Source organism: Roseobacter sinensis, assembly GCF_025755255.1.
In the GTDB taxonomy this organism is placed as follows: domain Bacteria; phylum Pseudomonadota; class Alphaproteobacteria; order Rhodobacterales; family Rhodobacteraceae; genus Roseobacter; species Roseobacter sinensis.
In genome coordinates, this window is record NZ_JALIEB010000012.1 from 1 (window position 1) to 112,443 (window position 112,443).

110 protein-coding genes and 2 pseudogenes (1 of these 112 only partly in view) are annotated in these 112,443 nt (G+C 63.0%); 78 read left to right on the forward strand and 34 right to left on the reverse strand.

Annotation, left to right across the window (positions count from 1 at the left end):
* Positions 1-166 precede the first annotated feature (166 nt).
* Positions 167-1,795, reverse strand: a complete 1,629-nt coding sequence (locus MUB52_RS16540) for an extracellular solute-binding protein (protein ID WP_263845353.1) — start codon at positions 1,793-1,795, stop codon at positions 167-169.
* Between the two features lie 209 nt (positions 1,796-2,004).
* Here MUB52_RS16540 and MUB52_RS16545 point away from each other — a divergent pair, with 209 nt between their 5' ends.
* Genes MUB52_RS16545 through MUB52_RS16560 form a run of 4 tightly spaced genes read left to right on the forward strand, consistent with a single transcriptional unit; the run spans position 2,005 to position 5,091 of the window.
* On the forward strand, positions 2,005-3,054 hold the full coding sequence (locus tag MUB52_RS16545) for an ABC transporter ATP-binding protein (RefSeq protein ID WP_263845354.1): 1,050 nt from the start codon (positions 2,005-2,007) through the stop codon (positions 3,052-3,054).
* Between the two features lie 5 nt (positions 3,055-3,059).
* Positions 3,060-3,710, forward strand: coding sequence for an SGNH/GDSL hydrolase family protein (locus tag MUB52_RS16550; RefSeq protein WP_263845355.1), 651 nt, complete (start codon positions 3,060-3,062; stop codon positions 3,708-3,710).
* 19 nt (positions 3,711-3,729) lie between these two features.
* Positions 3,730-4,179, forward strand: coding sequence for an RbsD/FucU family protein (locus MUB52_RS16555; RefSeq protein ID WP_263845356.1), 450 nt, complete (start codon positions 3,730-3,732; stop codon positions 4,177-4,179).
* A 3-nt stretch (positions 4,180-4,182) separates the two neighbouring features.
* A complete protein-coding gene (locus MUB52_RS16560; RefSeq protein ID WP_263845357.1) occupies positions 4,183-5,091 on the forward strand; it encodes a ribokinase in 909 nt (302 codons plus the stop codon).
* Here MUB52_RS16560 and modC read toward each other — a convergent pair.
* The 3 genes from modC to modA are packed head-to-tail and all read right to left on the reverse strand — an operon-like array spanning position 5,088 to position 7,665.
* On the reverse strand, positions 5,088-6,194 hold the full coding sequence (gene modC, locus MUB52_RS16565; RefSeq protein ID WP_263845358.1) for a molybdenum ABC transporter ATP-binding protein: 1,107 nt from the start codon (positions 6,192-6,194) through the stop codon (positions 5,088-5,090). The genes MUB52_RS16560 and modC overlap by 4 nt on opposite strands.
* On the reverse strand, positions 6,191-6,886 hold the full coding sequence (gene modB, locus MUB52_RS16570; protein ID WP_263845359.1) for a molybdate ABC transporter permease subunit: 696 nt from the start codon (positions 6,884-6,886) through the stop codon (positions 6,191-6,193). The genes modC and modB overlap by 4 nt, the downstream gene beginning before the upstream one ends.
* Positions 6,883-7,665 (reverse strand): molybdate ABC transporter substrate-binding protein, encoded by a 783-nt coding sequence (gene modA / locus MUB52_RS16575; protein WP_263845360.1) that lies wholly within the window; start codon positions 7,663-7,665, stop codon positions 6,883-6,885. The genes modB and modA overlap by 4 nt, the downstream gene beginning before the upstream one ends.
* A gap of 209 nt (positions 7,666-7,874) precedes the next feature.
* Between modA and MUB52_RS16580 the strand changes: the two genes are divergently transcribed.
* A complete protein-coding gene (locus tag MUB52_RS16580; protein WP_263845361.1) occupies positions 7,875-8,543 on the forward strand; it encodes a DNA-3-methyladenine glycosylase I in 669 nt (222 codons plus the stop codon).
* Here MUB52_RS16580 and arsJ read toward each other — a convergent pair.
* The 6 genes from arsJ to MUB52_RS16610 form a co-directional block, all read right to left on the reverse strand.
* Complete coding sequence (gene arsJ, locus MUB52_RS16585; RefSeq protein WP_263845362.1) at positions 8,540-9,805, reverse strand: organoarsenical effux MFS transporter ArsJ; 1,266 nt, start codon at positions 9,803-9,805, stop codon at positions 8,540-8,542. The two genes, MUB52_RS16580 and arsJ, sit on opposite strands and share 4 nt — an antisense overlap.
* Positions 9,806-9,807: 2 nt before the next feature.
* A complete protein-coding gene (locus tag MUB52_RS16590) occupies positions 9,808-10,806 on the reverse strand; it encodes an ArsJ-associated glyceraldehyde-3-phosphate dehydrogenase (RefSeq protein WP_263845363.1) in 999 nt (332 codons plus the stop codon).
* A complete protein-coding gene (locus MUB52_RS16595) occupies positions 10,803-11,639 on the reverse strand; it encodes an arsenate reductase/protein-tyrosine-phosphatase family protein (RefSeq protein WP_263845364.1) in 837 nt (278 codons plus the stop codon). The genes MUB52_RS16590 and MUB52_RS16595 overlap by 4 nt, the downstream gene beginning before the upstream one ends.
* A 347-nt stretch (positions 11,640-11,986) precedes the next feature.
* Complete coding sequence (locus tag MUB52_RS16600) at positions 11,987-12,421, reverse strand: universal stress protein (RefSeq protein WP_263845365.1); 435 nt, start codon at positions 12,419-12,421, stop codon at positions 11,987-11,989.
* Positions 12,418-15,030 (reverse strand): TRAP transporter permease, encoded by a 2,613-nt coding sequence (locus MUB52_RS16605; protein WP_263845366.1) that lies wholly within the window; start codon positions 15,028-15,030, stop codon positions 12,418-12,420. Before MUB52_RS16605 ends, MUB52_RS16600 begins: the two co-directional genes overlap by 4 nt.
* A 115-nt stretch (positions 15,031-15,145) precedes the next feature.
* A complete protein-coding gene (locus MUB52_RS16610; protein WP_263845367.1) occupies positions 15,146-16,114 on the reverse strand; it encodes a TAXI family TRAP transporter solute-binding subunit in 969 nt (322 codons plus the stop codon).
* A 427-nt stretch (positions 16,115-16,541) separates the two neighbouring features.
* Between MUB52_RS16610 and MUB52_RS16615 the strand changes: the two genes are divergently transcribed.
* Complete coding sequence (locus tag MUB52_RS16615) at positions 16,542-17,858, forward strand: aspartate aminotransferase family protein (protein WP_263845368.1); 1,317 nt, start codon at positions 16,542-16,544, stop codon at positions 17,856-17,858.
* A gap of 6 nt (positions 17,859-17,864) precedes the next feature.
* Here MUB52_RS16615 and MUB52_RS16620 read toward each other — a convergent pair whose 3' ends face one another.
* On the reverse strand, positions 17,865-18,653 hold the full coding sequence (locus MUB52_RS16620; protein WP_263845369.1) for a nitroreductase family protein: 789 nt from the start codon (positions 18,651-18,653) through the stop codon (positions 17,865-17,867).
* Between the two features lie 124 nt (positions 18,654-18,777).
* Here MUB52_RS16620 and MUB52_RS16625 point away from each other — a divergent pair, with 124 nt between their 5' ends.
* The 7 genes from MUB52_RS16625 to MUB52_RS16655 are packed head-to-tail and all read left to right on the forward strand — an operon-like array spanning position 18,778 to position 23,914.
* Positions 18,778-19,509, forward strand: coding sequence for a succinate dehydrogenase/fumarate reductase iron-sulfur subunit (locus tag MUB52_RS16625; protein WP_263845370.1), 732 nt, complete (start codon positions 18,778-18,780; stop codon positions 19,507-19,509).
* The gene (locus MUB52_RS16630) at positions 19,509-19,850 is read left to right on the forward strand and encodes a succinate dehydrogenase (protein ID WP_263845371.1); all 342 of its coding nucleotides are present in this window, start codon (positions 19,509-19,511) and stop codon (positions 19,848-19,850) included. Before MUB52_RS16625 ends, MUB52_RS16630 begins: the two co-directional genes overlap by 1 nt.
* Positions 19,847-20,185, forward strand: coding sequence for a succinate dehydrogenase, cytochrome b556 subunit (gene sdhC, locus MUB52_RS16635; protein ID WP_263845372.1), 339 nt, complete (start codon positions 19,847-19,849; stop codon positions 20,183-20,185). Before MUB52_RS16630 ends, sdhC begins: the two co-directional genes overlap by 4 nt.
* A 2-nt stretch (positions 20,186-20,187) precedes the next feature.
* Complete coding sequence (locus MUB52_RS16640; RefSeq protein WP_263845373.1) at positions 20,188-21,939, forward strand: L-aspartate oxidase; 1,752 nt, start codon at positions 20,188-20,190, stop codon at positions 21,937-21,939.
* A 13-nt stretch (positions 21,940-21,952) separates the two neighbouring features.
* On the forward strand, positions 21,953-22,306 hold the full coding sequence (locus tag MUB52_RS16645; protein ID WP_263845374.1) for a hypothetical protein: 354 nt from the start codon (positions 21,953-21,955) through the stop codon (positions 22,304-22,306).
* A complete protein-coding gene (locus tag MUB52_RS16650) occupies positions 22,293-23,249 on the forward strand; it encodes a fumarate hydratase (protein WP_263845375.1) in 957 nt (318 codons plus the stop codon). The genes MUB52_RS16645 and MUB52_RS16650 overlap by 14 nt, the downstream gene beginning before the upstream one ends.
* A complete protein-coding gene (locus MUB52_RS16655; RefSeq protein ID WP_263845376.1) occupies positions 23,246-23,914 on the forward strand; it encodes a fumarate hydratase C-terminal domain-containing protein in 669 nt (222 codons plus the stop codon). Before MUB52_RS16650 ends, MUB52_RS16655 begins: the two co-directional genes overlap by 4 nt.
* On the opposite strand, the gene MUB52_RS16660 is transcribed toward MUB52_RS16655, so the two are convergent.
* Both MUB52_RS16660 and MUB52_RS16665 read right to left on the reverse strand, forming a co-directional pair.
* On the reverse strand, positions 23,911-24,654 hold the full coding sequence (locus MUB52_RS16660; RefSeq protein WP_263845377.1) for a sulfite exporter TauE/SafE family protein: 744 nt from the start codon (positions 24,652-24,654) through the stop codon (positions 23,911-23,913). The two genes, MUB52_RS16655 and MUB52_RS16660, sit on opposite strands and share 4 nt — an antisense overlap.
* Positions 24,651-25,562, reverse strand: a complete 912-nt coding sequence (locus MUB52_RS16665; RefSeq protein WP_263845378.1) for a LysR substrate-binding domain-containing protein — start codon at positions 25,560-25,562, stop codon at positions 24,651-24,653. Before MUB52_RS16665 ends, MUB52_RS16660 begins: the two co-directional genes overlap by 4 nt.
* 151 nt (positions 25,563-25,713) lie before the next feature.
* On the opposite strand from MUB52_RS16665, the gene MUB52_RS16670 reads away from it, so the two are divergent.
* From MUB52_RS16670 to MUB52_RS16725, 12 genes are all read left to right on the forward strand, one after another.
* The gene (locus MUB52_RS16670; RefSeq protein ID WP_263845379.1) at positions 25,714-26,688 is read left to right on the forward strand and encodes a Bug family tripartite tricarboxylate transporter substrate binding protein; all 975 of its coding nucleotides are present in this window, start codon (positions 25,714-25,716) and stop codon (positions 26,686-26,688) included.
* 87 nt (positions 26,689-26,775) lie between these two features.
* A complete protein-coding gene (locus MUB52_RS16675) occupies positions 26,776-27,267 on the forward strand; it encodes a tripartite tricarboxylate transporter TctB family protein (RefSeq protein WP_263845380.1) in 492 nt (163 codons plus the stop codon).
* The gene (locus tag MUB52_RS16680; protein ID WP_263845381.1) at positions 27,264-28,778 is read left to right on the forward strand and encodes a tripartite tricarboxylate transporter permease; all 1,515 of its coding nucleotides are present in this window, start codon (positions 27,264-27,266) and stop codon (positions 28,776-28,778) included. Before MUB52_RS16675 ends, MUB52_RS16680 begins: the two co-directional genes overlap by 4 nt.
* Before the next feature lie 145 nt (positions 28,779-28,923).
* Entirely contained in the window at positions 28,924-29,301 is a 378-nt protein-coding gene (locus MUB52_RS16685; RefSeq protein ID WP_263845382.1) for a hypothetical protein, read from the forward strand.
* Positions 29,298-30,356 (forward strand): Rieske 2Fe-2S domain-containing protein, encoded by a 1,059-nt coding sequence (locus MUB52_RS16690; RefSeq protein ID WP_263845383.1) that lies wholly within the window; start codon positions 29,298-29,300, stop codon positions 30,354-30,356. Before MUB52_RS16685 ends, MUB52_RS16690 begins: the two co-directional genes overlap by 4 nt.
* A complete protein-coding gene (locus tag MUB52_RS16695; RefSeq protein ID WP_263845384.1) occupies positions 30,353-31,111 on the forward strand; it encodes a hypothetical protein in 759 nt (252 codons plus the stop codon). Before MUB52_RS16690 ends, MUB52_RS16695 begins: the two co-directional genes overlap by 4 nt.
* Positions 31,108-31,392 (forward strand): hypothetical protein, encoded by a 285-nt coding sequence (locus tag MUB52_RS16700; RefSeq protein WP_263845385.1) that lies wholly within the window; start codon positions 31,108-31,110, stop codon positions 31,390-31,392. Before MUB52_RS16695 ends, MUB52_RS16700 begins: the two co-directional genes overlap by 4 nt.
* Positions 31,385-33,364: a thiamine pyrophosphate-dependent enzyme gene (locus tag MUB52_RS16705; protein WP_263845386.1), complete on the forward strand. Its 1,980-nt coding sequence runs from the start codon at positions 31,385-31,387 to the stop codon at positions 33,362-33,364. The genes MUB52_RS16700 and MUB52_RS16705 overlap by 8 nt, the downstream gene beginning before the upstream one ends.
* A gap of 80 nt (positions 33,365-33,444) precedes the next feature.
* The gene (locus tag MUB52_RS16710; RefSeq protein WP_263845387.1) at positions 33,445-34,149 is read left to right on the forward strand and encodes an ABC transporter permease; all 705 of its coding nucleotides are present in this window, start codon (positions 33,445-33,447) and stop codon (positions 34,147-34,149) included.
* Positions 34,143-34,859, forward strand: coding sequence for an ATP-binding cassette domain-containing protein (locus tag MUB52_RS16715; protein ID WP_263845494.1), 717 nt, complete (start codon positions 34,143-34,145; stop codon positions 34,857-34,859). The genes MUB52_RS16710 and MUB52_RS16715 overlap by 7 nt, the downstream gene beginning before the upstream one ends.
* On the forward strand, positions 34,856-35,662 hold the full coding sequence (locus MUB52_RS16720; RefSeq protein WP_263845388.1) for a substrate-binding domain-containing protein: 807 nt from the start codon (positions 34,856-34,858) through the stop codon (positions 35,660-35,662). Before MUB52_RS16715 ends, MUB52_RS16720 begins: the two co-directional genes overlap by 4 nt.
* Positions 35,663-35,930: 268 nt before the next feature.
* Positions 35,931-36,644: a DNA helicase gene (locus MUB52_RS16725; RefSeq protein WP_263845389.1), complete on the forward strand. Its 714-nt coding sequence runs from the start codon at positions 35,931-35,933 to the stop codon at positions 36,642-36,644.
* Between the two features lie 283 nt (positions 36,645-36,927).
* Here the strand turns inward: MUB52_RS16725 and MUB52_RS16730 are convergent, their stop codons facing one another.
* Entirely contained in the window at positions 36,928-38,184 is a 1,257-nt protein-coding gene (locus tag MUB52_RS16730; RefSeq protein WP_263845390.1) for a helix-turn-helix domain-containing protein, read from the reverse strand.
* Positions 38,185-38,425: 241 nt separating this feature from the next.
* Between MUB52_RS16730 and MUB52_RS16735 the strand changes: the two genes are divergently transcribed.
* A complete protein-coding gene (locus MUB52_RS16735; protein WP_263845391.1) occupies positions 38,426-39,109 on the forward strand; it encodes an isochorismatase family protein in 684 nt (227 codons plus the stop codon).
* A 303-nt stretch (positions 39,110-39,412) separates the two neighbouring features.
* Here the strand turns inward: MUB52_RS16735 and MUB52_RS16740 are convergent.
* The 7 genes and pseudogenes from MUB52_RS16740 to MUB52_RS16775 all read right to left on the reverse strand — a co-directional run.
* Positions 39,413-40,585, reverse strand: a pseudogene (locus MUB52_RS16740) (IS91 family transposase); the annotation flags it as partial.
* A gap of 17 nt (positions 40,586-40,602) precedes the next feature.
* Entirely contained in the window at positions 40,603-40,806 is a 204-nt protein-coding gene (locus MUB52_RS24090) for a tyrosine-type recombinase/integrase (protein ID WP_404818241.1), read from the reverse strand.
* On the reverse strand, positions 40,716-41,075 hold the full coding sequence (locus MUB52_RS24095) for a tyrosine-type recombinase/integrase (RefSeq protein ID WP_404818242.1): 360 nt from the start codon (positions 41,073-41,075) through the stop codon (positions 40,716-40,718). The genes MUB52_RS24090 and MUB52_RS24095 overlap by 91 nt, the downstream gene beginning before the upstream one ends.
* Positions 41,072-41,500, reverse strand: a complete 429-nt coding sequence (locus MUB52_RS24100) for a phage integrase N-terminal SAM-like domain-containing protein (RefSeq protein WP_263845392.1) — start codon at positions 41,498-41,500, stop codon at positions 41,072-41,074. The genes MUB52_RS24095 and MUB52_RS24100 overlap by 4 nt, the downstream gene beginning before the upstream one ends.
* Positions 41,501-41,838: 338 nt before the next feature.
* Positions 41,839-43,305, reverse strand: a complete 1,467-nt coding sequence (locus MUB52_RS24015) for a YHYH protein (RefSeq protein ID WP_404818243.1) — start codon at positions 43,303-43,305, stop codon at positions 41,839-41,841.
* Between the two features lie 130 nt (positions 43,306-43,435).
* Positions 43,436-44,773, reverse strand: a complete 1,338-nt coding sequence (locus MUB52_RS16770; RefSeq protein WP_263845393.1) for an ATP-binding protein — start codon at positions 44,771-44,773, stop codon at positions 43,436-43,438.
* A complete protein-coding gene (locus MUB52_RS16775) occupies positions 44,770-45,483 on the reverse strand; it encodes a response regulator (protein WP_263845394.1) in 714 nt (237 codons plus the stop codon). The genes MUB52_RS16770 and MUB52_RS16775 overlap by 4 nt, the downstream gene beginning before the upstream one ends.
* Positions 45,484-45,708: 225 nt before the next feature.
* On the opposite strand from MUB52_RS16775, the gene MUB52_RS16780 reads away from it, so the two are divergent.
* The 12 genes and pseudogenes from MUB52_RS16780 (at position 45,709) to MUB52_RS16835 (ending at position 58,646) form a co-directional block, all read left to right on the forward strand.
* Positions 45,709-46,239, forward strand: coding sequence for an EF-hand domain-containing protein (locus MUB52_RS16780; RefSeq protein WP_263845395.1), 531 nt, complete (start codon positions 45,709-45,711; stop codon positions 46,237-46,239).
* A gap of 81 nt (positions 46,240-46,320) precedes the next feature.
* Positions 46,321-47,316, forward strand: coding sequence for a YHYH protein (locus tag MUB52_RS16785; protein WP_263845396.1), 996 nt, complete (start codon positions 46,321-46,323; stop codon positions 47,314-47,316).
* A gap of 73 nt (positions 47,317-47,389) precedes the next feature.
* Positions 47,390-48,034, forward strand: coding sequence for a PEBP family protein (locus MUB52_RS16790; RefSeq protein WP_263845397.1), 645 nt, complete (start codon positions 47,390-47,392; stop codon positions 48,032-48,034).
* A 186-nt stretch (positions 48,035-48,220) separates the two neighbouring features.
* Entirely contained in the window at positions 48,221-49,459 is a 1,239-nt protein-coding gene (locus MUB52_RS16795; protein WP_263845398.1) for an efflux RND transporter periplasmic adaptor subunit, read from the forward strand.
* Positions 49,446-52,550, forward strand: coding sequence for an efflux RND transporter permease subunit (locus MUB52_RS16800; protein ID WP_263845399.1), 3,105 nt, complete (start codon positions 49,446-49,448; stop codon positions 52,548-52,550). Before MUB52_RS16795 ends, MUB52_RS16800 begins: the two co-directional genes overlap by 14 nt.
* A gap of 87 nt (positions 52,551-52,637) precedes the next feature.
* A complete protein-coding gene (locus tag MUB52_RS16805; RefSeq protein WP_263845400.1) occupies positions 52,638-53,216 on the forward strand; it encodes a cytochrome b in 579 nt (192 codons plus the stop codon).
* A 94-nt stretch (positions 53,217-53,310) separates the two neighbouring features.
* On the forward strand, positions 53,311-54,198 hold the full coding sequence (yghX, locus tag MUB52_RS16810) for a YghX family hydrolase (protein ID WP_263845401.1): 888 nt from the start codon (positions 53,311-53,313) through the stop codon (positions 54,196-54,198).
* 281 nt (positions 54,199-54,479) lie between these two features.
* Positions 54,480-54,713: pseudogene (locus MUB52_RS16815) on the forward strand (MipA/OmpV family protein); the annotation flags it as partial.
* Positions 54,714-54,778: 65 nt separating this feature from the next.
* On the forward strand, positions 54,779-56,056 hold the full coding sequence (locus MUB52_RS16820) for a fumarylacetoacetate hydrolase family protein (protein WP_263845402.1): 1,278 nt from the start codon (positions 54,779-54,781) through the stop codon (positions 56,054-56,056).
* 192 nt (positions 56,057-56,248) lie between these two features.
* Positions 56,249-57,277, forward strand: coding sequence for a quinone oxidoreductase family protein (locus tag MUB52_RS16825; protein ID WP_263845403.1), 1,029 nt, complete (start codon positions 56,249-56,251; stop codon positions 57,275-57,277).
* Positions 57,278-57,295: 18 nt separating this feature from the next.
* Positions 57,296-58,186, forward strand: a complete 891-nt coding sequence (locus MUB52_RS16830; RefSeq protein ID WP_263845404.1) for a serine hydrolase domain-containing protein — start codon at positions 57,296-57,298, stop codon at positions 58,184-58,186.
* Positions 58,187-58,319: 133 nt separating this feature from the next.
* Positions 58,320-58,646: a hypothetical protein gene (locus MUB52_RS16835; RefSeq protein WP_263845405.1), complete on the forward strand. Its 327-nt coding sequence runs from the start codon at positions 58,320-58,322 to the stop codon at positions 58,644-58,646.
* A gap of 95 nt (positions 58,647-58,741) precedes the next feature.
* Here MUB52_RS16835 and MUB52_RS16840 read toward each other — a convergent pair whose 3' ends face one another.
* The 4 genes from MUB52_RS16840 to MUB52_RS16855 are packed head-to-tail and all read right to left on the reverse strand — an operon-like array spanning position 58,742 to position 61,208.
* Positions 58,742-59,236 (reverse strand): DUF6505 family protein, encoded by a 495-nt coding sequence (locus tag MUB52_RS16840; protein ID WP_263845406.1) that lies wholly within the window; start codon positions 59,234-59,236, stop codon positions 58,742-58,744.
* Positions 59,233-59,937: a biotin/lipoate--protein ligase family protein gene (locus MUB52_RS16845; protein WP_263845407.1), complete on the reverse strand. Its 705-nt coding sequence runs from the start codon at positions 59,935-59,937 to the stop codon at positions 59,233-59,235. Before MUB52_RS16845 ends, MUB52_RS16840 begins: the two co-directional genes overlap by 4 nt.
* Positions 59,934-61,001, reverse strand: coding sequence for an Mrp/NBP35 family ATP-binding protein (locus tag MUB52_RS16850; protein WP_263845408.1), 1,068 nt, complete (start codon positions 60,999-61,001; stop codon positions 59,934-59,936). Before MUB52_RS16850 ends, MUB52_RS16845 begins: the two co-directional genes overlap by 4 nt.
* Positions 61,002-61,208 (reverse strand): DUF6494 family protein, encoded by a 207-nt coding sequence (locus tag MUB52_RS16855; protein WP_263845409.1) that lies wholly within the window; start codon positions 61,206-61,208, stop codon positions 61,002-61,004.
* Between the two features lie 99 nt (positions 61,209-61,307).
* Here MUB52_RS16855 and MUB52_RS16860 point away from each other — a divergent pair, with 99 nt between their 5' ends.
* Entirely contained in the window at positions 61,308-62,039 is a 732-nt protein-coding gene (locus MUB52_RS16860; protein WP_263845410.1) for a c-type cytochrome, read from the forward strand.
* Here the strand turns inward: MUB52_RS16860 and MUB52_RS16865 are convergent.
* Positions 62,033-63,985, reverse strand: coding sequence for a 4Fe-4S binding protein (locus tag MUB52_RS16865; RefSeq protein ID WP_263845411.1), 1,953 nt, complete (start codon positions 63,983-63,985; stop codon positions 62,033-62,035). The two genes, MUB52_RS16860 and MUB52_RS16865, sit on opposite strands and share 7 nt — an antisense overlap.
* A gap of 331 nt (positions 63,986-64,316) precedes the next feature.
* Between MUB52_RS16865 and MUB52_RS16870 the strand changes: the two genes are divergently transcribed.
* The 8 genes from MUB52_RS16870 to MUB52_RS16905 all read left to right on the forward strand — a co-directional run bounded on the left by MUB52_RS16870 (position 64,317) and on the right by MUB52_RS16905 (position 71,302).
* Positions 64,317-64,895 carry a DUF3305 domain-containing protein gene (locus MUB52_RS16870; protein ID WP_263845412.1) on the forward strand — a complete coding sequence of 193 codons (579 nt, stop codon included), beginning with the start codon at positions 64,317-64,319 and terminating at the stop codon, positions 64,893-64,895.
* The gene (locus MUB52_RS16875) at positions 64,892-65,479 is read left to right on the forward strand and encodes a DUF3306 domain-containing protein (protein WP_263845413.1); all 588 of its coding nucleotides are present in this window, start codon (positions 64,892-64,894) and stop codon (positions 65,477-65,479) included. Before MUB52_RS16870 ends, MUB52_RS16875 begins: the two co-directional genes overlap by 4 nt.
* Complete coding sequence (locus MUB52_RS16880) at positions 65,476-66,084, forward strand: TorD/DmsD family molecular chaperone (RefSeq protein WP_263845414.1); 609 nt, start codon at positions 65,476-65,478, stop codon at positions 66,082-66,084. The genes MUB52_RS16875 and MUB52_RS16880 overlap by 4 nt, the downstream gene beginning before the upstream one ends.
* A gap of 51 nt (positions 66,085-66,135) precedes the next feature.
* Positions 66,136-66,327, forward strand: coding sequence for a twin-arginine translocation signal domain-containing protein (locus tag MUB52_RS16885; RefSeq protein ID WP_263845415.1), 192 nt, complete (start codon positions 66,136-66,138; stop codon positions 66,325-66,327).
* 79 nt (positions 66,328-66,406) lie between these two features.
* On the forward strand, positions 66,407-69,304 hold the full coding sequence (locus MUB52_RS16890) for a formate dehydrogenase subunit alpha (RefSeq protein WP_263845416.1): 2,898 nt from the start codon (positions 66,407-66,409) through the stop codon (positions 69,302-69,304).
* 14 nt (positions 69,305-69,318) lie between these two features.
* On the forward strand, positions 69,319-69,915 hold the full coding sequence (gene fdh3B, locus MUB52_RS16895) for a formate dehydrogenase FDH3 subunit beta (protein WP_263845417.1): 597 nt from the start codon (positions 69,319-69,321) through the stop codon (positions 69,913-69,915).
* A gap of 80 nt (positions 69,916-69,995) precedes the next feature.
* Entirely contained in the window at positions 69,996-71,177 is a 1,182-nt protein-coding gene (locus MUB52_RS16900; protein WP_263845418.1) for a formate dehydrogenase subunit gamma, read from the forward strand.
* Positions 71,174-71,302 (forward strand): hypothetical protein, encoded by a 129-nt coding sequence (locus MUB52_RS16905; protein WP_263845419.1) that lies wholly within the window; start codon positions 71,174-71,176, stop codon positions 71,300-71,302. The genes MUB52_RS16900 and MUB52_RS16905 overlap by 4 nt, the downstream gene beginning before the upstream one ends.
* Positions 71,303-71,305: 3 nt before the next feature.
* Here the strand turns inward: MUB52_RS16905 and MUB52_RS16910 are convergent, their stop codons facing one another.
* The gene (locus MUB52_RS16910) at positions 71,306-71,962 is read right to left on the reverse strand and encodes a GntR family transcriptional regulator (RefSeq protein WP_263845420.1); all 657 of its coding nucleotides are present in this window, start codon (positions 71,960-71,962) and stop codon (positions 71,306-71,308) included.
* A 132-nt stretch (positions 71,963-72,094) separates the two neighbouring features.
* On the opposite strand from MUB52_RS16910, the gene dctP reads away from it, so the two are divergent.
* The 5 genes from dctP to MUB52_RS16935 all read left to right on the forward strand — a co-directional run bounded on the left by dctP (position 72,095) and on the right by MUB52_RS16935 (position 77,792).
* Positions 72,095-73,081: a TRAP transporter substrate-binding protein DctP gene (dctP, locus tag MUB52_RS16915; RefSeq protein ID WP_263845421.1), complete on the forward strand. Its 987-nt coding sequence runs from the start codon at positions 72,095-72,097 to the stop codon at positions 73,079-73,081.
* A gap of 62 nt (positions 73,082-73,143) precedes the next feature.
* Complete coding sequence (locus tag MUB52_RS16920) at positions 73,144-73,692, forward strand: TRAP transporter small permease (protein WP_263845422.1); 549 nt, start codon at positions 73,144-73,146, stop codon at positions 73,690-73,692.
* Positions 73,692-75,008 carry a TRAP transporter large permease gene (locus tag MUB52_RS16925; protein WP_263845423.1) on the forward strand — a complete coding sequence of 439 codons (1,317 nt, stop codon included), beginning with the start codon at positions 73,692-73,694 and terminating at the stop codon, positions 75,006-75,008. The genes MUB52_RS16920 and MUB52_RS16925 overlap by 1 nt, the downstream gene beginning before the upstream one ends.
* Positions 75,005-76,279 carry a malonyl-CoA decarboxylase gene (locus MUB52_RS16930; protein WP_263845424.1) on the forward strand — a complete coding sequence of 425 codons (1,275 nt, stop codon included), beginning with the start codon at positions 75,005-75,007 and terminating at the stop codon, positions 76,277-76,279. Before MUB52_RS16925 ends, MUB52_RS16930 begins: the two co-directional genes overlap by 4 nt.
* The gene (locus MUB52_RS16935) at positions 76,260-77,792 is read left to right on the forward strand and encodes a malonate--CoA ligase (RefSeq protein ID WP_263845425.1); all 1,533 of its coding nucleotides are present in this window, start codon (positions 76,260-76,262) and stop codon (positions 77,790-77,792) included. Before MUB52_RS16930 ends, MUB52_RS16935 begins: the two co-directional genes overlap by 20 nt.
* A gap of 103 nt (positions 77,793-77,895) precedes the next feature.
* Here the strand turns inward: MUB52_RS16935 and MUB52_RS16940 are convergent, their stop codons facing one another.
* The 6 genes from MUB52_RS16940 to MUB52_RS16965 all read right to left on the reverse strand — a co-directional run bounded on the left by MUB52_RS16940 (position 77,896) and on the right by MUB52_RS16965 (position 83,782).
* Entirely contained in the window at positions 77,896-78,090 is a 195-nt protein-coding gene (locus MUB52_RS16940) for a hypothetical protein (protein WP_263845426.1), read from the reverse strand.
* 16 nt (positions 78,091-78,106) lie between these two features.
* On the reverse strand, positions 78,107-79,447 hold the full coding sequence (locus MUB52_RS16945) for an amidase (protein WP_263845427.1): 1,341 nt from the start codon (positions 79,445-79,447) through the stop codon (positions 78,107-78,109).
* A complete protein-coding gene (locus MUB52_RS16950; protein WP_263845428.1) occupies positions 79,444-80,811 on the reverse strand; it encodes a TRAP transporter large permease in 1,368 nt (455 codons plus the stop codon). Before MUB52_RS16950 ends, MUB52_RS16945 begins: the two co-directional genes overlap by 4 nt.
* A 30-nt stretch (positions 80,812-80,841) precedes the next feature.
* Positions 80,842-81,432, reverse strand: a complete 591-nt coding sequence (locus tag MUB52_RS16955; protein WP_263845429.1) for a TRAP transporter small permease subunit — start codon at positions 81,430-81,432, stop codon at positions 80,842-80,844.
* A gap of 89 nt (positions 81,433-81,521) precedes the next feature.
* On the reverse strand, positions 81,522-82,616 hold the full coding sequence (locus MUB52_RS16960) for a TRAP transporter substrate-binding protein (RefSeq protein WP_263845430.1): 1,095 nt from the start codon (positions 82,614-82,616) through the stop codon (positions 81,522-81,524).
* A gap of 296 nt (positions 82,617-82,912) precedes the next feature.
* Complete coding sequence (locus MUB52_RS16965; RefSeq protein ID WP_263845431.1) at positions 82,913-83,782, reverse strand: IclR family transcriptional regulator; 870 nt, start codon at positions 83,780-83,782, stop codon at positions 82,913-82,915.
* Between the two features lie 210 nt (positions 83,783-83,992).
* Here MUB52_RS16965 and bhcA point away from each other — a divergent pair, with 210 nt between their 5' ends.
* The 21 genes from bhcA to MUB52_RS17070 all read left to right on the forward strand — a co-directional run bounded on the left by bhcA (position 83,993) and on the right by MUB52_RS17070 (position 106,207).
* Complete coding sequence (gene bhcA, locus MUB52_RS16970; RefSeq protein WP_263845432.1) at positions 83,993-85,183, forward strand: L-aspartate--glyoxylate aminotransferase BhcA; 1,191 nt, start codon at positions 83,993-83,995, stop codon at positions 85,181-85,183.
* Positions 85,184-85,193: 10 nt separating this feature from the next.
* Positions 85,194-86,165 (forward strand): beta-hydroxyaspartate dehydratase BhcB, encoded by a 972-nt coding sequence (gene bhcB / locus MUB52_RS16975; RefSeq protein WP_263845433.1) that lies wholly within the window; start codon positions 85,194-85,196, stop codon positions 86,163-86,165.
* Positions 86,166-86,176: 11 nt separating this feature from the next.
* On the forward strand, positions 86,177-87,340 hold the full coding sequence (bhcC, locus tag MUB52_RS16980) for a 3-hydroxy-D-aspartate aldolase BhcC (RefSeq protein ID WP_263845434.1): 1,164 nt from the start codon (positions 86,177-86,179) through the stop codon (positions 87,338-87,340).
* Positions 87,341-87,415: 75 nt separating this feature from the next.
* The gene (gene bhcD, locus MUB52_RS16985) at positions 87,416-88,393 is read left to right on the forward strand and encodes an iminosuccinate reductase BhcD (protein WP_263845435.1); all 978 of its coding nucleotides are present in this window, start codon (positions 87,416-87,418) and stop codon (positions 88,391-88,393) included.
* Between the two features lie 175 nt (positions 88,394-88,568).
* Complete coding sequence (locus MUB52_RS16990; protein WP_263845436.1) at positions 88,569-90,215, forward strand: serine/threonine protein kinase; 1,647 nt, start codon at positions 88,569-88,571, stop codon at positions 90,213-90,215.
* A gap of 67 nt (positions 90,216-90,282) precedes the next feature.
* Positions 90,283-91,377, forward strand: coding sequence for an FHA domain-containing protein (locus MUB52_RS16995; protein ID WP_263845437.1), 1,095 nt, complete (start codon positions 90,283-90,285; stop codon positions 91,375-91,377).
* Positions 91,352-92,212, forward strand: coding sequence for a PP2C family protein-serine/threonine phosphatase (locus MUB52_RS17000; protein ID WP_263845438.1), 861 nt, complete (start codon positions 91,352-91,354; stop codon positions 92,210-92,212). Before MUB52_RS16995 ends, MUB52_RS17000 begins: the two co-directional genes overlap by 26 nt.
* Positions 92,202-93,329, forward strand: a complete 1,128-nt coding sequence (locus MUB52_RS17005; RefSeq protein ID WP_263845439.1) for a hypothetical protein — start codon at positions 92,202-92,204, stop codon at positions 93,327-93,329. The genes MUB52_RS17000 and MUB52_RS17005 overlap by 11 nt, the downstream gene beginning before the upstream one ends.
* Before the next feature lie 179 nt (positions 93,330-93,508).
* Entirely contained in the window at positions 93,509-95,587 is a 2,079-nt protein-coding gene (locus tag MUB52_RS17010; protein ID WP_263845440.1) for a dynamin family protein, read from the forward strand.
* Positions 95,584-96,510: a dynamin family protein gene (locus tag MUB52_RS17015; RefSeq protein WP_263845441.1), complete on the forward strand. Its 927-nt coding sequence runs from the start codon at positions 95,584-95,586 to the stop codon at positions 96,508-96,510. The genes MUB52_RS17010 and MUB52_RS17015 overlap by 4 nt, the downstream gene beginning before the upstream one ends.
* Positions 96,511-96,610: 100 nt before the next feature.
* Entirely contained in the window at positions 96,611-96,994 is a 384-nt protein-coding gene (locus MUB52_RS17020) for a hypothetical protein (RefSeq protein WP_263845442.1), read from the forward strand.
* A 3-nt stretch (positions 96,995-96,997) separates the two neighbouring features.
* Positions 96,998-97,732, forward strand: coding sequence for a hypothetical protein (locus MUB52_RS17025; protein ID WP_263845443.1), 735 nt, complete (start codon positions 96,998-97,000; stop codon positions 97,730-97,732).
* 214 nt (positions 97,733-97,946) lie between these two features.
* Positions 97,947-98,948, forward strand: coding sequence for an ABC transporter substrate-binding protein (locus tag MUB52_RS17030; protein ID WP_263845444.1), 1,002 nt, complete (start codon positions 97,947-97,949; stop codon positions 98,946-98,948).
* 59 nt (positions 98,949-99,007) lie between these two features.
* A complete protein-coding gene (locus MUB52_RS17035; RefSeq protein WP_263845445.1) occupies positions 99,008-99,793 on the forward strand; it encodes an ABC transporter ATP-binding protein in 786 nt (261 codons plus the stop codon).
* On the forward strand, positions 99,790-100,647 hold the full coding sequence (locus MUB52_RS17040) for an ABC transporter permease (protein WP_263845446.1): 858 nt from the start codon (positions 99,790-99,792) through the stop codon (positions 100,645-100,647). The genes MUB52_RS17035 and MUB52_RS17040 overlap by 4 nt, the downstream gene beginning before the upstream one ends.
* Complete coding sequence (locus MUB52_RS17045; RefSeq protein WP_263845447.1) at positions 100,647-101,909, forward strand: cytosine deaminase; 1,263 nt, start codon at positions 100,647-100,649, stop codon at positions 101,907-101,909. The genes MUB52_RS17040 and MUB52_RS17045 overlap by 1 nt, the downstream gene beginning before the upstream one ends.
* A complete protein-coding gene (locus tag MUB52_RS17050) occupies positions 101,906-103,306 on the forward strand; it encodes an FAD-binding oxidoreductase (protein ID WP_263845448.1) in 1,401 nt (466 codons plus the stop codon). The genes MUB52_RS17045 and MUB52_RS17050 overlap by 4 nt, the downstream gene beginning before the upstream one ends.
* Before the next feature lie 2 nt (positions 103,307-103,308).
* Positions 103,309-103,890, forward strand: coding sequence for an NAD(P)H-dependent oxidoreductase (locus MUB52_RS17055; protein WP_263845449.1), 582 nt, complete (start codon positions 103,309-103,311; stop codon positions 103,888-103,890).
* Positions 103,891-104,520 carry an NAD(P)H-dependent oxidoreductase gene (locus MUB52_RS17060; protein ID WP_263845450.1) on the forward strand — a complete coding sequence of 210 codons (630 nt, stop codon included), beginning with the start codon at positions 103,891-103,893 and terminating at the stop codon, positions 104,518-104,520.
* A complete protein-coding gene (locus tag MUB52_RS17065; RefSeq protein WP_263845451.1) occupies positions 104,517-105,437 on the forward strand; it encodes an isopenicillin N synthase family dioxygenase in 921 nt (306 codons plus the stop codon). The genes MUB52_RS17060 and MUB52_RS17065 overlap by 4 nt, the downstream gene beginning before the upstream one ends.
* Entirely contained in the window at positions 105,434-106,207 is a 774-nt protein-coding gene (locus MUB52_RS17070; RefSeq protein WP_263845452.1) for a creatininase family protein, read from the forward strand. The genes MUB52_RS17065 and MUB52_RS17070 overlap by 4 nt, the downstream gene beginning before the upstream one ends.
* Positions 106,208-106,219: 12 nt before the next feature.
* Here MUB52_RS17070 and MUB52_RS17075 read toward each other — a convergent pair whose 3' ends face one another.
* Positions 106,220-106,981: a DeoR/GlpR family DNA-binding transcription regulator gene (locus MUB52_RS17075; protein WP_263845453.1), complete on the reverse strand. Its 762-nt coding sequence runs from the start codon at positions 106,979-106,981 to the stop codon at positions 106,220-106,222.
* 289 nt (positions 106,982-107,270) lie between these two features.
* Between MUB52_RS17075 and glpD the strand changes: the two genes are divergently transcribed.
* The 5 genes in view from glpD to MUB52_RS17100 are tightly spaced (at most 12 nt apart) and all read left to right on the forward strand, a layout consistent with a single transcriptional unit that may run on beyond the window.
* Positions 107,271-108,875 (forward strand): glycerol-3-phosphate dehydrogenase, encoded by a 1,605-nt coding sequence (gene glpD, locus MUB52_RS17080; RefSeq protein WP_263845454.1) that lies wholly within the window; start codon positions 107,271-107,273, stop codon positions 108,873-108,875.
* 12 nt (positions 108,876-108,887) lie between these two features.
* On the forward strand, positions 108,888-109,976 hold the full coding sequence (locus tag MUB52_RS17085) for an ABC transporter ATP-binding protein (protein ID WP_263845455.1): 1,089 nt from the start codon (positions 108,888-108,890) through the stop codon (positions 109,974-109,976).
* Entirely contained in the window at positions 109,976-111,061 is a 1,086-nt protein-coding gene (locus MUB52_RS17090) for an ABC transporter ATP-binding protein (protein ID WP_263845456.1), read from the forward strand. Before MUB52_RS17085 ends, MUB52_RS17090 begins: the two co-directional genes overlap by 1 nt.
* Positions 111,061-111,933: a carbohydrate ABC transporter permease gene (locus tag MUB52_RS17095; protein WP_263845457.1), complete on the forward strand. Its 873-nt coding sequence runs from the start codon at positions 111,061-111,063 to the stop codon at positions 111,931-111,933. Before MUB52_RS17090 ends, MUB52_RS17095 begins: the two co-directional genes overlap by 1 nt.
* On the forward strand, positions 111,933-112,443 hold the 5' portion of the coding sequence (locus MUB52_RS17100) for a carbohydrate ABC transporter permease (RefSeq protein WP_263845458.1). Its footprint extends 383 nt past the window's final position; the window shows 511 of its 894 coding nt (coding positions 1-511); the start codon lies at positions 111,933-111,935; its stop codon lies beyond the right edge, outside the window. Before MUB52_RS17095 ends, MUB52_RS17100 begins: the two co-directional genes overlap by 1 nt.

Below are 112,443 nucleotides of genomic sequence, written 5' to 3' on the forward strand. Positions count from 1 at the left end.
GTTCTCCTCAAATTGCAGAAACACCCTGCAACCCTATCAAGAACCTGACCCAACTATCCGGTCAGCCCGATTACCCATGCTAAGTCCGGCGTGCGGACATCGAACGGAATTCAACATGGAAAAAAAGCGCAGCTTTAACGCTGCGCTTTTATTTGTCTGCAGTGCATTACAGTCCCAGAGACGCCTTATACAATGCGATCTGGTTGTCGCGTCCGATCTGGTCGGTGATCTTCTCCCAGGCGGCGGCGATGGCATCTGCCGTTTCCTGCGCCGATCCATACTGCCCCGCATAGCCCTTGGCGAGCTCGTCTTCAGCCACCGAGTAGTACTGGAAGATGCCCGGAATGCGCGGCTCAATGGCGGCATTCGGATGGTTGTAGCTGTCCGCGTTCGAGCCGAGGTAGTCTTCAATGAAGGCGCGGTCGTAGCCCGCCTCTTCCCACTCCTCGAACTGGAAGTGCGACTGGCGGTAGGGCTGGAAGCCGGAGGGGTATGCCGAGGCCCAGAGCGACAGGTCCTTGCCGCCCAGATGCGCGGCTGCGGACCAGGCCGCCTTTTTCTTTGTTTCGTCGCCTTCGACGGTCGCCATCACGTAGATGCCCCAGCCGATATAGGCCATATTGGGTGCTTCGTTGCGGGTGTCTTCCCATGCGCCTGCTTGCGCGTTGTAGACGCGGTCCGACGCCGGGTTGATGCCGAAGCCGACCACGTCGCCCACCACGGACGTGTCGGAGGTGCGCGCCGAGGACCCCACGTCGCCCCACCACATGAGCATCGAACCCGTGCCCGCGAGGAATTGCTGGAAGGCGGTGGTCCCTGGGTCCGCGTTGATCTGATCGGCGGGGTAGGCGCCCGCCTCGATCAGATCCATCACGTCCTGGATCGCCTGCACCCAGGCGGGGTTGTTGATCATGGGTGTCATGGTGTCCGGGTCGAAGAGCCACGCGGGGGAATTGGGGTGCTTCGCGTAAGCTGCCGCGCGGTTTTCCAGGAAGTAGAAGCCAAAGCCGCCCCAGCCTTTGAGCGGGTCGAGATAGCCATGGGCAGGCAGGCCGGTCAGCGGGTCTTCCTTGCCGACAAGCTCCTTGGTGACTGCATTGATCTCCTGCCAGGTGGTGGGCACCTCGGTGCCGCCGATGCCATCGGGCCCAAAGTAGTCCTTGCGATACGCAAACGTATGGCAATCGCCGTCAATGGAGACGCGGTAGGTCTTGCCATCCCAGGTGCCGACGGGATCCTTCAGGTAGTCGACATAATCGTCCATGTCGATCTGCTCCTTGACCCAATCGGGCATCTCGGAGGCCATGCCACGGCCGAGCACGTCACCTTCAAAGGGCGCGCCCATCTCGATGATGTCGAAATCGACCGTGCCGGTGGCGATCGACTGCTGCAGCCGCGCGTTGTAGTCGGCCTGGGCGAGGTCGATCCAGTTGATCTTGGCGCCTGTGTAAGCCTCCCACGGCTTCAGGAAGCCGCGGAACAGGAAGTTGTGCAGGTTCTGGTTGTTGAGTCCCATGAAGGTGAGCTCGACACCCGCAAACTCTCCTTCAGCGACGTTCTCCTTGGTGGCACCGAGGCACATCTCGCCCACCTTCTGCCAGTCGCTGTCGGTCGGAGAACCCGCGCCCACACCGGGGATCTTCAGGATCTCGGCGCGCACATTGCCGTGGGCGTCAGCCCGCGCGGCCGCCTTCGGCATCATGGCCACAGCACCCACTGCGGCGGTGCCCTGCAGCATCTGCCGCCGGTTCATCTTCTGTGCTGCGCGTATGTAATTGTAGAGCTCTACTTTCATATCCATCCTCCCTGGATTGTCGTGTCGGTGGGCAGACGGCAGAGCGCATGTTTTTCGACCTGCATTCTGATGTGCAGCGCCAGGTGATCCCCCCACGAAGTCTCACTATGATCGAGATTGACCTCAAGTCAACAAAGCCGTCGCGGCGGGCGTGGACAAGGCAAAATCCTTTCTCTAGCATCCACTTCCGAAGGCGGGGGAGGCGAGACATGGCCGGTGTCACCATTCAGGACATCACGAAATCCTACGGGGCTGTGCAGGTCATCCATGGGGTCAATGTCGAGATTGCCGACGGCGAATTCGTGGCACTCGTGGGGCCCTCCGGCTGTGGCAAATCCACGTTGCTGCGCATGATCGCGGGGCTCGAGCCGATCAACAGCGGGACCATCGCCATCGGGGATCGCGTGGTGAACAATCTGCCGCCGGCCGCGCGCGATATTGCCATGGTGTTCCAGACCTATGCGCTCTACCCACACAAATCGGTGGCCGAGAACATGGGATTTGCGCTGAAAGTGGCCAAGACCGACAAGGCCGAGATTGCGCGGCGCGTGCGGGAGGCTGCCGAGATCCTGAGCCTGACGGAGTATCTGGACCGCAAGCCGCGGCATCTGTCGGGCGGGCAGCGACAGCGGGTGGCCATGGGGCGCGCGATCGTGCGCGACCCGCAAGTGTTTCTCTTTGACGAGCCCTTGTCGAACCTCGATGCCAAGCTGCGCATCCAGATGCGCACCGAGATCAAGGAACTGCACCAGCGGCTCAAGACCACCACCGTCTTCGTCACCCATGATCAGATCGAGGCGATGACGCTCGCGGACCGGATCGTGGTGATGCAGGCGGGACGGATCGAACAGATCGGCACACCGCTGGAGCTTTACGACAACCCGGCCAACGAGTTCGTGGCGACCTTCATCGGCGCGCCGTCCATGAACCTGATGGAGGCGACCCTGAAGACCGGTGTCATCGATCTGAGCGGCCATGACGTACCGTACCCCGGGAGTGCGGCCTCGGGGCCTGCGCGATTGGGCGTTCGCCCCGAACACCTCAGCCTCGTCGGCGAAGGCGAGGGCCTGCCGATGCAGGTGAAGGTGGTGGAGCCCACAGGGTCGGAGACTATGGTCTTCCTCACCTTTGCCGGGCAGGACATCACGGCGGTCTTCCGGGACCGACATGCCTTCGCACCGGGGCAGACCATCCATCTCGCGCCCGATCCGGACCATCTGCATTGCTTCGATGCGGCCACAGGGCAGCGGATCGGGTAACGCCAGTGCCCGCCCGCGCCATACTCTGTTTCGGCGACAGCAATACCCATGGGAGTTGTGCGATGCGCGACCCCGGCGACCGGCGGCGCCATCCGCGGGCGCTGCGCTGGCCGACCGTGATGGCCGCGGCACTTGGACCGGATTGGGACGTGATCGCCGAAGGGCATCCCGGGCGCACGGCTGTTTTTGACGACCCCATCGAGGGGCCGCACAAAAACGGGCAGGCTGCGCTGCCGGTGCTTCTCGAAAGCCATCGCCCCCTGGATCTGGTGATCGTGATGCTGGGCACGAACGATCTCAAGGCGCGGTTCGGCCAGTCGGCCCATGATGTGGTGTTGGGCCTGCAGCGGCTCGCGTTGGATATTGCACGCTGGGACAGCGGGCCCGGCGATGCTGCGCCACCGGTTCTGATGGTCGCGCCGGCCTGCGTGAAGCCCGCGGGTGTCCTCGCGGAGACCTTCGCGGGCGCCCAGGCCAAATCGGCGGAACTGCCTGATCTTCTCTGTGCTGCGGCTGCGCGGCATGGATGGTACTTCACCGATGTCAACGCGGTGGCCGAGGTCGACCCGCTCGACGGTGTGCATCTCTCGGCCGAGGCGCATGCGGCCGTTGGCGTGGCACTCGGCGATACTGTGTTAAGTATTTTCAACGACTGATCCAGGAGGGATGCAAGACATGCTCAAAGGACTAGACCCGATCCTGAATGCGGATGTGCTTTATGCACTGCGCGCCATGGGCCATGGCGATGACCTGATCATTGCCGACACCAACTTTCCGTCCAGCAGCGTGGCGCGCAGCACCGTGCTGGGGCAGGTCTTGCGCATCGACCGCCCGGCCGCCGAGGTGATGCGCGCGGTGCTGTCGGTCTACCCGATCGACACCTTCGTCGAGGATGCGGCCGCGCGCATGGAGGTGGTGGGCGAGCCGGACAGCATCCTCCCCGTTATGCAGGAGGTTCAGGCGGAGATCGACGCCGTCGACGGACCGAAGATGCTGGGGATCGAGCGCTTTGCCTTCTACGAGCGTGCCAAGAAAGCCTATGCGGTGATCCAGACGGGCGAGCGTCGCTTCTACGGATGTTTCGCGCTGCGCAAGGGTGTCGTGCCGCCGGATGCGGACAGCTAGGGCATGGGCAAGGTTGTCATACTCGGGGTCTTCGTGGCCGATACGGCATATCGTGCGGATCGGATGCCGCGGATGGGCGAGACGATCCTCGGCCTGAGCTTTGCGCTGGGACCGGGCGGGAAGGGCTCGAACCAGGCGGTGGCCTGCGCGAAGGTCGGCGCCGACACGCATATGATATCGAAGCTGGGACAGGACGATTTCGCGACACTGGCGCTCGATACGTGGGCAGGCGCGGGCGTCACGCCCCATGTGGACCAGGTGGCGGACAGCTACACGGGTGCTGCCTATATCTTCATCGAGGAAAGCTCCGGCGACAATGCCATCATCATCGCGCCGGGGGCAGCGGCACTGATCGGGGCGGAGGATATCGGTGCGCGGGCCGATCTGATCCGCAGCGCAGATGTCTTCGTGACCCAACTCGAGCAGCCGATGCCCGCCGCGCTGCGGGCGCTGGAGATCGCGCGCGCCGGGGGTGTGACCACCATTCTGAATCCGGCACCGGCCGCAGAGCTGCCCGACGGCATGCTGGCGCTCTGCGATTACGTGACGCCGAACGAGACCGAATGCGAAGCCTTGACCGGCGTGACAGTGGACAGCGCGACGGATGCGGCGCGGGCCTGTGATGTGCTGCGCGCGCTTGGGGTCGGAACGCCAATCATCACCATGGGCGCCCAGGGCGCTTATCTCGATGGTCACGGGCTGGTCCCCGCCTTCGATGCCGGCCCGGTCGTCGAGACGACGGGCGCGGGCGACGCCTTCAACGGCGGCTTTGCGGCGGCGCTGGCAGAGGGCAAGCCCGCGCTCGAGGCGGTCCGGATCGGCTGTGCCACGGCGGCCATCTCGGTGACCCGCCCGGGAACGGCGCCGGCCATGCCGGATCGGGCCGAGGTCGACGCTCTTCTGGACGGCTAGGCTGCACCGCCGGAGGTAGGCTGATCTCCGATGGCGTCGCGCGCGACCGAGACGGCCTTGAGCACCGCGAAGACCCGCGCGCCGGGCGCAAGCGACAGCGCCTCGGCAGAGCGGCGGGTGATACGCGCCAGCAGCGCAGCCTCCCCGAGCGCCAGTTGCACCAGCACGCCCGGGCCTGCCCCGAACCGCAGCTCCTTCACCGTGACCTCGAGCACGTTCAGCGCGGAGATCCCGTCGGGACGTGTGGTTGCAAGCATGACGTCCTGCGCTTCGATCCAGACCCGCACCGATGTGCCCGGGGCCTGATCGACCCGCGGCAGCAGCAAGGTAACCCCTGCGGCGTCAAGCGCACTCAGCCCGTCGGGGTGATGCGCGGCGACGCGCGCCTCGAGCATGGCGCCTGCCGCGCGCACCCCCAGCGGGGTGACCGCCGGGTCGCTTAACACATCCGCCGCAGGCCCCTGCCGGGCGACCCGTCCGGCATCGAGTGCGACCACCGTGGTCGCGATCCGCGCGACTTCGCTGGCCGCATGGCTGACGTAGAGGATCGGCACGGAGATCTCGTCGCGCAGCCGCTCGAAATAGGGCAGGATCTCGGCCTTGCGCTGCTCGTCCAGTGCTGCCAGCGGCTCATCCGCGAGGATGATCCGGGGGCTGGCAAGGAGTGCGCGGCCGATGGCGACCCGCTGCCGCTCGCCGCCCGAAAGATGCCCGGGCCTGCGCCGCAGCAGATGCTCGATGCCGAGGAGTGCCAGGATCCGGTCCAGATCGGCGCGCGGTGCACCGGCCGGGGCGAACCAGCGCCCATAGAGCAGGTTCTGCCGTACGGTGAGATGGGGGAACAGCCGCGCGTCCTGGAAGATGTAGCCGACCCTGCGCCGGTGTGGGGCAATGCACTGGCCCTGCGCGCTGTCGAAAAGCACCGTGTCGTCACAGACGATCCGCCCGGCGCGGGGGCGCAGAAGACCTGCGACCGCGTTCACGATTGTCGATTTGCCCGCACCTGAGCGCCCGAAAAGCACGGTGATGCCGGACGGGGCCTCGAAGGCGATGTCCAGGTCGAAGCCCTCGAACCCGTGCTGTAGCGAGACCGAGAGCGTCATGTGCCGCGCACCGTGCCCGCGGCCCGCCGGGCGATCCATTCCGACAGCAAAAGTGCGGCCATCGCGATGACGACCGAGACAATCACCAGCCGCCAGGCCGAGGTTTCCGCACCTGGCACCTGCAGGAAGGCGTAAATCGCCGTGGGCACGGTTTGCGTCTGTCCGGGGATGTTCGAGACAAAGGTGATCGTGGCGCCGAACTCTCCCATGGCCTTGGCAAAGGCGAGGATCGCACCTGCGACCACGCCGGGCAGGATCAGGGGCAGGGTCACGGTCAGGAATACCCAGGCCCGTGACGCGCCCAACGTCGCCGCGGCCTCTTCCAGCCGTGGGTCCACGGCCTCGATCGAGAGGCGCATGGCCCGCACCATGAGCGGGAAGGCCATGACCGCAGCGGCCAGTGCCGCGCCGGTCCAGCGGAATGCCACCCCAAGACCTGCGGCCTCCAGCGCGCTGCCGAGGGCCGCCTGCGGCCCGAAGCTGACCAGCAGCAGGTAGCCCGTGACCACGGGGGGCAAGACCAGCGGCAGATGCACCAGCCCGTTGAGCAGCTGCTTGCCCGGAAACTGCTTGCGCGCGAGCAGATAGGCGACCCACAGCCCGAGCGGCAGGCTGACGGTCGTGGCCCAGAACGAAACCTTCAGCGACAGGCTGACGGCGCGCCATTCCTCTGGACCGAGCCAATCGCTCATGCGCCGCCGCCCGGAACGAGGAAGCCGTGCTCGCGCAGATGCGCGCGCGCGGTGTCCGTTTGCAGAAAGGCCAGAAAGGAGCGGGCCGCCGGGGTGCCGCCGCCTGCGACGAGAGCGGCGGGGTAGGTGATGCGCGGGTGGCTTTCTGGCGGAAACTCGGCCAGCACCGCCACACGCGGCTCGGCCATGGCGTCGGTAGCATAGACCACGCCGAAGGCCGCGGCACCGGTGGCGACGAGGGCAAGCGCCGCCCGGACGTTGTCGGTTTGCGCCACCTGCGATGCGACCTTGTCCCAGAGGCCAAGGTGCGACAAGGCCGCTTTGCCGTAGATGCCAGCGGGCACCGCATCGACGAGCGCCATGGCAATCCGCCCTTGAGACAGCCGCGCACCAAGCTCCTCGGCGGTGGCGGCAACCGGTGCGAGCGCGTCCTGCGTCACGATCACAAGCCGGTTGCTTGCGATCTCGACCCGGCTATCGGCTTCGATGGCATTGCGCGCCTCCAACCAGTCCATCCAGTCGGCGCTTGCGGAGATCATGATATCGGCCGGGGCGCCGAGCGAAATCTGCCGGGCCAGCGCCGAGCTGCCCGCATAGGAAACGACGACGTCTTCCTCCGAAACCGCCGAAAAAGCGGTGACGATGTCGTCGAGGGCTGTCTTCAGGCTCGCGGCTGCAAAGACCGTGACGGGTTCGGCCCCTGCGGAGGTACCGATCGACCACAGGCTCAGGCTCAGCGCCGCCGCCCACCGGCTCAGACGAGATCCTAGCCCGCCCATGGATCCTCCGGCAGAGGTCGGGCGAAGGGTATCGGATCAAAGTTCCGGGGTGAAGTGCCGCGCGTCATGAGATCACAGTGTTGCACCGCCACGCAGGTTGCAAGGGGCGGCGCGCGCGCGATTTCCGCACAACCCGCTGTGCTTGATTTATCGTTCCGACGTCGGCGCGTTTCGGCTAGGGTCCTGTCCCAGTCGGAAGGAGGGCCGCCATGCGCAGCTTGCAAGATATCCTCGCTATCAGCGTCGAGCGCAAAGGTTCGGAGGAGGCGATCTTGGACGGGATCACGCCACCGCGGAGCGCGGAGGCGTTGCGCGCCTGCCCGGATGACCGCTGGCTTGCAGCCATGACGCGGTCGATCTTCAACGCGGGGTTCAACTGGAAGGTGGTCGACAGCATGTGGCCGGGGTTCGAGACGGCCTTCCGGGGGTTCGACCCGGCGGCCTGCGCGATGATGGATGACGCCTGGTTCGACAGCCTGGTCACCGACACCTCGATCGTGCGGCACGGTCCCAAAATCCGCGCCGTGCAGGAAAACGCTGTCTATCTGCAGACCCAGGCGGACACGCATGGAGGGTATGGCGCCTTCATCGCCGGGTGGCCGCCGGATCGCTTCGCGGATCTGTTGGCACATCTCAAGGCCGAGGGCACCCGGCTCGGCGGCGCCACGGGCCAGTACTTTCTGCGGTCGATGGGTGTGGACGGGTTCATTCTCTCCCGCGATGTGGTGGCCCGCCTGATCGCCGAAGGCGTGATCGACAAACCGCCGACCTCGAAAAGCGCCATGCAGGCGGTTCAGGCGGCGTTTTCCGCGTGGCATCGCAGTTCCGGCCGCCCCCTGACCGAGATCAGCCGGATCCTCGCGACGAGCATCGGCTAGGCGTTCTGGGCCGTCAGCGGCCTTGCGATCACGCGCAGCCGCGCGGCCCCCAGCGCGCTGAGCGCCAGAAGCACAGCCGCCGTCCCCAGGCAGAGCGGCAGGCCACCGATCTGGTAGCTTGCGCCGGAGAGCACGGTGCCCAGCAGCCGGCCCGCCGCGTTGGCCATGTAGTAAAACCCCACATCCATCGTGACCCGCGCACCGCTGCTGAAGGCCAGAATCAGGTAGGAATGCAGCGCCGAGTTCACCGCAAAGACCGCGCCGAACACCAAGAGCCCGACAATCAGCGTGACCGTCAGCCAAGTCGCCGGCTCCTGTGCGATGAGGCTCAGCATTGCCAGACCGGCCGGGATGACAATCAGAGCCGAGACCCATCGGCGGGCGTCGCAGATGATCTCGGCTTCGGGCCGTTCCCTGGCCTTGAGCAGCTTCGGGGCCGCGGCTTGCACCGCACCGTAGAGGATGATCCACAACGCCATGAAGCTGCCGATGGTGAAGAAGGCCGCGCGGTTGCCTTCTGTCGTGCCGTCCGAGAGCACCGCATAGAAATAGATCGGGATGCCGACGACGAACCAGACGTCGCGGGCGGCGAAGAGGAACACACGGGCAAAGCTCAGCCAGTTCACATTGGCGTTCTTGGAGAAGACCTCGCGGAACTTCGCATCCTTGCGGCCGGTGGGCAGCCCGGCAGGCATCTTCCAGACAATGACCGCGAGGATCACCGCCAGCATCGCCGCCATGCCAAGCACCGCGCCCGTCAGCCCCACCCAGCCCAGCAGGAGCGCACCGATCAGAAACCCCAGGCCCTTCACCGCGTTCTTCGAGCCGGTGAGAAGGGCGACCCAGCGAAAGAGCCCACCCTGCTCGGAGGGGGCCAGCAGCTTCACCGCGGATTTCGCGCTCATCTTCGAAAGGTCCTTGGCCACGCCAGATGCGCCCTGCACGGCCATCACGAAGACGACCGAGGCGGCGACGGTCCAGGACGGGTCAAGTTGGGCAAGCGCGATCAGCGCCGCGACCTGCAGCGCCAGCCCGGCATAAAGCGTCGAGGTCAGCCCAAAGCGCGCGGCGATCCAACCCGCGCTCAGGTTGGTGACCACGCCCGCAATCTCGTAAAGGACAAAGAGATAGGCCAGCTGCACCGGCGAAAAGCCCAACGTATGGAAGTGCAGCAACACCAGCATGCGCAGGGCGCCATCGGTCAGCATGAAGGCCCAATAGGCCGCCGTCACTGCCACATAGGCCACGCCCGCGCGTTGCATCCTCAGAGGCTCCCGCCGACCATGAGGGCCACGTCCACCAGCCGGTTGGCATAGCCCCATTCGTTGTCATACCAGACGTAGACCTTTAGCTGCGTGCCGTTGACGACCATGGTCGAAGGCGCATCGATGATGCCGGAGCGCGGGTCGTTGGTGTAATCGGTGCTGACCAGCGGGCGGGTCTCGTAGCCGAGAATGCCGTTCAATTCGCCTTCGGCTGCGGCTTTGAAGAGGGCGTTGACCTCTTCGACGGTGGTCTCGCGCTCCAGCTCAAAGACGCAATCCGTCAGCGAGGCGTTCAGCAGCGGTACGCGCACGGCATGGCCGTTCAGACGGCCCGTGAGTTCGGGGTAGATCAGCGTGATCGCCGTTGCGCTGCCCGTCGTCGTGGGGATCAGCGAATTCAGCGCAGACCGCGCACGGCGCATGTCCTTCGCCGGGCGGTCCACGATGGTTTGCGTGTTGGTCACATCATGAATCGTCGTGATGGAGCCGTGCTTGATCCCCAGATTTTCATGCACGACCTTCACCACCGGCGCGATGCAGTTGGTGGTGCAGCTCGCTGCCGTCACGATCTGGTGCTGCGCGGGGTCGTAGATGTCGTGATTGACCCCATAGACGATGTTCGTGGTCGGGCCGTCCTTGATGGGGGCAGAGACCACCACTTTTTTCACACCAGCTGCGAAGTAGGGCGCGAGCGCGGCTTCACTCTTGAAGGCCCCGGTGCAGTCGATCACCACATCGACACCGTCCAAGGGCAGGGTGCCCAGATCGCGCGTGCCATGCACCGGCAGCCGCACACCGTCGATGGTGATGCTGTCCCCATCCGCGCTGAAGGCGGCGGCCCAGCGGCCGTGCACCGTATCGAACTCCAGCAGATGCGCATGCATTGCCGGGTCGCCCACCGCATCGTTGATCCAGGCGATCTTGGCACCCCGCTCCAGCAGCGGGCGCAGGGCGAGTTTTCCGATCCGGCCCAAACCGTTCAGCGCGTAAGTGGTCATGCAGGGGTTCCTTCCAGGTGGTCTTGGCCGAGGGTGTCCACGGCCGCCTGCAGGGAGATTGCGTCAAGTGTCTCGATGGGCAACGCGGCAAAGGCCTTGAGCCGGTTGCGCAGCAGCCCATAGGTCTGCTGGAAAGCGAGCCTTTTTTCGGCGAGGCTGCCTGTCGCCTTCACCGGGTCCGGCAGGCCCCAGTGGGCGCTGATCGGCTGGCCGTCCCATGGTGGGCATTCCTCATTGGCGGCCTGATCGCAGACAGTGAAGACAAAATCCATGCGGGGGCTCTCGGGCTTCTGAAACTCCGACGTATGCTTGGCGTGTAACATCGTGACGTCATGTCCCTTGCCCTTCAGCATCTCGATCGCCAGCGGGTTCAGCCGAGAGGCGGGTTTGGTCCCGGCGGAGTAGGCAGTGAACCGTGTCGCATCCACGTCCCGCAAGATCGCTTCGGCAAAGATCGACCGGGCGGAGTTGCCGGTGCAGATGAAAAGCACGTTGTAGGTCGTATCGGTCATCGGTGGTGCTCCTTTGATCAGAGGAGGGCACAGCTCGGGCCGGCCCCGGCAACAGTCGACAAAGAGAAAGTCGATCAGCTCGGCGGCCGCCGCGGTGTTGGCGCAGTAGCGCAGCGAGGTGCCTTCTCGTCGCTGCCTGATCAGGCCCGCGTCGGTCAGCGCGGCGAGATAGACCGAGGTTGTGGAGGCCTTGAGCTCCAAGATACCCGCGATCTCACCGGCGCGCAGCTGGTCGGGGTACCGGCGCATCAGCAGCCGGAAGACGGCCAGCCGCTGTGGATGGCTAAGCGTGGACAGGCGCGTGATCGACTCTTCTTCCATATTTCATGAATATATGAAATAGCAAATGGCGCAAGTGCTTCCTTGAAGCATCCAGCCTTCAACCTGAGACACAGCGCTTCGATCAGAGCGCCCGCGCAACAGGCCCTGTTGCGCCGCGCTGTCCCGCCCCCCGTCAAACCCAAGGTTCGCCCTCGGCCAAACGGGCGGCGCTTCAATAGAGCTGTTGGATGTCTCAGGTTGAAAGCCGGATGCGATCATCGCTGGGTGTGGTGCCCAGCCATTGTCGGGTACAAATGATCACCTCTGGAGAGACGGCGTAGAAGCGGGTGCAAAAAAGAAACGCGCCCGGTTGCGGACGCGCTCAAGTCAACGGTCTTTGAACACCACTACGGGCGCACCACATGAACGCTGCAATTGGAGTGCCGCACCACGCGGGCGGCATTGGGCCCCAGCAGGTAGTCCTTAAAGTCCGGCTTATGCGCGCCGATCACGATGAGCCCGCAATCGGTCTCGCGCGCGACATGCAGGATCTCCTCATAGGCCTTGCCGGTCGCCACCACATGCCGGACCATCGCGTCGACATCGGCCCCGATGGCGGCAGTCACCTCATCGCTGAGCAACTGGCGCGCCTCGGCTACGGCTCTTTCGTGGTGATCCTGCTCGAAGAAGCTGCCGACGATGCTTTCGCCGAAGTCCGGCACGACCGTCATGACATCGAGCGTCGCCCCATCAAGGTCCGCCAGCTTCTTGGCCACGCGGAGAACGTCGGCGTCCTGACCCTTGTGGCTGACGTCGATGGCGCAGAGAACGGGGCGGCTCATGCTGTGGCTCCTTCGGGTGTGTCTTCCTTGCCCATGCGGCCGCGCTGCAGCAGCACCACGAGACCGAGCAGCAGGGCTGGCAGGAAGATCAACTCCTTCGGCATCTGATCGGCAGGTGCTTTGACCTCCTTGATAGTCACGAACGCATCGCCATAGAAGTCATAGGCCTGGAAGGTCTCCGCATAGGGCGTGCCGAAGAGCGGTTCTTCCAGCACGATCTGATCCCCTTCCTCCAGCGTCAGCAGGCCGAAAGTATCCATCCGCGTGCCAGGCGCCTCATCCCCGATGGCGACGAGCAGCGTGGTTTCGGTGATCTCGCCGGTGTCGAAGTCCGGTCCGCTGACCACCACGCGGAACTCGCGTCCTGCCGGGGCTTCTTCAACCTTCTCGGCGAACTGCTGCGGCGCGATGTCTTCGAACGGCGGCTGGATGCGGTTCATGAAGAAATCCGGCCGGAAGAGCGCGAAGGCGATGAAGATCAGCACGATGCTCTCGTAGATCCGGTTGCGGGTCAGGAAGTAGCCCATGGTGCCCGCGGTGAAGACCAGGATTGCTATGGTCGCGGTGATGAACACGAGTATCCCCTGCGCCCATCCCACGTCGATCAACAGCAGATCGGTGTTGAAGATGAACACGAAGGGCAGAGCGACCGTGCGCAGGCTGTAGAAAAACGCGATAAACCCTGTGCGGATCGCATCCCCGCCCGAGACGGCAGCGGCGGCGAAACTCGCAAGCCCCACTGGCGGCGTCACATCCGCCATGATCCCGAAGTAGAACACGAAGAGGTGCACGGCGATCAGCGGCACAATCAGCCCCGATTGCGCACCCAGTTCCACAACCACGCCCGCCATCAGCGAGGAGACCACGATGTAGTTCGCCGTGGTGGGCAGGCCCATGCCGAGGATGAGGCTGAGGAGCCCCACCATGATCAGCATCAGCACCAACCGCCCGCCGGAGAGGAACTCCACCAGATCGGCCATGACCTGACCCACACCGGTCAGTGTCACGGTGCCCACGATCACACCGGCGGTCGCCGTCGCGAGGCCGATGCCGATCATATTGCGCGCGCCGTCGATGAGACCCTGCAGCAGGTCTACGACACCATCTCTGAAGGCGTTGGCCATGTCGTTCTCGCCCCGGAAGATGGACTTCAGCGGCTTCTGGGTCAGCAGGATCACGAACAATAATATCGTGGCCCAGAAGGCCGAGAGGCCGGGGGATTTCTGCTCGATCATCAGGAAGTAGACCAACACGATGATCGGCAGCAGGAAGTAGAGGCCCGCCTTGTAGATCTCACCCACCACGGGCAGTTCGATTTCCTCGGCGTTGGGGTCATCGGGCTCCAGATCCGGCACCTTGGCCGCGAAAAAAAGCAAGATGGCATAGGCGAGGAACACGAGGCCTGAGAGCAGCAGGCCAGAGTTTGGCAGTGCCGAGGTGATCCAGCGCACGGGGTATTGTACGCCGTAGCAGAGTAGCGCGAAGCCCACGAAGAAGGCCGCCATGCCGCCGATGGTCTTGCCCATCGAAACAACGCGGTTGCCCAGCGTCGGCATGTTGTTCTTCACCGCCTCCAGATGCACGATGTACACGAGCGCAATATAGGAAATCGCGGCCGGCAGGAAGGCGTGGGTGATCACCTCGACGTAGGAGATGCCCACGTATTCCACCATCAGGAAGGCCGCAGCGCCCATGACGGGCGGCATGATCTGACCATTCACCGACGAGGCCACCTCGACCGCGCCGCCTTTCTCAGACGAAAAGCCCACGCGCTTCATCAGCGGGATGGTGAAGGTGCCGGTAGTGACCACATTGGCGATGGACGACCCGGAGATGAGGCCGGTCGCAGCCGACCCCACAACAGCGGCTTTCGCCGGGCCGCCGCGCAGGTGACCGAGTGCACCAAAGGCCATTTTGATGAAGTAGTTGCCCGCGCCCGCCTTATCGAGCAGGGCACCGAAGAGCACGAAGAGGAACACGAATTTCGTCGAGACGCCCAAGGCGATGCCAAAGACCCCTTCGGAGGTGATCCACATATGGCTCATCGCTTTCTGCAGCGAGGCGCCTTTCCAGCGGATCACGTCCGGCACAGCTTGCGAGGAGCCAAAGAAGACATAAAGCAGGAAGATCGTGGCGATGATCGCCATTGCGGGGCCAAGCGCGCGGCGCGCACCTTCAAAAAGGATGATCAAGCCCACAAGCGCAAACCACTTGTCGGTGTCATCGGCCAGGCCGCCGGAATTCACGATCTTGTCGTAGAAGATATAGCCGTAGAGCGCGATGAAGGTGCCCGCGAGCGCCAAGATCCAATCATGGATCGGGATGTAGTGGCGCGGGCTGGATTTCAGCATCGGGTAGGCCATGAAGGCCAGGAAAATGGCAAAGGCCAGGTGGATCTGCCGCGAGTTGTTGATGACCGAGCCGGGCAGCAGCTGGTTCGACAGCGGTGACGCCAGCATGACCTGAAACAGCGACCAGACGATGGCGACAATGGCCAGAAAGGTACCCACGGACCCGGCGGGGTTTCGGGCCCCGGCGTCAGAGGACGAGACGAGGTCCTGAAGTTCTTCTTCGGTCAGCGCACGGCCACCGCTGGTCTTATCTGTCATTGTGCTGTCTCCCTGACGTGCCACGGTTTTTTTGAGGTGTGGCTTATGTCGTGTGGTGCCCGTTGGTGGGCGTCAGAGGGCGGCGCACCGCCCTCTGGTTCGGCATCGGATCAGATTATTCGATCCAGCCTTTTTCCTTGTAGTACTTCTCGGCACCCGGATGCAGCGGCGCCGACAGGCCGGCTGTGGCCATTTCTTCCGCTGTCAGGTTGGCAAAGGCCGGGTGCAGTTTCTTGAAATCTTCGAAGTTGTCGAAGACCGCCGAGACAACCGCGTAAACCGCGTCTTCCGACACAGCCGCCGACGTCACGAAGGTTGCGCCCACACCGAATGTGGCCACGTCAGCATCGGTGCCGCGATACATGCCGCCGGGGATCTTGGCGGAGCGGTAGTAGGAGTTATCACCGATCAGCGCGTCGATTTCCGCGCCGGAGACTTCAACCAGCACGGAATCGCAGGCGGTTGTGGCTTCCTGGATCGAACCGGAGGGGTGCCCAACGGTGTAGATCATCGCGTCGATCTGGTTGTCGCAGAGCGCCGCAGACTGCTCTGCCGCCTTCAGCTCGGACGCCAGAGCCAGATCGGACATCTCCCAGCCCATCTTCTCCATGACCACTTCCATGGTGCCACGCTGGCCGGAGCCGGGGTTGCCGATATTGACCCGCTTGCCTTTCAGATCGGCAAAGCTGCTGATGCCGGCATCGGCACGGGCGACAACGGTGAAGGGCTCCGGGTGCACCGAGAAGACCGCGCGCAGGTCCTCGAAGGGACCCTGTTCCTCGAACTGCGATGTGCCGTTGTAGGCATGGTACTGCCAGTCGGACTGCGCCACGCCGAACTCCAACTCGCCCGCGCGGATGGTGTTGATGTTGTAGACCGAGCCGCCGGTCGATTCGACCGAGCAGCGGATGCCGTGCTCTTTCCGGCCCTTGTTCACCAGGCGGCAGATCGCGCCACCGGTGGGGTAGTAGACCCCGGTGACACCACCCGTTCCGATGGTGATGAACTCTTCGGCCATGGCCACCGGCGCGGTCAGAACCGCGACCGCCGCACCCGCGACCGTAAGCTTCAATCCTTTGAACATAGTTTTCTCCCTTATTTGGATTATGGATCGTTTATCAGCCGTCCCGCACTGGTTGTAAACGGCGGTTGCTGTGTTCCAGCTTCGCGACTTCGGGCCTAAGGTCGATGCCTCTGCCCGCCCCAGGCCCGTCCTGGCGTGGTGCGGTGCACCAAAGCGCGTGCCACATGTCGCCCCAAGTCGCTCGGGCGTATGTTGCGAGGACCGGCTCGGCGTGCCCCGTTACATGGCCGTGCAGGCGTGTCGCGGGCCGGTTTAACCCGCCGCCGCCTGCGCCCAAGCACGATGATGTTCTGCCATCCAGTCGTCCGGTCACGCATGCCCCCCAAGCCATCGTGAATCCTGTCGTGATGAAGTCGTCCGTTCCAGCGCATTGTCGACACGGGCTCCATATGCTTCACAATTGGCAGCGAAACGGGGGAGATTCCCAATGTCACACGTCTTTGCAAGGCACTCTAAAACCGATCTTCGGCGTGCGTCTATAGGTAAAGGTACGTACCTCTATGACGCTGATGGAAAAGAGTATTTCGATGGATCGGGCGGGGCCGCGGTCTCCTGTCTTGGGCACGGCGACCCGGATGTGATCGCCGCGATCCAGGCGCAGGTGGCGCAGCTGGCCTATGCACATACCAGCTTTTTCACCTCCGAGCCGGCGGAAGAGCTGGCGGATCGCCTCGTCGCAGAGGCCCCCGGCGCGCTCGACAAGGTCTATTTCGTCTCCGGCGGATCCGAGGCGGTTGAGGCGGCGCTGAAGCTTGCCCGGCAGTACTTCGTCGAGATCGGCCAGCCGGAGCGGCGCCACTTCGTTGCCCGGCGGCAGAGCTATCACGGCAACACGCTCGGGGCCTTGGCCACCGGTGGCAATGTGTGGCGCAAGCAGGCCTTCGCGCCGATCATGGTCGAGACCTCTTTGATTTCTCCCTGCTATGCCTATCGTGGGCAGGACGAGGGCGAGAGCGCTTTCGACTACGGCCAGCGCGTCGCCAACGAGTTGGAAGAGGAGTTGCAGCGGCTGGGTCCCGAAACGGTCATCGGTTTTGTGGCCGAACCGGTCGTCGGTGCGACACTGGGTGCCGTGCCGCCCGTCGAGGGCTACTTCAAGCGCATCCGCGAGATCTGCGACCAATACGGCATCCTGCTGATCCTCGATGAGGTCATGTGCGGGATGGGCCGCACCGGCACGCTCTTCGCGCATGAGCAGGAAGGCATCACGGCGGATATCGTCACCATAGCCAAGGGGTTGGGTGCGGGGTATCAGCCCATTGGGGCCATGATGTGCACGGACAGCATCCACCAGGCCATCGCGGAGGGATCCGGTTTCTTCCAGCACGGGCACACGTACATCGGCCACCCGACCGCCTGTGCGGCGGGCAATGCTGTGCTGAAGAAACTGACCGGCGGGTTGGTGCAACGTTGTGCCGTGATGGGGGAGAAACTGCAGTCGGCCCTGCAGTCGGAATTCGGCCAGCATCCGCACATCGGCGATGTGCGTGGGCGCGGGCTCTTCCGCGGGCTCGAGATCGTCGAGGATCGTGCAACGAAAAAGCCCTTCGATCCGGCGAAGGGCATCAACAAGACCATCAAGCAGACCGCAATGTCGAACGGCCTTGCCTGCTACCCGATGGGCGGCACGGTGGACGGGCGGCAGGGGGACCACGTGCTGCTGGCGCCCCCCTTTATCCTCGAAGACCACCACATCGACGAGATCGTCACGAAGCTGAAGACCACCTTCGACGTCGTCCTCTGAGCGATCTCATTCGAGCTTGAAGCCGATGGCGCGGATGAAGGCACCGAAGTCGGTGCGCTGTGGGGCGGCATACATCCGGGCCTTCGCCTCGGACCAGCCCGGCCCCTCCGCCCTATCGAGGCGGCGGGTGTCGTAGGCGGTGACGTGAGCCTGGGTGCAGTCGTCGAAGTGGTTGTGGTGCACGGTCGCGGCAAGCGGCAACCGGGCGCTGACGCGTTGCGGGCCTGCGGGGTGGCCAACGGCCATCGCCGCGACGGGGAACACGTGATCGGGCAGGCGCAGCAGATCCCTGACCTCCGGAAGATGGTTGCGGATCGTGCTGATCGGGCAGCACCCAAGGCCTGCGGCTTCCGCGGCCGCGAGGAAGGTCGCGAGTGCGATCCCTGCATCGAGGCTGGCGTTGAAGAAGGCATCCAGATGATCATTCGGGAAGGGTTGGCCGTGCCACGCCTGGATCTGCCGTTGCCGGCGGTTATTGGCGAGAAACACGACCATGGAGGGGGCCTCGGCGATCCACTGCTGAGCGGCGAGCAGTGACTTCAGGGCTGCGCGCAGATCGGCGTCCGTGACGATCAGGATATCGCGCTGCTGCAGATCGCTTTTGGAGGGCGCCGACAGGGCCGCGGCGCAGAGTGTCTCAAGCAGGTCGAGATCGACGGTCCGATCGTTGAAATGTCGGCAGGAGGCCCGCCCCGCCAGCCGTTTCAGCGCGGCGTTGTCTGCGAGCTCTGCCGGCACCCGCGGCGTATCGCCGAACCGCTTTGAGAAGAGCGCGGGCAAGGACGCATCAGCCATGGCAGGGACCCTGCGTTTTGAAAGCTATTCTTACGGAAATCATAAGAACATATTCCTTCTCGTTAGGTATTCCGGTGGTTATACCATAGGCCCAACGGGAACAGTCACAAGACAGGACGCCGGTTTGGGTCGTGATAGCGATGTTTTGCAGGTGTCGGTCTGGCGTGGAGCATCCGCGCAGGGCCGCTATCGCACCTATGAGGTTCCGGCCCAGGAGAACCAGACCGTTCTGGATGTCGTCTCCTGGATTCAGCACTATGCGGATGCGTCGCTGACCTATCGGTTTGCCTGTCGGGTTGGTATGTGCGGCTCCTGTGCGATGATGGTCAATGATCAGCCGCGCTGGACCTGCCGGACCCACGTGAGAAAGGTCGTGAAGGAGGGAAAGGTGCGCATCGGGCCGTTGCGGAACCTGCCGGTGATCAAGGACCTGGCCACCGACATGGATCCGTTCTTCGACAAATGGGTGACCGCAGGTGGGGTGCATGCGCCGAGTGCCACGCGGGACGAGCCGATCCCGCCTGTGAACCCCGAGGAAACCGCCCGCCTGGAAGCCAGCGCGGGGATCGAATGCATCAACTGCGCGATATGCTACGCGGCCTGTGACACCGTGGCAGGCAATCCCGACTACTTGGGCCCCGCCGCGCTGCAACGCGCCTGGACCCTGCTGAACGACGGCAAACACGGCGCGCGCGACCAGATCCTCGATGCCGTCTCAGGCACCGGAGGGTGCCACAATTGTCATTCGATGGGGAGTTGCACGGCCTTTTGCCCGAACGACCTCGACCCGATGTCCGCCATCGCTGGGCTGAAACGCGAGACAGCGCGCACCTTTTTCCGCAGGAGGCGCGGCTGATGCTCGACCTGCGCCTCTACATGCTCCAGCGGATCACCGCCCTGATCATGGCGCCGCTGACGCTTGGCCACATCGCGGTGATGATCTACGCGGTGCAGGGCGGGCTGACGGCAGAGGAGATCTTGGGGCGCACGCAGGGCTCCATCTTCTGGTTTCTGTTCTACGGCAGCTTCGTGCTGGCGGTGTCGCTGCATGCCGCAATCGGCCTGCGGGTGATCCTGCACGAGACGCTTGGCCTTGGCGGCTGGGCGCTGCGCGCGGCCACGTGGGGCATTGCCTTTCTCCTGCTGGCGATGGGGGGTCAGGCCGTGATCGCGGTCACCTGGAGCGGGGGGGCATGAGGCCTGCGCGCGCACATCCGCTGTGGCTCGCCTTCGTGCTGCACCGGGTCTCCGGTCTTGCGCTGGCCCTCTTCCTGCCGCTGCACTTTTGGGTGCTGTCGCTGGCGCTGACCCAACCGGAGCGATTGAACCGGTTTCTCAGCTTCACGGAGCAACCCATTGCGAAGCTGGCGGAATTCGGCCTGGTCTTCCTGCTGGCCGTGCACATGTTCGGCGGGCTTCGATTGATTGCGCTGGAGTGGCTGCCCTGGTCAGCGCCGCAGAAGACACTGGCCGCCGGCGCCGTGAGCGTGGCGGCCCTCATTTCTGGCGCGTTCTTCTTGCAGGTGGTGTGAGGATGCAGATCGACCGGCATGACACGGATATCCTGATCCTCGGCACCGGTGGCGCGGGGCTCTTTGCGGCACTTCACGCCCAGCAAGCCGCGCCGGAGGGCACGAAGATCACCATTGCGGTGAAGGGGCTGATCGGCAAATGCGGCTGCACGCGGATGGTGCAGGGTGGCTACAACGTGGCCCTGGGCGGTGGCGATACGGTCGAGCGCCATTTCATGGACACGATCGAGGGTGGCAAGTGGCTGCCCAACCAGGACATGGCCTGGCGGCTGTGCGAACAGGCGGTCGTGCGCATCCGCGAGCTGGAAAACGAGATCGGCTGCTTCTTTGACCGCAACCCGGACGGCACGCTTCACCAGAAGGCCTTCGCCGGACAGACGGCGGATCGCACGGTGCACAAGGGCGATCTGACCGGCATCGAGATCATCAACCGGCTGATGGAGCAGGTGTTGAGCCGCCCGGTCGAGAAGCTGCAGGAGCACCGGGCGGTGGGGCTGATCCCCACGAAAGACGGCGGCGCGCTCGCGGGTGTGCTGATGATCGACATGCGCACCGGGCGCTTTCGCTTCGTGCGCGCCAAGACGGTGCTGATGGCCACGGGTGGCGGGCCGACCATGTACAAGTATCACACGCCGTCGGGTGACAAGACGATGGACGGGCTCGCCATGGCGCTGCGGGTGGGCCTGCCGCTTCGCGACATGGAGATGGTGCAGTTCCACCCCACGGGCCTGCTGGCCGGCCCGCAGAGCCGCATGACCGGAACGGTGCTGGAAGAGGGCCTGCGGGGCGCAGGTGGGCAGTTGCTGAACGCCGCCGGTCAGCGCTTCATGTTCGACTATGACGCCAAGGGCGAACGCGCAACGCGCGATGTGGTTAGCCGCGGCATCTACGCCGAGATGCGCAAGAGTAATGACCCGGATCAGGTCGGCATGTTCATCTCCATGGCACACCTCGGGCCGGAGAACGTGCGCGCCAAGTTCAAGGGCATGGTGAAGCGCTGCGCGGACAGCGGCTTTGACCTCGCCGCTGGTTTGGTCGAGGTTGTGCCGACCGCGCATTACTTCATGGGTGGTGTGGTGGTTGACGTGGATACGCGCACGGCGCTGGAAGGGCTCTATGTGGCCGGAGAGGATGCGGGCGGGGCCCATGGATCGAACCGCCTCGGTGGCAACGGTGTGGCCAATTCCACCGTCTACGGCGGCATCGCCGGGGATACCATGGGCGCTGACATCCGCAGCATGGGTGCCTTGCGCGATCCGGATGAAGACGTGCTCGCGGCGGAACTGGCCCGCGCGACCCGACCGCTCGGCCGAGCGGCAGATCTGGTCCAGCCGCTGCGCAACCGGCTTCAGGAGGCGATGTGGGAGGACGTGGGCGTGATGCGCACCGCGGCAGGCATGCGCCGCGGGTTGGAGCGGGTTGCCGCCATCCGCGACGAGCTGATGCAGGTCGGCGTGGCCGCGGACAACCTGGCCTTCAACCTCACCTGGCATGACTGGCTGAACATGGCGAGCCTATGCGATGTCTCGGAGGTGATCGCCAAGGCCGGGCTGGCCCGTGAAAACTCTCGCGGCGCGCATTACCGCGAGGATTTCCCCGACGCAGGCGCCATGGAAGAGTCGTATTTTACCGTCGCCCGGCAACAGGGAAATGACGTGAGCGTCACCCGCGAAGCCGTTGATTTCTCAATCGTTCGCCCCGGTGAGACCATCCTGCCGGAGGGCGAGCCCGAAACCCTGGTGGCAGCACAATGAAAGGATAAACTAGATGGAGTGGGTTCTTGGAGTCTTAACGGCGGTAGTTGTTGCATATTTTACCGCGCTGTTTGCCGCGAAGAACGAGAAACAGCGAATACGCGAAGAATTGAAGCTCGAGCACGCCGTGGAAACAGCGATTACTCAGTTGTTAGATAAGCAGGGTTGGGAGTTGCGGAGCTTCGATACCATCAAGCGCCATGTTCGGGGCTTTGATGATGATACTCTTCGGCAGTATCTTGTCCGCGCTGGCGCTATCGCTTTCGACGATCAGACACGTCGAAGCGAGGGCCCAGGTAAGGTTGAACGTTGGGGCCTATTGAAGAACAACATAGAAAGGCTACACCGAGCCGATGATCCCGATTAGTCTCATCGAAAGCACGGCCCAGACGCTCATGGACAAGGCTGCCATCGAGATCCCGCAGGACTATCTCGACGGGCTCAAGGCCGCGGCTGCGACGGAAGACGGGGATCTGTCGTCCTTCGTGCTCAAGGCGATGCTGGACAACTACGAGGCCGCGAAGGAGGATCGCCGGGCGATGTGCGGCGACACCGGCGTGCCGCGCTGGTTCGTGAAGCTGGGCAATGACGCCCGGATTGAAGGGGGCTTCGTGGCACTTGAGGCGGCACTGCGGCGCGCAACGGCCCATGCCACCGCGTCGGTTCCGCTGCGGCCCAACCGGGTGCATCCGCTCTGGCGGACGGATCACAACAACAACGTCGGGATCGGCGCGCCGGAGATCGAATATGGGTTCGAGCCCGAGGGCGAGTGGATTGATCTCATCACCGTGCACAAGGGCGGGCTTTTCGGTACCGACTATCGGATGCTGTTTCCCTCGGATGGCATTGAAGGGATCAAGCGCTTCTACCTCGACAGTCTGGTGGCGTTCGGCAAACGGGGTCTGGCATGTCAGCCCGCGATCATCGGCATCGGTTTGGGGGGCTCCAAGGACACCTGCATGGTGCTGGGCAAACGCGCGTCGATCCTGCGTACCGTCGGCAGCCGCAATGCTGACCCGAAGATCGCGGCGATGGAGGATGAGTTCAAGGAGCTTGGCAACTCGATCGGTATGGGAGCCATGGGATTTGTCGGCAAAAACATGGTGATAGACTGCAACATTGAAGTCGGTTATTGCCACACGGGTGGCATGCAGATGTCGGTGCATGCCTTTTGCCTGTCGTCGCGCCGGGCGGTCGCCCGGCTCTTCCCGGACGGGCGGGTGGAGCATCGGACGGACCCGGATTGGTTTACACCTTACCAGCGCCGCGAGACCGTCGAATGGGATCCTGTACAGGAGGCGGCCGAATGAAGATTCGCGAAGTCATATTGTCAACCACCCCCACTGCGGAGGCGGTGGCGGATTTGCGGCTGGGCGATATCGTCTACCTCGACGGACTGATCTACACGGCCCGCGAAGGGGTCTACATGCGCGCGCTGGAGCAGAAAGCCAACATCCCCATGGAACTGCCGTCGCAGAGCGCGGCCAACTTCCACTGCTCACCTGCTGCGGTGATCCGTGAGGATGGCTCCTTCGATCTCGGGGCCGTCACCGCCACGGCCAGCTTCCGCTTCGCCAAATGGCTGCCGGAGTGGATTGCGAAGACCGGCGCGCGGCTGATCATCGGAAAAGGTGGCATGTCGTCAAAGGATTACAAGGAGTATTTCGTGCCGAACGGCGCGGTGTACCTCTCGACCGTCGGTTACGGCACCGGGGCCCTGCTCGGCCGCGGGGTCGAGACCGTCGAGGCGGTGCATTGGCATGAGGAACTCGGCATCGCGCAGGCCATGTGGGTGATCCGGGCCCGCCGCATGGGCCCCTTCATCGTCGCGTCGAACCTTGACGGCGAGTGCCTTTTCGAGCGCGAGAACGCCAAGATCGCCGAGAACCTGGACCGGGTCTACGAAGGCACCAAGCCGGCCGTTCTGAAGCGCTACGGCGAGACCGATGACCGCTCGGACGAGGTCATCGGCTAGAGCACTTCGCGCAACAGCAGCACTGTGCCCGAGAGGAAGCAGACCGCGATGAGCAGTCGGCGAAAGACCGCGTCGTCCAGCCGCTTGAACACCGCGATGCCCACCTGGGCGGCCACCAGGGCGGTGGGCAGGGCGACGCAGATATGAAGCAGCGTTTGCGCGTGGTACGCGCCGTTCCAGGCCAGCATCGCCGCGGTCAGCCCCAGTACGGTCACGTTGAAGGGCTGCAGCACGGCGCGGGTTTCGTACCGCGGCCAGGCCCGCATCGAACACCACATGGTGGGCAGCGCGCCAGAGAGCGAAGCGGCCCCGCCAAGCACGCCCGAGAAAAAGCCCACCGTGCAGTCGATCACCGGCGTGGGTCGGTCGATCCGCGGCAGGGTGCGGCGCAGGGTGAAGAAGCCGCCATACAGGATCAGAAAAAAAGCGATCAGCAGCTTCAGCATCGAGACGTCGATCTGTTTCAACGATGCGATGCCCAAGGGAATTCCAAAGGTTGCGGGCAGCAGGAACCGCGCCAGGCGTCGCGGGTTCTGAGCGATCGCGTGGCGCACGATCCAAAGCCCTTGAAGCCCGCTGACGACCGAGATCACCACCGTGATCGCCACCGCCTCGACTGCGGGCATGATGGTCAGAAAGAACCCCAGGGCAAAAAGCGAGGTCCCAAAGCCCGCGAGCCCGTTGATGAACCCGCCCGCGATGGCACCGATGACCAGATAGAAGATCTCGTATCCCGTCACGCAGGCGGCCCGCTCTCGGCCGCCTCGCCGAAGGCTCCGATCTCGACGGACTTCAGACAAACGCTGTGCAGGGCCTTGAGAACCGGGGTGCGGACCGTGTCGCGGGGAAAGGCGAGGCCAAGCCTGCGCACGGGCGCATCCGGGCCCAGCGACAGGCGTTTGAGCGGCAGCGGGCTGTTGGTCTGCACCGCGCGTCGCGGGGCGATGGCCACGCCGAGCTTGGCGAAGACCATGCTGGAAATCGCCTCGAGCCCATCGAGCTCCATCGCCTCGGTCACGCGGATGCCCTTCTTTTGCAACCAGCTTTCGATCATATGTCCCACAACCGCATCGCGGTTGAAGCGGATGAACGGGTAGGTGGTCAGCAAATGAAACGGATCGTCGCTATCGATGTCTTGTGAGGCGAGCAGCTGCAAAGGCTCCTCGGCGATGTCGAGAAAGTCGAGCCGCGCGGGCAGCAGATACGGGCGCGTGACGATGGCCGCATCGAGCGCACCGCGTTCGAGTTGCGAGACCAGCTGGTTGCTGAGCCCGGGGAAAAGCCGGACCCGGACTTGCGGATAGGCGCTGACCAGCATCGAGATGGCCGAGGGCACCATCGTCGTCAGCGTCGTGGGCAGCGCACCAAGCGAGACCTCGCCGCTCACCCCGCTTTCGCCGAGAACCGAGGGCAGCATCTGGTCGTAGGCCTGCACGACCTCGCGGGCCTTCAGAACCAGCGCGCGGCCCAGCGGTGTCAGCTCGGGGGTGCGCCGCGAGCGATCAAAGAGCTGGAGCCCCCAACGCTCTTCGAGGCCACGCATCTGCTGGCTGACGGCGGCGTGGGTGATGTGAACGGCATTCGCAGCGGCACTGAAGGTCTTGTGATCGTAGACGGCGATCAGTGTCCGAAGCGTGCGTATCGACATGATCGGGAGAGAGCCTTGCTTAAGAGTGCCTTACTGGCGGTGTAATTTATTATTACTTCTATAAAGCATGTCTTAAGGTTACCTATTGTCAAGGGTGCCGTCGGCTTGGCCCGGAACGGTCCGGAAACAAGAGACGACTGGGAGGAATAGGATGACATTCAAGACACTCGGCGCGATCTGCGCCTTGAGCCTGGGCCTGGCCGGGGCCGCGATGGCGGAGTATCCGGAACGGCCGATCAACATGGTGATCCCCTATGGGGCCGGCGGGGCGACGGATATTTCGGCCCGCACGATTGCCGAGCCGTTGGGCGCCGCGGTCGGCAAACCGCTGGTCATGGCGAACGTCACGGGGGCGGGCGGGGCGACCGGCTCGGTTGCGGTGCAGAACGCGAATGCGGACGGTTACACCATGCTCTTTGCACGCGTGGGCTCGCATTCAGTGAACCCGGCGATGAAGGCAACGCTGCCCTATACGCTCGAGGACTTCCGTTTTGTCACGGTCTACGAGATCAACCCGTTCGCTTGCGTGGTCTCTGCCAATTCTGATCTCGCGTCGATGGAGGACGTGCTGGCCAGGGCCCAGGCGGGTGAGTTGAGTTTCTCCTCCTCGGGGGTCGGCTCCGGGCCGCACCTTGCGGCGGCCATGGTGCTCGATGCGTTCGGGCTTGAGGATGCGGCCAATGCTGCGACACATATCCCGCAGCAGGGCGGTGGCGCTGCGGCCACGGCGGTTCTGAACGGGACGGCGGATTTTCTCTGCACCAACAGCTCGGCCCTGGCGGGGTTTGTGGCGAACGGCCAGATGCGCGCGCTTATGGTGACCACGGCCGAGCCGGTGGCTGGCTTTGACGCGCCGACGGCAGCCTCTCTTGGGCATCCCGAGCTGGAGCAGATGGTTGGCTGGACCGGCATTGCCGGGCCGGCTGGCTTGCCCGATGACGTTGCAGCCAAATGGGCCGAGTGGATGGAGGCCGCTGCTGCGGACGCCGATTTCGTCGAAAAGATGGAGGCGCGCGGATCGATCATTCGGGTCATGGCACCCGAAGAGGCGAATGATTTCATCCAGACTCAATATGAGACCTTCCGCAAACTTGTTGACGATCTGGGCATGAGGATTGAAGGCTAGGTCTATCGCCTTGAAATCCGGACAGAGGTCGCCGGGCGATGCAAGCGCCCGGCGTTTTTGGTCGGGCGCCACGGGGGAGGAGAGCGGATGACAGAGCGACAGGTGCAGATGCGTCTTGGGATCGGCGCGCTTTTGGCTGCGCTCTTTCTTGGGCTTTACGCCATTCCCGCATGGGTGTCTTCGCCGAGTAATGTGGGCAACGTTGTCCTGTCGCCGTTGTTCTGGCCCTATGCGCTGGCGGGGTTGACGGGTCTGACGGGCTTCGGGCTGATCTTTTCCGGTTTTCGGTCGGACCGGGACGGCGCACCCCTGGGTGAGCCGGACGGGGAGGCCGGTGCGGCATGGGTCCGCTTGGCTGCCATGGCAGTGATCATGGGGCTGACGATGCTGCTGCTGCCGCGCCTTGGAATGGTCCTCACCTCGATGCTGGTGTTCGTATCGACGGCGTTCCTCGTGCGCACGCGGCACCGGATCACTGCGGTGGTCTGCGCGGTATTGGTGCCACTGGTGCTCTATGCCTTCTTTGCCCATGTGGCCGGGGTCGCGATCCCGCAGGGCGATGTTCTGAGGCTGCCGTGAGCTTTGTCGACAGCATCGCCGCCGGGCTCAGCCTGGTGGGCAACATCGAAGCCTTTCTGGCGCTGTTTCTGGGCGTGGCCATCGGGGTGATCGGCGGGGCGATCCCGGGCATGTCGGCGACCATGGCCGTGGCGCTGACGCTGCCGTTCACCTTCGCGATGCAGCCGATCACCGGCATCCTGCTGCTTTTGGGCGTCTACAAGGGCGGCATCTTCGGCGGGGCGATCCCGGCGATCCTGATCAAGACGCCCGGAACGCCCGCATCCTCTGCCACCATCCTCGACGGCTACCCGATGGCCGAGAAGGGCGAAGCGGGCCGCGCGCTCGGCATGGCGCTCTGGGCCTCCTGCACGGCGGATGTGATCTCGAACCTCTCGCTCATTCTCTTCGCCGGGTGGCTTGCCTCCTTCGCGCTGAGCTTCGGGCCGCCGGAGTTCTTCACCCTGATCCTCTTCTCCCTGACCATCATCGCGGGTGTCTCGGGCGAGAGCCTGCTGCGCGGCGCGCTCTCGGCGCTGCTGGGTCTGTTGTTGGCGACCATCGGGCTCGACCTGGTCTACGGGACCAACCGTTTCACCTTTGGCGATCCGAACATGATGGGCGGGCTGAACTTCATCGCCGTGCTCATCGGGCTCTTCGCGATCCCCGAAATCCTCGCCATGGTCTGGCACCCGACCGCCCATGTGGGCAAGGCGCGTCGCCTTGGCAAGAACTGGGTGAGTTTCGCCGAGTATCGCCGCAGCTTCAAATCCATCGTGCGGGGCAGCTTCATCGGTGTGTTTCTGGGCTCGATCCCCGGCATCGGCGCCGCACCGTCGGCCTTCCTGAGCTATTCCGAAGCGCGCAGGACGTCCAAGAACCGCGAGAATTTCGGGAAGGGCGAGATTGAGGGCGTGGCTGCGTCCGAGGCGGGCAACAACGGTGTGGCGGGGGCCACGCTGATCCCGCTTCTGGCGCTTGGCGTGCCGGGGGATGTGATCACCGCCATCATCATCGGCGCCTTCATGATCCATGGGCTGCAGCCCGGCCCGATGATGTTCATCCTGAACGTGGATATCATCTACGGCCTCTTTATCGGGCTGATCGTGAGCTCGGTCTTCCTGTTCGTGATCGGATCGGTGGCGATCCGAGGCTTCAAATATGTGGCCGATGTACCCAAGCGGATCCTGATCCCCGCGGTGCTGGTGCTCTGCATCTACGGGGTCTTCGCGGTCAACAACAACATCTTCGACGTGGGCGTGATGTTCGTGATGGGCTGGGTCGGGTTTCTGATGATGCGTTTTCACATCCCCGCGGCGCCCTTCCTGATCGCCTTCATCCTCGGCCCCTTGCTGGAGGACAACTTCCGCCAGTCCATGCTCATGTCGGGCAGCGATCCTTCGATCCTGGTGCGGGGGCCGATTACCTGGTTCTTCTGGGCGATGACCTTTGTGACCATCATCGCCATTGTCCGCGCGGGCGTGCGCGCTGTCAGAACCGGCCCCGCATTCGGCCAAAAGCCCGAAGGGTGAGCTTCGGCTGCCGGTGGCGCGCAGAAACCACATCGGCCGCAATTCGCCGACCCTCGGCGGCAAAATCTGAAATTGTGATTTGGTCCTGAGTGCGAAATGCGTGCACGTTTCGGAGAGACGCCAAGATGACCGGAGCGCCAGGGACATGAACCAAGCCGAAGCCATCCTCATGGGCCTGCGCATCTGGGGCAGCATCGGCGCGGTGGTTGCCGCGATTTTCCTGACCATCGGCATGGACCGGATCGATGAAGACGCGCGCGAGGCCTACATTTTTCGACCGCTGCTCATTCCTGGGGTCCTGGTGATCTGGCCGCTGGTGCTCTGGCGCTGGTACCTCTACGAGGGCGGCCGTGACCAGTGGGCGCGCCGATATGACCCGCCCCGCCGCGCCCATTTCGCGGTGGGTTGGCTTTTGCCCATCGGGATCTGTCTGATCATCCTTGCGGGTCTGAGCCAGCGTCAGACCTGGCCGGCCGATCTCGCGCCGGTCCAGCTCTCTGCCCCGGCGGAGGTGAGCCAATGAGCGTCAAGTACATCCCCGTGCAGTGGAATGCGAACAAGTACATCTACGATGCGGTGATGCTGCTGGGGGTGGGGTTGTTTCTCTACGTGTTCCTCTACGCGGCTCCCGGAATTCTCAGTCACGAGCGCCCGATCAACAGCCAAGTTCACACTGCGCGCGCCTTCGGGGCCTGCGCCTTCGTCATGCTCACGGTGATCCTCTGCATCGGACCTCTGGCGCGGCTCGATCCGCGGTTTCTGCCGCTCTTGTACAACCGCCGGCACTTCGGTGTGATGACCGCCTTCGTGGCGATCACCCACGCGGGCTACATCGTGGATTGGTACTTTGCCTTCTCGGCTTCCAACAAGTACGAAGCCCTGCTTTTTGCAAACACGAGTTACGGCCAGCTCGCAGGCTTTCCGTTCGAGGCTTTCGGCATCTTCGCGCTCTTCACGCTGATCCTGCTGGCGGCGACGAGCCATGACTTCTGGATGAAATTCCTCAGCCCGCCGGTCTGGAAGCGCATCCACTACCTGATCTATCCCGCCTATCTTGCGGTGGTGGCGCATGTCTCTTTCGGCATCCTGCAGGACCAGCAGAACCACGCCTTCACGGCGATCTTCATTGGCGGTGCGGCGGCGGTGGGGGCCCTGCATCTGCTTGCGGCCCTGAAAGACCGCCGGACGGACGCGGCGCTCAAGGCCGACGCCGCCGACTGGGTACCTGTCTGCGATGTCTCCGAGATGAAGGACGGGTTTGCCAAGATCAAGCTCTTGGCCAATGGCGAGCGGGTTGCGGTCTATCTCAATGAAGGCAAGCTGAGCGCGATCTCCAATGCCTGCGCGCATCAGAACGGGCCGCTGGGCGAGGGGCGCATCATCGACTGTCTGGTGACCTGTCCCTGGCACGGGTTTCAGTACGACGTGACCAACGGGCGCTCGCCTGCCCCCTTCACCGAAAAGATCCCGACCTACAATCTGAAGCTCAAGGGCACCGCTGTACTGGTCCATCCACAGGCCAATGTGCCCGGTACCTATGTTGAACCGGTGCCTGTGCCGCAGGGAGGTCCGTCATGAGCGAGAAGGACAGCTTCTTCGTTGGCTATCTGCCCGCCCCGAAGGCGCTGCGGGGGCTGTTGCTGGCGGTCTGCGTCCTGTTCGTCTCGGGACTTGCAGGGTTCGGATTGGCGCTTGGCGTCGCCCAGGACGATCCGGGGGATGGCGCCTTTCGCTTCGACTACGGGCGCCAGACCGTGACGGGGGTGGTCGAACTCACACCCTATCCGCTTCTGCGGGTGACCGAAGGCAATGAGCAGATCCCGGCGGGGCACACGCTGATGCTCGCAGGCGGCGGCAAGACCAACGTGGAGGATCGCGCGATCCCGCTGGAGGGGCAGCTCGCACAGGTTTCCGGTGTGATGTTGCAGCGGGGCGCGCTCGACATGTTGCAACTGCGCGGCGGTACCAATGGGATACAGGCAGCGGAAGGCGCAGCGCCCGAGATGGAGACGATCCCCCTTGGCCGCTGGAAGCTCGCCGGTGAGATCTGCGACGGCAAATGCCTCGCAGGTGCGATGCGCCCGGGGCGCGGGCTGGCGCACAAGGCCTGCGCCAACCTCTGCCTGCTGGGCAAGGTGCCGCCTGTCTTTGTCTCGACCCAGCCGGTGGACGGCTCGGAGTATCTGCTTGTCACCGGGCCGGATGGCGGGCATCTGCCCGAGATCGCATACCACTACGTGGCGCAATATGTGTCGCTCGAAGGTGAGGTCGAGCGGCGGGGCGACCTGCTGGTGCTGCGCATGGACCCTGACACGCTGGAGGTCTTGCCGTGATCCGCCGCATTCTGATGCTTGGTCTCGTTGCAGTGCTCGCCACGGCTTTCTTCTACCTCTCCCGCTTTTGGTATCTCTCGCTCTGGGACAGGCCGGGGTTGTTGGGGTGGGAGGCCTTGCGCCCGCAGGGTGGCTTGGTCGGCCAATGGCTGCGCGGGACGAATGCGGCGCCGTTCGAATTGCTGATCTGGGCGCTGGGGTGTTTCGGGGTTCTGAGCCTCGTCCAGAAACTCTATGATGTGCTGAGCAAGCCACCCGAGACCGGAGAGCCACATGAGTGACGCATCCCTCGACTGGATCCGTGTCGGGCACACCGACGATCTGCCTGAGGGCCGGGTCAAGACGGTCACCGCGCGCACCACCTCGATCTGCCTGGTGCATTTCGATGGGCAATGGGCGGCCATGAACAACCACTGCCCGCATCAGCGCGGCCCGCTGGGCGAAGGCTCGATCGAAAAGGGCATCGATGACAAATGCTGGATCCGCTGCCCGTGGCACGGCTGGGATTTCGACCCGCTGACCGGCAAACCGCCCGGCGGGCATGAAGACACCGGGCAGCAGATGTATCCCGTGGACATCCGCGACAGCGAAATCTTCGTCGGGATCGCGCCCGAGCCGCCGCATGAGCGCACGGTCACGGATGTCATGGTCGAGACGCTGACCAACTGGGGGGTGCAATCCGTCTTCGGGATGGTGGGGCATTCGAACCTCGGGCTTTCCGACGCGATCCGGCGGGCCGTTGTGGATGGCCGGATGTCGTATTTCGGCATCCGACATGAAGGTGCCGCGGCCTTCGCCGCATCGGCCTACGGTAAGCTCACCGGCACACCCGCGGTGTGCCTGACCATTGCAGGGCCGGGGGCCACCAACTTGCTCACCGGGCTCTGGGACGCGAAGGTGGACCGCGCGCCGGTGCTGGCAATGACGGGCCAAGTGCAGACCCAGGTGATGGGGCCGGGGGCCTTCCAGGACATCGACCTTCTGTCGGCGTTTGAGGCGGTGACCCGCTTTTCACAGCCCGTTCTCGACAGCTCCAACCACGCAGAGCTGGCCTCGCTGGCCTGCAAGACGGCGATTGTCGAGCAGAACGTGGCGCATCTGATCTTCCCCGACGATGTACAGACGAACCCCTCGGACAAACCCGCAAGCGGCCCCGAGGGGCGTATTTCCGCCGCCCCGGTCACGCCGGCGCAAAGCGAGATCGAGAGGGTGGCCGAGATGCTGCGGGCAGCCAAACGCCCGATCATCGTTGTGGGTCATGGCGCGTACCCTGTTCGCGGCCAGATCGCTGCGCTCGCCAAAGCCCTCGGCGCGCCGGTGCTGACGACCTTCAAGGCCAAGGGGCTGGTGCCGGACGATCATACCTGTGCCGCGGGCGTGCTGGGGCGCTCGGGCACGCCGATCGCAAGTTGGTTCATGAACGAGGCGGACCTGATCCTGGCCCTCGGGACAAGCTTTTCGAACCACACCGGGATCGAGCGCAGCAAGACCATCATCCAGGTCGATCACGAGCGGATGCAGCTCGGCAAGTTCCATCCCGTGGCGCTGCCGGTCTGGGGGGATGTGGGCGCCTTCTGCACAGCTCTTCGGGATGTGCCTTGCACGCATCCGGAGGCCGAGGACCAGATCACCGAACTGGCCGAGCGCTGGGCGATCTGGCGGCGTGAAAAGCAGCACCGGCTGCAGGAGGACGCGGGGCGTGGCGTCCATTCCTTCGCGATCTTCGATGTGCTGGGCCAATTGGTGCCGGAGAACACCATCTTCGCGGTGGATGTCGGCAACAACACCTATTCCTTCGGCCGCTATCTGGAAACAAAAGGCCGCCAGCGGGTCCTGATGTCGGGCTATCTCGGCTCCATCGGCTTTGGCCTGCCCGCCGCCATGGGCGCCTGGGCCGCCACGCAGGACAAGGACGATCTGAAGGGCTGCAAGGTGGTGTCGATCTCCGGCGATGGCGGCTTTGGGCAGTACCCGATGGAGTTCACCACGGCGGTGAAGTACGGCATGGATCTCACCCATATCCTGCTGCACAACGGCGAGCTGGGGAAGATCTCGAAAGAGCAGCGTTCGGGCGAGTGGCCGGTCTGGGAAACGGATCTGCACAACCCCGGCTTTGCCGCTTTTGCACGCCTTTGCGGCGGCTACGGCGTGAAGGTCACCGAGCCGGATGATCTGCAAGCCGCGATCCGCGATGCGCTGGCGCATAAGGGCCCCGCGCTGGTGGAGATCATGACCGACGCAGAGCTTGTCTGACCGGATTGCAGAGCGCGCACCCATGCCTTAGGACGGTGCAACTGAACTAAGACCGCGTGGCAGATGAACCGGCCTGAGACATGAACGATATCTACGACGGGCTGGTGTCGGCGTTCTGGCTGGTTGTGACCCTTGATGCGGACCTGCTGGAGATTTCCCTGCGCTCGCTGCAGGTGAGCCTGAGCGCGCTGGTGATTGCGTCGGCCATTGCGCTGCCGCTTGGCACCTTCCTCGCGATCCGGCGGTTCCGGTACCGGCGGCTGACCATTTCGGTCCTGAACGCGCTGATGGGATTGCCGCCGGTTGTGGTTGGCCTGATCGTCTATATACTTCTGTCCCGCTCGGGGCCCTTCGGTGTTCTGGGGCTGCTGTTCACCCCCACCGCAATGATCATCGCGCAGGTGATCATCATCACGCCCCTGATCGCCTCGATCACCCATCAGGCCATGCGCGAGCTTTGGGCGGAGTACCATGATCTGCTGATCTCGCTGAACACCAGTGGCTGGCAGCGGATCAAGACGCTGATCTGGGACGGCCGGCGCAACCTGCTCACCGCCTCTCTCGCAGGGTTTGGGCGTGGGATCGGCGAGGTCGGTGCCATCATGATCGTGGGCGGCAACATCGACAACGCCACGCGTGTCCTGACCACCGCAATCGCGCTCGAGACGGGAAAGGGCGATTTCGCCCTCGCCCTGGCGCTGGGGTTTGTGCTGATCGCACTGGCCATCGGGATCAACATCAGCATCCACTGGTTGTCGCGGACCGAACGGGAGGGCCGCTGGTGAGCACCATCCTTCCGCTGACCATGACGAATGTGGCCGTGCGCCGGCGTGGCAAGCGCCTGCTGGGCCCGGTCGACCTGGAGGTCGGTGGCCTTGGCCTGACGATCATCATCGGGCCCAACGGCAGCGGCAAGACCACCCTGCTGCGCGCGATGCATGGCGTTGAGCGGCTAAGTGCCGGGGCCGTGCGCTGGTCGGTTTCGGAAGAGGAGGCGCGGCACCGGCAGGCCTATGTGTTCCAGACGCCGATCATGCTGCGCCGGTCGGTGGCGGACAATCTGCGCTATCCGCTGCAGTTGCTCGGCGCCCCGCGTGCCGAGGTGTCGCGCCGGGTCAACGACTGGCTGGCGCGGATCGGGCTGGAAGAGCGCGCGAGCCTGCAGGCCACGCGCCTCTCCGGCGGCGAAAAGCAGCGGCTGGCGGTCGCCCGCGCGCTGATCCGCAGGCCCGACGTACTGTTTCTCGACGAGCCTTGCGCCAACCTCGACGGCGCCTCAACCCGCGCCATCGAGGCTTTGCTGCGGACGGCTCTCGATGAAAAAACCCGCATCATCATGACGACGCATGATCTGGGTCAAGCCAGGCGGCTGGCCAGCGATGCTATCTTCATGCTGCACGGCATGGTGCATGAAACGGGCGCCGCCGAGCGTTTCTTCGGCACGCCGCGCACTGACGAACTGCAGGCGTTTTTCAGAGGAGATATCATCGCATGATCCCCCGCATTCTCGCTGTCTTGGCTGCGCTGACGCTGGGCATGGCCGCTCTTGCGGAAGAGATGAAAATGGCGGTGACCACGTCGTTTGAGAACTCCGGTCTTGCGGATGTGCTGCTGCCCGCGATCAAGGAGGATTTGGGGCTCGACGTGCAGTTGCTCGTCGTGGGCACCGGGCAGGCGCTGCGGCTGGGGCAGGCGGGGGATGTGGACGCGATCCTTGTGCATTCGCGCGCGGCGGAAGAGGCCTTCTTGGTCGAGGGCTACGGCACCCATCGGCGCGAGATCATGTACAATGACTTCGTCTTGATCGGGCCGGCGGCTGATCCGGCGGGGATTGCCGAGGCTGGCTCTGCCATCGACGCCTTGCGACGGATCGGCACGGCCGAGCCCGCCTTTGTCAGCCGCGGTGACGACAGCGGCACGCACAAGAAAGAGCGCGCGCTTTGGGCAGAGGCCGGATTGAGCCCCGACACGTTTGGTGCGTGGTACCGGGAAGTGGGCGCGGGCATGGGCGCGAGCCTGAACACTGCCGCTGGGCTCGACGCCTATATCCTCGCGGACCGCGCCAGCTGGCTGAACTTCGGCAACAAGGGCGGGCTCGCGCTGCTCTATGCGGGCGATCCGGCGCTCTTCAACCAATACGCCTTCCTCGCAGTGAACCCCGAGCGACACCCCCATGTGCGCAACGACCTGGCGGTGCAGCTCGAAAACTGGCTCACCGGCCCGCGCGCAGCAGAACTGATCAATGGCTATACCATCAACGGCGAGACGCTGTTTATCTTCAACGCCAAATCTCAGTAGGGCGGCGGGGCCTGTCGTATTTTTTGGCTGTCTGGTTGAAATGGCTGCGTTGAGCCCAACTTGAGCTTTCGTCGGCGTGCAGCGAATGACCGAAACCCGATTGAGTTTTCCAAGCGATCGGGATAATTTTTGACGGCAGCCTTGCTCGGGCCTCCCCCCTCCACTGGGGCAGCATCAGTCATGCGGAGCGATACCAATTCGAACCTAACCTGTTCGAGCAAGCGCATAAGGAGGGATTGCGGACACCGCTCGTGGAAGGAGGTTCAAGATGAGACTGTCATCACCAATCTACGCACTCAAGCGTCAAGCAAAATTGCTGGCACGTGACAACGATATTAGGCTCCACGCGGCACTGAACCAAATTGCCACCAAAGAGGGCTTCAATGATTGGAGCCACTTGGCGTCCAGTCACTCCAAAGCGACACCAGCAAAGGAAATCATGAGCCAGTTCAATCCAGGCGATATGATGCTTATCGGTGCGCGCCCCGGCCACGGTAAGACCCTTCTTGGATTGGAACTGACTGCGCTGGCAGAGAAGAACAATCGCGCAGGCTATGTTTTCTCCTTGGACTACAATGAAGCCGATGTCTGGGACCGGTTTGAAAAACTCGGTTTCGATCCGAAGGAACATAACCGTTCAATCGTCGTTGATACCTCGGACGATATCTGTGCGGCACATATCATTGAACGCATCAGCAATGCGCCGGATCGTGCATTCGCCGTTGTCGATTACATGCAGCTCTTGGATCAAAAGCGAAGCAACCCTCCGCTTGATGAACAAGTCCGGGCACTTAAGAGATTTGCAACCGAGCGAGGGGCGATTGTTGTCGTGATCTCACAGATCGACCGTGCTTTTGAGCTGACTTCAACTGACATGCCAAGCATTGAGGACATACGGCTGCCAAACCCCGTCGATCTGTCACTTTTCGATAAGCGATGTTTCCTTAATGACGGCCAAGTTCAACTAGCGACGGCAGCCTAACACTGGTTAAACCTGCTTTGCGGAAGTTCGTTGAAGGTCCGCGAAGTCCGCCTACCTACCATCCGTGCGCCTCGCAGCTAAGATCTCAAAAGGGCCCACACTTGCCAAACTGCCAAAGTGCAACGAATTTCGGCTGTGGTGCGACGTTCTTCGATTGTAGAACCAAAGCAGAATGCAGGGTTCAAGTGCTAAACTGGCACTTGAAAACTATGACGCGCGAAACGGGGCCGCCATTCACTTTCACGGAACCAATAGCGGACTGGTTCTTGAGCCGCTGGCTCTCTCAGTTTCGCATTGCGGCGGGCGTGGTGCGGAAGATCTTGCGCATTACGACGGTCATATGAGCCTGACTGGAAAAGCCGGCTGTGAAGGCGATCTCGGCCAGTGGGTCTGCGGTGCCAATGATGAGATCGCGGGCATACTCCGCGCGACGGCGCAGAATGAAGGCGTAAGGTGTCTCGCCGATCATCGATCGAAAAACGGCTGAGAAATGAGAGGAAGACAAGCAAGCCGCATCGGCGAGCTGGGCAATAGACAGATCGGCCTCACAGAGCCGTGTTTCGATCAGATCGATGGCACGATCAATTTCCTTACGCTGGCTGGCGCGGCTCCAACGGGCGATCTCGCCATCGATGTCCCCATCAGGGATGGAAAAACTCGCGATCCCGCGGGCGGCAATTGCCAGCGAAATGGCTTCGACGGTGAGGCGATCACTCGGCGTCTTTGAGTGCGTCGCATGCATCAAATACTGGATACCCGCCCGCGCAAGATCGGCAGCCACTCTGTCTATCCGGTAGCCATGCACGGTCCTGCGCCACGTCGTGGAAACCTCCGCGGCCTCAGTCCACTTGTTCAGCGTCCCATCGTCGACCTCAAGGACGCACCCGGGCAAGGAATTGGTCACGCGCAATCTGATATCGGTTCCAGCCGGGAAGAATCCGATCACGTCGGACTTCGCGACCGAACGACTATATCGGTCAGAATTGATCGCCATCTCATGGGGTGTATGGGCCAGGTTCACATCGAATGTATTCATCGAGAGACAATGCTTGATATCACAGGTGCCTGGCGGCAGCAGGAGAAGCCGCATGTTGCCCAGGTCTATCTCTTGCGCCATTGGCGGCATCCGACGATCGGATCTCGCCTTATGGGCGTTGTTGACCACCATTGACATGACCCAGCACCTAATGTGTTTCTGGTCGTACTCAATCTGTGCATCGAAGCGTCGATGCCATCTCAGCAAGTCTTCGCTCAGCTGAGTATGACCAAGTCGGCGTGCCACATCTGCTAGATCTCGCAAGGTGTGACGCTGATCTTCAATGCCGCGCAGAAATTGTTCCGGACTCGCTCCAAACGCCTTGGCAGGTTCAGAGAGGGCTGCCAGATCACGGGCTGTATCGTGCAGGAGCCCGCGCCACAGGCTGAGCTTTGGATCACGCTGATCGGGATCAACATTGGCCATCCGAAAATAAAGCGCTGAGGACAATACGAAAGCGCAGCTGAGTTGTTCATCGAGGTCGGTCGAGGAGAGTGTCGTCATGAGATCCTCTGAGTTGCTGCGGGATCATGACAGGCTCTCTCTCACCGGGTCTTTCACATTTCGCTGATAGGCGAACAGAAACAATTCGCCTCGAACCGCGACGCATATCCACAGTTGGTTTGGTGCGAGGCGCACGAGCGTAGCAATCTATAAGCCGATCATGGCTTACTGAAAGACCCGCCTAAATGGCGCGGCGATATTGAAGTCACGTACTTCATCGTCAGCGACACAGGATACTTCCATGACCCTTCCCAGCTCCGAACTGACCCCAGACAACTGCGTTTTCTTGATGATCGACCACCAGGTCGGTCTCATGCAGTTCCTGTCCTCGATCGACCCGATGCTTCTGAAGAACAACATCCTGGGCCACGCCAAAACGGCGAAGGCCATGGACATCCCCGTCATCATGGGGACCAGTTGGCCGGACGGACCGAACGGACCAACCATGCCCGAACTCAAGGCGATCTTTCCCGATGTCGATGTCATCGACCGGCCCTTCGTCAATTTCTGGAACGACGATGCGTCTCGGAAGGCCGTGGAGGCAACAGCGCGCCAGAAGCTCGTGATCTCGGGCCTTGCCACCGAGGTCTGTGCTGCCTTCCCGGCGATCTCTGCCTTGCGCGACGGCTATGAGGTCTACGTCGTGATCGATGCATCGGCGGATTTCAATCCGCTCATCACCCAGGTCACGGTAACCCGTCTGGCGGCAGCGGGAGTGATTGTCACCACGTGGGTCGCTGTGCTGGCCGAGTTGGCTGCGAACACTCAAGTCAACGGCCAGCATATCGGCAAGCTCCTCAGTGAGCATATGGGCCAGTATCAGGCCGCGATGAACAACTTTCTCGGCACCGCCGTCCATGCCGACGAAGTGCGGCGGGCCGTGGGCCTGACGGGACAGCCGCCCATCCCCATGGCCGCTGAATAAATACACGTCAGAGCGTTGTGCCGCGACCTTGAACGCGGTGCAGTGCTGCCGAATGTGCATCGGTCGACGGGGACGGATTGGTCGGACCCTTGGAACAAAAAACGTAGTCCCAGCGTGGGCAGTTCCATATGCGCGCTTTGATAACGGCGGCTCCGTCCGCATCACAGCCATCAATGTGCCTTGCAGCTAAGGTCCGGGATGATGAAGGTTTTTCCGACGCGGGCCATTGCGCGTGATTTCGGTCGGGACTGACTGTGGCCGCGTTGACAAACCTCTCAGCGAGGAAGCGGCCTGCCTCCGGGGTCGTGCGCGGGATCGCGGAGCCTCACCACGCCTGAACGTCTCGATGATGCACAGTGGGCTGCCACAATTGGGGCATAGCTCTCGCAATGTCAGCGGGACGATCTCGGCACTGGGTGCGTCTTCTTGCGCGGCCGCTTCTGCTCCAAGCAATGTGCGGATCTTCGCGATGTTGACCTTGCGCGCGGCGCTTGCCAGTAGGCCGTAATGGCGGATGCGCTGGAAGCCATCTGGGAGGACATGGATCAGGAAGCGGCGGATGAACTCGTGTGTGTCGAGCCGCATGACCTTCGTGCGATCCCCGGACTTTATGCGGTAGTCTTTCCAGCGGAACGCCACGGTGTCGGCATCGGCGCTGACGAGACGGCTCTTTGAGATCGCGACCCGGTGGGTATATCGGCTTAGATAGGCGAGCACAGCCTCGGGACCGCCGGAGGGCGGTTTGGCGTAGACCACCCATTCGGTTTTGCGGAACGGAGCCAGCCAATCCGCGAAGGTATCAGCATCCGCCAAACCTTCGATGGCACCGAAGAAGGTCAGCTTGCCGGTGCAGTGCAACACCTCGAGCCCGTCAATGAACAGGCGCCGGAACAACCGTGATAGGACCCGCACATGCAAAAAGAACCCCGGCTTGCAGGTGACCCAGTTGGAGCCGTTTGGCGACGGCCCGCCACCCGGTACGATCATGTGGAGGTGGGGATGGTGGGTCATTGCTGATCCCCAGGTGTGCAAGACGCCGGTCATGCCGACGCGCGCGCCCATGCGTTCGGGATCGGCAGCGATGGTCATCACGGTCTCGGCCGATGCCTTGAACAGCAGCCCATAGATCGCCCGCTTGTTGCAATAGGCGATGTGGGCGATCTCGGCGGGCAGCGTGAAGACCAGATGGACATACTCCAAGCGCAGCAGGTCCGCCGCCCGCGCTGCCATCCAATCCCTTGCCGCCGGGCCCTGACATTTGGGGCAGTGCCGGTTCATGCAGCTGTGGTAGGCAATGTGTTGGTGATTGCACTTGGCGCAGGCTGCCACATGCCCACCGAGCGCCTTGGTCCTACAGGCTTCAATAGCCGACACTACCTTGAGCTGCCCGAGCCTCAGATACCCTGCGTTTGCCCGTCGGTAGGCAGGTGCATGAGCCCGGAAGATGCCAGCAACCTCCAGCGCGTGCCGTGGCACGCCGCGCGCCCGTCAGGTCACATCCTGGATGTGCTCGAACGGGCTGGCAACGTTGCGCGCAGCGTCTTGGTGGCGACGTAGGTGTATCGTGCCACCGTGGTCAGCTTGGCATCGCCAAGCAGCACCTGGATCATACGGACATCCGTATCGGCCTCCAACAAATGCGTGGCGAAGCTGTGCCGGACAGAATGCAATGTCGCAGCCTTCTTGATCCCGGCCATGCATTGCCCGGCAGGCGATTGCGAAGCAATCTGCCGAGAGGGGCCTTCGCCGAGTTGAAGGCGCGGCTCAAAGAGCGCGGCGACAAAGGCGCGACCCGACTTTGCCCTAAAAACAGCCAGCCTTGTGGGCGCGCCTCGCGCCAGTAGTCACGTAAGAGTTCCAGCAACGACGGCGACAACATCACATCGCGATCCTTGCCACCTTTGCCCCGTTCGACATGGATCAGCATACGGTCGCTGTCTATGTCCCCCACCTTCAGGTTGGTCACTTCAGATGCCCGCTGCCCTGCGCCATAGCCGATGCCAAGTGCCGCCGGTACTTGAGACCTGGCCCCGGTGCAGACGACAAAATCGCCGACACCTCTTCGAAGCTCAGCACAATCGGCAGCTTCCTCGCCTCTGTGCAGAACTGCATGTACTTCTTCATGCCCTCGCGGTTGCATGTCATGCCGAAAAAGAACCGCAGCGCAGTGATCCGCGCATCATAGACCGACGGCGTGACCCCGGTATCGGTCACATGAAGCTGATAGGCGCGAAGTTCATCGGGCGTCGCCGTGTCCGGCGCCCGCCCCAGAAACGCAGTGAAATCCTTCAGCGCACGGATGTGCGCCTTCTGCGATGTCTCCACCATCCCGCGAATGCGCATGTCCTCGATCATCCGCGCACGCAGCGAGCTCATCTTCTCCTGCGTCATGGGAACCTGCTGTCCGATTGAGAAAGCTCAATCGTCAGGCAGGCCGCTCACATCGCAAAATCCGCAGGCCCCCGGGATCAGTCACAACGCCAGCAACAAGCACCAATGCCGCGAGAGCGGCTTAGTCCTGGAGCCCAATTCGGTCATTACACTTCCTCACTGCGCGTGCTCGCAGCACAAAAAATTGCCGCACGCGTGCAAACTTCATTGCTACCAAGCAGCGGGAGACCCGGTCATTGGTGCAGCCGCGTCGCAGAAAAGCAAGCTTTCGCTGCGGCTGCGCCAATGTCGGTCTTCAAAGATGTGCTTGAACGGGACGGCCTGTGAGGCACTTAGTATCAGCCGCTGTCACCCCGCGGGGGTCGATTGCCGTCGCTCCTTGGAGGTCGTTCCCCCTCAACCGGTGCGGGCCGGTCACCGCGTCCACCGAAAAAATCGTCCGAGACAGTGCCTTTGAAGCAACGTGGAAAGAACGGATAAGTATGGGTTACATAATAAACGTATTGCCCGTTGAGCATACCTCCGTTGCATTCATCCAGATCACCTGAACCCGCTACGAATTCGTAATCCTGCACATAAGTGCCGTCGTGTGCGCCGCCGGGGCCAGACTCGCGCACGCCGCTCTTCAGTTGCCAAGATGATTGCACCTGGTCGCCCAAATAGTGGATTTCGAATCCGTCAGCGGCGTAGCCAAAGAGCGTGTCGTCCAGCCCGCTTGTCACTGCGGAGGGAATGCCGTGATAGTGGTAGTATCCATCGCCGTCTACATGGCCGTTCTGGGCATCCATGATCAGCCCGCCGATGCCCTCCACGTTCCACCCCGAACTTGGATCGCGCGAATACCCACGCTCGGATGACGCATCATAGTATTCTGCGGTACCTGGGCGCAGCGGGATACCTGTGACTGTGATGCCGGAAATACGCGCCCTCCGGGTGATGGTATCAGTCAGCTCAGGAGTGGCATCCATGCAAAACCTATGGTCCTGTTCAACGACCACCGCACCCTCCCGCCATGGACCTGTTTCATGATCGGGTACGCCATCGGATTCGATGCAGCGCTGATCCCCCTCCACAGTGATGGTCATATGTGCTTGAACCGCACTTCCGGTGAAAAGCGATAGAGCGAGTGTGATGCCGAGCGTCTTCATAGTGCCCTCCGATTGCTTGCCTAAAAGTCTTACGGGCGGGACCGTTGTTTCCGTCGCTTTACCTGTTGACTGGTAGAGGCGGGTGTTCCGTCTCTTGCACCAATGCGCAGCCTTGAAATCGCACCTTTCGACGGATATGGATTGGATCTCGAGCGCTCTATCCGACAGGAAGGCGACGTTCGCCACGCCACAAAAAATCGGTAAAGCCGGGCCAGAACCGCCCAATGTGCACGCGGAAACCATGCGTTCAGTTGGCTTCGACAAATGGGCGCTAAACCCATTGTACGGTCGCACTGTCAGCGCGGCGCTGATGACTGTGCGTCGAGGGAAAATCGGAGGGCACACCATGCCAAGAGTCCAACTTCCCGCTGTGACCGCAAAACCAAGGGCTTGGAACAAGGGCGCATCACCGGTCAGAAACGACCGCTGCTGCCCAAGCAGGTCTGGGCAATCTGCGCGCGGCTCGAACTTGCCCGCAGTCTTCGCGACCTGGCTTTGTTCAACGTTGCAATCGACAGTGAATTGCGCGGCTGTGATCTTCTCAAACTTGCTGTCGCTGATCTGGTCAAAGATGACCGAGTGCCAGAGCGGGCGTCTGTGATCCAGGGTAAACCCAAGCGACCAGTTCAATTCGAACCGACCAAAAACACGCGACATCCTGTCCAAACATTGTGGAGTAGCTCAATTCAAAGCTTAGATAGGATCTCCTGTTTGCTTCCCTCGTTCCGTATCGGAGTCTTCATTCCCTGTTTCCAGAGACAGTTCATCGCCCCAGTCTGCGGGCTGTTCATAATGACAGGGGGAGCCGTATCGTGGCTCGCAGTCCGGCAGCGGGCAGATTCGACAGGGTGACGGTGCCCCCATGGGCGGCGACCACGTCGCGCACGATGGCCAGTCCGAGCCCTGCACCACCGGTGTGCATGTTGCGGCTGTCGTCGCCACGCACAAAAGGGTCAAAGACCTCCGCGAGTTTGTCTTCTCGGATACCGGGACCGTCGTCATCAATAGTAATCACAGCCATATCTGCATCGCAGGTCATCGCCACGCGGGCCGCGTGCCCGTATTGCAGGGCATTGTCGATGAGATTCCCGATGGCACGGCCGAGTGCGACCGGACGGCCGCGAACCAGGGCAGACTCCCCAGCGGCAAAGGAGAGGTCACGTTCTGCGCATGCGCGTTGCAGCACTTGGCCAAGATCGACCTCGCGCAGAGGCTCGCTCTCGCCGGTTCCGCGGGCGTAGGCGACCAGCCCGTCCGCCATGACTGTCATCTCATCAAGCGTGCGGATCATTGGGTCACCGTCTTCGGGCTCGAGCATTTCTGCACGAATGCGTAGGCTGGTGATCGGTGTGCGCAGATCATGGCCCACCGCAGCAAGCATCTGCATGCGCTCGGCATCGAAGCGGGCAATGCGGGCTTGCATGTCATTGAAGGCGGCCGCGGCGTCACGGATCTCGCGCGGCCCGCCGGCATTGACCTTCGCCATCCTATCGCCGCGGCCTGCGGCACGGGCCGCATCGGCCAGGTCGGTCAGCGGGCGTGTCAGGCGGCGAACGAAGATCAGGCCGACAGCCAGCAGTGCTGCAAGCGACAGGGCGAGGATCAACAGGAACGCGCCTTCTTCGATCCACGGAGGTGCAGGTCTCTTGCCACGTGACCGAATGTTGAGCCACTGCGCCCCCTCGCCGTCTGCGACAGCCAGGCGCACAGAGGCGGCGACGGCTTCTCGTTTGCCGCCTTTCCGATGATCGGGCTGAACGCGGATGGCGACTCGCGCATCGCGCTCGTCCAGCGCCTCCGCCAATGCGGTCGCGAGCGCGAGCGCCCGCGGCTCATCGGGTTGAGTTGTGACGAGCGGCGTCGGGTCGACCGTGACTTCGGAGGACCGGGTCGAGGCCGCATTCGCCAGGCCCGGGCGCGCGCTCGGCATGGCAGCTTCCAAGGCTGGCACTAGTGAAACAATCCGCTCTTCCTCACGCGCGATCAGCGCGGCCTGATCCAGGCGATTCCGCTCGTAGGACAAGACGGCTAGTGCGAGCAGATTTGCGCTCACCAATGAGACGGTGAGAAGCAGTGCAAAGCGCCCCGCGATGCCGTCAGGCAAAAGTCTTCGCAGCGAGATCAAACGAGGTCCACCTCTGCGGCGAGCCGGTAGCCTCCGCCCCATTCGGTGACGATCAACCGGGGCGCGGAGGGATCGGCCTCGATCTTGCGGCGCAATCGGCTGATGCTATTGTCGATGGCCCGGTCGTATGCTTTGGCGTCGCGGCCCGCTGTCAGGTCAAGCAGACGGTCGCGCGACATGACGGTTTGCGGGTGATCGAGCAGCACGCCCAGGAGGCGGCTTTCCCCAGATGTTAAGGCCACGGTGCGGCCGTCAGAATGCGCCACTGATTGGGCATCCGCGTCATGTGACCATGGTCCGAACTGCCGTATACCTGTGGTCACCTTCGGTGCTGGCGGCGGGCGGCGGCGCAACACGGCCCGGATGCGCGCGACAAGCTCGCGCGGGTTGAACGGTTTGACAACATAGTCATCGGCGCCAAGCTCCAGCCCCACGATCCGATCTGTTTCGTCCGCCATTGCCGTCAGGAGGATCACTGGTGGCCCGTCGCGGGCGACCAACCAACGGCAGAGGCTAAGCCCGTCCTCACCCGGCATCATCACGTCGAGCACCACTAGAGCCGGCGCACTGTCTTCTAGCAAAGCGCGCGCCTCGGCGGCGCTGGCAGCCAGCTGTGTTCGCAGACCCTGCCTCCGCAGATACTTGTCCAGCGGTTCGCGTATGTCGCGGGCGTCGTCCACGATCATCACTTGAGGGGCCGTCTGATCCATGGTGTCTCCTGTATCGGCGCGGCAGTGTGCCTCTTCTAGCGGCACCCGGACCCCTCTCCGAGTCTAGGCATCGTTTCGTTTGTCGCAATCTGTATCAGCGTCTGCGATTGCGACAGCTAGCGACAAACGAGCTCTGCCAGCGACACACCTTTCTGGCACGACATGTCCATATGGAAATCAGCCGAGGCGCGGGGCGTCTCGATTTCCAAGGAAAGGACACACAGAATGAAACGAGCGAAACTACTCGCCGTGACCACACTGGCCCTGAGCGTAGCCGGCGTTGGTGCGGTGATCGCCACTGCGCAGGATCAAGTCCCAGGCGCGTCCGCCGGGGCCGCTGAAGCCAGGATGACCCAGGCCGAGTATCGCGGGGCCCATGACAGCAAGCGCAAGCGCGGGCACCGAGGCGGCATGCGCGGCGGCGAGATGCTGCGCGATGTCTTTGATGCGGCGGATGCGGATGGCGATGGTGCCGTCACTCCAGAGGAGATCGAGGCCTATCGCACCGCTCTGGTGACAGAGGTGGATGCCTCAGGCGACGGTGCCTTGTCGATCGAAGAGTTCGACACGCTTTACCGCAGCCTCACCCGTTCGCGGATGGTTGATGCCTTCCAGAGACTCGACGCGAATGGCGATGGGCAGATTGCACCCGAAGAAATGGACCGCAGGGTCGCGCGCCTTGTCGAGCGGCTGGACCGCGACGGTGACGGGATATTGACGCTGCAACGACGGGGTCAACCAGCCGAGCAAGAGTAACCAGCGGCGGGGTAGTGCACGCCGCCCCTGTCGCCGTCAAGTGGCTGTCTGGCAGCCGTCCAGGAACCAGAAGGACACCAGATGCAGAGAGGATGTGTGCTGACGTCGAAACTTCTGAGGCTTGTGCTCCTGTCGGCTGCTGCGAGTATCAGCACGGGCGCAGCGCTCGCGCATGAGGCGCAGGAGCATTGCGCGGCGGTGATTGCATCGGTTGAGGAGGCCGGGTTTTCCGAAAACGTCGAGGTCACCTGCGAGAACGGCGTCGCTGTTATCTCGTCCAATGTCTATCCGGACCACGAGGTGATGACCGGTATCGTGGGGACCAATGAGCAGGTCCCGATACCTGCACCGTATTATGACGCGCCGATCCCATTGGAGCCCGTGCTGGGCGCGACGCCCCAGACACGTGACGGGGCTTTGGGAGTGGCGGTGAACGGTGTGCCCATCTTCGACTACATCGGTGGCGGCAAGATGACGCAGGAGGCCCTTTACCATCACCAGACCCAGCACGGCACGCTGCAGACCCAGCAACTTGATGCGTGCGGCGGTCATGCCGGAAGGGGTGATGACTATCATTATCATGTCAAACCGGTGTGCATGATCGCCCAGATGGAGAACGCAGCGCATGATCCAATCATCGGCTGGGCGTTCGACGGCTTCCCGATCTATGGCGACGGCAACCCGGATGGCGGCGAAATTGCAGATGGGGCGCTGGATGTCTGCAACGGCCAACGCCATGAGACGTTTGGCCATCGGTATCACACCTCGGAGGGTGCGCCCTACATCGTGCAATGTCTCATGGGCGAGGTTGCCGATGTCCGCGCGCTGCCGCGGGTCACCCCGTTGGTCGATGCCGCCTCGAGCCGCCCCATCGCGCCAGGCCGACCGCCCCGGGGTGGTGTGGAAAACCTGGTTCTGACCAAACGTGCGGACGGCACCCACAACATGGACTACCGCTACCGCGGCGATGGCTACTACATCCGGTATCGCCCATCGGACAGAGCTGGCTGCTACGTCTTTGAGACGCGCACGGTCACCAATGGCGGCCAGGTCACGATGGGCGAGTATTGCCGATGACCCGTTGGACGTCTTCGCCGGTGGAGGCCGTGCCCGCTTTACTTAACTCACTCCAAAAAGGGAGAAAGCACTGATGCACAGCCTCATCGCAGTCCTTCTGAGCCTGAACGTCGTGCCAGCCCTTGCAGAGCCCCGCACGATTACGGCGGACATCTGGACCGACAACTGGTTCGAGATGTGGGTGAACGGGACCAAGGTGATTGAAGACAGCGTTCCGATCACGACCGAGCGGTCCTTCAACGCCGAAACGGTGCGGTTCACGGTGGAGCTGCCAATGATCGTCGCCATCAAGGCGATGGATTTCAAGGAAAACGATAGTGGCCTCGAATACATCGGCTCGCGGCGGCAGCAGATGGGGGATGGTGGCCTGATCGCCCAGTTCGTGGATGCGGAGACAGGCGAAAGTGTCGCTGTGACGGATAGCTCGATGCGATGCCTCGTCGTGCATCACGCGCCAATCGACCGGTCCTGTGAGAGTTCCAGCAATCCCGTCGCGGGCGAGGGTGCCTGCGCGTTTGAGATGGCCGATGAACCGGAAGGCTGGACCGATCCGGGCTTTGACGCATCGGATTGGCCGCAAGCCACCCAGCATACTGCGGGCGCGGTTGACCCCAATGGTGGCTATGACGCCGTGCGCTGGTCGGAGACGGCCCGATTCGTCTGGGGGCCTGATCTTGAGCGGGACAACACCGTCCTATGCCGTGCGGCCATCGACTAACGGCCTGATGCGCATTTATTCAGCTGGGGAGGTTAACATGAGACCAGGCCATCACGTGACAGAACGGGTGATCTCTCTCCCCATGCGACTGCGGAAAAGTTGCGCTCGGGGTTCCGGGTGTCGCAGCGCCCGTTCGCTTGAACGAAACCGCTCTGCGGCCCCGTCGGACCTGCGATGGGGGTGCAGATGACCTTTGCACGGCAGCTTCTGCTTACGCTTGGTTTGGTCTCTTGTTCCAGCCTCGTGGCGGCGCACTACTCTCCAAATTTCAACACGACCCTCGGTGGGCTCGGGCTTCCCACACGATTGTTGGACGCTATCGCCAAAGAAGATAGTGAGGCGCAGAGCGCCCAACGAGAGCGGCCACCGCGCGGGCAGGGCAGAGGACAGGCCGCGATCGTGACCACGGCGGTCGTGACGACGGCAGCGCTCAGCGACACAGCACAAGCCATTGGTACGAGTGAGGCGCTGCGCTCGGTCTCGGTTGTACCATTCGGCGGTGGTGTGCTGACCGATGTCTTGGTCGCGTCTGGAGATATGGTTGCCGCTGGTGATCTGCTCGCGCGGCTGGAATCTGATGCGGAGCAAGTCGCGCGTGACCGGGCGGCTGTGGCTCTTCGGCTCGCTGAGACTGAATACACACGTTACGAAAGCCTCGCTCGCTCTAATGTTGCATCTCAGACGGAACTGGAATCACTCAGGGCCGCCCGCGACGATGCCGAGCTTGCGCTGCGCGAGGCTGAGGTGGCGCTGCAGCGCCGCTCGATCTTTTCGCCGATTGGCGGTGTTGTTGGCATCGTGCCCGTCGAGGTCGGCGATTACGTCACAACCGAAACCGAAATTGCCATGGTCGACGACCGATCTCAGGTTTTGGTCGACTTCTGGCTGCCAGAGCGATTTGTCGGAATGCTGGCGCTGAGCCAGCAGGTCACCGCCACTTCGCTTGCCCTCGAGCGCGCTCAATTCACGGGCGAGGTCAATGCAATCGGCAGCCGAGTGCAAACGGACAGCCGAACGATCCAGGTACGGGCGCTCATCGACAACCGAAATGATCTCATCCGCCCGGGCATGTCCTTCAGCATAGAGATGACGTTTGACGGTGACAGCTATCCGGCTGTCGATCCGCTCGCTGTCAACTGGGACGGCGACGGCGCGTATGTCTGGGTCGTGGCAGATGGTGTTGCCACCCGCACGGCTGCACGGATCGTGCAGCGCAACGCCGATACCGTTTTGATCGTATCGGACCTAGAGGCCGGGGCGCAGGTTGTCACAGAAGGCGGGTTGAACGTGCGGGACGGGGCGGCGGTTACCTTGCATGGGAACGTCTCGCCGAACGGCATTGCAGTTCGGCGAGATGCGGATGGCCCTAGCTCGTCTCCATCCGCCCCTTCGCGCATCGGGGAGGACGCTGATGGCCGAGGATAGATCCCCGGCGCATACGTCGGACATGACGGCGCTTTTTGTACGCCGGCCGGTTCTGGCCCTCGTTGTTAACATGCTGATCCTTGTCTGCGGTCTCGCCGCGCTGTCCGGGGTCGCGATCCGGGAACTGCCCGAAGTGGACAGCCCAACGATAACGATCAGGACCTCTTACTCTGGCGCATCGGCAGAAACGATGGACCAGGAGGTTACCGGCATCGTGGAATCCGCCGCTGCGCAGGTGCCGGGTGTCAAATCCATGTCCTCCTCCTCGTCCTACGAGGAAAGCCGTGTGACCGTCGAGTTCACCACCAGCACCGATCTGAATGTGGCGGCCTCTGACCTGCGGGACGAGATCGGCCGGATCGGCAACAGCCTGCCCGACGAGATCGACGATGATCCGACGATCATAAAGGCGGACGCAGATGCGGAGCCGATCATGCGGCTGGCGGTGACCTCCGCGACGATGGAAATCGACACGATGACCGATCTTGTCGATGACGAGGTGGTTGATCGCCTCTCTGCCGTCGAAGGCGTTGCCGAAGTCGAGGTCTATGGCGAACGGGAACAGACCTTTCTGATCGACATCGATCAGGCGCAGCTCGCGACGCGCGGTCTGACGGTGGCAGATGTGATAGAGGCGCTGGACGATATGGCGCTGGATGTGCCCGCCGGGTCTCTGGAAAGCCGGGCTCAGGATTTTGCGGTGCGGGCCACGGCGTCTCTCCGCACACCGGCGGACTTCGATCGCCTGATTGTCGCCGACAATGTCCGGCTCGCCGATATCGCGGTCGTGACCCTTGGGCCGGATGCAGAGTCCTCGGTGCTGCTGACAAATGGCCGTCCGGGGCTCGGGCTCAGCATAATCCGGCAGGCCGGGTCGAACACGCTTAGTATCTCAAACAGCGTACATGATGTGGTCGCTGATCTGCAGAAGACCGTACCAGACGAGGTTGAGATCGCAGTGACAAGCGACGACGCGACCTTCATCAACGGCTCGATTGTGGAGGTGGTGAAATCACTTGGTCTGGCCATCGCGATTGTGATCGCGGTGATCTATGTCTTCTTGCGGAACCTGCGCGCGACGCTGATCCCCGCGCTGACGCTGCCGGTCGCATTGATCGGGACGGTTGGTGGAATCTGGCTGGCGGGCTTCTCGATCAACATCCTCACGCTGCTGGCGCTGGTTCTGGCGACCGGCATGGTGGTCGATGACGCCATCGTCGTGCTGGAAAACATCGTCAAGAAGCGCGATGCGGGCATGCCTGTCCGGGCTGCCGCGGTGCGCGGCACGCGTGAAGTCTTCTTTGCGGTCATCACCACGACCGCCACGCTGGCCGCGGTATTTGTGCCGCTTTCCTTCCTGCCGGGGACATCGGGAGCCCTCTTCCGGGAGTTCGGCTTTGTCCTCGCCATGGCGGTGACCATCTCATCCTTTGTGGCGCTGTCGCTCTGTCCCATGCTGGCCTCGCGTCTGCTGTCGACGCACGCGCCCGCGGCTGAGAACGCGCCGACCGGCTTTTTCGAGCGGATCGGGGCTTGGGGCAGTCGCGGATATGCGGTCGTTTTGCGCTCTTGTCTCGCGGCGCCCCTGGTCGTGATCGCCCTTGCGGCGGTCTGTTCTGGCATGGCCTGGGTCACCTACGGGACCTTGGAGGAGGAGCTGACCCCACCCGAAGATCGCGCAGTCGTGCTGTTGCGGATCAACGCGCCGGAGGGTGTCAGCCTCGCCTATATGGAGAGCCAGCAGCGCAAGATAGAGACGCTTCTCCAGCCGTTTCGGGACCGCGGCGAGGTCGAGAACATCTTCTCCATCGTCGGCCGTGGCGGCAGCAACGAGGGGCGCATGGTCATGACCCTGGCCCCGTGGGACGAACGGGAGCGCGTCCAGAGCGAGATTGTTGCCGAGATGAACCAGCTGATTACCGCCGTGAACGGTGTCCGGGCCTTTGTCATTCAGCCTAATTCGCTGGGTATCAGGGGCGGCGGGCAGGGGCTGAGGATGGCAGTGACCGGCACCGATTATGGTGTCCTGGAAACCGCCGCCACGGCGCTGTTGGCGGAGTTGGAGAAAGATCCCGATATGGGACGGATCCGACTGTCCTATGGGTCCACGCAACCGCAGATCCTCATCGACGTTGACCGCGAACGGGCAGAGGATCTGGGCATCGATATCGGGGGGCTGTCCGACGCTATGCGCGCCCTGCTGGACGGGAACGAGGTCGGCGAGGTGTTTGTCAACGGCGATGCAATCCCGGTGCGGCTGGTCTCGACCCTACAGCCCGTTGATGATTCGACCGATCTGGAGAATATCTTCCTGAAGGCGTCCGACGACCGGATTGTGCCGATGTCGTCCATCGTGTCGGTCCAAGAAGTGGCCGTGTCCCCATCGCTTGACCGAGAGCAACAGCTGCGCGCGATTACCATTTCTACCGAACTATCCGAAGATGTGGCGCTGCGCGACGGGATCGAGCGGGTTCGGGCCGCGGCCGACAACATTTTGCCCGCCGACGTTGGGCTGATCCCACTGTCAGAGGCTGCGACGCTCGACGAGACATCCAGTGGTCTTGATATGGTATTCGGGTTCGCAATTGTGATTGTCATCCTGGTCCTGGCGGCCCAGTTTGAGAGTTTTCTGAGCAGTCTCATCATCGTGGGAACCGTTCCGCTGGGCCTTGCCTGCGCTGTCTACGCGCTGGCCCTCACCGGCATTAGCCTAAATGTTTACAGTCAGATCGGGCTGGTTCTTCTGGTCGGCATCATGGCCAAGAACGGCATCCTGATCGTCGAGTTCGCAAACCAGTTACGGGACAGGGGTCTGAGCGTCCGCGACGCGATTGAGCGCGCGGCGCGGCAACGTCTGCGTCCGGTTATGATGACGATGATCTCAACCGTGCTGGGAGGTCTGCCGCTGGTGCTCTCTTCGGGCGCGGGGGCCGAAGCGCGGATCTCGATTGGCTGGGTCATCGTCGGTGGGCTGGGTCTGGCGACATTGGCCACCCTCTTCGTGACACCGGTTGTCTACAGGCTGCTGGCCGGGTTCTCCAAACCACAGGCTGACGAGATGAGGCGTCTCGAAGCGGAGCTGGCCTCGTGAGCCTTTTGCCCAAATCTCAGGCCCCGCGACATCCCGGTTGCCCGAGCAACCGCACGCCAACGCACCTTGAGAAGCGGAGATGAGACTATGCGATATGACCGCATTTCACGACTGAACCACTGGATTGTCGCTGTCGCGATGATCGGCATGCTACTCTTCGGTCTCTACCTCGCATACGGCGGACTCGAACGCGAGGCGCGCAGGCCATTGATCGGCCTCCATCGCTCGATCGGTATCCTCGTGCTGATCTACGGCGCATGGCGTGTGACTTGGCGCGTTGTTCGGGGTTTTCCAGACTCGGTGTCCGACATGCCGCGCTGGCAGCGTCGACTGTCGACAGGGGTGCATTGGAGCCTGCTGGCCGGGATTTTGATCATGCCGCTCTCCGGCATCGGCTTCACGATCTTTCGCGGACGTGACCTCGACGTGTTCGGCTGGGTCGCAATCCCTGCTGCCGCAGAAGTGCCTTGGATCGTGTCGCTGTCATCCGGCCTCCACCACTACGTGGGCCTTGGTCTTTGCGCCCTCGTCGTCCTGCATGTCGCCGCGGCGCTCAAGCATCATCTGTGGGACAAGGACGAGACGCTGACACGCATGATCTGGGGTCGCGCGCCCGCAGACGAGCACAGATCTGCAGCTGCACAGATGCCTATAGACGAAGGATAAGGTTTGAACAGCCAGTTCACCTCGAAGCGCGCATTGATCAGGCCGCAGTATCTGAACGTGCAACACCCACCACCGACCAAACGGGAGATTATCTATGAACCGAATGACCGCCAAAGACTTTGATCAGGAGCTGCTTGATCTTTATGATTTCTATGCGCACGGAAAGATCACGAAGCGTGAGTTTCTGGATCGTGCTGGCAAGTTTGCGGTTGGCGGCATGACGGCCGCAGCCCTTCTCAATATGCTCAGCCCGAACTACGCGCTGGCGCAGCAGGTGTCGTTCAACGATCCTGACATTCACGCCGACTACATCACTTATCCCTCGCCAAATGGAACAGGGGATGTGCGTGGCTATCTGGTACGCCCCGCCGAGGTCGAAGAGCCGCTTCCCGCCGTTCTGGTGATTCACGAAAACCGCGGCCTGAACCCCTACATTGAGGACGTGGCGCGCCGGGTGGCAAAGGCGCGATACATGGCTTTGGCGCCCGATGGGCTGACGTCCATCGGCGGCTACCCCGGGAACGATGCTGACGGTCGCGAGCTTCAGCGCACCGTTGATCCGGTGGCGTTGATGAACGACTTCTTTGCGGGTTTCGAGCATCTGCTCGCGCGCCACGACAGCACCGGCAAGGTTGGCGCCGTGGGCTTCTGCTACGGCGGTGGCGTCGTCGGCGCAATCGCCGTGGCTTACCCGGAACTAGCCGCTGGTGTCCCGTTTTACGGGCGGCAACCTGCATCGGAGGATGTTCCGAAGATCGAAGCGCCACTCTTGATCCACATGGGCGCGCTCGACGAGCGCATCAATGCAGGCTGGCCAGATTTCGAGGCAGCTTTGCAAGCCAGTGACAAACTGTACGAAGCCCATATCTACGAAGGCGCGAACCACGGGTTCCACAACGACAGCACGCCCCGCTATGACGAGGCCATGGCTCAATTGGCCTGGGACCGGACAATCGCCTGGTTCAACAGCTATCTGTCCTGATGCTCCATCGTCGGTTTCATGGCTCGCGTCCTCATGGGCTCGACGTAGCGCGGGCCTCAAAGTACAGCAGAGACCTCGGCGCGCCGCTGATTTCTATTCCTTTCACGTCGGACGTGACTGGCGGACCGCACAGCCATCTGGCGGGCGCCTGGCCCGCCAGATGGCTGTGCGCTGGCGGACGGCTCACGCGCCGCGGCGAAACTCGCACCACGGGGCACAGACAAGAAACCTGACATGCGCCTGCTGCTGATAGAAGATGAGAGACGCCTTACGCCGATGCGTTCTATGGTGTGAGCGCTCAGGATGCCCTGACCTCGTCATTTGCAGCCTACGACGCCGGCTCCGGTTTCGAGCGTATGGGGATCGAATTACAAGCCTCTTTCGAGCTCACATCCCGCACCGCCCTGTTCCTCGGCGTCGAGCATTCTCAACTCTTGAGTGACGCGAAAGACAGTCCGATTTCTTTCGAAGACTCCCAGACCGAGATCTCGACCGGTGTGCTCTTTCGCTTCTGAAGGACAGCCTACGCGACCGGATACGCACCTCACTCGATCCATCCTTACACGTTGGGAGAAACGATATGAAACCCGTTTGCTACACACCGATTTTGGCCGGCTTGGTCGTTGTGGCCTTCTTCCTTTTGATTGACGAAGACCCGGACCGCACAAATCCGATTTCAGCCGAAGCTGAACCACTGGCCTCCATGATACTGCCAATGAGTCAAGTGTTGACTCTTGCACTTGTGAGCGACGCGGAAGGGCGGAAGACGCCGCTTCTGGTGACTGGAATATCCGAAGCCGAGATTTTGGCAATCGACCTGTCTGAACATGGTGCGGGTCACACTGCAGATCTGCTCGGCGTTGTGAGTGACCTAGGAGAAAGCCAGCTTGCAGGCCTCTTTGCAGAAGCGGAAAAGAGCGGGGCAGCTGGGCTGGCCAAACCCTACGCTTTCGACGAACTATTATCCGTCACGGGTACAGGCCAACAGCACGTGGCATCGGGCACCAATTTCATCGAACATGCGCAAGAAACACAAAGCCAGACTGTGTTCAACTTTCCGAAGTTTGGCGGAGCGACGCCACCCGTCACAACCGTCGCATATGACCACAGCATGTTGTTCGATTACGAAGTTGAGCTCTGCATGATCTTCGACCGCAACATCGCCTCAATGGATGACTTCGACGCTGCAACCAAAGGCCTGTTTCTCTGTGGTGATTTTACGGATCGCGCGGTCCTGTCGCGGATGATTGACGTCGACAACTTCGATTCTGGGTCCGGCTTCAGCGACGCAAAGAGCGGGCCAGACTTCTTTCCGGCAGGTGGCCTGCTCGTGATCCCAAAAGACTGGCGAAGTTTCGTTGGTGAAGAACGGATTGTAACCCTTCGCAATGGTCACCTGCGGCAGGATGCGCGCGGTGCTGAGATGATCCTAGATTTCCGTGAGTTGACTGAAAAGGTCCTGGCGGATGCGACCTCGACTCGTTTCTCGTATCAGGGCGACGCCCATCGGCTGATCGAGCATGGAAAAATCAGACAGGATCAGGTCCTGATGTCAGGCACACCGGAAGGCGTCATCTTTATGCCACCCACGTGGCGCCAAATGACACGGGGGATCGTTCGATATGTGTTGTCAGGAACCTTTCTTGCAGCGACCACCGGGTACGAGTACGTGGTCGCTTACTTCATTCGAGATGAGTTGGACGCCCAAAGGTTTCTCCTCCCCGATGAGCAGATCACCTATACATCCAGCTCGCTGGGGACGATCACCACGACAGTGGTTGTCGCCGGTGAAGATGCCGCCGGGTTGAGCGCCTCTGCAAAACCTACGGAGGACACGACGCAGACTAACCCTGGTTGACGAGACACGTCCATCAGGGCGCAGATATGCGTTCCAAATCTTGCGAAGGACCTGTGGAGGCGCAAATGAATGCCAAGCGCATGGCAGTGTTCCTTCATATCCTCCAGCAAGGCGGCGAAGCCGACAGCGGGCAAAGCCTTAGACCATCTGAATGCCGAGTTTTCATAGACAAGAGAGACGGGAGTCTACCCAGTGAATTCCGTTAAAAATCATCGCATTGATGTTCAGCGTCGCGGCCCGCCAGATGTGATGCACTGGTTGCCGCACTCGACAGCAGCGCCCGCGGCCGGCGAAGTGCGCGTCCGCGTCGAGGCGGCGGGTGTATCCGGCTACGATCTGATGATACGGGGCCATTGGTTTTTCGGGTTTACCAAGACGCCATATACGCCCGGCGAAGATCTGGTCGGTGTCGTGGATGCGGTCGGACCTGGCGTGACCCACTTCACCATAGGCCAAAGGGTCGCCGGCTGGACTTTCGGACAAGGTGGCGGTTACTCCGAGATGGCCGTCCGCCCGGCTGAAACGCTGGTTCCAGTGCCCAATGGAGTTGATCCGGTCACAGCGGCTGCGATCATAACCAACTATCTCACGGCGTCGCTCGTGCTGGAGAAAACGGCCAAGGTGCAACCCGGCGAACGGGTCTTGATCAACGGTGCGGCGGGTGGCCTTGGTTCAGCGCTTTTGCAACTGGGCAACTTTGCCGGGTTCGAAATTTTCGGGACTGGGAGTGACAAATCCACTGACTTCATTGCTGAGAATGGCGCTGTACCCATCAACTACAAAACCGAGAATTTTGTCGGTCGTATCCAAGATTTGACCGACGATGGGGTGGATGTCGTGATCGATGTCGTTGGCGGACCCCGCCAACTCTGGCGATCAAGCCGATGCCTAAGACGTGGGGGACGGTTGGTGATGCTCGGAATGGCATCCATCTATGAATCCAGTGCAGCGATCATTCCGCTCAGCCTGTTGACCGCCGGCACGGTGGCGCTTTGGCCAAATGGCGTCAGTGTACCAATGTCGCCGAGTATGTTGAGCTTTCCGGCAAAGAACCTCGACTGGTACAGGGACACGCTGACGGACTTGTTGGAGAAGGCCGCAGCGGGTCGTCTACGGCCCGCCATTGCAGCAGAGATATCCATGCCCGAGGCACCCCAAGCACACGCGATGCTCGAAGCTGGTGGCCTGGTCGGCAAAGTCGTTTTGACCAACTCAAAATGAAGTCTGGGGCCATATCTGATGAACTCTCAGCCAATACACTGCCACTGGATAACCACCCAAAATCGCCAAGGCGGGGATAGCCCTGCCAAAGGCCTATTTCCCTATTGGAGCTTCACGAAGACCGCGATCTCCATTTGCGCGCTGAAGCTTGTGGAGGGCGCTCACTTGAGGCTCGACGCGCGGTTGCCGGGTCAGCCATTCAGCCTTCGTCAATTGCTTCAGCACACATCGGGCCTGCCGGACTACGGGCCACTGAAGGTGTATCATGCAGCGGTTGCGCGCAAGGAGGAACCTTGGTCGCGCCAGGAGTTCCTGGATGCTGCCATGGCCCAAGGCATGCTTTTTGAGCCCGATCAAGGATGGTCCTATTCGAATATTGGCTACCGGTACATTCGCGAATTGATTGAAGAGACCACCGGGACGCCAATTGGCGGGGTGATTTCTGACTTGCTGTGTCGGCCATTGGGTCTATTGAGTGTGGAATATTGGGACACGCTCGAACAGTCGGCTTCTTTACATTGGGAGGCGGCCGAAGGCTACGATCCACGTTGGGTCTTTCATGGTTGCCTGATTGGCTCCGTTGCAGATGCGGCGCGTCTCTTGCACGCACTCTTCAACGGCGAGTTGCTTCGCTCGGGAACCTTGCGCGAAATGCTCAGTCGGTTTGTAGTCGGCGGACCAATTCCCGGGCGACCCTGGACGGAGTGCGGCTATGCGCTTGGCTTGATGTCTGGCGAGGTGGGCGGAGGCGGACAAGCGATCGGACATTCAGGGGGAGGGCCGTTCAGTGTCAACGCGGTCTACCACTTCCCGGACAGGCCGGACCCCGTGACAGTGGCCTGTTTTACAAATGGGGAGGACGAAGGAGTAGCCGAGTTCGCGGCCACAAAAATTGCGCAGCAGGTCTGAGGCCTTGCCGCTTAGCTGGTCTATCCTTCCATTGCTTTGTGCCGCGTATGATTCCCCACCTTCGCTCAAGTTAAAACTCTTGACCCGCCTGCACCTAATCGGCTGTGCGTGGAACTGTGTGAAAGGCCAGAGCATGGCGAAACAACGAAAGTCTTATCATCTTGAGGTCAGCATTGACGATGAGATGACGAAGGAAAGAATGCTGGGAGTTGCAGAGCGCGCCGCAATGGCGACGGGATTGTACATTTTGCATATTGGAGGCCACTCGCGCGTAAAGTACCCCAACTCCGTTCATTGGCACTTCAAGAGAGACAAGAAGGAAGCCGGATTGATCGACGCCACCTTCTGGAAGGAAGGTGTAAAGTTCTGGCTGATTGTTCGAAACAATGAACCGCCATGGGTACATCAAACCGCACCGCTACTTCGGAAAGCGCTGGAGAGCGAGTTATCCGCACTTTAGACCGGACGCTCAATGGCAGCAATGTCCCGCATTTTACTTCTCACGTCTTGGCATTTTTGCTGTTAAACGATGGTCACCGCGACGGTGGTTTTCGTTTAGTGCCCGTGCGGTTCCTCGTCCAATGAGCCGTGCACGGCGAACTGCTCGATCCCGGCCTCTTGCGGTTCGATCACGCGGTAGCTTTCCTTCACGCCCGCCTCGGTCAACTCGCGCGTCACCGTCAGCAGAGTGTTGAAGTCCTGATCCTCGCAAAGTGCCACCATCTGGTCGATCTCTTCCTCGGCCACGCCCATCGCCGCCTCGCGCGAGGGTGCGCCGTAGATGTCGACGAAGTGCTGCGCGAGCGCCTCGGCCAGTGCCGCGCGCTCGTTGGCCTCGATCTGGGTGACGGCGACGAAGCTCGTGCGCCCGAAGGTTTCCAGCCCCAACCAGCCGTTGGTGAAGGCCTGTTTGGCCTTGCCGACCAGATCGCCTTCGGACCAGTTGGAGAACTCGAAGCCACCCGAGATGCACCATTCGCCCGTGCGCGCCGGGCTGTGGAAGACGCGCGTGTCGCTGTCGTCGAAATGGATGGCGCGGGCGAGTTTCATGGGGCGTCCTTGAGCATGCGTGTGAGCGGTATGATCTGTGCTCCGCCGGTCTGCTGCAAGAGCAAACCGAAGTCTTCGTCGACGCCCTGGAAGAGGCCGGTCTTCCCATCGACCGAGGTCTGCGCGCCGATACCATGCGCGAGGCCGGTCCATTCGGTGTGAACGGGCCTCACCCCATCCTCCTCCCAGCGGTTGATCCAGACCAGCGTGTGCCGGATCCAGGAGTCGAGCAGGTCGATGGGGTCGACCGCGCCGCACCCTTCCGCAGCCAGCGTGGTCACATCCGGCGTGACACCGGTGTCTTTGGCGTCGGACGACAGCGTGAGCGTCAGTGCGACGACCATCCAGTCCGGCACAGCTTCGGGGGCGCGGGACGCAGCACTGATCTCGAGCCCGCCGCAGTGGGCGCCGTTCAGCTGCAGCCCGCCACCCCACTCCAGTTGCAGCGACACTTCCGGCGGCGCCAGCGTGCCGAAGGCGTTCTGAAACCCGATCCCGCAGAGGGGTAGCATGATCATGGCCTTGGTCAGGGGCACATCCGGCGCAAAGACAACCGCGGCGCGCAGCTGGTCCGGGGCGACATCATAGGTGACAAGCCCTGCGTCACAGCCCTTTTGCGCCTCGGCGCAGGCGGCTGCGAAAGGGTCTGCCCCGGCGGTGGCCAGCGCCGAGAACAGGGGAGGCAGCTCAGCTGGCCTCATGCCTTGCCGTCAGCAATCAGCGCCTTGGCCATCGTCCGGAAGGCCCCGGCCTGCGCGCTGTCGGGCTTGGAGACAACGATGGGCGCGCCGCCGTCCGCGGCCATGCGGATGTCCAGATGCAGCGGGATTTCAGCTAGCAGCGGCACCTCCAGCTTCTCGGCCTCCTTCGCCACGCCGCCGTGGCCGAAGACATGCTCCTCATGGCCGCAGTTGGAGCAGATATGCGTCGACATATTCTCGATCATCCCGAGGATTGGCGTGCCCAGCTGGTTGAACATGTCGATGCCCTTGCGCGCATCGAGCAGCGCCACGTCCTGCGGGGTGGAGACGACGATGGCTCCGTCCACCTGTGCCTTCTGCGCCAATGTCATCTGCACGTCACCGGTGCCGGGCGGCAGATCGACGATCAAAACATCGAGCGCACCCCATTGCACCTGGCTCATCATCTGTTGCAGCGCGCCCATGAGCATTGGCCCGCGCCAGACCACCGCCTGATCGTCATTGGTCATCAGCCCGATGGACATCATGGTGACGCCGAAGTTGCGCATCGGCAGGATCGTCTTGCCATCGGGCGAGGCCGGTCGCCCGGACACCCCGAGCATGCGCGGCTGCGACGGGCCGTAGACGTCCGCGTCCAGCAGGCCCACGCGCCTACCTTCCGCAGCCAGCGCACAGGCGAGATTGGCGGCGACCGTGGATTTGCCGACACCGCCCTTGCCCGAGGCAATGGCGAGAATGCGATCGATGCCCGGAATCTTCTGCGGGCCCGATGGGTCGGCGCGCTGCGGCTTGAGGTCCGGCGGCGCGGCGGGCGTGCTGTGCGCGGTCATCACAACCGAGACGCTGCCCACATCGGCAAGTGCCTTGACCACGGCCTCGGCGCTGGTCTGTACGTCAGCGTATTGTTCGGCCTGCGAGGGCGACACCTCGATCACGAAGCGCACATCGCCCGCATCACCGACCGTCAGCGCCTTGATCAGACCGGCGGAGACGATATCCGACCCGGAGAGCGGATCGGTGACCGTCTTCAGTGCGGCCAAAACGCTGTCTCGCGTGGGCGCCATTCAGGTGGCACCCTCGTCACGGCCGGTGATCTGTCCCGTCACAACGTGCTCCAGATCGAGCCCGTCGACGGTCAGCACCACCTTGGCGGAAAAGCTCTTGCCGCGGGTGTCGCCCGCCTGACGCATCGCGTCTTCGATGGCCTGCTGCGAGGTCACACCGACCTGCTTGAGAAACTTGCGCATGGACATATTGAAATCGTCGCTCATGATCCGGCTCCTTCATGGGGTGGGGGTCTGGGGAAACTTGACGGCCTTGCGCGGGCGATTCTAGTCTGCCCTACTTGCCAAGGGGAGGAAACTGCGGGCATGCGGCACCTGCTGACGATCCTGCTGGGGATCTGGCTCGCACTGCCGGGCCGGGCGGAGGAGGCGCTGCGCCTCGCGGTGCCCGACGTGCTGGAGACCTCGGGTTTTGCGCAATACCTGGTGCCGCGCTTTGTTCTGAAGACCGGGGTGCGTATCACCCGTGTGGGCGAGGCGGAGCCTGCCGAGATGCGTTTCGTCACCGGCGACCGCGCGCTCTTCGAAGGGGTAGGCCAGCGCTGGGGCCTTGCGCACGAGGGTGACCCGCGCGCGGAACGCTTTGCCGACTGGTTGCGCTCGGAGATCGGGCGCAAGACGATCGAGAGCTTCACGGCCCCGGATGGCCGCGCATTTGTGGCCGTCAAACCGGGAGCGGTCACACCAGTTGCGCTCAGCTACGCGGGCGATCGTGCGGCGGGCGAGCGGCTGTCGCTGCAGCTCTGCGGGCGCTGCCATGTGATCAACGAAAGCAACCGAATGAATGGCATGGGCGCCACGCCGTCCTTCGCCGTGCTGCGCGCGCTGACGGATTGGGACGACCGCTTTGCCACCTTCCATCTGCGCAATCCGCATCCCAGCTTCACGCAGATCGCCGAGGTCACCGAGCCGTTCGATCCGAGCTTGCCGCCGCCCATCGTGCCCCTGGAGATGACGCAGGCCGATCTGGAGGCGATCCTGGCTTATGTGTCCGGGCTCGACCCGGCGGATCTGGGGGCGCCGCTGCACGTTCAGTGATCCTTACGCTTGCTGAGGTAATCGTCCGTCGTCCGCACGGCCGGGCGCTCGCCGCCTGCAAAGGGATTGTTCTCCGAGTGATACTGCGCCTGGATGCGGCAGTTGTCGCACATCTGGATCATGCGCGCGGCCTGCGGGTTGGAAAACATCGCGTGCTTGCCCGCCAGCTTCTCCATGATCCGCTCGACCGTTGACTTCGAGCCGAAGAGGCTGCCGCACTCGACGCAGGCAAAGGGCTCTTCCTCATGCAGCACCCGCTGGGCAAGAGCCGCGTCGGTGAGGTTGAGCTGCGGCTGGAGCGTGATCGCCGTCTCGGGGCAGATATTGGCGCAGAGCCCGCATTGCAGGCAGGCATCCTCCTGAAACCGCAGCTGTGGCTTGTCTGGGTTGTCCCCCAGTGCCCCCGCCGGACATAGCGACACGCAGGAGAGGCAGAGCGTGCAGGCCTCCTGATCCAAAAGCAGGGCGCCATAGGGTGCTGTCTCGGGCAGGGGGAGAACCTCCGCCTCGGGCTGCAAGGCTTTCGCGGCGAGCCGCGTGACCTGACGGCGCGAGCCCAGCGGCAGGATCGGGTCGACGACGCTGGGGTCGCCGTCGTGATCGTAGAGAGCTGCGCTGAGCGCGTCGGGGTCGGTGAGGTCAAGGAGGCGCACGCGGGCGCCACCGGCGATCGCATTTGCCAGCTCGGTCTCTTGTTGCAGGACCGCCCGGTCACTGCGCGGCGCCAGAAGGATCGCGACATCGGCGAAGCCGCTGGCCAGCGCGGCGAGCATTTCCGCATGGCCGAAGCCCGCGAGTGCGGAGACGGCAAACGGGATCACATCGGCGGGCAGGCCGCGCCCGTAGCGCGCGCTGAGCGAGATCATCTCCGCGCCATGCTCGTCCTGCACAAGGAGGCGCGGGTTCTGTCCGCCGGCGGCCCGGAAGCTGCGGGCGAGCGTATCGATCCGGGCAAAGAGTGTCGCGACGGGCGGGGCGTCATAGGTGATCGCGGCCGAGGGGCAGAGCGATGCGCAGGCCCCACAACCCGCACAGATCATCGGATCGATGGCGACATGCTCTCCGGCGGAGGTGATCGCGCCCGTCGGGCAGGCGTCGAGACATTTCGAGCAGGCCGGTTTTTCGGCTCGCGAATGGGCGCAGAGCGGCTCTTCCAGCCGGACGTAGAGCGGCTTTTCGAAGGTGCCGATCAGCTGAGAGGCGTCGAGCACCGCCTTTGCCACGGCGCTCTGGCTGCCGGGATCGGCGCGCAGATACCCGTCGCGTTTCTCGGGCGCCGGGAAGAGGGACGGGCCGCCGCTCAGATCGAGGATCACATCACAATTGCTGAGTGCCCCGTCCTTCGGCGCGGTCCATGTAGCGCTGCCACGACCGCCGGCGACAGGTTCCTGGAAGCGATCTATGCGCAGGTCGAACTGGCCCAGGCTGCCCGTGACCCGGCGCAGCTCTCCGCAGACCACGTCGAAAGCGCCGCCCGGCGTGACCTCTTCCGGCGCAGACCGCAGCACGGTCACGGCGAGTATCCCGGCGAGGTTTTCAGCTGCCTGCTCGGCCACCTCTCCCGATCCGATGATCAAACAGGCGCCGGAGGAGACGATGTCGATGGTGCGCTCCGGCGGGCTTTCGAGCTGGGCCTCGGCCACGAGAGCCGCCATCTTGGCCGTCGCCTCCGCACCGTCATCGCTCCACCCCCCGCGATCCCTGAGGTCGACGAACTGCGGGTGCGCCGCCCCGATCTCATCGGCCAGGTCACGGAAGAGCGGGGCCTGCTGTTGGCAGGCCACCATGACGTCACCCTCGGCCAGATGCTCGGCGGTCTGCGCGATCTGCGACCCGCAGGCCTCTGTCATCATCTTGGAGCATGCGACACCGGTGACGCCTGAAATCGCTTCAGGGTCAATCGCCTGACTGCCAAGGCAGTCACACACCACAAGTTTCTTCGCCATGCTCCCCCCTTGGCTGCAGTCACGCGCTCTGCCGGGCACCGGCTGCAGTGCCGGACCATAGAAAGGCAGGAAATCCCGGCCACGTAAACCGGAATCGACGCATTTTCATAGGCCCGCGCCGGTTCCGCGAGATGGCATGTGAAGAGCGCGCATGTCGGTGCAAAAATGCAGAACCGTCAAAGCTTTATGAATTCAGACCCTTGCCCAGATGCAAGGCGCGCCCGCAGGCCATCTACGACCAATTGCGTACAGAAGAATACAGATTTTTCTAGGATAATGGCAGTGATTTGCTAAGCTGAAGACAAGAACAGTGCGCATCTAAGGAGTAGTTTTGGGAGTCGTCTATCCAGAGTCGCAATGCGCGAGGCTTGGAGTCGTCATCCGTCGGTCGCCCGGTGTCACACCGTGGGCGAAGTGGAGTTGGCGCGCCACCGCGGTGCTTCCCGGTGCAGGGGCGGCATCCTGGAAGCTGTTGCGCGAGGATGCGGGCGTGTCCGAATACCACGCCTCGACACATGATCTTTGGCTCTATGTCTCCGACAGCGAGGCCTATGCGCATGAATTGCAGGCCGCTTCACCATCGGTCTATGTGATCCTGCGCGACGTGGAAGCGCCCGCGGACGGCGAGATGCCGCTGCACGTCCTGACGGTCACCGCCTCGCCCTATGAGGCGCAGGACTATTCCGACAGCGGTGAAGAAATTGTCGAGCGTGTGCCGATGCCACCCGCAGTGCTGGAGTGGGTGACGCGATTCGTCGATGAGCATCACCGCGAGACGCCTTTCGTCAAACGGCGGCGCGACAAGCTGCGCACGGACCAGGTGCAGTCCGGCATCGGCGACGCGAGGATCGCACAGCTCTCGGATGTCTATCGCGCCCCCACCGCGGCCAGGACGGAGCCTCCGGAATGAGCGCGCCGAGCACCTTCTGGGCGCGTCGCCGCGCTGCCGTTGAGGCCGAAGCCCAGGCCGAGGCCCGCGCGCAGATCGAAGCCGTCGCGGCCGCACGCCAGGCCGAGTTGGCGGAAAAGGACGACGCCGAGGTTCTGCAGGAGATGGGTCTGCCTGATCCTGACGCCATGCAGCCGGGCGACGATTTCGCAGCTTTCATGGCGCGGGAGGTGCCCGAGCATCTGCGTAACAAGGCGCTGCGCAAGCTGTGGCGCAGCAATCCGGTGCTGGCTTGTGTGGACGGGTTGAACGAATACGATGACGATTTCCGAGCGGCCATGCTCGCAGGCGGCCCCGTTCAGACCGCCTATCAGGTCGGCAAGGGGATGATGGCCCACATCGAGGAAATGGCCCGTCAGGCGGAACAGCCGGCGAGGACAGAAGAGGTGACGGAGGACGCGCCCGACGTCGCCACTGCGGATGCCGCGGCGGAAGAGGATGTGACGCCGGAGCCGCAGCCTGCGATGCCGGCGGGTGAGGAGGTGGCGGAAGCGCCTAACGCCCCGCGCCGCATGCGCTTTCACTTCGAGGAGGAGGCGACATGAACTCTGCCGCGCAAGCCGTTGATGTGTCAGAGGAAGACCGGCTTCGCGCTGATCTCTACAACTTCCTCGGCCTTTTGCTCGCGCGCCCGGCCGACCAGTTGCTGCTGGATCAGACGGCGGCGCTGACAGGCGACGAGAGCGACCTAGGCGCGGCGATCAACGGGCTGGCCCGGGTCGCGAAGGCCAGTACTCCTGCTGGGGTCGAGCGCGAGTTCACCAGGCTCTTCATCGGGCTCGGGCGCGGAGAGCTTCTGCCCTATGCCAGCTACTATCTGACCGGCTTTCTCAACGAAAAGCCGCTGGCGAAGCTGCGCAACGACATGGCCGCGCTGCAGATCACACGGGCCGAGAACACCTTCGAGCCGGAAGACGGCATGGCTGCGATGATGGAGATGATGGGCGGGATGATCGTTGGCCGCTTCGGGCCCTCTCGCGATCTTGAAGCACAGCGCGGCTTTTTCAACAATCACATCGCGCCTTGGGCGACGCATTTCTACAGCGATCTGGAGGGTGCGACGTCCTCGGTCTTTTATGCGGGGGTCGGCACGGTGGGCCGCACCTTCATGGAGATCGAAAAAGAGGCCTTTCGAATGACGGCGGGCTGACCTGCCACAAGGGGCGGGACGCCGCCCGGAGAGACGAAAAGGAGGAGACACATGACAAAAGAAGCACAAGGCGAGACCAACCGCCGCGATTTCCTGAAATTGGCCGGGACGGCGGCACCTGCTGCGGCTGTGGCCGTGGCCGCCGGGGGCCGCACGGCCGAGGCTGCGGAGGTCGATCCGAACTCCGACAAGATGCAGGACACCGCTCATACCCGCGCCTATCTGGAGAGCGCGCGGTTCTGACATGTCCCGCCCCGCATCGTGGGCCGACGGACATCCATAAACACCCAGCCACCTGAACGGGGCAGCAAGGGAGGGAACCATGCTAAGGAAAAAGACCAACTCGGTCACTCAGCGCGCCGGGCGGACCAACATCCTGTCCGGTGCCGCGACGAAATCGGTGGATCGCCGGACGTTTCTGCGCGGATCGGGGCTCGCCATCGGCGGGCTGGCGGCCATCTCGGCCACCGGCGGGACCGTCACCCAGGCCTCCGCGGCCACAGCCGCCGCGGGCGCTGTCGAAACCATCAAGTCGGTCTGCACCCACTGTTCGGTGGGCTGTACCGTCGTTGCGGAAGTCTCGAACGGGGTCTGGACCGGGCAGGAGCCGGGCTGGGACAGCCCGTTCAACCTGGGTGCTCACTGCGCCAAGGGGGCTGCGGTGCGCGATCACGCCCATGGCGAGCGCCGCCTGAAGTACCCGATGAAAAAAGAGGGAGGCGAGTGGAAGCGCATCTCCTGGGAACAGGCCATCGATGAGATCGGCGACGGTATGATGAAGGTGCGCGAGGAAAGCGGGCCGGATTCGATCTACCTGCTGGGCTCGGCCAAGCACAACAACGAACAGGCCTATCTCTTCCGCAAGTTTGCGGCCTACTGGGGCACGAACAACGTCGACCACCAGGCGCGGATCTGTCACTCGACGACCGTGGCGGGTGTGGCGAACACATGGGGCTACGGCGCCATGACCAACAGCTACAACGACATGCACAATTCCAAGGCGATGTTCCTGATCGGCGGCAACCCGGCCGAGGCGCACCCCGTTTCGCTGCTGCACATGCTGAAGGCCAAGGAGCAGAACAACGCGCCGCTGATCGTCTGCGACCCGCGGTTTACCCGCACCGCTGCCCATGCGGATGAATACGTCCGCTTCCGGCCGGGTACGGATGTGGCACTGGTCTGGGGCATTCTCTGGCACATCTTCGAGAACGGGTGGGAGGACAAGGAGTTCATCCGCACACGTGTCTGGGGCATGGATCAGATCAGGACCGAAGTCGCGAAATGGACGCCGGAAGAAGTGGAACGTGTGACCGGCGCACCCGGCAGCCAGCTCAAGCGGGTGGCACGCACGCTGGTCAACAACCGCCCCGGCACGGTGATCTGGTGCATGGGTGGCACCCAGCATACCAACGGCAATAACAATACGCGTGCGTATTGTGTGTTGCAGCTGGCACTTGGCAACATGGGCACCGCCGGTGGTGGCACCAACATCTTCCGTGGCCACGACAACGTGCAAGGTGCCACGGACCTCGGCGTTCTGGCCAATACGCTGCCCGGCTACTATGGGCTCAAGCCCGGCTCCTGGGCACATTGGGCACGGGTCTGGGAGGAAGATCTCGACTGGCTCAAATCCCGCTTTGCTGTGATGGAAGGCGCGGGCGAGGATGGCGCGGACCGGCTGATGATGAACGAGACCGGCATCCCGGTGTCGCGCTGGATCGACGGGGTGCTCGAGGACAAGGAGAATATCGACCAGCCCGACAACACCCGGATCATGTTCCTCTGGGGCCATGCACCCAACTCGCAGACCCGTCAGAAAGAGATGAAGACGGCGATGGAGAAGCTGGACATGATGGTGGTAATCGACCCCTATCCGACCGTCTCTGCCGTGATGCAGGATCGGACGGATGGTGTCTACCTGCTGCCGGCCTCGACGCAGTTCGAGACGCGCGGCTCCTGCACCGCCTCCAACCGGTCACTGCAGTGGCGTGACAAGGTGGTCGATCCGATCTTCGAATCGCTGCCCGATCACATCATCATGTCGATGTTCGCCAAGAAGCTCGGCTTCCATGATCGGCTGTTCCGCAACATCGCGATGGACGGCGACGAGCCGGTGATCGAGGATATCACCCGCGAGTTCAACCGCGGCATGTGGACCATCGGCTACACCGGTCAGTCGCCGGAACGGCTGAAGATGCACATGGCGAACCAGCACACCTTCGACCGCACCACGCTGCGCGCGGTCGGTGGCCCGGCGGATGGCGATTTCTACGGCATGCCGTGGCCCTGCTGGGGCACGCCCGAGATGAACCACCCAGGCACGGCGAACCTCTATGACATGTCGCTGCCGGTGGCTGAGGGCGGGCTTGCCTTCCGGGCGCGCTTCGGCGTCGAACGGGATGGGGACAACCTGCTCGCCGAAGGGGTCTCGAACCCCGGCGCCGAGATCCAGGACGGCTATCCGGAGTTCACCATGCAGATGCTGATGGACCTCGGCTGGGACGGCGATCTGACTGCCGAGGAACGGGCTGCGATCGAGGCGGTCGGTGGTCCGAGCGCCAACTGGAAGACCGACCTCTCGGGCGGCATCCAGCGGGTGGCCATCAAGCACGGCTGCGCGCCCTTCGGGAACGCGAAGGCCCGCGCGGTGGTGTGGACCTTCCCGGATCCGATCCCGGTGCACCGCGAGCCGCTCTACACCAACCGGCGCGACCTCGTGGCCGACTATCCGACCTATGAGGACAAGAAGTTCTGGCGTCTGCCGACCATGTACAAGTCGATCCAGGAAAAGGACTTCTCGGAAGAATATCCGATCATCCTGACCTCGGGTCGCCTGGTCGAATACGAGGGGGGTGGCGACGAATCCCGCTCCAACCCGTGGTTGGCGGAACTGCAGCAGGACATGTTCATCGAAGTGAACCCGCGCGACGCCAACAACCTCGGCCTGCGCGATGGCGAACAGGTCTGGGTCGAAGGCCCCGAAGGCGGCAAGGTCAAGGTCATGGCCATGGTCACCGAACGGGTCGAGGCCGGTGTGGCCTTCATGCCGTTCCACTTCGGAGGGCACATGGAGGGGGTCGATCTGAGGGACAAATACCCCGAAGGCGCCGATCCATACGTGCTGGGTGAGGCGACGAACACCGCGCAGACCTATGGCTATGACAGTGTGACCCAGATGCAGGAGACGAAATCGACTCTCTGCAAGATCTGGGCAGCGTAAGGGAGGACTGACAAATGGCTGCAAGAGCAAAATTTCTCGTCGACGCCGAACGCTGCATCGAATGCAACGCCTGTGTGACCGCCTGCAAGAACGAGCATGAGGTGCCCTGGGGCATCAACCGCCGCAAGGTCGTGACGATCAATGACGGCAAGCCGGGGGAGCGCTCGATCTCCGTGGCTTGCATGCATTGTTCGGACGCGCCCTGCATGGCGGTCTGCCCGGTGGACTGCTTCTACCAGAACGAAGAAGGCGTTGTGCTGCACTCCAAGGACCTCTGCATCGGCTGCGGCTACTGCTTCTATGCGTGCCCCTTCGGCGCGCCGCAGTTCCCGCAGGCGGGCAACTTCGGCAGCCGCGGCAAGATGGACAAGTGTACCTTCTGCGCCGGCGGACCCGAAGAGAACCACTCGACGGCCGAGTTCGCCAAATACGGGCGGAACCGGATTGCGGAGGGCAAGCTGCCGATCTGTGCCGAGATGTGCGCCACCAAGGCGCTGCTCGCAGGGGACGGTGATGTGGTCTCGAGCATCTATCGCGAGCGGGTCGTGGCACGCGGCTTCGGCTCCGGCGCCTGGGGTTGGGGCACCGCCTACGACCAGAAAGGCGATTGACCTTCGCCTTAAGGGTGTGAACTCTTGCGGGGCGGCTCGGTCGGGCCGCCCCGGATGTCTTGATTGAACAGGATACGTCCATGCTGCGACTTCTCAGTCTGCTGGTTCTGACGATAGGCCTCGCCGTCGGTGCACAGGCGCAGGAGGCGCCACCCGTCGATCGCAGCGCCACAGGCGGCGCTCAGACGCTTGAAGATATCCTGAAGCGTCAGGAAGGGCTCAAGATCGACGACAGCTTCCGCAGCGATCTGACCGGCAATCCGGAGACTGCAGCACCGATCACCGAGCAACTCGGGACCCTGGGGGGCGCATCCGATCCCGACCTGTGGCGGGCCTATCGCTACAACACTGCCGCCATCACAACGCAAGCGCGCGGCCCCGCGGCGGAGGTGCTCATCCAGGATGGTGGCATGCGCTGGCTGCTCTTTCGCGAAGGCCCGCTGCTGACCTATGGCACCGGGCTCTTGGGCGGTATGATCGTCCTGCTGGCGCTGTTCTACCTGATCCGCGGGCGCATCCGCATCGACGGCGAGAAAACTGGCCAGACGATCCTGCGCTTCAAGTCGGCGGAACGGTTCGCCCATTGGCTGCTTGCGGGGTCTTTCATCCTGCTCGGGATCACGGGGCTGATCACCCTGGCAGGGCGCAAGGTGCTGATCCCGGCCTTTGGGCATGAGGCCTTTGCGACAATCGCCGTCGCCTCGAAATGGGTGCACAACAACGTCTCCTGGGCCTTCATGCTGGCGCTAGTGCTCGTCTTTGTCTTCTGGGTTGTGCACAACCTGCCGGACCGGACGGATATCAACTGGATTCTGAAGGGCGGCGGCATCTTCGGCAGGGGTCACCCGCCCGCCAAGAAGTTCAACGCAGGCCAAAAGCTCATCTTCTGGTCCGTGATCATTCTGGGCGGGTCGATTTCGGCCTCGGGCCTGTCGTTGCTCTTTCCGTTCGAGCTGCCGATGTTCGCTCCGACCTTCGAGAAGCTGAACGCGCTCGGCCTGCCGCAGCTCGTCGGTCTGGGCGAGCTGAACACGGCGCTGACACCCCATGAAGAGATGCAATATGCCCAACTCTGGCACGCCATTGTCAGCTTCGTTCTGATGGCGATCATCATCGCGCATATCTACATCGGTTCGGTCGGCATGGAAGGCGCCTATGCAGCGATGGGCGACGGCCAGGTGGAGCTGCAATGGGCGCGCGAGCACCACAGCATCTGGACGGCGGAAGTGGAGGAAGAGCAATCCAAGGCGGGCTCGACATGAGAGAGATGACCCTCGCCTTTGCCGCCATGGCCGTCATTTCTGTGGGCGCCAGCTATGCGCTGAATGCAGCCGGGTTTTCCGCGGCCCAGCAGGGCACCGGGCAGGCGGTTCGTCTCGGCGACTGACGGCTACTCGGCTGCCGTACGCAGTTCCATCATCAGGTGGCGAAACTTTTCGCCCTGGATGCCGACGTGATCGCGCAGCGCCGAGGCGGCGCGCTGATCGTCCCCGGCCTTCAAGGCTGCCACGATCTCCTCGTGCTCGGCCATGGATTGTGCCATCCGACCGCGCAGCCGCAATTGCAGCCGCCGAAACGGCTTGAGTCGCCGATGCAGGCGCAGCGCCTGTCCGGCCAGATAGCTGTTGCCGGATTGAGCATAGATGGTGTGATGGAAGCGTTCGTTCTCGAGGTAGTACGCGTCGGTGTCGTGGGATGACACCGCCTCGCGGCACAGCCTGTTGGCCTGATCGAGCTCGGCCAGTGCCGCGTCCGAGATGCGGCGCGCGGCCAGCCGTCCGCAGACCGCTTCAATCTCTGCCATGGTCTCGAACATCTCCATCAGTTCGACGGGGCCGGGCTGGCGCACGAAGACCCCGCGGCGCGGCAGCTGCTCGGCAATGCCCGAGACAACAAGCCGCTGCAGTGCTTCGCGGATCGGCGTGCGGGACACGCCGAATTGCTTTGCCAGCCGTATCTCATCGAGGCGGTCACCGTCATTGAACTGGCCGGTGAAGACCAGCTCCTCCAGCGCGTCGGCAATGCGGTCTGCATGTCTGATTTCCATACCGCCAATGTAGGAGCAAACCACGTGTGCGACAATCATATTATTGTATACAAAAATATTGACTCTGAATGCGAGACGCTAAATGCTGACCTATCGGCCGGCGAAACGAGGCCGGTCATCTGGGAGGAAAACATGAAACCATCACTGCTGTCCGCAGCCTTTGCTGCCACCCTTGCCCTTGGTGCCGCTACCGCGCAGGCGACCGAATTGCGCCTGTCTCACCAATGGTCCAATAAGGATGTGCGCCACCAGGTGGCACAGATCATCGCGGATGAAGTCGCCGCTGCCGATGTCGATCTGGAGATCAAGATCTTCGGCTCCAAGTCACTGTTCAAGCCGCGCGAACAATACAAGCCGCTCAGCCGCGGGCAGCTGGATATGACCGTACTGCCACTCAGCTACGCGGGCGGGCAGCAACCGGCCTACAACCTCACGCTGATGCCCGGCCTGGTGAAGAACCACGATCACGCCGCGCGGCTCAGCGAGAGCCCGTTCATGGCGGCGCTGGAGGAAAAGATGGCGGCCGATGACGTCATGGTGCTGGTGCATGGCTATCTCGCCGGCGGCTTCGTCGGGAAGGACAAATGCATCACCAAGCCCGAAGACGTGGCAGGCCAGCAGACACGCGCCGCAGGCAAGGCGTTTGAGCAGATGCTCGCCGGGGCAGGGGCGTCGATTGCTTCCATGGCCTCTTCCGAGATCTACAACGCGATGCAAACCGGTGTGCTGACCGCGGCCAACACCTCGTCGTCGTCCTTCGTCTCCTACCGGATCTACGAGCAGGTCAAATGCTACACGCCGGCCTCCGACATTGCACTTTGGTTCATGTACCAGCCGGTTCTGATGAACAAATCGACCTTCGAGGGGCTGACCGAAGCGCAACAGACAGCACTTCTCGAAGCCTCCGCAAAGGCCGAGGCCTTCTATCTCGAAGAGGCTAAGAAGCAGGATGCCGAGTCGGTGAAGGTCTTCAAGGACGCCGGTGTCGAAATTGCCGAAATGACAGCAGAGGATTTTGCAGCCTGGCAGGAGATTGCGAAAGAGACCTCCTTCAAGGCGTTTGTCGAGGAAGTCCCGGACGGACAGGCGCTGCTCGACATGGCGCTGGCCGTCGAATGATCTGCGGCGGGCGGTGAGGTGTCGCCGCCCGATCCTCACCCCATACCGCTGAGAGATCTCCCATGGCTGGACAGAATACCGCTGCCACCGCCGAGGTTGGCAACCACCCTTTTCTTCGCCTCGTTGCAGCGCTCTCGACACTGGCCGGGTGGTGTTCGGCCGCGATGATCGTGCTCGCCGTGGCCATCACCTGCCAGATGATCTTCGTGCGCTTCGTGCTGAACGGCTCGACTGTCTGGCAGACCGAAATGGTGATCTACCTGGTGATCGGAGCCACGTTGGTCGGCCTGCCTTACGTGCAGCGGCTGCGGGGGCACGTGAATGTGGACCTGATCCCGCTGGCGCTGCCATTCGCGGCGCGGCGGGGGCTGGCTGTGGTCACCCTGTCCCTCTCGATTGCGATCATCGCGGTCATGCTGTGGTACGGGTATGAGTACTGGCACTTTGCCTGGGAGCGCGGCTGGCGTTCCGATACGGTCTGGGGCGTGCGGCTGTGGATACCCTATCTGGCGCTGCCCGTCGGCTTCGGGCTGCTGCTCTTGCAGCTTGTCGCCGATCTCGTGGGCGTGCTCACCCGCACCGAAGCGCCCTTCGGCCTCGGAGACAACTGATGGACCCGCTGGTTCTCGGCGCGCTGGTTGCGGTCTCGACCGTGATCGTGCTGTTCTCGGGTGTCTCGGTGGCTGTCGGCCTGCTGATCGTCTCGGCCGGGTTCCTGATGATCTTCGACGGCATGCGGAGCCTGGAGCTGATGCCGGAGATCCTCTTTGGCAAGCTGGACAACTTCGCGCTGCTTTCGATCCCGATGTTCATCATCATGGGGGCCTCCATCGCCTCGACCCGGGCGGGGGCGGATCTTTACGAGGCGCTGGAGCGCTGGCTCACCCGGGTGCCCGGAGGGCTGGTGATCTCCAACCTCGGGGCCTGCGCGCTCTTTGCCGCCATGTCCGGTTCCAGCCCCGCCACCTGTGCCGCCATCGGCAAGATGGGCATCCCCGAAATGCGCAAGCGCGGCTATCCCGATGGTGTGGCCGCAGGCTCCATCGCTGCAGGCGGCACGCTCGGCATCCTGATCCCGCCGTCGGTCACGATGATCGTCTACGGCATCGCGACCGAGACCTCGATTGGTCGTCTGTTTCTCGCAGGCGTGATCCCGGGGCTGATGCTGGTTGCGCTTTTCATGGCCTGGTCGCTCTATTCCACGTGGCGTACCGGCAGTGCGGGCCTGCTCACCGCGGGTAGCTATACCTGGCGTCAGCGGCTCGAAATCCTGCCGCGCGTGCTGCCCTTCATCGGCATCATCATCGGCGTGCTCTATGCGATGTACGGCGGCATCGCCACACCGTCCGAGACCGCTGCTGTCGGCGCATTGCTTTGCCTCATCATTGCCATGGTAATCTACAAGCTCTGGAGCCCAAAGGCGCTCTGGCACGTGCTGCGCGACAGCACCAAGGAAAGCGTGATGATCCTCTTCATCATCGCCGCCGCGGGTGTGTTTTCCTATATGCTCTCCAGCCTTTTCATCACGCAATCCATCGCCGAATGGATCGGCACGCTGGACGTGAACCGCTGGGTGCTGATGGCCACGGTGAATGTCTTTTTGCTGATCGCCGGGTTCTTCCTGCCCCCTGTGGCCGTGATCCTGATGGCGGCGCCCATTCTGCTGCCGATCATCACCACCGCAGGGTTCGACCCGATCTGGTTCGCGGTGGTGCTGACCATCAACATGGAAATCGGACTGATCTCGCCGCCCGTCGGGCTGAACCTTTATGTGATCAACGGCATCGCGCCCGATATCTCGCTGAAAACCATCCTGAAGGGGTCGCTGCCCTTCGTGGCCTGCATGGTGATCGCGATCGTCCTGCTTTGCCTCTTCCCGGGGCTGGCCACCTGGCTGCCGGATGCCGTGATGGGGCCTGCGTTTTGAGTTTCTTTGCCGGTCTTCTCTCCACCGTGTTCGAGAGGCGCTATCGCAGCCCGCTGGAACCCGACCTGGAAGGCCGCTCCATGCCCGAGCTCTGCGCTGCTGTCCTCGGCCGGTCCGGTGAGGTCTCGGGTGCCGCCACAGCGCGGCATATCCTTGACCGATATGCGCGCATGGAGGGGGACGAGCGGCTGGGGTTTTTCAAACTGCTTGCCGAGGAGATGGGGCTCGACGCAGAGGCCGTGCGCCGGACCCTGGCGGCCTTCGAGACCGAACCCTCCAGCGAGACCTACCGCGCCTTCTCGGCAGCGGTCGAGCCCAAGCGGCAGGAGCTGGCGCGCCGTCTGAACCAGGTGCCGGGGGCGACGGCGCAGCTGGTGCAGATGCGCCGCGACCTGCTGGATGCCTTGCCAATGCACCCTGACCTTGGCCCGGTGGACCAGGACTTGCGGCATCTGTTCTCTTCCTGGTTCAACCGCGGCTTTCTTGTTCTGCTGCCGATCAATTGGGAAAGCCCTGCCGAAGTGCTGGAGAAGATCATCGCCTATGAGGCTGTGCATGCCATCGACAGCTGGGAGGATCTGCGCCGCCGGGTGCAGCCGAGCGACCGGAGGTGTTTTGCCTATTTTCACCCCGCGATGCCGAATGAGCCGCTGATTTTCGTGGAGGTTGCTTTGACGAAAGGCGTTCCCGGATCGGTGCAGGCGCTTCTCTCCGACGCCCGAGACGAGCTGGCGGCGGAGGATGCCGACACGGCGGTTTTCTATTCGATTTCGAACTGTCAGGCCGGTCTCGCCGGTATCTCCTTCGGCAACTCGCTGATCAAGCAGGTGGTGGCCGATCTGTCCCGCGACCTGCCGGGCCTGGAGACCTTCGTCACGCTCTCGCCCATCCCCGGTCTGATGGACTGGATGCAGGAGGTCGGACGGGTGATGAGTGACGATCCGGAGCAGCAGCGCCAATGCGCGGCCCATTACCTGTTGCAGGCCAAGCGTGCCAACGGCAGCCCGCGAGACCCTGTCGCACGATTCCACCTCGGGAACGGCGCGCTTGTGCATGATGTGCACGCCTCTGCCGATGTCTCGCCGAATGGGATGGCACAATCGGGCGGTGTGATGGTGAACTATCTTTACGATCGCGCGCGGATCGCGCAAAACCACGAGGGCTACGCTGGGGCCTACGAGGTGGCAGCCTCTGCAAGCGTTCAGGCCCTTGCGGCGGCCGCAGATCGGGCTTCAGACCAAGGACATCGCGATGGCGAACCCTCTCTTTGATCAGCTCTTCGGCCGCCATGCCGGCCGGACCACGCCTTTTCTGCACTTGGGCGACGGCATCACCATCACGCATTCTGACTTCCTCGCCATCGCTGCGCGATATGCCAATGCCTTTTCCCAACTCGGCCTGACGCCCGGAGACCGGCTGGCGTTGCAGGTGGAGAAATCGCCGCAGGCGCTGGCCGCCTATGCCGCCGCCGTGCAGGCCGGCATCGTCTTCCTGCCGCTCAACACCGGGTACACCCCTGCGGAACTTGAGTATTTCATAGAGAACAGCGGCGCGCGTCTGGTTGTCTGCGATCCGGAGCGTGCGGAGCGTCTGCGCCCGATCGCATCGGCGTCGGGCGCCCGGCTGGAAACGCTCGACGCGCAGGGCGAAGGCAGTCTGCCCGAGATCGCGCGTGGCCAGCCCGCGACGTTCGACACCGTCGCCCGCAGCGCCGATGATCTCGCCGCCTTGCTCTACACCTCCGGGACCACCGGGCGCTCGAAGGGCGCGATGCTGACGCAGACGAACCTGCTGTCGAACGCTGAAACGCTGGTCGACTATTGGCGCTTCACCGATGCGGATGTGCTGTTGCACGCGCTGCCGATCTTCCACACCCACGGGCTCTTTGTCGCGACAAATGTGATCCTGCTGTCGGGCGGGTCGATGATCTTCCTGCCGAAGTTCGACCTGGACGCGATGATCGCGCATCTGCCGCAGGCAACCTCGATGATGGGCGTGCCGACCTTCTATACCCGCCTGCTCGGCGATCCGCGCTTCACCAAGGAGCTGGTCCGCCATATGCGGCTCTTCGTGTCGGGCAGCGCGCCTCTGCTGGCCGAAACGCATGTGCAGTTCGAGCAGCGCACCGGCCACCGCATCCTCGAACGCTACGGCATGACCGAGACCAATATGAACACCTCGAACCCCTACGATGGGGCACGCAGGGCAGGCACGGTGGGCTTTCCGCTGCCGGGGGTGGAGCTGAAAGTCACCGATCCGGCGACGGGAGACAGGTTGCCGGACGGCGAGATCGGCCAGATCGAGGTGCGCGGCCCGAATGTGTTCAAGGGCTACTGGCAGATGCCGGAAAAGACCCGCGAGGAGCTGCGCGAAGACGGGTTTTTCATCACCGGTGATCTGGGGTTTATCGACGATCAGGGCTATCTGCAGATCGTCGGGCGCAACAAGGATCTGATCATCTCGGGCGGCTACAACATCTATCCCAAGGAGATCGAAAGCGTGCTCGATGACCAGCCGGGCGTGCTGGAAAGCGCCGTCGTTGGCGTGCCGCATCCGGATTTTGGCGAAACGGTGGTGGGCTTTCTGGTTGCGGAAAACGGTCGGTCGCCGGACGTGCAGGCGATTGAGCTGGCGGTCGGCGCGGAACTGGCGCGGTTCAAGCATCCCCGCAGGTTGATCATGCTGCCCGAACTGCCACGCAACACCATGGGAAAGGTTCAAAAGAACGTGCTGCGTCAGGAGTATGGCGGGCTTTTCGCTGAAGCATCGGATCGAAAAACCTGACACCGGAGCATAGGTCGGGGGCAGCGCCCTCGTCGCGCCCACGGCACGCCCCTGGCGTGACGGGGAAGGTCGGGCCCAGAAGCATAGAAGCCAATGGTTCGTGTCACTTCTTCCGCACGCATTCATCCCAATAGTCGTAGATCGCCATGCCGCAGACGAGGATGGCGATCACCATGAAGGGAAAGCCGCCCCAGAACCCGGCAAATCCGGTGGAGATGCTGTGCGACAGGCCGCCGACAAAAGTGACCAGAAGGGCGGTACCGATGAGGCCCATGACCAGCTTGATCCGATATGACATTGCGCTGTCCTTTCCGTCAGGCGGCCGCGGCCGCGATGTGTTGTTGCACCCAGGCTGCGGTGCGCAGCAGCCGGTCATCCTTGTGCGCGGGTCCGATCAGCTGCACGCCGATCGGCAGACCGGTTTCGCCCACGAGCAAGGGTAGGGTCACCGACGGCAGACCAGCAAGGGTCCAGAGCGTGCAAAAGATCGGATCGCCGGTGCCCTCGCCAAACCGCGGCGCCTCTCCGGCCGCGGCCGGGGCGAGGATGGCGTCGAATTCGGTGAAGAACTCGTCGAAGAAGCGTTCGGCTGACGCTTTCACCGCCAGCGCGTCCTCGTATTCTGCCGCACCGATCTTGCGCGCACGCGTGAGGATGGGCTTGAGCGTCTCGCTGATCTGATCCCAGTGGGCGTCGAAGACATGGCCCTGGTGCTGCACGATCTCATATTCATGGATGCGCGCCTGCACCGCCACCAGCTCTGAGAGCTGGTCTGCCGGGTCCATGCAGGTCACCCGGGGGCCAAGCACATCCATCACGCCGTCAAATCCGTCGCGCGCGGCCTCCGAAAGCCGGTCGTAGAAGGGCAGGTTCAGCCAGACCAGATCGGGCTCCATCGGCGGGGTCGCGCGGGTGCCGGCGGCCATGTCGGGCCGCGCGTGGGCAAAGCTCTCGCTGTCGCGCTGGTCATAACCTGCCATGGCGTCGGCCAGCAGGGCCGCATCTTCCAGCGTGCGGGCGAAGGTGCCCAACTGGTCCAGCGATTTGGAGGTTTGCAGCACGCCCGTGCGCGGGATGGTGCCGCGCGTGGGTTTGAACCCGAAGGTGCCGCAAAAGGACGCCGGCCGGATGACCGAGCCGTTGGTCTGTGTGCCAACGGCCAGCGGCACATGGCCCGCCGCGACCGCCGCCGCCGACCCGCTGGAGGAGCCTCCGGGCGAATGCTCTGCGTTCATGGGGTTGCGGGTCACGCTGGGATGCATGAAGGCCAGCTCGGTCGTGACTGTCTTGCCCATGATCACGGCACCGGCCTCGCGCAGCATTTCGACCACGCGCGCATCCTCGTCGGGCTGGCGTCCGGCGAAGATCGGCGTGCCGCGCTGGGTCGGCATGTCCGCCGTGTCGATGATGTCTTTCAGCCCGACGGGTAGTCCATGCAACGGTCCCGTGGCGAGCCCCGCTTGCCGGTGCCGGTCGCAGGCAGCGGCCTGGGCCAGGGCGGCCTCCGGGTCGAGATGCGCCCATGCTTTGACGTCGCCGTCCGTCTCGGCGATGCGGTCGAGGCAGGAGTTCACAAGCTGTACCGACAACAGGCGGCCGGCCGCAATGTGCGCGGCGGCCTCCGTCGCAGTCAGCTCATGAGGTCTGATCTTCACGGCACGTAGACCCCGAAGAGATAGTCGGGGAACCACAGCGCGATGCCGGGGAACTGATACATCAGCACCATGGTGAGGATCACGATCCCGAGATACGGCATGATCCCACGGAAGATCTCCATCAGCTCGATCTGCTTCTTCAGGACGCCCTTGAGATAATAGGCCGACATGGCCATGGGCGGCGTCAGGAAGGAGGTCTGCAGGTTCAGAGCCACCAGCATCGCGAAGAAGTAGGGGTTCACGCCGAACACCTCCAGAAGCGGCAGGAAGATCGGTACGAAGATGATCAGGATCTCGGACCACTCCAGCGGCCAGCCCAGCAGGAAGATGATGACCTGCGCGAGGACGAGGAACTGCCAGGGCTCGAGCGCCATGCCGCCCACCCAGTCGGCGATGATGTCGTGCCCACCGAGGTAGGAGAAGACGCTGGCAAAAGTCCACGACCCGACGAAAAGCCAGCAGACCATGGCGGTGGCCTTGGCGGTCAGGAACACGCTCTCTTTCAGCTTTGTCCAGGTCATCGAGCGGTAGAGCACCGCCAGTATCATGCCGCCGAGCGCGCCCATGGCGGCGGCTTCGGCAGGGGTTGCAAGCCCCCCAAGGATGGAGCCGAGCACCAGCGCGATCAACACCGTGAGCGGCACGAAGCTGACCAGCAGGTTCCAGTAGATCTCGCGCGGGGGAGGGACGTCATCCATCTGCGGTTTGGGCGCGAGGGAGGGGGTAATCCAGACCCGGACGATCACGTAGACGATATAGAGCCCAGCGAGCAGCAGCCCCGGGAATACGGCGGCCGCATAAAGCCGCAGGGGCGAGAGATCCGCGATGGCGGAGTAAACGATCAGCATGATCGACGGCGGGATCAGGATGCCCAGCGTGCCGCCCGCACAGATCACGCCCGAGGCGAAGCTCTTGTTGTAGTTCGCATTCGCCATAGCCGGGAAGGCCAGCAGACCCATCAGCGTCACCACAGCACCCACGATCCCCGAGGCCGTGGAGAACACCGCGCAGGTGAGCAGGGCCGCGATGGCGAGCGAGCCGGGCAGGTTGCGCGCAGCCTGATAGAGCGAGAAGAAGAGCTTGTCGACGATGTTCGCCCGCTCCACCACGTAGCCCATGAACAGAAACAGCGGGATCGCCACCAGCGTGGGGTTTTCCATCACCGAATAGGTGTTCTGGTTCAGCAGGTAGAAGATGTTGTTGTTGAAGATGTCGCTGAAACTCTCGACCGGCCCGCCCTGGTGGTAGGCGTAGTAGCCAAAGGCCACGCCCATGGCGAGCAGGGTGAATGCGATGGGAAAGCCCAGCAGGACCAGCAGGATGAAAAGGCCCAGCATCAGAAGGGCGACTTGGGGATCTGTCATCTTGTCAACTTTCTTGAGGCGTCAGCGACGTCATTTCTCGCCAGGATGAATGGCGCGTATCTCGGCCAGATCCGCCTCGGAGAGCAGATCTTCGGTCTCTTTCACGTCAGCAAGGCGTTCGGGCCAGACGCCGGTGCGCATCGCGCTGATGCAACGCACCAGTTCAGCGCTGCCCTGGATCAGGAGCAGTACACCCGCAACCGGGATCAGCGATTTGAAGAAGTAGATCTGGATGCTGGCGGGGCTGTTGAAGCTGACCTCCTTGTAGCGCCAGCTGTCCGAGGCAATCTCGTAGCCGTACCAGGCCAGCGCCAGCACGCCCGGGAAGAAGAAAAGAAAATAGAGCAGAAAATCCAGGCCCGCCTGCACCTTGACCGGCAGCAGGCGATAGATGACGTCGGCCCGCACGTGCGTGTCCTGCGCCAGTGCATAGGCGCCGCACATCAGGAAGAGCGCACCATACATCTGGATCATCATGTCGAAGGCCCAGACTGTCGGCGCGTTGAGCACGTAGCGCACGAAGACCTCGTATGAGACCGAGAGCGTCAGGATCAGGATGCACCAGCCGAAGGCGCGCCCGACCCACAGGCTCAGCCCCTCGATGGAGTGAACGAATTTCATCTTGTCTCTTCCCTGTGACGACGCGGGCGGCATGGAGGCCGACCGGGAGATCGGGCACCTCAGGGGTGCCCGATGTCGTGGTGATCAGGTCACCCGAAGTAGTGATTGTAGGCCAGCTTGTAGTCGGGCTGGTTCAGGTTGAGATAGTTCATCACGTTCTTCGCATAGGCCTTCTGCGATTCCATGACTTTGGCGAAGAAGGGATCATCTTCCGCGATGCGGTTCGCAACCACATCCCAGGCTTCGAGCTGGGCCGCCATCACCGAATCCGGCGTGCGGTAGACGTTCACGCCATCCTGCTCCTGAAGCTTGATCAGGTCATCCGAATAGCGCTTGGTGTTGCCCCAGTAGAAGCCGGAGTTTTCAGCCATCGACGCGTTGCTGATGATCGCCTTGTGCTCGTCGCTGAGCGCGTTGAACTTATCCTTGTTGAAGGTGACCTCGAAGAACTCCTGGCTCTGGTGATAGGAGGCCAGGTGATAATGCTTGGAGACGTCCTGCATCCCGAAGTCGCGGTCGGAGGTCGGGTTGTTGAACTCCGCCGCATCGATCAGGCCGGATTTCATTGCAGGCTGGATCTCACCGCCCGGCAGCTGCACCACCGACATGCCCATCTCAAGCAGCACGTCCGCAGCCAGACCCACGGTGCGGTACTTCAGACCGTTCATCTGGCTGGCGTCGGTGATCTGCTCGTTGAACCAGCCCAGCGGCTGCGCGGGCATCGGCGAGTTGAAGAACGACACCACGTTCAGGCGCAGGTTGTCCATCAGCTCGTTGAAAAGCTCGAGACCGCCACCGGCGTAGACCCAGCCCAGCACTTCCTGGCTCGACCAGCCAAAGCAGGGGCCGGTCCCGAAAAGCGAAGCCGCTTTCGATTTACCGTACCAATACGCGGGCACGTAATGCGCTGCGTCGAGCACGCCCCGGTGGACCGCATCCTGCATCTGGCTGGTCTTCACCACCGCGTCGACCGACAGAACCTCGATGGTCAGCGAGCCGCCGCTCATCTCATTGACGCGCGCCGCAAAGGACTGGGCATTTTCAAGGAAAATGCCGCCGCCCCAGGCCGCCTGCATCTTCAGCGTGGTGCCGGCATCCTGTGCAATGGCGGGTGCGGCAAGTGCCGCTGCACCAGCAACGGCCGAGCCGCGCAGGAATTTTCTGCGATTGAGTGTATCTGTCATGTTTCCTCCCTAGGTCCGGGTCAGCGACCCGTATCAGATATGAGCGTTGCGCTCGGTCTCAGTGTAACTCTCGAAGAACTGTGCCGGTTTTGCTCTGTTTTATCAGCGCGACGCTCCTCGGTCGCACCGTGACACTTATCCTTCCCATTTACCCGTTGTGAACTAGATCAGCAATGTCGCGCGGCAAGAAAACGGCCCGAAAACAAACTGTTAGTTCAACTCATGGGTGAATCTACCTCCGTAGTTGCGGTTTTTGGTCTGAACCCTCCATGTCTTGAGCGTGCGTGTATGTCCGGTCAGGCCGCATCGTGGTCTGGCGGGTCGTCTTGGCGATCCGACCCTGCCATGTGATCAGGGAATCGGCCGCCGATCAACTGGGTAATCTGGCGGGCGGCGTCGGCGACGGTTGCGCCCAGCTCCGGCACCCGATGCGTATCGAATCGCGTGCTGGGCCCCGAGATCGAGACGCCGGCGCAGGGGTCGCGGTACTCATCGTAGATCACGCTACCGATACAGGACATGCCCGCGTAGCGCTCCTCCCGGTCGAAAGACCAGCCGCGCTCGCGCGTCGTCGCGAGATCCGCAAAGAACGCGTCGGGCGTGGTCAGTGTGTTGTCGGTGAAGCTGGTGAGACCGGATGACAGAAGCATTTTCCGCACCTCCGCCTCGGGCAGGGCGGAGAGAATGGCCTTTCCCGTGCCGGAGGCGTGCATGGAGGTGCGCGTGCCTCGCGCGAAAAAGGCGCGAATCGGATTGTTCGATTCGATCTGGGCCACGAAGACCACCTCGGCCCCGTCGGCGATGGCGAGATTGGCGGTCTCGCCTGTCCGCTCCATCAACTGCCGCATGATCGGCCGGCTTACGGCGCTCAGCCCGGTTCTGTTCAGAAACGACACGCCCGTACGATAGGCCTCGATGCCGATCACCCAATCCTGCCGCTCGTCGTCGAAAGCGACAAAGCCGTGTTTTTGCAGCGTTGTCAGGATGCGGTGGGTGGTGGCCGTCGGCACCCCGAGCGACAGGGACAGGTCCGTCAGGGTCGCACGCTCTGCCTTGGAGACGGCCGTCAGGATACCAAGCGCGCGGTCCAGCGACTGCAAGGTCCCTGCCGAACTTTCTCGAAACTGCGATTTCGGGCGCCCGCGCTGGCGCTTTTGCGGTGTCATCGGTGTGGCCGGTCCAAATCCAACTCTCACTGATAGCGTGACACTGGTGGAAAATAATTTCAATAGATTTCTTCAAAAGGAAATGGAAAACAAAAAAGCCATTAAAAACATATAGAAAAATAATATCTCTAAAAAATGAAAAACTTTTTCGAGAAAATTGCAAATGCCGCTCTACTTGCTATTGTACGGCTGGCAGAGGAGGAGAGCGCCATGTCAGATCAGAATCCCGTGTTCATTCCCGGACCCACAAATATTCCCGACCGGCTTCGCGCGGCGATGCACATGCAGACCCGTGATCACCGCGCGCCGGACTTCGTAGAGACCTTCGCCCCCGTGCTGGAGGACACGAAGGCCGTGTTCGGCACGAAGGACGGCAAGATCATCACCTTTCCGGCCAGCGGAACGGGCGGATGGGAGGCCGCGGTCTGCAACACCCTGAGCCCCGGCGACAAGGTGCTTGTGGCGCGGTATGGCATGTTCAGCCACCGCTGGATCGACCTCTGCGAACGCCATGGGCTTGACGTGCAGGTGATCGACTGTGCCTGGGGTGCCGGTGCGCCTGCCGACCGCTTCGAGGCGGAACTGACCGCCGACGCGGCTCACGCGATCAAGGCGGTGCTCGTGACCCACAACGAAACTGCAACGGGCGTGACCTCCGACATCGGCGCCGTCCGTGCCGCGATGGATGCGGCGGGGCACCCGGCGATGATGTTCGTGGACTGCGTGAGCTCACTGGCCTCGATCGAATTCAAGATGGACGCCTGGGGCGTCGACATCGCCGTGTCGGGGTCGCAGAAAGGCTTCATGCTGGCGACCGGGATGGCCATCCTCGCTGTCAGCCCCAAAGCGCTCGCGGCGATGGAGACGGCACAGCTGCCGCGCACCTTCTTCGATTTTCGCGACATGTTGCAGGCAAATGCCTCGGGTGGCTTTCCCTACACGCCGCCGCTCCAGCTGATCTACGGGCTCCGCGAGAGCTTGAAGATGCTGATGGAAGAAGGGCTCGAGAATGTCTACGCGCGGCACTTCCGGCTCGCCGAGGGCGTCCGCCGTGCCGTGGATGCCTGGGGCCTCAAGCTGGTGGCGGAACACCCGGAGCTTTACTCCGACACGGTGAGTGCGATCTATGTGCCCGAAGGGTTTGACAGCAATGCGCTGACCGATCAGGCGTTCAACGCCTATGGGGTATCCTTCGGGATCGGGCTGGGCCAGATGAACGGAAAGGCCTTCCGCATCGGCCACCTGGGCAGTCTGACCGATGTGATGGTCTTGTCCGGCCTCGCCACCATTGAAATGGCGATGGCAGATCTCGACTATCCGATCGAGCTGGGCAGTGGCGTTGCGGCTGCGCAGGACTACTATCGGCAGAACCGCACTGCTCTGATCAAATCCGCAGCATGAGAGGACGCAAATGCTGGACACATTGACAGGCCCTGATCTCACGATCGACCACGTCTACGCGGCGCACGACCGGATCAAGCCTTACATCCATCGCACGCCTGTGCTGACCTCGAGCTACTTCAACGCGTTGACCGGCGCGGAGTTGTTCTTCAAATGCGAAAATTTCCAGAAGGCCGGTGCGTTCAAGGTGCGCGGCGCGTCGAATGCCGTCTTCGGGCTGAGCGATGCGATGGCGGAGAAGGGTGTGGCCACACATTCGTCGGGCAACCACGCCTTGTCACTCAGCTATGCGGCGGGACGGCGCGGGATCCCCTGCCATGTGGTCATGCCTCGCACCGCGCCCGAAGCCAAGAAGGCGGCTGTGCGCGGCTACGGTGGGATCATCACCGAATGCGACCCCTCGACCACCAGCCGCGAGGCGGTCTTCGCCGAGGTGCAGGAGGCGACCGGCGCGGAGTTCGTGCACCCCTACAACGACCCGCGCGTCATAGCGGGGCAGGCGACCTGTTCGCTGGAGATGCTGGAGCAGGTCGAGAATATGGACGCGGTGATCGCGCCCATCGGTGGCGGCGGTATGATCTCGGGGACCTGTCTGACGCTGTCGAACCTCGCGCCGAAGATGGAGATCTACGCCGCCGAGCCCGATCAGGCTGACGATGCGGCACGCTCCTTCCGGGCGGGCCATATCATCGCCGACGATGCGCCGGTGACCGTGGCCGACGGGCTCAAGGTGCCGCTGAAGGAGAACACCTGGCACTTCGTCTCCAGCTTCGTGACCGATGTGCTGACGGCCAGCGAACAGGAGATCATCGATGCGATGAAGCTAACCTGGGAGCGGATGAAAATCGTGATGGAGCCGAGCTGTGCTGTGCCAATGGCGACGATCTTGCGCAACCCGGAGGTGTTCCGGGGCAAGCGCGTAGGTGTCATCATCACCGGCGGCAATGTGGATTTGGACAAACTGCCCTGGATCGAGGGCTAAGGAGAGCGGATATGAACAAGCAAGTGAAATTCGAAGACTATGAAGTCGGTTACGACATTCCCGCGGCCATCGGGATGGACGAGGCCGAGATCCAGACGCCTTGCCTGGTGCTCGACCTCGACGCGCTGGAGCGCAACATCAAGAAGATGGGGGATTGGGCCAAGGCCCACGGTATGCGGCACCGGGTGCACGGCAAGATGCACAAATCGGTCGATGTGGCCTTGTTGCAGGAGAAGCTGGGCGGCAGCTGCGGTGTGTGCTGCCAGAAGGTCTCGGAAGCCGAAGTCTTTGCCCGCGGCGGCATCAAGGACGTGCTGGTTTCGAACCAGGTGCGCCAGCCCGCAAAGATCGACCGGCTGGCCCGGTTGCCGAAGTTGGGCGCCCGCACGATCTGCTGTGTCGATGATATCGAAAATGTTGCGGACCTGTCAGAGGCCGCCACGCGCCATGGAACTCAGATCGAATGCCTGGTCGAGATCGATTGCGGCGCGGGCCGCTGCGGCGTGACGACGACGCCCGAGGTGGTTGAGATTGCCAAGGCCATCGACGCGGCGGAGGGGCTCAAGTTCGCTGGTATCCAGGCCTATCAGGGTGCGATGCAGCACCTCGACAGCTATGACGCGCGCAAGGAAAAGATCGACGTGGCCGTCGCCATGGTCCGCGACGCGGTCGATGCGCTCAAGGCCGAAGGGCTGGAGTGTGACATCGTCGGCGGCGGCGGCACCGGTTCCTACTATTTCGAGGGCAATTCAGGCGTTTACAACGAGTTGCAATGCGGCTCTTACGCCTTCATGGACGCAGACTACGGCCGCATCCTCGACAAAGACGGCAATCGCATCGACCAGGGTGAGTGGGAGAATGCGCTGTTCATCCTGACCTCGGTCATGAGCCACGCCAAGGCCGACAAGGCCATCGTCGACGCCGGGCTGAAGGCACAGTCGGTCGACAGCGGCTTGCCGGTCATTTTCGGGCGCACGGATGTGGAATACGTCAAGTGTTCGGACGAACATGGTGTCGTGGCCGACCCCGACGGCGTGTTGAAGGTGAATGATAAGCTGAAGCTGGTGCCCGGGCATTGTGACCCCACCTGCAACGTGCACGACTGGTATGTGGGTGTGCGCGGCGGCAAGGTCGAAACGCTCTGGCCCGTCTCGGCGCGCGGCAAGGCCTACTAAGTCAAAAGATCCCTTGCGCGCGCCCGTGCCTCGCGGCGCGCGCCTTCTCAAATTCTGGAAAGACTGGACAACCCGATGGCCGAAGGTTTGTTGATCGTGGGCGAAGACGTCTGCGCTGACGTGGTGAGCAGCAAGGATGCGTTCGATGCGGTGGAGGCTGTCTTTGGCGCCATGGCACGTGGCGATGCCTATAACTTCCCCGTCATTCGCGAAGCCATCGGCTATGCGGATGCGCTTTACGGCTTCAAATCCGGGTTCGACAGGGCGGGCAAGACGCTTGGCGTGAAGTCGGGCGGCTATTGGCCCGGCAATATGGACAAGGGTCTGACCAATCACCAGTCGACCATCTTCCTCTTCGATCCGGACACCGGCATGCTGCAGGCGCTGGTGGGCGGCAACTACCTGACAGCCGTGCGCACGGCCGCCTCCTCGTCGGTGTCCATCGCCCATCTGGCGCGGCCGGATGCGAAGGTGCTGGGGATGGTGGGCGCGGGGCATCAGTCCACTTTCCAGCTGCGCGCTGCGGCCGAGCAGCGCAATTTCGAGAAGGTGGTCGCCTGGAACCCGCATCCCGAGATGCTGCCGCGCCTGGCGGAGGTGGCCGAGGGCTTGGGTCTGGACTTTGACGCAGTCAGCCCGGAAGAGCTCGGCGCTGAGGCCGATGTGATCATCACCATTACCTCGGCGTTCGAGCCGCTGCTGATGAAGGACTGGATCAAGCCCGGCACGCATATCGCCTGCATGGGCACCGATACCAAGGGCAAGCAGGAGCTCGATCCTGCGCTGCTGGCGGCGGCCACCGTCTTCACCGACGAGATCGCGCAATCGGTCAGCATCGGCGAGGCGCAGCACGCGATTGCGGCGGGTCTGATCGCGGAGGCCGACATCACGCCGATCGGCGCCGTGATCAACGGCACACACCCGGGGCGGCGGGATGCACAAGAGATCACCCTCTTCGACGGAACCGGCGTCGGGCTTCAGGATCTCGCCGTCGCCTCGGTCGCGGCCCAAAAGGCCGAGCAGGCCGGCAAGGCCACGCGCGCCGCGCTCTGAGCGGGCGCCATTGCGTCCCGGGACACGTAAATTCGTGTAAACTTGTCAGTTCATGGCACGGGTCTTCCCCGGCGCGGCCATGTTTTTGTCACAGCCGTCCGGCCTCTTCAGAGGCGGTTTGGGAAGCGTTGAGGCGCGCCCGATGCCTGAGCAGCCATGGACGAATGACACCAAGATGAGCACCCACGACGGGACACTACCACCAGAGGCGAGCAGCGAGGCGCTTGCACCCGGCAGTCAGTTGCTGAGCGGGCAATACGAGATTGTCCGCTATCTCAGCAGCGGTGGGTTCGGCATTACCTATCTGGCAAAGGACAGCCTCAACAGAACCGTGGTGATCAAGGAGTGCTTTCCGGAAGCCTTCTGCAGCCGCATCAAGAAAACCGTACGCGCCCGTACGCGCAACTACGTCAATGATTTCAAGTCGATTGTCGCACTCTTCATTCGCGAGGCCCATGCGCTCTCGCGTCTCAACCACAAGAGCGTGGTCGGCGTGCACCAGGTCTTCGAGGACAATGAAACCGCCTATATGGCGCTTGATTTCGTGGATGGGAAGGACCTGCTCGAGATCATCGAAAGCGGCAGCCCCGCCATGTCGCCGAAGCAGGTGCGCAGGCTGACCCTGTCGCTGCTCGACGCGATTGCGCACGTCCACAGCCAGGACCTGCTGCACCGCGATATCTCGCCCGATAACATTCTTGTCGACAAATCGGGTCATCCGGTCCTGATCGACTTCGGTGCCGCCCGCGAGGAGGCGAGCCGCAAGAGCCGCGTGCTGTCCGCCGTGCTGGTGGTCAAGGACGGCTACTCGCCGCAAGAGTTCTATGTTGCCGGCAGCCAGCAGTATCCCTGCAGCGACCTCTATGCGCTGGCCGCGTCGCTCAGTCACCTGATTTCCGGTGAAGCGCCGCCCAACAGCCAGGCGCGGCTTGCAGCGCTCGCATCCAGCCAGCCCGATCTCTACAAGCCTCTGCGCGGCCGTTTTCCGGCGTATGACGACGCTTTCCTTGCCGCCATTGACAAGGCCATGAGCATTGTTCCGGCCGACCGCGTGCAGTCGGCCGAAGACTGGGTGCTGATGATCGATCACGCCCGGCGCGCCGAGGTTGCGCGGGAGCGGGCGCGCGATGATGACGCGATCAACCTGACCGTCAGCAATCTCATTCAGTCGATGCAGGACGACGGCGATCCGGCGCGGGCCGAGACGCCACAGCCAGAGCCCAAACGCGTGGTGGCGCAGGCGGCCCCCGTGCAGAGCCGGCCGCTTGAGACGAAATACGACGAGGCGTTCCTGCGCGACCTCTATGACGACGCAGAAGACGAGACCGCAGCGCGCAGCGATGCGGTCCGGGATTCGGATGTCGACGAGATGCTCGAGGAACTCTACCAGGGGGCCGAGCCGGCACCGCCGCCGGGCGCCGACACCGATCCGGTTCCGCCCTTGGTTTCAAAAGCCGACACGCCGCTGCCGGAGACTGAGCAGCCGGCGGCTGCTCCGCCAAAGGCTGACACGCATGAGCCTCCGGCACCGAACGTGCCGGCGAACGACCCGATTGCGCGTCTGAAAGCGCGCGCAACCCTGCCGCCGGTGATGTCGCAAGAGGAGTTCGACGCCGTTATCGCCGCCGAGCAGGTGGCGCCGACAGGGCGGAATCTGAGGCGCCTGGCCACCATCCCGGTGATCCTCTTCGCCTACTTCTTTCTCGGCCACACCGCGCTGCAGTTCGACAATGTGCACGCGGTCACGGTCGGACAGATCATCACACTAGGTGAAGACTACGGGTATTGGACGGCAAGCCGCTCTTACACGGCGGGCGGATAGGAATGCGTTTGGTCGGTTCCGGTTTCATGCGGACGGCTGGTAACAAGTAACAAGGGAAAGGCACGATATGACACTCTTCCGGAAGGTTTTTCAGAACCAATCGACACCGGCCACCGGCGACGAAGGCTTGGACGAGGACGCGCTGCGCGAAGCCTTCATGGAGACGTCCGACGAGCGTGTCCTGTCGCTCGATCCCTTCGCGGTTGCCGAGACGGGCGACGACGACGATCTGGCAGCAGACCTGTCGCGGGATGATGACGTCGACGACTTGGGTGAAGCGGGTGAAGCCGCACCTGACGTGCAAGAGGCGCCTGAGGCGGTCGAGGAGGAGGAGGACGAAGATGCCGGCGCGGACATTGCTGCCGTTCTGGCCCAGACCCGCCTGCCGGAGGAGGAGCCCCGGACCGAGGCGGACGATGCGGACGAGCCGGAGCCAGAGGATCAGCTGGCGCGCGACATGGCGCCCGAGCCGCACGAGACGGCCTTTGACGACGAGCCCGCGCAGGAGATGGTGGGCGGCCCCGACAGCGAAGCGGATACGGATCCTGAGGTTGTGGCCTTTGCCAAGCGCCAGCTCGAATTGTCGGTCACGCCCGATGCGCCGGCACCGGCGGCCCCGGTGGATCTGTCTGGCGCAGCAAACGGCGCGCCCGTGCCTGCACCGATGGCAGGTCGGTCCGGACGCCAGGCCGGGCGGGTCAAGACCCGTCTGCTCGGGTTCAACCGTGGCGATCACGGCGCGCAGGACCCGATCGGTGCCACGTCGGGTGCGACGGCCACGCCCCAGAATGAACGGTTCCCCGTGGGCTGGCTGGTGGTTGTCGAAGGCCCGGGCGTGGGCCATGCGTTCAGCATCTTCACCGGCGCATCGATGATTGGGCGCGGCGAGGATCAGGGCATCAAGCTTGATTTCGGCGACAACAGCATCTCGCGGCACAACCATGCGGCCATTGCCTATGATGAGGAGCAGAACAAGTTCTACATCGGGCATGGCGGCAAATCGAACATCATTCGGCGCAACGCGCGCCCGGTGCTCAGTACTGAAGAGCTGCACCATGCGGATCTGATCCGCATCGGCGAGACGACGCTGCGCTTCGTGGCGCTCTGCGGCTCGGACTTCAAATGGGATGTGACGGATGGCGGCGATGCCTCCGAGCTTTGACTTCGATGCAGCCTCCGCGCTGAGCCAGGGACGGCGCAGCTATCAGGAGGATGCGGTGATCGCCGATTTTTCGCGCGGCTCCGATGTCGGCCTCGCCGTTCTTGCCGATGGCATGGGCGGGCATGCGGCAGGCGACGTGGCCAGCAAGATCGTGGTGACCGAGGTCTTCAGCGAATTGATGTTCCAGCGCGGCGATCCGGCGGCCTTCGAAGAAACCGTGACCCAGACGCTTCTGGATGCGGCCATGGCTGCAAACGCCTGTTTGCGGCATCACGTGGCCGCGCACCCCGAGACCCATGGCATGGGGGCCACGTTGGTGGCCACGGTCATCCTCAACCGCAACCTCTATTGGATCTCGGTCGGGGATTCGCCTCTGTTCCTTTTCCGCAATGGCACGCTGTCGCAGCTGAACGAGGACCATTCGATGGCGCCGCAAATCGACTTTATGGTCAAGTCCGGGCTGTTGAATACCGAAGAGGCACGTTGCCACCCGGACCGGAACACGCTGACGTCAGTGCTCTTCGGCGAAGAGGTGCCGCGCATCGATTGTCCGGACGAGCCTCTCGAGCTGCGCGGCGACGATGTTCTGATTGTTGCAAGCGACGGGCTGCAGTTTCTGACCGACGAAGAGATCACGGAGGTTCTGGTAACACATCAAGACGCGCATAGCAGCGAGATTGCCGACAACCTGCTGGCACGGTTGAGCGATTTGCAGGATCCGGATCTCGACAACGTATCGTTTTCCATCGTGAAGCTGAAAGACTCCAGCCACCGGCAGGCCGAGGCGGCCGAAGCCGGGCCCGCGGCCGAGGACGCGCTGCGCCGTGCTGGATGATCTGTCCCCCGAGACGGTGGTCGCGCGTCTCGATCACGCGCTGGACCATGGCGGTCTGACCGGATCCTCCCGCACGCAGGCGCGGGCGCTGCGGGATCGGCTGCGCGCCGGGGTTCAGGTTATGATCCTGGGGCCGAAGGGCGTGGGCAAGTCCCAGCTCTGCGAGGTCATGCTTGAGCTTGACGCGTCCGCGCCGGAGGATGAGGCCTGCTGGGCACGCCGGTACATGAGCGCGGCGGCCTGCGCAGCGGGCGACGAAGAGGGGCTGCAGACCATGGCGCTGCCGAGCCCGCTGCTGGACACCACCTCCCTGATCGACGTCGCGACGCCCACCGCGCCGGAGGCGCTGGCCGAGCGGGTGGACTGGGCGTTGCGGCACGCCGACATTGTGATCTGGTGCACCGATACCTTTGCTGCCGATGAAGCCGCGCTTTGGGCCGACGCGCCGGATCACCTGAAGGATCACAGCGTTCTGGTTCTGACGAAAGCCGATGTGCGCGCGGCCGAGGGCACGATGGACGCTCGCATTTCGCAGTTGCAGGCCGTCGCCGCGGAGGAGTTTCACAGTTTCTTTCCGACCGCAGCGGCGCAGCCCCATCGTACTCTCTGCGAGGGTCGGGGGCTCGACGATGCGACGCTGGCGGCAAGCGGCATCAAGGCGCTGCGCGATACGCTCTTGCGGATCGCCGCCTCTGGCCTGCGCGCGGACCTTGACCGGGCGCTGTTGTTTCTCGACCGTCACGACCTGCAGCCCGCCGCCGAGGCCGCACCCTCACCGGCCGGCGCCATCACCCCCGACGCGCCCGCGGCCAAAACCTATCACGCGGCGCTCGACCTGCTGCGCGCGCGGATCCCTGAGCTGTCTCCGCAAGACGCAGCGTATGATGCGCCGGATCATGTGCTGACCGCCTGCGGCAAGCTTGTCGAGGACCTTGCCGAGCTCGCAGCCGAGCAGACCCGAAGCGACGATGCGTTCGAGCACTGGCGCAACGATCTTTACGAGGCCAGCGACAAGGTGGTCCTGATGAGTCTCGAGAATGACATGCGCTCGGCCGCTGATGCCGCCACCGTGATCTTGCAGCTGAAACGGGACCTGGAAGGCCGGGTGGCTGGTTAAAAGCCTAACTATTCGTGGTATTTGCGCCGACAGATCGCCACAATCGGATCACATTTCCAGCCCATGTAGAGAGTGAAGAAGACTCTTTCGCGGGGCAGCAGTATCATGGCGAGCAGGCCGACATACGTGCAATCGGACAGCGCATCTTGGCGCAAGCAACCTCCGGTCGGGGGCCCGGCATGAATGCTCTGACCTCCTCCAACCGCGCCGGCTTTCAGCAGGCGACCCGGGCACAACTGCTTGGCCTCGGTCTCGGGCCCATGGGTGAGATTGCCGCGGCGCGCGACCGGCTGCGCGAGGCGCTGGCCGGGCTTCAAGAGCTCGGCGACAGTGGCACCGCGAAACGCGCGGAGCGGCTCGCGCGTCAGCTTGAGACTTTCGAACCCAGCGTGACGCTGATCGGGCAGATCAAGTCGGGCAAGACCTCGCTGGTCAATGCCCTCATCGGGCAGCCCGATCTCTTGCCAGCGGATGTGAACCCCTGGACATCTGTGGTGACCTCCCTGCATCTGCATCCCGAGGCCGCGGGTTTCACCGAGGCGGCATCCTTCCAGTTTTTCGACGAGGACGAGTGGGACCGCCTGATTTCCGGCGGTGGCCGCATCGGCGAGCTGGCCAGCCGTGCCGGAGCCGACGAGGAGTTGGAGAAGATCAAGGCGCAGGTCGCCGAGATGCGCGAGAAATCACGCCAGCGCCTGGGCCGGAAGTTCGAGCTGCTCCTTGGGCAGCAGCGCGACTACGGCTACGTCGATAAGGATCTGATCGAACGCTACGTCTGTCTTGGCGATGAGCCGGACGGCGATGATCCCGACGTCTCCGATGAGCAGGGGCGCTTTGCCGACATCACCAAATCCGCCGATCTCGATCTGCAATGCCCCGGGCTACCCATCCGCCTGTGCCTGCGCGATACGCCCGGCGTGAATGACACCTTCATGATGCGCGAGCAGATCACCATCCGGGCGATCCGGGACAGCCGCATCTGTGTCGTCGTGCTCTCGGCGCATCAGGCGTTGTCGTCCACCGATCTCGCGCTGATCCGGCTGATCACTCATGTGAAATCCCGCGACGTGATCATCTTCGTCAACCGCGTGGACGAGCTCTCTGATCCGAAAGTCCAGATCCCCCAGATCAGGGCCAGCATTGCCGAGACGCTGGCACGCCACAAAGGTCCGGAAGATGCCGAAGTGATCTTCGGCAGCGCGCTTTGGGCGTCTCATGCGCTGGAGGGGCGTCTGGAGGACTTGCCGCAGGCGAGCGCCGATGCGCTGCTGGACTGGTCCGAACAGGCCGACCTGAGCCAGATCCTCGCCGATGAGGACACCCACGATCCGGTCACGCTGGCGTGGGGCCTGTCCGGCGTGCCGCAGCTGCAACGCGCGGTGTCCGGGCGGGTTGCCGAAGGGCTCGCCCACGCCACCCTGCACCGGATCGGCACCAGTGCGCTCAATCTCAGCACGGCGATCTCCGCCCGGCATCACGTCTCATCCGGCGCGGTGGACGTCACCAAACTCGGCAAGCTGGAGCGGACCGCGGCGCGCGCCCGTCTCGACGAGATCCTCACATCGCAGGCCGAGGCGTTGCGCACGGCGTTCGACAGCATCCTCGCAGAGTTCTCCGACCGGATGGACCGGGTCCAGGCCAGCTTCCTTGATCGCGCGACCGCCTCGCTGATCGTGCATCTTGAAAAGCACGGCGATGGCTCACCCTGGACCTACGATCCCGCGGGGCTGCGGATGCTGCTCGGCTCGTCGCACAAGGTCCTGGCGCGGAAGAGCAAGGCCACCTTCGAGGCCGCGACCCAGACGGTGCGGGATGAGCTTGCCACGCTTTATGCGCAGGCCTTCGGGCTGGGGCCGGATCAGATGACCGTCGCGCAGCCTCCGGCGCCGGATGTCCCCGCGCCCGTCACGCTGGGCCGAACCATCGCGCTGGACCTCAACGGCAGCTGGTGGAAACGCTGGTGGCTGCATCGGCGCGGCTACAAGGCCTATGCCGCCAGCTTCCACGATCTGATCAAGGCCGAGACCGACCCCTTCGTCGACGAATTGCGCGATGATCTGGCGCAGGGCATCCGCAGCACCGCGCTGGAGGCCTTCGACAGCTTCCTGGCCGAGCAGCACTCTGTCTTTCTGTCGCTGGACGAGATGGCACAGGCCGACCCCGCCGAGATGCGCGACCGCATGGCAGCGGCGGCCCCATCCCAGAGCACGGAGCTGCTGCGCAAGACCCTGGATATCCTGAGCGAGTATGCGACATGACACCTGACGAGACAGTACCGGCGGCCGCGGCCTTTGCACGGGCCCTCACCGGCCCGCGCCGGCCGCGCATCGCCCTGATGGGGGAGTTCAGCGCGGGCAAGAGCACCTTGGCCAATCTGATGATCGGCGCCGACCCCTTGCCGGTGCAGGTGATCGCGACACAGCTTCCGCCTGTCTGGATCAGCCATGGCACAGCGCCTGCTGCAATAGTCGATCTCGAAGGGTCCGAAGCGCCCTGTGATCTTGAAACCTTGCAGGAAGCGGCCGCCGAAGACACCGCGTTCATTCGCATTCAATGCGAAGAAGACATTCTCCAGATGTGCGACATCATCGACATGCCGGGGATCTCGGATCCCAACATGCCATCGGAGGTGTGGGAGCGCATCCTGCCTCTCGCGGATGCGGTGATCTGGTGCAGCCCCTCGACCCAGGCCTGGCGGCAGAGCGAAGCCTCGGTGTGGGCCATGGTGCCCGAGCATGTGCGCGCGCAGTCGCTGCTTTTGCTGACCCGCGGCGACATGCTGCATTCCGAGAAAGACCGCCGCAAGGTGCTGCGGCGCGTGCAGGGCGAGACCGAGGGGCTGTTTCGGGACACGCTGATGATCTCGCTCACACAGGCCCGCGATGCCGAAGATGATCCGCAGCAATGGGAGGAGAGTGGGGCAGAGCCCTTCGTGAACGCGTTTCTCGATGTCGTGGCGACAGTCGCCGCGCAGGTATCCGATGAGGCCCCCAATGCGGCCTTTGACAGGCTGGCGCCATCTCCTGAACCGGCAGCCGAACCGCAGGAGACGGCGCCGCCCGACACGTCCGATCGGATCGTCCCGCGGCGGCCTGTGGCCAAACCCGGCCGCGCGCGATCCACACCGCGACCGCAGCCCATGCCCGAGGATGACTTGAGCCTGACCCCCAAATTCTCATGATATTTGCCAGGAAGCATTAACCGGACGCACATCATCTGACGCTATATCCGGTCCGGCGCGGGCGCGAAGCCGTCGCGGGGACTGGAGTTAGGTAGACAGGATGGCAGTGCAGGATCGGCTGGACGATTTGCGCGCCCGGTTTCCGGGGTGCCGGATTGTGGCGTTTGCCGATCTGTCGACTGGGTTGGTCTTTGCCGCCAGCACTGCAGAGAGGGTCGGGCAAGAGCGGCTCGATGCGCTGTGCGCGGATGCGACGCAGCAACTCGACAGTGCGGCGACACAGGCGGTGTCCGAGCACGTCTTTCAAACCCAATTGGCGCCGGCTGGATCCATTTCGATTGGATCGCAGGTGGTGACCTGCGTCGTCTCGCTGCCGGATCGGGGGGCAGAGGCGCTTTGCATGACCTGCGACCGAACGGTCAGAGTTGTCGAATTGATGCGCGCGGCCGCCGATGTGTTGTCCGACCTCTGCGAAGAGGCCTGACCCATGTCCGATGCGCACCGCGACGATGAACACCGTCTCCACCATGTTCTCCAGCAATTGGCGCTGCCGCCCGAGCCTGCAACGGCTGCGGGCCGGCTGATCTCGGGGTCCGGCGCGGATGCCCCGCTGGCTGCGATCCTGCGCGCCATCGACGAAACGGTCCTGCCGCGGGTTCTGACCTTTTCCGCCGGCACGGACAGCACGCTTCGCTGCGAGATCGCCGAGCGTCGGATCATCCGCATGGAGGGGGGCGATGCGCTGTCGACGGCGGATGCAGCCCAGACTGCTGCGACGATCGAGGCGTTTTGCGCTGGCGCTTCTGCGATCTGCCTGCGCAGCGAGATTGCGACGGCTGCCGCCGCCGCAGGCGAGGTTGGGGTCTCGGTCGGCGATCTGCGCGCGTGCCTCGATACGGAGCCCGCCGCGGGCGATCTGCCTGCGCTGATCGACTGCGCGCTCGCCGAAAGTGCAAGCCATGCGCTCGCCATTGTGGACCGTCAGGACGATGGCACCACGCAGGAGAAGGGCCAGAGCGCACTTTGCGAGCGGTTGCGGCGAATGGACAGCACGCCGGCGTCGTCGGAGACGTCAGGTGATGTCACCCGGCAGATCTGGATCGGGGCACCGTCAGAGCGGTTCGCGGTGCTTTGTGTCAGCGTACCGGGACGCTCCATCTGGATGGCGCTCGACGTCGAACAGCTCGACGATTGCATCGATATCTGGGCGCGGGTGGGGTGAGAGCCGGCGCACCCCGACACGCGCGGCGTGCATCCTGTCTGGCGTGGCTAGAGACGCTCCTCAGACCAGATTTGACCAAGAATTGAACAGATTTCTGGAAATCGCTCAGATTCTAGGCGAACATGTGCCAATGTCGTCAAATTGCCGGTGTGTCGCTTCCCTTTGATCGGCGCGCTCCGAAACGATTGGCAAAAATCATGCCTTGGAGGTTGCCATGTCCTTTTCACGTATTTCGACGCTCGCAGTTGTGGCGAGCCTGAGCGCGTCCGCGGTCCTTGCCGACGGCCATTTGACCCCGGTGGTCTTCGGCACCAATTGGCTTGCGCAGGCCGAGCACGGCGGATTCTACCAGTCCGTCGCCGATGGCACCTATGCGGACTGCGGGCTCGACGTCGAAATCATTTCGGGCGGCCCGCAGGTGAACAACCGCGCCCTGATGCTGGCCGGGCGGATCGACTTCCACATGGGCGGAGACATGCTTCAGGCGTTCAACGCAGTGAAGGAAGGTATTCCCGTCGTCTCCGTTGCGGCCATCTTCCAGAAGCATCCGCAGGTGATCCTGGCGCATCCCGGCGAGGCTGACAGCTGGGAGGAGTTGAAGGATCTGACGCTGCTGATCGGCGACAACGGGTTCACCTCTTACTATCAGTGGATGGTGGCGGAACATGGCTTTACCGTCGAGCAGCGCGAACCCTATACGTTCAACCCCGCACCCTTCATCGCCGACAAGAGGAAGGGTATGCAGGGCTACTTGAGCTCCGAGCCTTATGCTGTTGAAAAAGAGGCAGGTTTTTCGCCGAATGTCTTCCTGATCGCCGATGCGGGCTACTCGTCCTACGCGACCACCATCGAGACCATGGCCGATACGATCGCCAATGAGCCGGAGAAGGTGGAGTGTTTTGTCGATGCCTCGCTCACCGGCTGGTACAATTATCTCTATGGCGACAGCAGCGCCGCTGATGAGTTGATCAAGGCGGCCAACCCGGACATGACGCAGGACAAGATCGATTTTGCCAAGAAGATGATGATCGAGCAGGGCATCGTCGACAGCGGGCAGGCGCTGGAGACGGGCATCGGCTCGATGACCGACCAGGTGATCGGCGACTTCTATGACAGCATGGTCGAGGCTGGAGTTCTCGAAGAGGGGCTTGACTGGAAGGCGGCCTATACCTTGGAGTTCACTAACAAATCCGTGGGCAAAGAGATCAAGCCCTAAGGCGATGAGACTGGCCCCGGGCGCTATGGTGCGCCCGGGTGGTGTTGTCTGGGGGATACATGGCACCATCAACCCCGCCGCCGGACGCGCGGCCAGAGCTTCTGCGGATGGAGGGCGTCGACAAGACGTTCAATGGCGATATCGTGGCGTTAAAGGGGATGTCTCTGCGCGTCCGCGAGGGCGATTTCATCTCGCTGCTCGGCCCGTCAGGCTGCGGGAAATCGACAGCGCTGCGGCTGATCTCGGACCTGCTGCATCCGACGGCTGGGCGGATCGTCTGGACCGGGACCCATGGCACGGGCGATCTGGGCGTGGTCTTTCAGGAGCCGACCCTGATGCCCTGGGCGACGGTGGCGCAGAACGTCTGGCTGCCGTTCCGGCTGCGCGGCAAGTCCTACACCGAAGTCAAGGATGAGGTTCTGGAGGCGCTGCGCCTCGTGGGGCTCGAGAAGTTCCAGACGAGCTATCCGCGCGAGTTGTCCGGTGGCATGAAAATGCGCGTCTCCATCGCCCGTGCGATGGTCACGCGCCCGCGCCTGATCCTGATGGACGAACCTTTTGCGGCGCTTGACGAGATCACGCGATTCAAGCTCAACAACGATCTGCTGAAACTCAAAGCGGCGATTGGTTGCACGGTCATTTTCGTCACCCACTCGGTGTTCGAATCTGTCTTCCTGTCGGACCGCATCGTCGTCATGGCGGCGCGTCCGGGGCGGGTGATCACCGAGCTGCCGGTCAACGCGCCCTATCCGCGTGACGAGGTGTTCCGCACCTCGGCCGAATACGCCGCCTACACGCGGCAAGCCACCGACGCGCTGCATCAGGCGATGGGAGAGGCGGCGTGAGCGCGGTGGAGCGGAGCGAGCGCGCCCTGGTGCTGGATGCCGATGAAGTCGCACGGCTGCGGCGGCGCAAGCTGGAGCGGGTCGGCAAGTGGGTGTTGCCCGTGGCCGTTCTGCTGCTGATGCTGGTGATCTGGGATCGGATCGTCGTCTGGAATGAGATTCCGCACTACATTCTGCCCGGGCCCGGCTTGGTGTTTCAGACCCTGATCACCGATTGGGCCATGCTGTTCGAGGCGCTGCTGGTCACCGTGCAGATCACCCTCATGGCGCTCGCCGTGGCGGTTCTGGGTGGTGTCGGGCTCGCGGTGCTCTTCACCCAGTCCCGTCTGGTGGAAATGAGCTTCTACCCCTATGCGGTCATCCTTCAGGTCACGCCCATTGTTGCGATTGCGCCGCTGATCTTCATCTATGTGGACAGTCGGATTGCGGGGCTCTTGCTCTGCGCCTGGCTCGTCGCCTTCTTCCCGGTGCTGAGCAACACGACGCTGGGCCTCAATTCGGCCGATCACAACCTGCGCGATCTCTTCCGCATTTACGGGGCCTCGCGGTGGCAGACCCTGCGGCTGTTGCAGCTGCCCTCGGCGCTGCCCTATTTCCTGGGCGGGCTGCGGATCGCGGGGGGGCTTTCCCTGATCGGGGCGGTTGTGGCGGAGTATGTCGCAGGCACGGGCGGGCTCAAATCTGGGCTTGCATTCCGGATCCTCGAGGCGGGCTATCGGCTCAACATCCCGCGCATGTTCGCCGCACTCATCCTGATCGCGGCCACCGGTGTGATCATTTTTGCGGGCCTCAGCTTTCTCAGCCACATGCTGCTGCGCAAGTGGCACGAAAGCGCGCTGAAGCGAGAGCCCTGATGGATTTTCTGACCTTGCCGGAAGGCCCCGTCACCCTGAAGAACCTGACCGCGCCCGGCTGCCTGCTGGGGCAGCAGGGCGATCTGGTCTCGCTTGATCTCTCGATTGCGGAGGGCCACCTCACCGATGCGGCGGGTCAGGCGGTCGATATGGCGGGGGCCATGGTGTTTCCGGCCTTTGTCGACATGCACACACATCTGGACAAAGGCCACATCTGGCCGCGCGCGCCCAACCCCGACGGCAGTTTCGATGGGGCCCTGCGCACGGTCGCCGCTGACCGTTCGGAGCGTTGGAGTGCCGATGACTTGGCCGCGCGCATGGATTTTGCCCTCCGCTGCGCCTATGCCCACGGGACACGTGCGATCCGCACCCATCTCGACAGTATCCCGCCCCAGGACGAGATCTCCTGGCTGGTGTTCAAGGAGATACGGCAGGCTTGGAAAGATCGCATCGCCCTACAGGCCGCCTGTCTCGTCGGCTGCGATTCCGTCGGGCGCGACACCGGGTTTCCGCACACGGCCGACCTTGTGGCCGAAGCGGGTGGCATCCTCGGCATGGTGGCCTATCCGGTACCGGATATCGACGCGCGCGTGCGGCTGTTCCTGACGCTTGCCAAAGACCGTGGACTGGAGGCCGACTTCCACGTGGATGAGACGCTTGATCCGTCCTCAGAAACCCTGCGCGTGATCGCCGAGGCGGTTCTGGAGACGGGGTTTGAGGCGCCGGTCACGGTTGGTCACCTGTGCTCGCTCTCGGCGCAGGCGCCGGAGCGTGCCGCAAGTACGATGGATCTGGTGGCGGAAGCGGGGCTCAACGTCGTGTCCTTGCCGATGTGCAACCTTTACTTGCAGGACCGGCAGGACGGGACGCCGCGGATGCGGGGCATCACGCTTGTGCATGAATTGAAGGCCCGTGGTGTGAACGTGAGCTTCGCGTCCGACAACACGCGCGATCCATTTTATGCCTACGGCGATCTCGACATGATCGAAGTGATGCGCGAGGCTACACGCATTGGACATCTGGATCACGCCGGGACCGACTGGGCCCGGTCCTTCACGACCAACCCTGCGGCCGCCTGCGGGTTCGCACCGCCACGCCTCGCGCCGGGCGCGTCCGCCGATCTGGTGATCTGCCGCGCCCGCAACTGGACGGAGCTCTTTGCCCGCCCGCAGGCAGACCGCATCGTGATCCGCGCCGGCGTTCAGATTGACAGGACGCTGCCGGACTATGCCGAACTCGACCACCTGATGAGGACACAATGACCGCAAACCTCGACGCCGCCAAAGCCGCTCTCGCCCATCTGGATCTCGAAGATTCAGGCGCCGGGATCAAGGCGAAGAGCCGGGACTTCTTCTGGTACTCGCCGGTTCTGAAAGCGCATCTGGACGAGGTCTCGGCCGACTTCGTCGTCTCGCCCCGCACCGAGGCCGAGGTGATCGAGGTGCTGAAAGCCTGCTACGCGCATGACGTGCCAGTGACGACGCGCGGAGCCGGCACCGGCAACTATGGCCAGGCGATGCCGCTGGCGGGGGGCTGCGTGATGCACCTGCGGCACATGACGGCGGTGAAGGACATCAAGCCGGGGCGCGTGGTGGTGGAGCCGGGCTGCCTGCTCAAGGATCTGGACGCGGCCTGCAAGGAGCACTCGGGCCAGGAGATCCGCATGTTTTCCTCCACATGGGCCACGGCCACCATCGGCGGCTTCATCGCGGGCGGCTCTGGCGGTGTCGGATCCTGCACCTGGGGATCCCTGCGCGATCTGGGCAATATCATTCGTCTGCGCGTCGTGACCATGGAGGAAGAGCCGCGCGTCCTCGAGTTTCAGGGCGAGGAGCTGGCCCGCGTCAGCCATGCCTATGGCACCAACGGCATCATCACCGAGGTCGAGATGCCCCTGGCCCCCGCCTACGACTGGGTCGAGATGTTCGTGGCCACGGATGACTTCATGGATGCGGCGCGGTTTGCCGAGGAGCTCGCCAATGAAGACGGTATCCTCATCAAGCTTGCGACCGTCTTCGAGGCGCCGATTGCCAAGGAGTACTTCCAGCGCGTTGCCCCTCATGTCGATGAGGGCACCAGCCTCGTCGCACTGATGGTCGCGCCGCACTCGATGGACGGGTTCCTGACCTTCCTCGGACGACGGCCGCAGGCGCGGCTGATCTATCGCAGCGACGATCATGACTGGCCGCGCGGGCCGGGCATGATCTTCGAATACGGCTGGAACCACACGACGCTGCGTGCGCTCAAGGTGGACCCCAGCATCACCTATCTGCAGGTGCGCTATGGCTTTCCGCAGCATCTGGAGCTGATCGAGAAGATGCGCGCGGCACTCAGCCCCGAGGTGCTGCAACATCTTGAGGTGATGAAGGAAAACGGCAAGATCATGTTTGCCGGCCTGAGCCTTGTGAAATTCACGACGGAAGAACGTCTGGACGAGATCATCCGCATCCACGAAGAGGCGGGGGCGCTCATCTTCAACCCGCACCGCTATACGCTGGAAGAGGGCGGGCGGCAGACCGTGGATGACCGACAGCTGGCCTTCAAGCGCGAGGCCGACCCCAAGGGGCTGCTCAACCCCGGCAAGATGATTGCCTGGGACGACCCCGACTGGGGGTTCGAGCGGATGTACAGCTATCCCAAGCTCCGCGCCGCTGAATAGCGATGCCCCGCGCGTTTGTCCTCTTTGCTCATCCTTGCGCCGAGAGCTTCTCGGCCGCGCTGCACACGCAGGTGGTCGAGAGCCTGCGTGCAAGGGCCTGGGAGGTGGATGACTGCGATCTCAATGCCGAAGGCTTCTCGCCCATTCTGACCGCTGACGAGCGGCGCGGCTATCACGACGAAGCCGCAAATACCGCCCCGGTCGCGGAGTATGTCGACCGGCTGCGCCGCGCGCAGGCGCTGGTTCTGGTGTTTCCAGTGTGGAATTTCGGGTTTCCTGCGGTGCTGAAGGGGTTTTTCGATCGGGTCTTCCTGCCCGGTGTGTCCTTCCGGCTGGAGCAGGGAAAGGTCCGCCCGAACCTGCAGCACATCCGCAAACTCGCGGCGGTGACCACCTATGGCGGGACCCGGACGCGCGCCTTTCTCGCCGGTGATCCGCCTCGAAGATGCGTCACCCGCGCGGTCTGGCATGTGTGCCGCCCCGAGAAGATGCGGTATCTTGCGCTTTACGACATGAACCGTGCGACGGATCGTCAGCGCGCCGGTTTCCTGTCGCGCGTGTCGGTCGAGATGGAGAGGTTTTGAATGCGTGCGCTTGTCATCTATTGCCATCCGAAGGAAGCGAGCTTCACCGCTGCGGTGCGCGATCTTGTGCTGGAGCGTCTGAGGTTTGCGGGCGCCGAGACCCGGCTGATCGATCTCTATCGTCGCGATTTTGCGCCGGTGCTGAGCAGCGAGGAGCTCGATCTCTACGTCGATACGCCGGCCAATCGTGTCCCGGTGGCGCAGGATGTCGAGGATGTGCTGTGGTGCGACACGCTGATCTTCATCTATCCCACGTGGTGGTACGGGCTGCCTGCGATGCTCAAGGGCTGGCTCGATCGCGTGCTTTTGCCGGACGTGGCCTTTCTGATGCCCGACGGCGAGAACGACAACATCCGGCCGGGGCTCACGCATATCACCCGGCTTGGCGCCTTTACCACCTGCGGCGCCAGCTGGGGCCTGACGCAGATGGTCGGAGCGCCGGGCAGGCGGACGCTCCTGCGTGGCGTTCGGGCGATCTGTGCGCGCCGCTGCAAGACCACCTTTGCCGCCCATTATCTCATGGACAGCTCGACCGAGGCCAGCCGCCGCGCGCATCTGCAGAAGGTCGCGCGCAAGATGGACAAGTTCATCGGCGCCGTGCCCGCCAAACACAGCGAGGTGCGGGCATGATCCCGGTTCTGGACTGGTCGCTCTTCGATACCGCACGCGACCGTTTCCTGTCGGAGCTTGGGGCGGCCGTGCGGGGGCCCGGTTTCTTCCTGCTGCGGAACCACAGCGTGCCGGCCGATCTGCGCGCCCGCGTGTTCGATATGGCGGATGCCTTTTTCTCCCGGCCGGCGGCCGAGAAACGGACGCTCTCGATCCTGAAGACGCCGCATTACCGCGGCTGGGCGGCGGAGGGCGACGAGTCGCTCGACGACACCTCGGCGCTGGTGGACCGGAAGGAAAGCTTCAACATCGGCTTCGATCTGGCGGCCGACGATCCGCGCGTGCTGCGCGGCGAGCCTTTCCGTGGTGTCAACGTCTGGCCCGAGATCGACGGCTTCCGCGAGACCATGCTGGCCTATTTCGATGCAGCGCTGGCGCTGGGGGTCGACATCCACCGCGCTTTCGCGGCGGATCTCGGGCTGGAGCCCGAGCACTTCACGCCCGCGTTCCGCGAACCGCTCGCGGCCCTGCGCCTGCTTCACTATCCGCCCGGCACGGGGGCTGCGAACGAGATCGGCGCCGGGGCGCACACCGATTACGGCGCGATCACCCTGCTGATGACCGATGGCGAGCCAGGCTTGCAGGTCAGGCCCCGCGGTGGAGACTGGACCGACGTGCCGCATGTGCCGGAGGCCTACGTCGTCAATATCGGGGATTGCCTCATGCGGTGGACCAATGACATCTACGTCTCGACGCCGCATCGGGTCCTGCCGCCAAAGCGCCAGCGGCGGTCGGTTGCCTTCTTCGTCGAAGCGCACCCCGACACGATCGTTGCGGCCCTTCCGGGGACAGGCACGCCCAAGTATCCGCCGGTGCGCGCAGCGGATTACCTGCGGTCGCGACTGGATGCGACCTATGCCCCCAAGGCCGTGACATGACCCGCCGTCTCGACTGGGCCGACTTCAAGGCGGGCGATTTCGGCGGCGTCGACCCGATGACCACCATCGCGGTTTTGCCGACGGCGGCCATCGAACAGCACGGTCCGCACCTTCCCGTCGGAACCGATACGCTGATCGGGCAGGGTATGCTGGAGGAGTTGCGCGGCCAGCTCCCGGAGGACATGGACATCCGGATTTTGCCGCTGCAGGCGGTGGGCAAGTCAAACGAGCATCTCTGGGCGCCCGGGACGCTGACCTTGACGGCGGCGACGGCGCTCACCGCCTGGACGGAGATTGGCCTGAGCGTCGCCCGCGCCGGCATCCGGAAGATCGTGATCGTGAACTCGCACGGCGGCAATCTCGACCTCATCTCGATCTTGTCGCGCGAGCTGCGGGTGCAGGCCGGCATGCTTGCCGTCAAGTGCCAGTGGGGCGCCTTCGGAACGCCCGCGGGGCTCTACTCGGAGCAGGAGGCCTGCTTCGGCATCCACGGCGGCGATGTCGAGACCTCGCTCATGCTGCACTTCCGTCCCGAGACGGTGGAGATGAGCCAGGCGCAGGACTTCCGCTCGACGGCCGAGACGGGGCATATTCCGCCGATCGGCCCCGTCTCCTACGGCTGGATCGCCAGCGATCTGAACCCGGATGGCACGGTGGGCGAGGCGCATCTGGCCTCCGCCGAGAAGGGGGCCGCGACGGCCCGCCATCAGGTGGCGGGGCTTGTAGAGCTTCTGCGCAAGGTGATCGTGAGTGAGCTGCCAGGCGGCTGAGCCGCGCCGCTGTCACTCTGCGATGATGACTTCGGTGCCCCAACCGGCGCACTTCTGGCCGAGGTTCCCCGGCAGCGGCTTGTCGGTGATCACGGTAGAGACGGAGCCCATCGAGGCGATGCGCGCCGGAGCCGTCCGCCCGAACTTGGAGTGATCCGCCACCAGAAGCGATTTGCGGGACTGCGCGATGATCGTCTGGCTGACGCCGACCTCCTGGATGTCGAAATCCAGAATGTCGCCGTCTTCGTCCATGGCAGAGCAGCCGATTACCGCAAAGTCGAACTTGAACTGCCGGATCGTGTCGATCGTCAGCGTGCCGACCAGCCCGCCGTCTGATCGCCGAAACGCGCCACCGGTCACGATGATCTGACATTCGGGGTTGTCGATCAGAATATTGGCAATGTTCATGTTGTTGGTCACAACCATCAGATCGCGGTGCTGTAACAGCTCGCGTGCGACCGCCTCGGTGCTGGTGCCGATGTTCAGAAAGACCGAACACCCCTCCGGGATCTGTGCCGCACAGGCCCGCGCCATCGCGAGCTTGGAGTCCTGGTTGAGGGTGCGTCGCTCTTCATACTCGATGTTCGTTGTGCCCGACGGAAGGATCGCGCCGCCATGCACACGTTCGAGTTTGTTCGCTTCTGCGAGCTCGGTCAAATCGCGCCGGATCGTTTGCAGCGTGACACCGAAATGCTCCGCGAGGCCCTCGACCGTAACCTTGCCGTCCCGTTGCGCGATTTTCAGGATGTCCGGGTGCCGAAACGTCTGCGACATGCTCTCCTCCTGCCTGCTGGCTACCTGAAATATAGCGATATTTCCATCTCTATCTTTGTGTGCCGCGAAACCCCGCTGCAATCGGCCGTGGGGGTTGCGCGCCGATGCCTCGTGGCCGAAGGGATCTCGCCCTTGCGTCTGCCCTTTGCAAGCGTTGCTGAGCGGACGCAGGTGGCATCTGGCGCAGGCGGCGATCAAAAACGAACATAAACGAAAAAAACCGCTTGATCACGATCATCGGCTGCGATACCCATTCGGCACCGATGAAACACGAAGTTGGGAGGGTTTTGTGTCGTCGCCGTCTGAGCATTCCAAGACATACGACCTTTTCATCGTGGGTGGCGGCATCAACGGCTGCGGTATCGCGCGGGATGCGGCGGGCCGCGGGTTGAGCGTGGCCCTGGCCGAGATGAACGATCTCGCCTCCGCGACCTCATCGGCCTCGACCAAGCTCTTTCACGGCGGGCTGCGGTATCTGGAGTATTTCGAGATCAACCTCGTGCGCCACGCGCTGGCAGAGCGGGAAGTGCTGCTGAAGGCGATGCCGCACATCAGCTGGCCGATGCGCTTCGTGCTGCCATATCACAAGGATATGCGCTTTGAAGGCTCGACGCCGACATCGCGCATTCTCAACACGATCATGCCCTGGATGAAGGGGCGCCGCCCGGCCTGGCTGATCCGCCTCGGCTTGCTGCTCTACGACAATCTGGGCGGCCGCAAGATCCTGCCCGCCACCAAGACGCTGAACCTCAAGGGCTCCGTCGAGGGTGCGCCGATCGAAGATCGGTTCGAAAAGGCCTATGAGTACTCGGATTGCTGGATCGAGGACTCCCGCCTCGTTGTGCTGAACGCGCGCGATGCCGAGGCCCGCGGCGCCGACGTGATGGTGCGCACCAAGGTGATCAGTGCCGCGCGCGTAGGCGATCTCTGGGAGATCGCGGTCGAGGAGACCGAGACGGGCGACACGAGGACGATCCACGCTCGGATGCTGATCAATGCAGGCGGTCCGTGGGTTGGCGACATCATCCAGCAGAAAGTTCGGATCAATTCGACCGAAGGGGTGCGGCTCGTCCGGGGCAGCCATATCGTGACACGAAAGCTCTACGATCACGACAAATGCTATTTCTTCCAAGGAACCGATGGGCGCATCATTTTCGCAATACCCTACGAGACCGATTTCACGCTGATCGGAACCACCGATGCCGAGCACGATGACCCGAGCGTCAAACCGGTCTGTACCGAGGGGGAGCGGGACTATCTTCTGAACTTCATCAACCAATATCTGAAAGAGGACATCACCGCCGACGATGTGGTCTGGAGCTACTCCGGTGTGCGCCCGCTCTATGATGACGGGGCCAGCAGCGCGACGGCGGCAACGCGAGACTACACCCTGAAGGTCGATGATGCCGGCGGCGCACCGATCCTCAACGTGTTTGGCGGCAAGATCACGACGTATCGCAAACTCGCAGAGGATGCGATGGACAAGATCGTCCCGTTCTTTCCCGGCACCTCGGGCCATTGGACGGCCGGTGTGCCTCTGCCTGGCGGGGATTTTGCGGTCGATGGGTTCGAGATGCTGGTCACACGCCTCAAGGAGAACTTCGCGTTTCTTTCGGAGTTTTGGGCGCGGCGGCTCGTGCGGGCCTATGGCACGGAGGCCTGGGATGTGCTCGGCGACGCCGAGGTCGAGGCGGACCTCGGCCAAAGCTTTGGCGCAACGCTGACCGAACGCGAGCTGCACTGGTTGCAGAAGAACGAATATGCCCGTACCGCTGAGGACGTGATCTGGCGGCGCAACAAGCTCGGGCTCAGACTGACACAGGAAGAGATCGCTGCATTGGAGACATTCATGCGGTCCGCGACCGCGGAACGCCTTGCCAAGGCAGCAGAATAGTGGGGGACGGACATGACCTTGATCTTGGACGGGGTGTCTAAGACTGTCGGTGGGGCGACCCATATCTACCCGACGGACATAGAGCTTCAGAAGGGCACGATGAACGTGCTCCTCGGGCCGACGCTGTCGGGGAAAACCTCGCTCATGCGGCTGATGGCCGGGCTCGATGTGCCCGCGACGGGCCGGGTGATCTGGAACGGTGAAGACGTGACAGGCATGCGGGTGCAGGACCGCAAGGTGGCGATGGTCTACCAGCAGTTCATCAACTACCCGTCGATGACGGTTTACGATAATATCGCCTCGCCCATGCGGCTGCTCGGTCAGACGCGCGCCGAGATCGACGCCCGCGTCCGCGAAACGGCGGAGCTGATGAAGCTGACACCGATGCTCGACCGCAAGCCGCTCGAACTCTCCGGCGGGCAGCAGCAGCGCTGCGCTTTGGCGCGGGCGCTGGTCAAGAACGCGGGGCTGGTGCTGCTGGATGAGCCCCTCGCCAATCTCGACTACAAGCTGCGCGAGGAGCTGCGCGCCGAAATCCCGAAGATCTTCGAGGAGTCCGGTTCGATCTTCGTCTATGCGACAACCGAGCCGGAAGAGGCGCTGTTGCTCGGCGGCAATACCGCAGCCCTCTGGGAAGGGCGGGTCACGCAGTTCGGCCCAACGCCGTCGGTTTACCGCCGGCCCGTGAACGCCACGACCGCACGGGTGTTCTCCGACCCGCCGATGAACTTCCTTCAGATCCGGAAGAAGGGCGGGGTTCTGTCCTTTGGCGACGGTCAGTCCATGCCCGCCATTGCCGGCGCCGAAGGGCTGCCGGATGGTGTCTACACCGCCGGGTTCCGGCCAAATCATCTGGAGCTGGCTCCGCATGTTCCGGGCGTAATGTCTTTCAAGACAAAGCTGACCGTGACGGAGATCACGGGCTCAGAGACCTTCGTGCACCTCGATCACCACAGCGATCGGTGGGTTGGTCTGGTGCACGGCATCCAGAGCCTCACACCGGGGCAGGACCTCGAGGTCTACCTTGACCCGGCGCATGTCTATCTCTTCGGCCAGGACGGCGATTTGGTCGCCGCGGCCTCCTACGCCGAGGCGGCATAATGGCCAAGATCACGCTCGACAATCTGGCGCATTCCTATTTTCCCGCCCCCAAGTCGGAAGACGATTTCGCCCTCAAGGAGCTGAACCACGACTGGGTGGATGGCGAGGCCTACGCGCTGCTGGGCGCCTCCGGCTGCGGCAAGTCGACCCTGCTCAACATCATCTCGGGGCTGCTGCACCCCAGCCAGGGGCGCATTCTCTTCAACGATCAGGATGTGACGTATGCGCCGACAGCCGAGCGCAACATCGCCCAGGTCTTCCAGTTCCCGGTGGTCTACGACACGATGACCGTGCGGGACAATCTGGCCTTTCCCTTGCGCAACCGCGGCGCCGATCCGAACTATGTCGCAAGCCGTGTGCAGCAGATCGGCAAGATGATCGGCATGGAGGCGGAGCTCGACCGCAAGGCGCGCGGGCTCACGGCGGACGCCAAGCAGAAGATCAGCCTCGGCCGGGGCATGGTGCGCGAGGACGTGAATGCGCTGCTCTTTGACGAGCCGCTGACTGTGATCGACCCGCACATGAAGTGGGAGCTCCGCACCCAGTTGAAATCGCTGCATCACGAGTTCGGCCACACGATGATCTACGTCACACACGACCAGACCGAGGCGCTGACCTTCGCCGACAAGGTTGTGGTCATGTATGACGGCCGCGTCGTGCAGATCGGCACGCCGCAGGAGCTCTTCGAGCGCCCGGCTCATACCTTTGTTGGCTATTTTATCGGCTCGCCGGGCATGAACGTTTTCGATGCCAAGATCGACGGGGCGACCGCCCAGATCGCGGGCGTCGAGGTGCCGCTGGGCGCGGGCTACAAGCCCGCGTGCGGCAAGCTGCAGGTCGGTGTGCGCCCCGAATACGTGAAGGTGACGGCCGATGGCACCGGCGTGCCGGCGCGCGTTCTGCGGGTCGAAGACGTGGGGCGGCACAAGATCGTCCGGCTCGAAATCGACGGCGCGCAGTTGAGCGCTATTGCGGGCGAGGGGGATGTCATCCCCGAGATGAACCCGCATGTCACCTTCGATCCCGAGGGGATCAACGTCTATGCGGATGACTGGCGCGTGGCGCCCGCGGGGGAGGCCGCCTGATGAACAAGACAGTCAATCAAAAGGCCTGGTTCCTGGTTTTGCCCGTGCTGGTGCTGGTGGCCTTCTCGGCGGTCATTCCGCTGATGACCGTGGTGAACTATTCGGTGCAGGACACCTTCGGCAACAACCAGTTCTTCTGGGCTGGCTTGGAGTGGTTCCGCGAGATGCTGCAGGACGACCGCATGTGGGATGCGCTGGGGCGCCAGCTGATGTTTTCGGGCATCATCCTGGCGATCGAGATTCCCTTGGGCATCTACATTGCGCTCAACATGCCGAAATCGGGCTTCTGGGCGTCCTTCTGCCTTGTCGTCATGTCGCTGCCGCTGCTCATCCCTTGGAATGTGGTGGGCACCATCTGGCAGATCTTTGGTCGCGTCGATATCGGCCTTCTGGGCTACACGCTGAAGCAGTTGGGCATCTCCTACAACTATACACAGGATCCTTTTGCGGCCTGGGTCACCGTGATCGTGATGGATGTTTGGCACTGGACCTCACTGGTGGCCCTTCTGGCCTATGCCGGGCTGCAGTCGATCCCCAACGCCTATTATCAGGCGGCCAAGATCGACCAGGCCACCCGCTGGGCCGTCTTCCGCTATATCGAGCTGCCGAAGATGGCGGGGGTGCTGATGATCGCGATCCTGCTGCGCTTCATGGACAGCTTCATGATCTATACCGAGCCTTTCGTCGTGACCGGCGGCGGGCCGGGCTCGGCCACCACCTTCCTGTCGATAGACCTTGTGAAGATGGCGTTGGGGCAGTTTGACCTTGGACCGGCGGCGGCCTTCTCGATCATGTATTTCCTCGTGATCCTTCTGATCTCCTGGGTGTTCTACACGGTCATGACCAACCTCGACAAAAGGGACAGCGTGTGATGTCCGATACAACCATTCAAGCGCCTGGCGCGGCGCGCATTCCGGGTAAGGTGACCGGCGAATCCACCGGAGTGGCCCGCCGCCGCGCGCCTCGGGTGAACCGCTCAGCCATCGTCATGGGGCTCTACCTGCTGTTCCTGATGTTGCCGATCTACTGGCTCTTGAACATGAGCCTGAAGACCAACACGGAGATTGTCAGCTCCTTCTCGCTCTGGCCGCAAAACCTGACGTTCCAGAATTACGTCAAGATTTTCACGGATGAGAGCTGGTACATCGGCTATATCAACTCGCTGATCTATGTGGTGATGAACACCACGATCAGCCTCGCCGTGGCGCTGCCTGCAGCCTATGCCTTCAGCCGCTACAGCTTCATGGGCGACAAGCACCTGTTCTTCTGGCTGCTCACCAACCGCATGGCGCCACCTGCGGTCTTCGCACTGCCGTTCTTCCAACTCTATTCCTCGGTGGGTCTCTTCGACACGCATATCGCGGTGGCGCTGGCGCATTGCC

Bases quoted from the DNA above. Each gene is read 5' to 3' on its own strand.
- MUB52_RS16540 (WP_263845353.1), bottom strand. From the start codon at position 1,795: ATGAAAGTAGAGCTCTACAATTACATACGCGCAGCACAGAAGATGAAC.
- MUB52_RS16545 (WP_263845354.1), top strand. From the start codon at position 2,005: ATGGCCGGTGTCACCATTCAGGACATCACGAAATCCTACGGGGCTGTG.
- MUB52_RS16555 (WP_263845356.1), top strand. From the start codon at position 3,730: ATGCTCAAAGGACTAGACCCGATCCTGAATGCGGATGTGCTTTATGCA.
- MUB52_RS16560 (WP_263845357.1), top strand. From the start codon at position 4,183: ATGGGCAAGGTTGTCATACTCGGGGTCTTCGTGGCCGATACGGCATAT.
- modC (WP_263845358.1), bottom strand. From the start codon at position 6,194: ATGACGCTCTCGGTCTCGCTACAGCACGGGTTCGAGGGCTTCGACCTG.
- modB (WP_263845359.1), bottom strand. From the start codon at position 6,886: ATGAGCGATTGGCTCGGTCCAGAGGAATGGCGCGCCGTCAGCCTGTCG.
- modA (WP_263845360.1), bottom strand. From the start codon at position 7,665: ATGGGCGGGCTAGGATCTCGTCTGAGCCGGTGGGCGGCGGCGCTGAGC.
- MUB52_RS16580 (WP_263845361.1), top strand. From the start codon at position 7,875: ATGCGCAGCTTGCAAGATATCCTCGCTATCAGCGTCGAGCGCAAAGGT.
- arsJ (WP_263845362.1), bottom strand. From the start codon at position 9,805: ATGCAACGCGCGGGCGTGGCCTATGTGGCAGTGACGGCGGCCTATTGG.
- MUB52_RS16590 (WP_263845363.1), bottom strand. From the start codon at position 10,806: ATGACCACTTACGCGCTGAACGGTTTGGGCCGGATCGGAAAACTCGCC.
- MUB52_RS16595 (WP_263845364.1), bottom strand. From the start codon at position 11,639: ATGGAAGAAGAGTCGATCACGCGCCTGTCCACGCTTAGCCATCCACAG.
- MUB52_RS16600 (WP_263845365.1), bottom strand. From the start codon at position 12,421: ATGAGCCGCCCCGTTCTCTGCGCCATCGACGTCAGCCACAAGGGTCAG.
- MUB52_RS16605 (WP_263845366.1), bottom strand. From the start codon at position 15,030: ATGACAGATAAGACCAGCGGTGGCCGTGCGCTGACCGAAGAAGAACTT.
- MUB52_RS16610 (WP_263845367.1), bottom strand. From the start codon at position 16,114: ATGTTCAAAGGATTGAAGCTTACGGTCGCGGGTGCGGCGGTCGCGGTT.
- MUB52_RS16615 (WP_263845368.1), top strand. From the start codon at position 16,542: ATGTCACACGTCTTTGCAAGGCACTCTAAAACCGATCTTCGGCGTGCG.
- MUB52_RS16620 (WP_263845369.1), bottom strand. From the start codon at position 18,653: ATGGCTGATGCGTCCTTGCCCGCGCTCTTCTCAAAGCGGTTCGGCGAT.
- MUB52_RS16630 (WP_263845371.1), top strand. From the start codon at position 19,509: ATGCTCGACCTGCGCCTCTACATGCTCCAGCGGATCACCGCCCTGATC.
- sdhC (WP_263845372.1), top strand. From the start codon at position 19,847: ATGAGGCCTGCGCGCGCACATCCGCTGTGGCTCGCCTTCGTGCTGCAC.
- MUB52_RS16640 (WP_263845373.1), top strand. From the start codon at position 20,188: ATGCAGATCGACCGGCATGACACGGATATCCTGATCCTCGGCACCGGT.
- MUB52_RS16645 (WP_263845374.1), top strand. From the start codon at position 21,953: ATGGAGTGGGTTCTTGGAGTCTTAACGGCGGTAGTTGTTGCATATTTT.
- MUB52_RS16650 (WP_263845375.1), top strand. From the start codon at position 22,293: ATGATCCCGATTAGTCTCATCGAAAGCACGGCCCAGACGCTCATGGAC.
- MUB52_RS16655 (WP_263845376.1), top strand. From the start codon at position 23,246: ATGAAGATTCGCGAAGTCATATTGTCAACCACCCCCACTGCGGAGGCG.
- MUB52_RS16665 (WP_263845378.1), bottom strand. From the start codon at position 25,562: ATGTCGATACGCACGCTTCGGACACTGATCGCCGTCTACGATCACAAG.
- MUB52_RS16670 (WP_263845379.1), top strand. From the start codon at position 25,714: ATGACATTCAAGACACTCGGCGCGATCTGCGCCTTGAGCCTGGGCCTG.
- MUB52_RS16675 (WP_263845380.1), top strand. From the start codon at position 26,776: ATGACAGAGCGACAGGTGCAGATGCGTCTTGGGATCGGCGCGCTTTTG.
- MUB52_RS16685 (WP_263845382.1), top strand. From the start codon at position 28,924: ATGAACCAAGCCGAAGCCATCCTCATGGGCCTGCGCATCTGGGGCAGC.
- MUB52_RS16690 (WP_263845383.1), top strand. From the start codon at position 29,298: ATGAGCGTCAAGTACATCCCCGTGCAGTGGAATGCGAACAAGTACATC.
- MUB52_RS16695 (WP_263845384.1), top strand. From the start codon at position 30,353: ATGAGCGAGAAGGACAGCTTCTTCGTTGGCTATCTGCCCGCCCCGAAG.
- MUB52_RS16705 (WP_263845386.1), top strand. From the start codon at position 31,385: ATGAGTGACGCATCCCTCGACTGGATCCGTGTCGGGCACACCGACGAT.
- MUB52_RS16710 (WP_263845387.1), top strand. From the start codon at position 33,445: ATGAACGATATCTACGACGGGCTGGTGTCGGCGTTCTGGCTGGTTGTG.
- MUB52_RS16720 (WP_263845388.1), top strand. From the start codon at position 34,856: ATGATCCCCCGCATTCTCGCTGTCTTGGCTGCGCTGACGCTGGGCATG.
- MUB52_RS16725 (WP_263845389.1), top strand. From the start codon at position 35,931: ATGAGACTGTCATCACCAATCTACGCACTCAAGCGTCAAGCAAAATTG.
- MUB52_RS16730 (WP_263845390.1), bottom strand. From the start codon at position 38,184: ATGACGACACTCTCCTCGACCGACCTCGATGAACAACTCAGCTGCGCT.
- MUB52_RS16735 (WP_263845391.1), top strand. From the start codon at position 38,426: ATGACCCTTCCCAGCTCCGAACTGACCCCAGACAACTGCGTTTTCTTG.
- MUB52_RS24090 (WP_404818241.1), bottom strand. From the start codon at position 40,806: ATGGCCGGGATCAAGAAGGCTGCGACATTGCATTCTGTCCGGCACAGC.
- MUB52_RS24100 (WP_263845392.1), bottom strand. From the start codon at position 41,500: ATGACGCAGGAGAAGATGAGCTCGCTGCGTGCGCGGATGATCGAGGAC.
- MUB52_RS24015 (WP_404818243.1), bottom strand. From the start codon at position 43,305: ATGTCGCGTGTTTTTGGTCGGTTCGAATTGAACTGGTCGCTTGGGTTT.
- MUB52_RS16775 (WP_263845394.1), bottom strand. From the start codon at position 45,483: ATGGATCAGACGGCCCCTCAAGTGATGATCGTGGACGACGCCCGCGAC.
- MUB52_RS16780 (WP_263845395.1), top strand. From the start codon at position 45,709: ATGAAACGAGCGAAACTACTCGCCGTGACCACACTGGCCCTGAGCGTA.
- MUB52_RS16785 (WP_263845396.1), top strand. From the start codon at position 46,321: ATGCAGAGAGGATGTGTGCTGACGTCGAAACTTCTGAGGCTTGTGCTC.
- MUB52_RS16790 (WP_263845397.1), top strand. From the start codon at position 47,390: ATGCACAGCCTCATCGCAGTCCTTCTGAGCCTGAACGTCGTGCCAGCC.
- MUB52_RS16795 (WP_263845398.1), top strand. From the start codon at position 48,221: ATGACCTTTGCACGGCAGCTTCTGCTTACGCTTGGTTTGGTCTCTTGT.
- MUB52_RS16800 (WP_263845399.1), top strand. From the start codon at position 49,446: ATGGCCGAGGATAGATCCCCGGCGCATACGTCGGACATGACGGCGCTT.
- MUB52_RS16805 (WP_263845400.1), top strand. From the start codon at position 52,638: ATGCGATATGACCGCATTTCACGACTGAACCACTGGATTGTCGCTGTC.
- yghX (WP_263845401.1), top strand. From the start codon at position 53,311: ATGAACCGAATGACCGCCAAAGACTTTGATCAGGAGCTGCTTGATCTT.
- MUB52_RS16820 (WP_263845402.1), top strand. From the start codon at position 54,779: ATGAAACCCGTTTGCTACACACCGATTTTGGCCGGCTTGGTCGTTGTG.
- MUB52_RS16830 (WP_263845404.1), top strand. From the start codon at position 57,296: ATGAACTCTCAGCCAATACACTGCCACTGGATAACCACCCAAAATCGC.
- MUB52_RS16835 (WP_263845405.1), top strand. From the start codon at position 58,320: ATGGCGAAACAACGAAAGTCTTATCATCTTGAGGTCAGCATTGACGAT.
- MUB52_RS16840 (WP_263845406.1), bottom strand. From the start codon at position 59,236: ATGAAACTCGCCCGCGCCATCCATTTCGACGACAGCGACACGCGCGTC.
- MUB52_RS16845 (WP_263845407.1), bottom strand. From the start codon at position 59,937: ATGAGGCCAGCTGAGCTGCCTCCCCTGTTCTCGGCGCTGGCCACCGCC.
- MUB52_RS16850 (WP_263845408.1), bottom strand. From the start codon at position 61,001: ATGGCGCCCACGCGAGACAGCGTTTTGGCCGCACTGAAGACGGTCACC.
- MUB52_RS16855 (WP_263845409.1), bottom strand. From the start codon at position 61,208: ATGAGCGACGATTTCAATATGTCCATGCGCAAGTTTCTCAAGCAGGTC.
- MUB52_RS16860 (WP_263845410.1), top strand. From the start codon at position 61,308: ATGCGGCACCTGCTGACGATCCTGCTGGGGATCTGGCTCGCACTGCCG.
- MUB52_RS16865 (WP_263845411.1), bottom strand. From the start codon at position 63,985: ATGGCGAAGAAACTTGTGGTGTGTGACTGCCTTGGCAGTCAGGCGATT.
- MUB52_RS16875 (WP_263845413.1), top strand. From the start codon at position 64,892: ATGAGCGCGCCGAGCACCTTCTGGGCGCGTCGCCGCGCTGCCGTTGAG.
- MUB52_RS16880 (WP_263845414.1), top strand. From the start codon at position 65,476: ATGAACTCTGCCGCGCAAGCCGTTGATGTGTCAGAGGAAGACCGGCTT.
- MUB52_RS16885 (WP_263845415.1), top strand. From the start codon at position 66,136: ATGACAAAAGAAGCACAAGGCGAGACCAACCGCCGCGATTTCCTGAAA.
- MUB52_RS16890 (WP_263845416.1), top strand. From the start codon at position 66,407: ATGCTAAGGAAAAAGACCAACTCGGTCACTCAGCGCGCCGGGCGGACC.
- fdh3B (WP_263845417.1), top strand. From the start codon at position 69,319: ATGGCTGCAAGAGCAAAATTTCTCGTCGACGCCGAACGCTGCATCGAA.
- MUB52_RS16900 (WP_263845418.1), top strand. From the start codon at position 69,996: ATGCTGCGACTTCTCAGTCTGCTGGTTCTGACGATAGGCCTCGCCGTC.
- MUB52_RS16905 (WP_263845419.1), top strand. From the start codon at position 71,174: ATGAGAGAGATGACCCTCGCCTTTGCCGCCATGGCCGTCATTTCTGTG.
- MUB52_RS16910 (WP_263845420.1), bottom strand. From the start codon at position 71,962: ATGGAAATCAGACATGCAGACCGCATTGCCGACGCGCTGGAGGAGCTG.
- dctP (WP_263845421.1), top strand. From the start codon at position 72,095: ATGAAACCATCACTGCTGTCCGCAGCCTTTGCTGCCACCCTTGCCCTT.
- MUB52_RS16920 (WP_263845422.1), top strand. From the start codon at position 73,144: ATGGCTGGACAGAATACCGCTGCCACCGCCGAGGTTGGCAACCACCCT.
- MUB52_RS16925 (WP_263845423.1), top strand. From the start codon at position 73,692: ATGGACCCGCTGGTTCTCGGCGCGCTGGTTGCGGTCTCGACCGTGATC.
- MUB52_RS16935 (WP_263845425.1), top strand. From the start codon at position 76,260: ATGGCGAACCCTCTCTTTGATCAGCTCTTCGGCCGCCATGCCGGCCGG.
- MUB52_RS16940 (WP_263845426.1), bottom strand. From the start codon at position 78,090: ATGTCATATCGGATCAAGCTGGTCATGGGCCTCATCGGTACCGCCCTT.
- MUB52_RS16950 (WP_263845428.1), bottom strand. From the start codon at position 80,811: ATGACAGATCCCCAAGTCGCCCTTCTGATGCTGGGCCTTTTCATCCTG.
- MUB52_RS16955 (WP_263845429.1), bottom strand. From the start codon at position 81,432: ATGAAATTCGTTCACTCCATCGAGGGGCTGAGCCTGTGGGTCGGGCGC.
- MUB52_RS16960 (WP_263845430.1), bottom strand. From the start codon at position 82,616: ATGACAGATACACTCAATCGCAGAAAATTCCTGCGCGGCTCGGCCGTT.
- MUB52_RS16965 (WP_263845431.1), bottom strand. From the start codon at position 83,782: ATGACACCGCAAAAGCGCCAGCGCGGGCGCCCGAAATCGCAGTTTCGA.
- bhcA (WP_263845432.1), top strand. From the start codon at position 83,993: ATGTCAGATCAGAATCCCGTGTTCATTCCCGGACCCACAAATATTCCC.
- bhcB (WP_263845433.1), top strand. From the start codon at position 85,194: ATGCTGGACACATTGACAGGCCCTGATCTCACGATCGACCACGTCTAC.
- bhcC (WP_263845434.1), top strand. From the start codon at position 86,177: ATGAACAAGCAAGTGAAATTCGAAGACTATGAAGTCGGTTACGACATT.
- bhcD (WP_263845435.1), top strand. From the start codon at position 87,416: ATGGCCGAAGGTTTGTTGATCGTGGGCGAAGACGTCTGCGCTGACGTG.
- MUB52_RS16990 (WP_263845436.1), top strand. From the start codon at position 88,569: ATGAGCACCCACGACGGGACACTACCACCAGAGGCGAGCAGCGAGGCG.
- MUB52_RS16995 (WP_263845437.1), top strand. From the start codon at position 90,283: ATGACACTCTTCCGGAAGGTTTTTCAGAACCAATCGACACCGGCCACC.
- MUB52_RS17000 (WP_263845438.1), top strand. From the start codon at position 91,352: ATGGCGGCGATGCCTCCGAGCTTTGACTTCGATGCAGCCTCCGCGCTG.
- MUB52_RS17010 (WP_263845440.1), top strand. From the start codon at position 93,509: ATGAATGCTCTGACCTCCTCCAACCGCGCCGGCTTTCAGCAGGCGACC.
- MUB52_RS17015 (WP_263845441.1), top strand. From the start codon at position 95,584: ATGACACCTGACGAGACAGTACCGGCGGCCGCGGCCTTTGCACGGGCC.
- MUB52_RS17020 (WP_263845442.1), top strand. From the start codon at position 96,611: ATGGCAGTGCAGGATCGGCTGGACGATTTGCGCGCCCGGTTTCCGGGG.
- MUB52_RS17025 (WP_263845443.1), top strand. From the start codon at position 96,998: ATGTCCGATGCGCACCGCGACGATGAACACCGTCTCCACCATGTTCTC.
- MUB52_RS17030 (WP_263845444.1), top strand. From the start codon at position 97,947: ATGTCCTTTTCACGTATTTCGACGCTCGCAGTTGTGGCGAGCCTGAGC.
- MUB52_RS17035 (WP_263845445.1), top strand. From the start codon at position 99,008: ATGGCACCATCAACCCCGCCGCCGGACGCGCGGCCAGAGCTTCTGCGG.
- MUB52_RS17045 (WP_263845447.1), top strand. From the start codon at position 100,647: ATGGATTTTCTGACCTTGCCGGAAGGCCCCGTCACCCTGAAGAACCTG.
- MUB52_RS17050 (WP_263845448.1), top strand. From the start codon at position 101,906: ATGACCGCAAACCTCGACGCCGCCAAAGCCGCTCTCGCCCATCTGGAT.
- MUB52_RS17055 (WP_263845449.1), top strand. From the start codon at position 103,309: ATGCCCCGCGCGTTTGTCCTCTTTGCTCATCCTTGCGCCGAGAGCTTC.
- MUB52_RS17060 (WP_263845450.1), top strand. From the start codon at position 103,891: ATGCGTGCGCTTGTCATCTATTGCCATCCGAAGGAAGCGAGCTTCACC.
- MUB52_RS17065 (WP_263845451.1), top strand. From the start codon at position 104,517: ATGATCCCGGTTCTGGACTGGTCGCTCTTCGATACCGCACGCGACCGT.
- MUB52_RS17070 (WP_263845452.1), top strand. From the start codon at position 105,434: ATGACCCGCCGTCTCGACTGGGCCGACTTCAAGGCGGGCGATTTCGGC.
- MUB52_RS17075 (WP_263845453.1), bottom strand. From the start codon at position 106,981: ATGTCGCAGACGTTTCGGCACCCGGACATCCTGAAAATCGCGCAACGG.
- MUB52_RS17085 (WP_263845455.1), top strand. From the start codon at position 108,888: ATGACCTTGATCTTGGACGGGGTGTCTAAGACTGTCGGTGGGGCGACC.
- MUB52_RS17090 (WP_263845456.1), top strand. From the start codon at position 109,976: ATGGCCAAGATCACGCTCGACAATCTGGCGCATTCCTATTTTCCCGCC.
- MUB52_RS17095 (WP_263845457.1), top strand. From the start codon at position 111,061: ATGAACAAGACAGTCAATCAAAAGGCCTGGTTCCTGGTTTTGCCCGTG.